The 113325-nt window shown below is 61.0% G+C and carries 106 protein-coding genes, 2 tRNA genes and 1 pseudogene; 47 read left to right on the forward strand and 62 right to left on the reverse strand.

The window, feature by feature from the left end; genetic code table 11:
• The first annotated feature begins 540 nt into the window (after nucleotides 1-540).
• Nucleotides 541-2478, forward strand: a complete 1938-nt coding sequence (locus tag AC2GXZ_RS23420) for a M23 family metallopeptidase (protein WP_483761633.1) — start codon at nucleotides 541-543, stop codon at nucleotides 2476-2478.
• Nucleotides 2479-2554: 76 nt separating this feature from the next.
• On the opposite strand, the gene clpB is transcribed toward AC2GXZ_RS23420, so the two are convergent.
• Nucleotides 2555-5155 (reverse strand): ATP-dependent chaperone ClpB, encoded by a 2601-nt coding sequence (gene clpB, locus AC2GXZ_RS23425; RefSeq protein ID WP_483761634.1) that lies wholly within the window; start codon nucleotides 5153-5155, stop codon nucleotides 2555-2557.
• Between the two features lie 317 nt (nucleotides 5156-5472).
• On the opposite strand from clpB, the gene AC2GXZ_RS23430 reads away from it, so the two are divergent.
• Entirely contained in the window at nucleotides 5473-5652 is a 180-nt protein-coding gene (locus AC2GXZ_RS23430) for a hypothetical protein (protein ID WP_483761635.1), read from the forward strand.
• Nucleotides 5653-5742: 90 nt separating this feature from the next.
• Here the strand turns inward: AC2GXZ_RS23430 and AC2GXZ_RS23435 are convergent, their stop codons facing one another.
• The 7 genes from AC2GXZ_RS23435 to AC2GXZ_RS23465 all read right to left on the reverse strand — a co-directional run bounded on the left by AC2GXZ_RS23435 (nucleotide 5743) and on the right by AC2GXZ_RS23465 (nucleotide 14990).
• Complete coding sequence (locus tag AC2GXZ_RS23435; RefSeq protein WP_483761636.1) at nucleotides 5743-6702, reverse strand: class 1 fructose-bisphosphatase; 960 nt, start codon at nucleotides 6700-6702, stop codon at nucleotides 5743-5745.
• Nucleotides 6703-6990: 288 nt separating this feature from the next.
• Nucleotides 6991-7785 (reverse strand): DUF4167 domain-containing protein, encoded by a 795-nt coding sequence (locus tag AC2GXZ_RS23440; protein ID WP_483761637.1) that lies wholly within the window; start codon nucleotides 7783-7785, stop codon nucleotides 6991-6993.
• A gap of 251 nt (nucleotides 7786-8036) precedes the next feature.
• Nucleotides 8037-8954: a peptide chain release factor N(5)-glutamine methyltransferase gene (gene prmC, locus AC2GXZ_RS23445; RefSeq protein WP_483761638.1), complete on the reverse strand. Its 918-nt coding sequence runs from the start codon at nucleotides 8952-8954 to the stop codon at nucleotides 8037-8039.
• Nucleotides 8951-10033: a peptide chain release factor 1 gene (gene prfA, locus AC2GXZ_RS23450; protein ID WP_483761639.1), complete on the reverse strand. Its 1083-nt coding sequence runs from the start codon at nucleotides 10031-10033 to the stop codon at nucleotides 8951-8953. The genes prmC and prfA overlap by 4 nt, the downstream gene beginning before the upstream one ends.
• Nucleotides 10034-10194: 161 nt before the next feature.
• Nucleotides 10195-12462 carry a phosphoenolpyruvate--protein phosphotransferase gene (gene ptsP, locus AC2GXZ_RS23455; protein ID WP_483761962.1) on the reverse strand — a complete coding sequence of 756 codons (2268 nt, stop codon included), beginning with the start codon at nucleotides 12460-12462 and terminating at the stop codon, nucleotides 10195-10197.
• Between the two features lie 84 nt (nucleotides 12463-12546).
• The gene (locus AC2GXZ_RS23460; protein ID WP_483761640.1) at nucleotides 12547-13821 is read right to left on the reverse strand and encodes an aspartate kinase; all 1275 of its coding nucleotides are present in this window, start codon (nucleotides 13819-13821) and stop codon (nucleotides 12547-12549) included.
• Between the two features lie 269 nt (nucleotides 13822-14090).
• A complete protein-coding gene (locus AC2GXZ_RS23465; protein WP_483761641.1) occupies nucleotides 14091-14990 on the reverse strand; it encodes an SH3 domain-containing protein in 900 nt (299 codons plus the stop codon).
• Between the two features lie 460 nt (nucleotides 14991-15450).
• Between AC2GXZ_RS23465 and ubiG the strand changes: the two genes are divergently transcribed.
• Nucleotides 15451-16194 carry a bifunctional 2-polyprenyl-6-hydroxyphenol methylase/3-demethylubiquinol 3-O-methyltransferase UbiG gene (ubiG, locus tag AC2GXZ_RS23470; RefSeq protein ID WP_483761642.1) on the forward strand — a complete coding sequence of 248 codons (744 nt, stop codon included), beginning with the start codon at nucleotides 15451-15453 and terminating at the stop codon, nucleotides 16192-16194.
• 57 nt (nucleotides 16195-16251) lie between these two features.
• Here ubiG and AC2GXZ_RS23475 read toward each other — a convergent pair whose 3' ends face one another.
• The 4 genes from AC2GXZ_RS23475 to AC2GXZ_RS23490 are packed head-to-tail and all read right to left on the reverse strand — an operon-like array spanning nucleotide 16252 to nucleotide 18555.
• The gene (locus AC2GXZ_RS23475) at nucleotides 16252-16680 is read right to left on the reverse strand and encodes a DUF1178 family protein (protein ID WP_483761643.1); all 429 of its coding nucleotides are present in this window, start codon (nucleotides 16678-16680) and stop codon (nucleotides 16252-16254) included.
• Complete coding sequence (locus AC2GXZ_RS23480; protein ID WP_483761644.1) at nucleotides 16677-17534, reverse strand: carbon-nitrogen hydrolase family protein; 858 nt, start codon at nucleotides 17532-17534, stop codon at nucleotides 16677-16679. Before AC2GXZ_RS23480 ends, AC2GXZ_RS23475 begins: the two co-directional genes overlap by 4 nt.
• Before the next feature lie 12 nt (nucleotides 17535-17546).
• Nucleotides 17547-17801, reverse strand: a complete 255-nt coding sequence (grxC, locus tag AC2GXZ_RS23485) for a glutaredoxin 3 (RefSeq protein ID WP_483761645.1) — start codon at nucleotides 17799-17801, stop codon at nucleotides 17547-17549.
• A gap of 46 nt (nucleotides 17802-17847) precedes the next feature.
• The gene (locus tag AC2GXZ_RS23490; protein WP_483761963.1) at nucleotides 17848-18555 is read right to left on the reverse strand and encodes a ComF family protein; all 708 of its coding nucleotides are present in this window, start codon (nucleotides 18553-18555) and stop codon (nucleotides 17848-17850) included.
• Between the two features lie 125 nt (nucleotides 18556-18680).
• Here AC2GXZ_RS23490 and AC2GXZ_RS23495 point away from each other — a divergent pair, with 125 nt between their 5' ends.
• Entirely contained in the window at nucleotides 18681-19553 is an 873-nt protein-coding gene (locus AC2GXZ_RS23495) for a methyltransferase domain-containing protein (protein ID WP_483761964.1), read from the forward strand.
• 22 nt (nucleotides 19554-19575) lie between these two features.
• On the opposite strand, the gene AC2GXZ_RS23500 is transcribed toward AC2GXZ_RS23495, so the two are convergent.
• The 6 genes from AC2GXZ_RS23500 to AC2GXZ_RS23525 form a co-directional block, all read right to left on the reverse strand.
• Nucleotides 19576-19749: a Flp family type IVb pilin gene (locus AC2GXZ_RS23500; RefSeq protein ID WP_483761646.1), complete on the reverse strand. Its 174-nt coding sequence runs from the start codon at nucleotides 19747-19749 to the stop codon at nucleotides 19576-19578.
• 66 nt (nucleotides 19750-19815) lie between these two features.
• Entirely contained in the window at nucleotides 19816-20136 is a 321-nt protein-coding gene (locus AC2GXZ_RS23505; RefSeq protein ID WP_483761647.1) for a hypothetical protein, read from the reverse strand.
• 133 nt (nucleotides 20137-20269) lie between these two features.
• The gene (gene mutT, locus AC2GXZ_RS23510; RefSeq protein WP_483761648.1) at nucleotides 20270-20680 is read right to left on the reverse strand and encodes an 8-oxo-dGTP diphosphatase MutT; all 411 of its coding nucleotides are present in this window, start codon (nucleotides 20678-20680) and stop codon (nucleotides 20270-20272) included.
• The gene (locus tag AC2GXZ_RS23515) at nucleotides 20677-21447 is read right to left on the reverse strand and encodes a GNAT family N-acetyltransferase (protein WP_483761649.1); all 771 of its coding nucleotides are present in this window, start codon (nucleotides 21445-21447) and stop codon (nucleotides 20677-20679) included. The genes mutT and AC2GXZ_RS23515 overlap by 4 nt, the downstream gene beginning before the upstream one ends.
• An 8-nt stretch (nucleotides 21448-21455) precedes the next feature.
• The gene (gene argJ, locus AC2GXZ_RS23520; RefSeq protein WP_483761650.1) at nucleotides 21456-22697 is read right to left on the reverse strand and encodes a bifunctional glutamate N-acetyltransferase/amino-acid acetyltransferase ArgJ; all 1242 of its coding nucleotides are present in this window, start codon (nucleotides 22695-22697) and stop codon (nucleotides 21456-21458) included.
• Between the two features lie 60 nt (nucleotides 22698-22757).
• Nucleotides 22758-23657 (reverse strand): peptidylprolyl isomerase, encoded by a 900-nt coding sequence (locus tag AC2GXZ_RS23525; RefSeq protein WP_483761651.1) that lies wholly within the window; start codon nucleotides 23655-23657, stop codon nucleotides 22758-22760.
• A gap of 242 nt (nucleotides 23658-23899) precedes the next feature.
• Here AC2GXZ_RS23525 and secA point away from each other — a divergent pair, with 242 nt between their 5' ends.
• From secA to AC2GXZ_RS23545, 4 genes are all read left to right on the forward strand, one after another.
• Nucleotides 23900-26611, forward strand: coding sequence for a preprotein translocase subunit SecA (secA, locus tag AC2GXZ_RS23530; RefSeq protein ID WP_483761652.1), 2712 nt, complete (start codon nucleotides 23900-23902; stop codon nucleotides 26609-26611).
• 165 nt (nucleotides 26612-26776) lie between these two features.
• A complete protein-coding gene (locus tag AC2GXZ_RS23535; RefSeq protein ID WP_483761965.1) occupies nucleotides 26777-28186 on the forward strand; it encodes a lipopolysaccharide biosynthesis protein in 1410 nt (469 codons plus the stop codon).
• 59 nt (nucleotides 28187-28245) lie between these two features.
• Nucleotides 28246-29472, forward strand: a complete 1227-nt coding sequence (locus AC2GXZ_RS23540) for a GNAT family N-acetyltransferase (protein WP_483761966.1) — start codon at nucleotides 28246-28248, stop codon at nucleotides 29470-29472.
• A gap of 160 nt (nucleotides 29473-29632) precedes the next feature.
• Nucleotides 29633-29717, forward strand: a tRNA-Leu gene (locus AC2GXZ_RS23545).
• 119 nt (nucleotides 29718-29836) lie between these two features.
• Here the strand turns inward: AC2GXZ_RS23545 and AC2GXZ_RS23550 are convergent.
• The 3 genes from AC2GXZ_RS23550 to AC2GXZ_RS23560 all read right to left on the reverse strand — a co-directional run bounded on the left by AC2GXZ_RS23550 (nucleotide 29837) and on the right by AC2GXZ_RS23560 (nucleotide 31024).
• A complete protein-coding gene (locus AC2GXZ_RS23550) occupies nucleotides 29837-30301 on the reverse strand; it encodes a hypothetical protein (protein WP_483761653.1) in 465 nt (154 codons plus the stop codon).
• A complete protein-coding gene (locus AC2GXZ_RS23555; RefSeq protein WP_483761654.1) occupies nucleotides 30289-30498 on the reverse strand; it encodes a hypothetical protein in 210 nt (69 codons plus the stop codon). The genes AC2GXZ_RS23550 and AC2GXZ_RS23555 overlap by 13 nt, the downstream gene beginning before the upstream one ends.
• Nucleotides 30499-30871: 373 nt before the next feature.
• A complete protein-coding gene (locus tag AC2GXZ_RS23560; protein WP_483761655.1) occupies nucleotides 30872-31024 on the reverse strand; it encodes a hypothetical protein in 153 nt (50 codons plus the stop codon).
• Between the two features lie 354 nt (nucleotides 31025-31378).
• On the opposite strand from AC2GXZ_RS23560, the gene AC2GXZ_RS23565 reads away from it, so the two are divergent.
• Complete coding sequence (locus AC2GXZ_RS23565; protein WP_483761656.1) at nucleotides 31379-31891, forward strand: disulfide bond formation protein B; 513 nt, start codon at nucleotides 31379-31381, stop codon at nucleotides 31889-31891.
• 141 nt (nucleotides 31892-32032) lie between these two features.
• Here the strand turns inward: AC2GXZ_RS23565 and AC2GXZ_RS23570 are convergent, their stop codons facing one another.
• Both AC2GXZ_RS23570 and AC2GXZ_RS23575 read right to left on the reverse strand, forming a co-directional pair.
• The gene (locus tag AC2GXZ_RS23570; protein ID WP_483761657.1) at nucleotides 32033-32590 is read right to left on the reverse strand and encodes an HNH endonuclease; all 558 of its coding nucleotides are present in this window, start codon (nucleotides 32588-32590) and stop codon (nucleotides 32033-32035) included.
• Between the two features lie 168 nt (nucleotides 32591-32758).
• The gene (locus AC2GXZ_RS23575) at nucleotides 32759-33400 is read right to left on the reverse strand and encodes a DNA-3-methyladenine glycosylase family protein (protein WP_483761658.1); all 642 of its coding nucleotides are present in this window, start codon (nucleotides 33398-33400) and stop codon (nucleotides 32759-32761) included.
• A gap of 35 nt (nucleotides 33401-33435) precedes the next feature.
• Between AC2GXZ_RS23575 and gluQRS the strand changes: the two genes are divergently transcribed.
• Complete coding sequence (gene gluQRS / locus AC2GXZ_RS23580; RefSeq protein ID WP_483761659.1) at nucleotides 33436-34344, forward strand: tRNA glutamyl-Q(34) synthetase GluQRS; 909 nt, start codon at nucleotides 33436-33438, stop codon at nucleotides 34342-34344.
• On the opposite strand, the gene AC2GXZ_RS23585 is transcribed toward gluQRS, so the two are convergent.
• Nucleotides 34261-35235 (reverse strand): YihY/virulence factor BrkB family protein, encoded by a 975-nt coding sequence (locus AC2GXZ_RS23585; protein WP_483761967.1) that lies wholly within the window; start codon nucleotides 35233-35235, stop codon nucleotides 34261-34263. The two genes, gluQRS and AC2GXZ_RS23585, sit on opposite strands and share 84 nt — an antisense overlap.
• A gap of 94 nt (nucleotides 35236-35329) precedes the next feature.
• On the opposite strand from AC2GXZ_RS23585, the gene AC2GXZ_RS23590 reads away from it, so the two are divergent.
• The 7 genes from AC2GXZ_RS23590 to AC2GXZ_RS23620 all read left to right on the forward strand — a co-directional run bounded on the left by AC2GXZ_RS23590 (nucleotide 35330) and on the right by AC2GXZ_RS23620 (nucleotide 40881).
• On the forward strand, nucleotides 35330-36163 hold the full coding sequence (locus tag AC2GXZ_RS23590) for an SDR family oxidoreductase (protein ID WP_483761660.1): 834 nt from the start codon (nucleotides 35330-35332) through the stop codon (nucleotides 36161-36163).
• Between the two features lie 20 nt (nucleotides 36164-36183).
• Nucleotides 36184-36387, forward strand: a complete 204-nt coding sequence (locus tag AC2GXZ_RS23595; RefSeq protein ID WP_483761661.1) for a twin transmembrane helix small protein — start codon at nucleotides 36184-36186, stop codon at nucleotides 36385-36387.
• A gap of 10 nt (nucleotides 36388-36397) precedes the next feature.
• Nucleotides 36398-36970, forward strand: coding sequence for a cob(I)yrinic acid a,c-diamide adenosyltransferase (locus AC2GXZ_RS23600; RefSeq protein WP_483761662.1), 573 nt, complete (start codon nucleotides 36398-36400; stop codon nucleotides 36968-36970).
• A 177-nt stretch (nucleotides 36971-37147) separates the two neighbouring features.
• Nucleotides 37148-37906 (forward strand): rhomboid family intramembrane serine protease, encoded by a 759-nt coding sequence (locus AC2GXZ_RS23605; protein ID WP_483761663.1) that lies wholly within the window; start codon nucleotides 37148-37150, stop codon nucleotides 37904-37906.
• A 139-nt stretch (nucleotides 37907-38045) separates the two neighbouring features.
• The gene (locus AC2GXZ_RS23610) at nucleotides 38046-38792 is read left to right on the forward strand and encodes an electron transfer flavoprotein subunit beta/FixA family protein (protein WP_483761664.1); all 747 of its coding nucleotides are present in this window, start codon (nucleotides 38046-38048) and stop codon (nucleotides 38790-38792) included.
• 26 nt (nucleotides 38793-38818) lie between these two features.
• A complete protein-coding gene (locus AC2GXZ_RS23615; RefSeq protein WP_483761665.1) occupies nucleotides 38819-39748 on the forward strand; it encodes an electron transfer flavoprotein subunit alpha/FixB family protein in 930 nt (309 codons plus the stop codon).
• 257 nt (nucleotides 39749-40005) lie between these two features.
• The gene (locus AC2GXZ_RS23620) at nucleotides 40006-40881 is read left to right on the forward strand and encodes a 3-hydroxybutyryl-CoA dehydrogenase (protein ID WP_483761666.1); all 876 of its coding nucleotides are present in this window, start codon (nucleotides 40006-40008) and stop codon (nucleotides 40879-40881) included.
• Between the two features lie 11 nt (nucleotides 40882-40892).
• On the opposite strand, the gene AC2GXZ_RS23625 is transcribed toward AC2GXZ_RS23620, so the two are convergent.
• The gene (locus AC2GXZ_RS23625; RefSeq protein WP_483761667.1) at nucleotides 40893-42719 is read right to left on the reverse strand and encodes a tetratricopeptide repeat protein; all 1827 of its coding nucleotides are present in this window, start codon (nucleotides 42717-42719) and stop codon (nucleotides 40893-40895) included.
• Between the two features lie 156 nt (nucleotides 42720-42875).
• The gene (gene tlpA / locus AC2GXZ_RS23630; protein WP_483761668.1) at nucleotides 42876-43556 is read right to left on the reverse strand and encodes a thiol:disulfide interchange protein TlpA; all 681 of its coding nucleotides are present in this window, start codon (nucleotides 43554-43556) and stop codon (nucleotides 42876-42878) included.
• Nucleotides 43557-43582: 26 nt separating this feature from the next.
• Between tlpA and argH the strand changes: the two genes are divergently transcribed.
• The 4 genes from argH (at nucleotide 43583) to AC2GXZ_RS23650 (ending at nucleotide 49512) form a co-directional block, all read left to right on the forward strand.
• Nucleotides 43583-44983 carry an argininosuccinate lyase gene (gene argH, locus AC2GXZ_RS23635; RefSeq protein WP_483761669.1) on the forward strand — a complete coding sequence of 467 codons (1401 nt, stop codon included), beginning with the start codon at nucleotides 43583-43585 and terminating at the stop codon, nucleotides 44981-44983.
• Nucleotides 44984-45097: 114 nt separating this feature from the next.
• Nucleotides 45098-45301, forward strand: a complete 204-nt coding sequence (lptM, locus tag AC2GXZ_RS23640; RefSeq protein ID WP_483761670.1) for an LPS translocon maturation chaperone LptM — start codon at nucleotides 45098-45100, stop codon at nucleotides 45299-45301.
• A gap of 15 nt (nucleotides 45302-45316) precedes the next feature.
• Nucleotides 45317-46585, forward strand: coding sequence for a diaminopimelate decarboxylase (lysA, locus tag AC2GXZ_RS23645; protein WP_483761671.1), 1269 nt, complete (start codon nucleotides 45317-45319; stop codon nucleotides 46583-46585).
• Nucleotides 46586-46731: 146 nt separating this feature from the next.
• Entirely contained in the window at nucleotides 46732-49512 is a 2781-nt protein-coding gene (locus AC2GXZ_RS23650) for a TIGR02302 family protein (protein ID WP_483761672.1), read from the forward strand.
• A gap of 247 nt (nucleotides 49513-49759) precedes the next feature.
• On the opposite strand, the gene AC2GXZ_RS23655 is transcribed toward AC2GXZ_RS23650, so the two are convergent.
• The 3 genes from AC2GXZ_RS23655 to AC2GXZ_RS23665 all read right to left on the reverse strand — a co-directional run bounded on the left by AC2GXZ_RS23655 (nucleotide 49760) and on the right by AC2GXZ_RS23665 (nucleotide 51558).
• Nucleotides 49760-50137 (reverse strand): response regulator, encoded by a 378-nt coding sequence (locus AC2GXZ_RS23655; protein WP_483761673.1) that lies wholly within the window; start codon nucleotides 50135-50137, stop codon nucleotides 49760-49762.
• 152 nt (nucleotides 50138-50289) lie between these two features.
• The gene (gene hpt / locus AC2GXZ_RS23660; RefSeq protein WP_483761674.1) at nucleotides 50290-50832 is read right to left on the reverse strand and encodes a hypoxanthine phosphoribosyltransferase; all 543 of its coding nucleotides are present in this window, start codon (nucleotides 50830-50832) and stop codon (nucleotides 50290-50292) included.
• A gap of 66 nt (nucleotides 50833-50898) precedes the next feature.
• Nucleotides 50899-51558: a hypothetical protein gene (locus tag AC2GXZ_RS23665; protein ID WP_483761675.1), complete on the reverse strand. Its 660-nt coding sequence runs from the start codon at nucleotides 51556-51558 to the stop codon at nucleotides 50899-50901.
• Nucleotides 51559-51776: 218 nt separating this feature from the next.
• Here AC2GXZ_RS23665 and ftsE point away from each other — a divergent pair, with 218 nt between their 5' ends.
• The 4 genes from ftsE (at nucleotide 51777) to AC2GXZ_RS23685 (ending at nucleotide 55151) form a co-directional block, all read left to right on the forward strand.
• Nucleotides 51777-52436, forward strand: coding sequence for a cell division ATP-binding protein FtsE (gene ftsE / locus AC2GXZ_RS23670; RefSeq protein ID WP_483761676.1), 660 nt, complete (start codon nucleotides 51777-51779; stop codon nucleotides 52434-52436).
• A gap of 85 nt (nucleotides 52437-52521) precedes the next feature.
• Nucleotides 52522-53472: a cell division protein FtsX gene (locus tag AC2GXZ_RS23675; RefSeq protein WP_483761968.1), complete on the forward strand. Its 951-nt coding sequence runs from the start codon at nucleotides 52522-52524 to the stop codon at nucleotides 53470-53472.
• 68 nt (nucleotides 53473-53540) lie between these two features.
• Nucleotides 53541-54275 (forward strand): YdcF family protein, encoded by a 735-nt coding sequence (locus tag AC2GXZ_RS23680; RefSeq protein WP_483761677.1) that lies wholly within the window; start codon nucleotides 53541-53543, stop codon nucleotides 54273-54275.
• Between the two features lie 84 nt (nucleotides 54276-54359).
• Nucleotides 54360-55151 carry a lysophospholipid acyltransferase family protein gene (locus tag AC2GXZ_RS23685; RefSeq protein WP_483761678.1) on the forward strand — a complete coding sequence of 264 codons (792 nt, stop codon included), beginning with the start codon at nucleotides 54360-54362 and terminating at the stop codon, nucleotides 55149-55151.
• On the opposite strand, the gene AC2GXZ_RS23690 is transcribed toward AC2GXZ_RS23685, so the two are convergent.
• Nucleotides 55136-55678 (reverse strand): gamma-glutamylcyclotransferase, encoded by a 543-nt coding sequence (locus tag AC2GXZ_RS23690; RefSeq protein WP_483761679.1) that lies wholly within the window; start codon nucleotides 55676-55678, stop codon nucleotides 55136-55138. The genes AC2GXZ_RS23685 and AC2GXZ_RS23690 overlap by 16 nt on opposite strands.
• 52 nt (nucleotides 55679-55730) lie before the next feature.
• On the opposite strand from AC2GXZ_RS23690, the gene AC2GXZ_RS23695 reads away from it, so the two are divergent.
• Entirely contained in the window at nucleotides 55731-56735 is a 1005-nt protein-coding gene (locus AC2GXZ_RS23695) for a DUF2125 domain-containing protein (protein ID WP_483761680.1), read from the forward strand.
• Nucleotides 56736-56793: 58 nt separating this feature from the next.
• Here AC2GXZ_RS23695 and AC2GXZ_RS23700 read toward each other — a convergent pair whose 3' ends face one another.
• The 3 genes from AC2GXZ_RS23700 to AC2GXZ_RS23710 all read right to left on the reverse strand — a co-directional run bounded on the left by AC2GXZ_RS23700 (nucleotide 56794) and on the right by AC2GXZ_RS23710 (nucleotide 59684).
• Complete coding sequence (locus AC2GXZ_RS23700) at nucleotides 56794-57723, reverse strand: prephenate/arogenate dehydrogenase family protein (protein ID WP_483761681.1); 930 nt, start codon at nucleotides 57721-57723, stop codon at nucleotides 56794-56796.
• Nucleotides 57720-58829 (reverse strand): histidinol-phosphate transaminase, encoded by a 1110-nt coding sequence (gene hisC / locus AC2GXZ_RS23705; protein ID WP_483761682.1) that lies wholly within the window; start codon nucleotides 58827-58829, stop codon nucleotides 57720-57722. Before hisC ends, AC2GXZ_RS23700 begins: the two co-directional genes overlap by 4 nt.
• 117 nt (nucleotides 58830-58946) lie before the next feature.
• Nucleotides 58947-59684 carry a class I SAM-dependent methyltransferase gene (locus AC2GXZ_RS23710; RefSeq protein WP_483761683.1) on the reverse strand — a complete coding sequence of 246 codons (738 nt, stop codon included), beginning with the start codon at nucleotides 59682-59684 and terminating at the stop codon, nucleotides 58947-58949.
• An 89-nt stretch (nucleotides 59685-59773) separates the two neighbouring features.
• Between AC2GXZ_RS23710 and gloB the strand changes: the two genes are divergently transcribed.
• Both gloB and AC2GXZ_RS23720 read left to right on the forward strand, forming a co-directional pair.
• Entirely contained in the window at nucleotides 59774-60544 is a 771-nt protein-coding gene (gloB, locus tag AC2GXZ_RS23715; RefSeq protein ID WP_483761684.1) for a hydroxyacylglutathione hydrolase, read from the forward strand.
• Nucleotides 60545-60573: 29 nt separating this feature from the next.
• On the forward strand, nucleotides 60574-60993 hold the full coding sequence (locus AC2GXZ_RS23720) for a cupin domain-containing protein (RefSeq protein ID WP_483761969.1): 420 nt from the start codon (nucleotides 60574-60576) through the stop codon (nucleotides 60991-60993).
• A gap of 84 nt (nucleotides 60994-61077) precedes the next feature.
• On the opposite strand, the gene AC2GXZ_RS23725 is transcribed toward AC2GXZ_RS23720, so the two are convergent.
• Nucleotides 61078-61851, reverse strand: coding sequence for a DUF3108 domain-containing protein (locus tag AC2GXZ_RS23725; RefSeq protein ID WP_483761685.1), 774 nt, complete (start codon nucleotides 61849-61851; stop codon nucleotides 61078-61080).
• A 241-nt stretch (nucleotides 61852-62092) separates the two neighbouring features.
• On the opposite strand from AC2GXZ_RS23725, the gene rpmB reads away from it, so the two are divergent.
• Nucleotides 62093-62389 carry a 50S ribosomal protein L28 gene (gene rpmB / locus AC2GXZ_RS23730; RefSeq protein WP_483761686.1) on the forward strand — a complete coding sequence of 99 codons (297 nt, stop codon included), beginning with the start codon at nucleotides 62093-62095 and terminating at the stop codon, nucleotides 62387-62389.
• Nucleotides 62390-62496: 107 nt separating this feature from the next.
• Complete coding sequence (locus tag AC2GXZ_RS23735) at nucleotides 62497-63141, forward strand: queuosine precursor transporter (protein ID WP_483761687.1); 645 nt, start codon at nucleotides 62497-62499, stop codon at nucleotides 63139-63141.
• 43 nt (nucleotides 63142-63184) lie between these two features.
• Here AC2GXZ_RS23735 and AC2GXZ_RS23740 read toward each other — a convergent pair whose 3' ends face one another.
• The 4 genes from AC2GXZ_RS23740 to AC2GXZ_RS23755 form a co-directional block, all read right to left on the reverse strand.
• Nucleotides 63185-64129, reverse strand: a complete 945-nt coding sequence (locus tag AC2GXZ_RS23740; RefSeq protein WP_483761970.1) for an esterase-like activity of phytase family protein — start codon at nucleotides 64127-64129, stop codon at nucleotides 63185-63187.
• Nucleotides 64130-64179: 50 nt separating this feature from the next.
• Entirely contained in the window at nucleotides 64180-66087 is a 1908-nt protein-coding gene (gene cobT, locus AC2GXZ_RS23745; RefSeq protein ID WP_483761688.1) for a cobaltochelatase subunit CobT, read from the reverse strand.
• Between the two features lie 47 nt (nucleotides 66088-66134).
• Entirely contained in the window at nucleotides 66135-67127 is a 993-nt protein-coding gene (cobS, locus tag AC2GXZ_RS23750; protein WP_148171228.1) for a cobaltochelatase subunit CobS, read from the reverse strand.
• A gap of 61 nt (nucleotides 67128-67188) precedes the next feature.
• Complete coding sequence (locus AC2GXZ_RS23755) at nucleotides 67189-67851, reverse strand: J domain-containing protein (RefSeq protein WP_483761689.1); 663 nt, start codon at nucleotides 67849-67851, stop codon at nucleotides 67189-67191.
• Nucleotides 67852-67968: 117 nt separating this feature from the next.
• Here AC2GXZ_RS23755 and AC2GXZ_RS23760 point away from each other — a divergent pair, with 117 nt between their 5' ends.
• Both AC2GXZ_RS23760 and AC2GXZ_RS23765 read left to right on the forward strand, forming a co-directional pair.
• Nucleotides 67969-68250: a BolA family protein gene (locus tag AC2GXZ_RS23760; RefSeq protein WP_483761690.1), complete on the forward strand. Its 282-nt coding sequence runs from the start codon at nucleotides 67969-67971 to the stop codon at nucleotides 68248-68250.
• 128 nt (nucleotides 68251-68378) lie between these two features.
• Complete coding sequence (locus tag AC2GXZ_RS23765; RefSeq protein WP_483761691.1) at nucleotides 68379-68849, forward strand: hypothetical protein; 471 nt, start codon at nucleotides 68379-68381, stop codon at nucleotides 68847-68849.
• Nucleotides 68850-68864: 15 nt separating this feature from the next.
• Here the strand turns inward: AC2GXZ_RS23765 and AC2GXZ_RS23770 are convergent.
• From AC2GXZ_RS23770 to AC2GXZ_RS23780, 3 genes and pseudogenes are all read right to left on the reverse strand, one after another.
• A pseudogene (locus AC2GXZ_RS23770) lies at nucleotides 68865-69629 on the reverse strand (CBS domain-containing protein); the annotation flags it as partial.
• A gap of 119 nt (nucleotides 69630-69748) precedes the next feature.
• Nucleotides 69749-70879, reverse strand: a complete 1131-nt coding sequence (gene aroB, locus AC2GXZ_RS23775) for a 3-dehydroquinate synthase (RefSeq protein WP_483761692.1) — start codon at nucleotides 70877-70879, stop codon at nucleotides 69749-69751.
• A complete protein-coding gene (locus AC2GXZ_RS23780) occupies nucleotides 70876-71466 on the reverse strand; it encodes a shikimate kinase (RefSeq protein WP_483761693.1) in 591 nt (196 codons plus the stop codon). The genes aroB and AC2GXZ_RS23780 overlap by 4 nt, the downstream gene beginning before the upstream one ends.
• 147 nt (nucleotides 71467-71613) lie before the next feature.
• Here AC2GXZ_RS23780 and AC2GXZ_RS23785 point away from each other — a divergent pair, with 147 nt between their 5' ends.
• The 5 genes from AC2GXZ_RS23785 to AC2GXZ_RS23805 all read left to right on the forward strand — a co-directional run bounded on the left by AC2GXZ_RS23785 (nucleotide 71614) and on the right by AC2GXZ_RS23805 (nucleotide 75516).
• Nucleotides 71614-71775 carry a hypothetical protein gene (locus AC2GXZ_RS23785; protein ID WP_483761694.1) on the forward strand — a complete coding sequence of 54 codons (162 nt, stop codon included), beginning with the start codon at nucleotides 71614-71616 and terminating at the stop codon, nucleotides 71773-71775.
• 15 nt (nucleotides 71776-71790) lie between these two features.
• Nucleotides 71791-72735 (forward strand): site-specific tyrosine recombinase XerD, encoded by a 945-nt coding sequence (gene xerD / locus AC2GXZ_RS23790; protein ID WP_483761695.1) that lies wholly within the window; start codon nucleotides 71791-71793, stop codon nucleotides 72733-72735.
• Between the two features lie 63 nt (nucleotides 72736-72798).
• Nucleotides 72799-73752, forward strand: a complete 954-nt coding sequence (locus AC2GXZ_RS23795) for an acetyl-CoA carboxylase carboxyltransferase subunit alpha (protein WP_483761696.1) — start codon at nucleotides 72799-72801, stop codon at nucleotides 73750-73752.
• Nucleotides 73753-73942: 190 nt separating this feature from the next.
• Nucleotides 73943-75271 carry a L,D-transpeptidase family protein gene (locus tag AC2GXZ_RS23800; protein ID WP_483761697.1) on the forward strand — a complete coding sequence of 443 codons (1329 nt, stop codon included), beginning with the start codon at nucleotides 73943-73945 and terminating at the stop codon, nucleotides 75269-75271.
• A 2-nt stretch (nucleotides 75272-75273) separates the two neighbouring features.
• Nucleotides 75274-75516 (forward strand): sulfurtransferase TusA family protein, encoded by a 243-nt coding sequence (locus tag AC2GXZ_RS23805; protein ID WP_483761698.1) that lies wholly within the window; start codon nucleotides 75274-75276, stop codon nucleotides 75514-75516.
• A 139-nt stretch (nucleotides 75517-75655) separates the two neighbouring features.
• Here the strand turns inward: AC2GXZ_RS23805 and AC2GXZ_RS23810 are convergent, their stop codons facing one another.
• Both AC2GXZ_RS23810 and AC2GXZ_RS23815 read right to left on the reverse strand, forming a co-directional pair.
• Nucleotides 75656-76858 (reverse strand): CobW family GTP-binding protein, encoded by a 1203-nt coding sequence (locus AC2GXZ_RS23810; RefSeq protein WP_483761699.1) that lies wholly within the window; start codon nucleotides 76856-76858, stop codon nucleotides 75656-75658.
• A 71-nt stretch (nucleotides 76859-76929) separates the two neighbouring features.
• A complete protein-coding gene (locus tag AC2GXZ_RS23815) occupies nucleotides 76930-78027 on the reverse strand; it encodes a D-alanyl-D-alanine carboxypeptidase family protein (protein WP_483761700.1) in 1098 nt (365 codons plus the stop codon).
• A 157-nt stretch (nucleotides 78028-78184) separates the two neighbouring features.
• Here AC2GXZ_RS23815 and AC2GXZ_RS23820 point away from each other — a divergent pair, with 157 nt between their 5' ends.
• A complete protein-coding gene (locus AC2GXZ_RS23820; protein WP_483761701.1) occupies nucleotides 78185-79360 on the forward strand; it encodes a M20 aminoacylase family protein in 1176 nt (391 codons plus the stop codon).
• Between the two features lie 158 nt (nucleotides 79361-79518).
• Nucleotides 79519-79595, forward strand: a tRNA-Arg gene (locus AC2GXZ_RS23825).
• Nucleotides 79596-79668: 73 nt separating this feature from the next.
• Here AC2GXZ_RS23825 and AC2GXZ_RS23830 read toward each other — a convergent pair.
• The 3 genes from AC2GXZ_RS23830 to AC2GXZ_RS23840 form a co-directional block, all read right to left on the reverse strand.
• A complete protein-coding gene (locus AC2GXZ_RS23830) occupies nucleotides 79669-79821 on the reverse strand; it encodes a hypothetical protein (protein WP_483761702.1) in 153 nt (50 codons plus the stop codon).
• 231 nt (nucleotides 79822-80052) lie between these two features.
• A complete protein-coding gene (locus AC2GXZ_RS23835) occupies nucleotides 80053-81975 on the reverse strand; it encodes a hybrid sensor histidine kinase/response regulator (RefSeq protein WP_483761703.1) in 1923 nt (640 codons plus the stop codon).
• A gap of 18 nt (nucleotides 81976-81993) precedes the next feature.
• Nucleotides 81994-82737, reverse strand: a complete 744-nt coding sequence (locus AC2GXZ_RS23840; RefSeq protein WP_483761704.1) for a helix-turn-helix domain-containing protein — start codon at nucleotides 82735-82737, stop codon at nucleotides 81994-81996.
• A gap of 224 nt (nucleotides 82738-82961) precedes the next feature.
• On the opposite strand from AC2GXZ_RS23840, the gene AC2GXZ_RS23845 reads away from it, so the two are divergent.
• A complete protein-coding gene (locus AC2GXZ_RS23845) occupies nucleotides 82962-83690 on the forward strand; it encodes a response regulator (RefSeq protein ID WP_483761705.1) in 729 nt (242 codons plus the stop codon).
• On the opposite strand, the gene AC2GXZ_RS23850 is transcribed toward AC2GXZ_RS23845, so the two are convergent.
• The 3 genes from AC2GXZ_RS23850 to AC2GXZ_RS23860 form a co-directional block, all read right to left on the reverse strand.
• A complete protein-coding gene (locus AC2GXZ_RS23850) occupies nucleotides 83663-84127 on the reverse strand; it encodes a hypothetical protein (RefSeq protein ID WP_483761706.1) in 465 nt (154 codons plus the stop codon). The genes AC2GXZ_RS23845 and AC2GXZ_RS23850 overlap by 28 nt on opposite strands.
• A 101-nt stretch (nucleotides 84128-84228) precedes the next feature.
• Nucleotides 84229-84795 (reverse strand): DUF2937 family protein, encoded by a 567-nt coding sequence (locus AC2GXZ_RS23855; RefSeq protein ID WP_483761707.1) that lies wholly within the window; start codon nucleotides 84793-84795, stop codon nucleotides 84229-84231.
• An 89-nt stretch (nucleotides 84796-84884) separates the two neighbouring features.
• Nucleotides 84885-86108: an FAD-dependent oxidoreductase gene (locus AC2GXZ_RS23860; protein ID WP_483761708.1), complete on the reverse strand. Its 1224-nt coding sequence runs from the start codon at nucleotides 86106-86108 to the stop codon at nucleotides 84885-84887.
• A gap of 129 nt (nucleotides 86109-86237) precedes the next feature.
• Here AC2GXZ_RS23860 and dxr point away from each other — a divergent pair, with 129 nt between their 5' ends.
• Nucleotides 86238-87425 carry a 1-deoxy-D-xylulose-5-phosphate reductoisomerase gene (dxr, locus tag AC2GXZ_RS23865; RefSeq protein WP_483761709.1) on the forward strand — a complete coding sequence of 396 codons (1188 nt, stop codon included), beginning with the start codon at nucleotides 86238-86240 and terminating at the stop codon, nucleotides 87423-87425.
• A gap of 217 nt (nucleotides 87426-87642) precedes the next feature.
• On the opposite strand, the gene hemA is transcribed toward dxr, so the two are convergent.
• On the reverse strand, nucleotides 87643-88857 hold the full coding sequence (gene hemA, locus AC2GXZ_RS23870) for a 5-aminolevulinate synthase (protein ID WP_483761710.1): 1215 nt from the start codon (nucleotides 88855-88857) through the stop codon (nucleotides 87643-87645).
• A gap of 420 nt (nucleotides 88858-89277) precedes the next feature.
• On the opposite strand from hemA, the gene AC2GXZ_RS23875 reads away from it, so the two are divergent.
• From AC2GXZ_RS23875 to AC2GXZ_RS23895, 5 genes are all read left to right on the forward strand, one after another.
• On the forward strand, nucleotides 89278-89541 hold the full coding sequence (locus tag AC2GXZ_RS23875) for a glycine zipper domain-containing protein (protein ID WP_483761711.1): 264 nt from the start codon (nucleotides 89278-89280) through the stop codon (nucleotides 89539-89541).
• A gap of 187 nt (nucleotides 89542-89728) precedes the next feature.
• Complete coding sequence (locus tag AC2GXZ_RS23880; protein WP_483761712.1) at nucleotides 89729-91657, forward strand: autotransporter assembly complex protein TamA; 1929 nt, start codon at nucleotides 89729-89731, stop codon at nucleotides 91655-91657.
• Between the two features lie 17 nt (nucleotides 91658-91674).
• The gene (locus AC2GXZ_RS23885; protein WP_483761713.1) at nucleotides 91675-96168 is read left to right on the forward strand and encodes a translocation/assembly module TamB domain-containing protein; all 4494 of its coding nucleotides are present in this window, start codon (nucleotides 91675-91677) and stop codon (nucleotides 96166-96168) included.
• A 205-nt stretch (nucleotides 96169-96373) separates the two neighbouring features.
• Nucleotides 96374-96853 (forward strand): chemotaxis protein CheW, encoded by a 480-nt coding sequence (locus AC2GXZ_RS23890; RefSeq protein ID WP_483761714.1) that lies wholly within the window; start codon nucleotides 96374-96376, stop codon nucleotides 96851-96853.
• A gap of 199 nt (nucleotides 96854-97052) precedes the next feature.
• The gene (locus AC2GXZ_RS23895) at nucleotides 97053-98819 is read left to right on the forward strand and encodes a methyl-accepting chemotaxis protein (RefSeq protein WP_483761715.1); all 1767 of its coding nucleotides are present in this window, start codon (nucleotides 97053-97055) and stop codon (nucleotides 98817-98819) included.
• A gap of 47 nt (nucleotides 98820-98866) precedes the next feature.
• Here the strand turns inward: AC2GXZ_RS23895 and AC2GXZ_RS23900 are convergent, their stop codons facing one another.
• The 7 genes from AC2GXZ_RS23900 to AC2GXZ_RS23930 all read right to left on the reverse strand — a co-directional run bounded on the left by AC2GXZ_RS23900 (nucleotide 98867) and on the right by AC2GXZ_RS23930 (nucleotide 107040).
• Nucleotides 98867-99916, reverse strand: a complete 1050-nt coding sequence (locus tag AC2GXZ_RS23900) for an aldo/keto reductase (protein ID WP_483761716.1) — start codon at nucleotides 99914-99916, stop codon at nucleotides 98867-98869.
• A 186-nt stretch (nucleotides 99917-100102) separates the two neighbouring features.
• Entirely contained in the window at nucleotides 100103-100930 is an 828-nt protein-coding gene (gene fdhD / locus AC2GXZ_RS23905; protein WP_483761717.1) for a formate dehydrogenase accessory sulfurtransferase FdhD, read from the reverse strand.
• A 66-nt stretch (nucleotides 100931-100996) separates the two neighbouring features.
• The gene (locus AC2GXZ_RS23910) at nucleotides 100997-101887 is read right to left on the reverse strand and encodes a LysR family transcriptional regulator (protein WP_483761718.1); all 891 of its coding nucleotides are present in this window, start codon (nucleotides 101885-101887) and stop codon (nucleotides 100997-100999) included.
• Nucleotides 101888-102099: 212 nt separating this feature from the next.
• Entirely contained in the window at nucleotides 102100-103032 is a 933-nt protein-coding gene (locus AC2GXZ_RS23915) for an L-lactate dehydrogenase (RefSeq protein ID WP_483761719.1), read from the reverse strand.
• Nucleotides 103033-103093: 61 nt separating this feature from the next.
• Nucleotides 103094-104218: a mandelate racemase/muconate lactonizing enzyme family protein gene (locus tag AC2GXZ_RS23920; protein WP_483761720.1), complete on the reverse strand. Its 1125-nt coding sequence runs from the start codon at nucleotides 104216-104218 to the stop codon at nucleotides 103094-103096.
• Between the two features lie 151 nt (nucleotides 104219-104369).
• Entirely contained in the window at nucleotides 104370-105869 is a 1500-nt protein-coding gene (locus AC2GXZ_RS23925; protein WP_483761721.1) for an aldehyde dehydrogenase, read from the reverse strand.
• Nucleotides 105870-105882: 13 nt separating this feature from the next.
• The gene (locus AC2GXZ_RS23930; RefSeq protein ID WP_483761722.1) at nucleotides 105883-107040 is read right to left on the reverse strand and encodes an iron-containing alcohol dehydrogenase; all 1158 of its coding nucleotides are present in this window, start codon (nucleotides 107038-107040) and stop codon (nucleotides 105883-105885) included.
• Nucleotides 107041-107150: 110 nt separating this feature from the next.
• Here AC2GXZ_RS23930 and AC2GXZ_RS23935 point away from each other — a divergent pair, with 110 nt between their 5' ends.
• Nucleotides 107151-108047 carry a LysR substrate-binding domain-containing protein gene (locus AC2GXZ_RS23935; protein ID WP_483761723.1) on the forward strand — a complete coding sequence of 299 codons (897 nt, stop codon included), beginning with the start codon at nucleotides 107151-107153 and terminating at the stop codon, nucleotides 108045-108047.
• 211 nt (nucleotides 108048-108258) lie between these two features.
• Here AC2GXZ_RS23935 and AC2GXZ_RS23940 read toward each other — a convergent pair whose 3' ends face one another.
• From AC2GXZ_RS23940 to AC2GXZ_RS23960, 5 genes are all read right to left on the reverse strand, one after another.
• The gene (locus AC2GXZ_RS23940; RefSeq protein ID WP_483761724.1) at nucleotides 108259-108666 is read right to left on the reverse strand and encodes a F0F1 ATP synthase subunit epsilon; all 408 of its coding nucleotides are present in this window, start codon (nucleotides 108664-108666) and stop codon (nucleotides 108259-108261) included.
• Nucleotides 108667-108794: 128 nt separating this feature from the next.
• Nucleotides 108795-110225 carry a F0F1 ATP synthase subunit beta gene (gene atpD, locus AC2GXZ_RS23945; RefSeq protein WP_483761725.1) on the reverse strand — a complete coding sequence of 477 codons (1431 nt, stop codon included), beginning with the start codon at nucleotides 110223-110225 and terminating at the stop codon, nucleotides 108795-108797.
• 23 nt (nucleotides 110226-110248) lie between these two features.
• Nucleotides 110249-111127, reverse strand: a complete 879-nt coding sequence (locus tag AC2GXZ_RS23950; protein ID WP_483761726.1) for a F0F1 ATP synthase subunit gamma — start codon at nucleotides 111125-111127, stop codon at nucleotides 110249-110251.
• A 31-nt stretch (nucleotides 111128-111158) separates the two neighbouring features.
• Entirely contained in the window at nucleotides 111159-112688 is a 1530-nt protein-coding gene (gene atpA / locus AC2GXZ_RS23955) for a F0F1 ATP synthase subunit alpha (protein WP_483761727.1), read from the reverse strand.
• Nucleotides 112688-113254 carry a F0F1 ATP synthase subunit delta gene (locus tag AC2GXZ_RS23960; protein ID WP_483761728.1) on the reverse strand — a complete coding sequence of 189 codons (567 nt, stop codon included), beginning with the start codon at nucleotides 113252-113254 and terminating at the stop codon, nucleotides 112688-112690. The genes atpA and AC2GXZ_RS23960 overlap by 1 nt, the downstream gene beginning before the upstream one ends.
• Nucleotides 113255-113325 lie beyond the last annotated feature (71 nt).

Genomic DNA, 113325 nt, shown 5'->3' on the forward strand with positions numbered 1-113325 from the left:
CGTGGTTTGCTACAGAACGAAAGAAACCGTCGCTAGCAGCGCCGCCGCCCTCGTTCAGTGAGCGGGTTATAGGCGGAACCCCTTTTCTAAGTCAACACCAACCGTCGCAGAAACTTCAAGAAAATCATAAGAGACTGATTTTAAATGGGAAATCATGCGACGGATAGATGACGGTCGAAATTCGGGCCAAACCGGCGGCAAATCCGGCGACGCCCCCCGTCGTTTCTCTCTATATGTGGGAAATCTCGCCAGATCCGGGTTTTGCCCCGACAAATTCACAATCGCATGGTTACGACACAGGTCGGGCATGTCATTGCATCGCACACGCATGCAGCGGCATGCCCCGGTCAATGCTCAGCCCCTATAAGAGAGAGGCTCTTCTTATAGGACGGGCCTTGATCTTATTAAGGGCAGGCCCTGGCGATTGGCCGGCTGTCGTCGCAGTTGTTTGACTCACGGCACCGAAAAGGGCACATCTCTTGGCCCAAGCTGCCGCCGGAAGAATGGCACCGGGAAAACGGGAAGTGGTACAGATTTGGCATGATGACGCCCCGCAACATGATCCGGTCGTTAGGCAACGAGGCCCCCATTCTGGCGGATGGCCGTCGTGCACCTGATCGTCGCGAGATTTCGCTGCGCTGGCTCTCCGGCACCTTCCTCACCGGCATTACCTCTTCGGTGCTGATGGGCGTCGCCCTGTTTGCCGCGCTCGATGGGCGCCAGCAGCTGGCAATTCCCGCCGAAGCCTCGGCCTCCGTACCGACGGACCACGACAATGAGAGCGTTCAGCGCGGCAAGCGGCTGCTGGGCGGCAAGATCGTCGCCATGCCGACCGACCGCAAGATCATGGAGGTCTCGACCGTCGTCCATGAAGGCAACCGGGAACTGGTCCGCCGGCGCCCCTTCGCGCATGTGAAGATGAACCTTGCCGCAGAGCATGTCGCACCGGAAACCTATCCCAAATTTGATCCGCTGGCGATCTTCGCCTCGAGCGAGGCACCGGCGCCGGCCGCCAATCGGACCGGCCTGATCTACGGCTCGAATGTCGAATCCGAAGTCAGCCTGCAGACCATGGCTTTCCCCACCAAGGGAACAAGCTTTTCTTATGCGACGCCGATGACATTGGAGGAGGTCGAGGAGAATGTCCGCTCGAACGGCTCCATCCTGACCTCCGGCGATGCGCAGCTTTCGGCGCTCTATTATGTCGACCCGCAGCGGTTTTCGACACCCGACGACGTCGACCTGACCTCCGGACTGGCGGCCCGCGTGGTCGAGGAGAACATGTCGGTCGCCTCTCCCGAACCATTCACCCCGCACACCCGCGAATATGCCGACGACATCATTCCCGTGCGCCGGCCGATGACCATTACCGAGGCGATGACCGAAGTCGGTTACCCGGAAGGCAAGGCGAAGGAGATGTCGGGTTATCTCCAGGCCAGACTTGGCAATGCCAATGTCGAGCCTGGCGACGTTCTTCGCATCGGCGTCATCCAGGAAGGCCAGATGATGCTGGTCGTCAGGGAAAGCGTCTACCGGCACGGCGAACATCTGACGACGGTGGCACTCGACGATCACAGCCGTTTCATCGACGGCCGCGAACCTCCGATGCTGCCCGCAGTGACCTCGGCATTCAGCGATCAGCCACCCCAGATCATCGCCGGCCGGGATCTGCCGAGCGTCTATGACGGGATTTACCGCACGGCCCTTTCCTACGGAATGAGCTCGGAAATGACGGCACTTCTGGTGAAGCTGCTCGCAAGCAATGTCGATCTGCAGGCGCAGTTGCGGCCGACCGACGCGATCGAGGCATTTTTCTCGGTAACCGACGACAAGGGCAAGGCCGCCAGGGATTCCGAACTGCTGTATGTCAACGCCCATTTCGGCGACAACAGCACCCGCTTTTACCGCTTCCAGAATGCCGACGATGATAATGCCGTCGACTATTTTGACCAGGACGGCCGCAGCATAAGGCAATTCCTGCTGCGCAGCCCCGTCCCCAACGCACGCATGACGTCGGGCTTCGGCATGCGCGGCCATCCGATCCTCGGTCGTGCGCTGATGCATACCGGCACCGACTGGGCAGCGCCCCGCGGTACGCCGATCATCGCCACCGGCAATGGCGTCGTCGAAAAGGCGGGCTGGGATAGTGGCGGTTACGGCAACCAGACGATCATCCGCCACGCCAATGGTTACGAATCCTCCTACAACCATCAGAGCGCGATCGCCAAGAGCGTCTATCCGGGCGCCAAGGTGACCCAGGGTCAGGTGATCGGTTATGTCGGCACGACCGGCCAGTCGACCGGCGCCCATCTCCACTACGAACTGATCGTCAACGGCACCAAGGTCGATTCTATGAAGGTCCGCCTGCCCGGCGGAAAGTCGCTGGAAGGCAAGGCCCTTGCGCGGTTCGAGGAAGAGCGCAAGCGCATCGACGCGCTGTTGAACACGCAAGCCTCCGACGAGGTCGCCAGCCGCTGATGCGGCGGATCCATGGCGCGGATATGAAAATGGCGGCCCGAAAGGCCGCCATTGTTGTTTGCGGATATAACCAGTTTTAGGCCGCTTCGCTCATGCTGCCCTTGATCCGGAACAGCAGCCGGTCCGAGCCGGAAGTCACCTTGACGGTCGAGCCATCCGGGATATGCCCGCCAAGGATCTGCTCGGCAAGCGGATCCTGCACGAACTTCTGGATCACCCGCTTCAAAGGCCGCGCGCCATAGACCGGATCATACCCCTTGTCGGCCAGCCATTCGCGGGCATCGCCGTCGAGTTCCAGTTCGATCTTACGATCGGCCAGAAGCTTCAGCAGCCGCTGCAGCTGGATGTCGACGATCGCGCCCATCTCGTTGCGCTTCAACCTGTGGAACAGGATGATCTCGTCGACGCGGTTCAGGAATTCCGGCCGGAACGATGCCTTGACGACGCTCATCACCTGCTCGCGAACACTTTCGGAATCCTCGTCTTCACGAAGCGCCGTCAGATATTCGGCCCCCAGATTGGAGGTCATGATGATCATCGTATTCTTGAAGTCGACCGTACGTCCCTGCCCGTCCGTCAGCCGCCCGTCGTCGAGCACCTGCAGGAGAACGTTGAACACATCCGGATGCGCCTTCTCGATCTCGTCGAACAGCACGATCTGGTAGGGCTTGCGCCGGACCGCTTCCGTCAGCGCACCACCTTCCTCGTAACCGACATAACCCGGAGGGGCACCGATCAGCCGTGAAACGGAGTGTTTCTCCATGTATTCCGACATGTCGAGGCGCACCATCGCAGTTTCGTCGTCGAACAGGAACCGCGCCAGAGACTTGGTCAGCTCCGTCTTGCCGACACCGGTCGGGCCGAGGAAGATGAACGAGCCGATCGGCCGGTTCGGATCCTGCAGCCCGGCACGCGAACGGCGCACCGCACGCGACACCGCCTGAACCGCATCACCCTGGCCGACAACGGACTTCGCCAGCTCGTCTTCCATCCGAAGCAGCTTGTCGCGTTCGCCTTCCAGCATCTTGTCGACCGGAATGCCGGTCCAGCGCGACACGACATGCGCGATCGCATCCGGATTGACGACTTCCTGCACCATGCTGTTGGCCGAAACATCCTGGGCTTCGGCAGTCGCCAGCTGCTTTTCGAGATCCGGAATGACGCCATAGGTCAATTCGCCGGCACGCTGGAACTCACCCTTGCGCTGGGCAGTGGCAAGTTCGTTGCGAGCTTCGTCGAGCTGCCGCTTCAGGTCGGCGGCAAGGCCGAGCTTCTGCTTTTCCGCCTGCCAGCGTGCGGTCAGCGCATCCGCCTGCTCTTCGAGCGACGTCACTTCGGTTTCCAGCCGCAGCAACCGGTCGGCCGAAGCCGTGTCGGTTTCCTTCTTCAAGGCCTCGCGCTCGATCTTCAGCTGCATGATGCGGCGGTCGAGTTCGTCCAGTTCTTCCGGCTTCGAATCCACCTGCATGCGAAGACGCGATGCGGCCTCGTCCATCAGGTCGATCGCCTTATCCGGCAGGAACCGATCGGTAATGTAGCGGTTCGACAAGGTTGCCGCGGCCACCAGAGCAGAATCCGAGATCCGCACCTTGTGATGCTGTTCGTATTTTTCCTTCAGCCCCCGCAGGATCGAGATCGTGTCCTCGACCGTCGGTTCGTCCACCATGACAGGCTGGAAACGACGGGCAAGCGCCGGGTCCTTTTCTACATGCTTGCGGTATTCGTCGAGCGTGGTCGCGCCGACGCAGTGAAGCTCGCCGCGGGCGAGCGCCGGCTTCAACAGGTTGGACGCATCCATGGCGCCGTCGGATTTGCCGGCACCGACCAGCGTGTGCATCTCGTCGATGAACAGGATGATATTGCCGTTTTCCGCCTGCACCTCGTTCAAGACGCTCTTCAGCCGCTCTTCGAATTCACCGCGATATTTCGCACCGGCAATCAGGGCACCCATGTCGAGCGCCATCAGCTTCTTGTCTTTGAGGCTTTCCGGCACGTCGCCATCGACGATACGGATCGCCAGGCCTTCGGCGATTGCCGTCTTGCCGACGCCCGGTTCACCGATCAGCACCGGATTGTTCTTGGTACGCCGAGACAAAACCTGGATCGTCCGACGGATTTCGTCGTCGCGGCCGATTACCGGATCGAGCTTGCCGTCGCGCGCATCGGCGGTCAGGTCGCGAGCATATTTCTTCAACGCGTCGAAACCCTGTTCCGCATTGGCGCTGTCGGCCGTGCGGCCCTTGCGCAGATCGTTGATCACCTGGTTGAGACCCTGTGCCGAAAGCCCCGCCTTTTTCAGGCTGGCCGAGGTCGATGCGGAACTTTCGATCAGCAGCGCCAGCAGAAGGCGCTCGACCGTGACAAAGCTGTCGCCAGCCTTCTTGGCGGCGTCCTCGGCGGTCGAGAACACTTTCGCAAGCGGCTGGGAAAGATAGATCTCACCATTGCCGCCGGAAACCTTCGGCAGTTTGGCAAGTGCTGCATCATTGGCAATACGGGCGTCCTTGGCATTGCCGCCCGCACGGTCGATCAATGCCGAAGCCATGCCCTGATCATCGTCGAGCAGCACTTTCAGCACATGTTCGGGCGCGAATTGCTGATGTCCGTCGGAAAGCGCCTGCGTCTGAGCCGACTGCAGAAAACCACGTACCCGCTCGGAATACTTTTCGATATTCATTCCATACCTCCTGAAATCGCCCTGCCCTTCGAAAGGCACAGGCCGATGATTGAGATCGAGCTCCCTCGCTGAGGCAAGCCCCGCCGGATGACCGGCTCCGGGGAAAATATGGGAGCATGTTCTCTGGTTTTAAAGAAGCATGTCCAAGGATTTGCAGCTTGTCGGAATGCGTGGTGCCGGTGATGCCCAATCAGCAGAATGTGATGAACTGATCAGAAACACGTGAGCGCCATTTTGTCGCAGGGAGCGTATACCTATCTCTGTAGCGAAGCCTGTTGGGGCCAGGCTTCGTATTAACAGCAACAAGGTAAAATCCCATGTCGGAAGACAAGACCACCCAGCTTATCGGAATATTCAAGACCCTGATCAGAGACCACGGCATACCGCAAGCCGTTGCGGATATTCGCGATCCCGATTTCCAGGCTCTCGCATCGGCGCATCTCGACGAATTCCATGAAGCGCGAGACGAATGCGAAAGCGACAGCACACTTTTCTGACGCTCTGCCTGCCAGTTATCGAGCTGGCAGGCCAACAATACGCCCGGGTTCTGGCGCTCTTACGCCAGATAGGCTGCCGATTTCCCGCAATCAGGCAGGCTCGCCGACCTTTTCGGCATTGTAGCCGGCACTGATTTTTGCAACCTCATTCTTCGAACCGAATATCACCGGCACCCGCTGATGCAGCGCGGTGGGGACGGTGTCGAGGATCGTCGCCTTTCCGAGGATTGCCGCACCGCCGGCAGCTTCCACCAACAGACCGATCGGATTGGCTTCGTAAAGCAGCCGCAGACGTCCGCCTGACGCCGGCTTGTTGCGGTCTGCCGGGTAAAGGAACACGCCGCCACGATTGAAGATCCGGTGCGTATCGGCCACCATCGAACCGACCCAGCGCATGTTATGGCCCGTGTCGATCGCGTTTTCGACATAGGCGGCAACGACATCGTCCCAGGACGAGCGCCGCGCGGCATTGATCGCAAACTCCTTGGCCTCGGGCACGATCTTCGCATCGGCATTGGTCAGCACATAGACGCCGTCGTCATTCAACGTGAAGATCTGCACACCCTTGCCGATGGTGATCACCAGGCTCGTCTGCGGGCCATAGGCGGCATAACCGGCCACCAGCTGTCCGCGCCCGCTTTTGAGAATATCGCCGGGTGTCTTTGCCGTGATTACCGAAAAGATCGTGCCGACAGTCACATTGACGTCGAGATTGGACGAACCGTCAAGCGGATCGAAGATTACCGCATATTTGCCATCGGCATGGATGGCGACTTCCGTATCAAGCTCTTCCGACACGGCAAACGAGACCGACGCGGACTTGCGACAGGCTTCAAGCATGATGTCGTTCGACAGGATGTCGAGCGGCTTCTGGGTCTCGCCCTGGATATTGGTAATCTCGGTTGCACCGGTCAGCCCGTCCAGCGACGAGGTTCTGAGCTTGTCCGAAATCTGCCGTGTGGCCTCTGCGACATGGCGCAGGACGACAACCAGATCGTCGTCGAGCACGGTGCCCGTGCGGCTTTCGAGAAAGGTTTCGAACGTCGTCATCACATCACTCCTGGCGGGATCATCGGAAAATGGCGGCAAGGCACCGCCCGATATCCTATGTAGAGCGGATTTTTGCGGAAGCGCAACGAAATTTCGCACTGCGGTAAATATCTAAAAATGTTCATAAAAATGGCATTTCAGCAGCCAGTGGCACGATCGCGCTCGTATCCTGGCAAAACACCGCTTTTAATCGTTTCGATGCCGCCTTGCGCTGAAGACCGTGGCCGAAAACAAAAAAGCTCCGGCCGATGGCCGGAGCTTTCCAATTTCGGTTTTCAACGCCGGGGCTTATTCGCCAGCGACATCGGCCAGTGCCGCGGGAGCGTCATCGCCTTCGGCGCCTTCCGCATCCGCACTCTTGCGAGGCTGGCGGCGCGGACGGGCGGCGGCGGCGCGGCGGCGGCGCGGGGCCTCCGTCTGCGCTGCTTCCTCGACGACAACCTCGGCCGGTGTGCCTTCGATCACCGGCTGCGGGCCGGAACCATCCTCGACAGGAGCCGAAATCTCTGCAGCGGTCTCGGTCACCTGAGCAGCGGCAGGAGCCTTCTGCTCAGCGGGACGTTCGTTGCGGTCCTGGCGATCCGGCCGACGCTCACGACGCTCATTGCGGTCGCGGCGGTTTTCGCGCGGCTGCTGGTCCTGAGCCTGGGGAGCCTGCTCCCGGCGCTGCTGCTGCTGTTCTTCGATAACCGGCTGCGGAGCGTAGCCGAGATCATCGCCTTCGTCACCGTCGATATCGTCCTGGTCGATCGAATTGCCGTCACGCTCCTGATGCTGGAAACGATCCTGCATCTGGGCCTGTGCTGCTGCGATGATCCGATTGTAGTGCTCTGCGTGCTGCAGATAGTTCTCGGCAATCACCCGGTCACCGGAGCTTTGCGCATCGCGGGCAAGGGTCGTATATTTTTCGGCTATATGCTGGGCAGTGCCGCGGATTTTTACATCCGGTCCGGAACTGTCGTAGCTGCGGCTGAGCGGATTGCCGCCCTTGCGCTGGAAATTGTTGTTACCACCACCGCCGCCACCGCCGTTATTATTGCTACCACGCCCGCGACCACGCTTATTCTGCTGTCCTGGCCTCATTTATCGTTCACCAACTCTCTATCTTCGCTGATAAGGGGCCACGCGGCTCACCGGTCAAAGCCGGTACGAGACTTCGCGTGTTACGCGCAGGTCGACCAAGGCGGCCTGCCGCTTTCAAAGTCAAATTACCTGATTCACGCACCGGGAGTGCTCAACCTTGTTGGCCATTCGAAAAAAGCACAATTAAGGATTGACCCGTAACCCGAACGAATCGCTGTTCATTCCCAGCTGCCCCGATGCGTAGCTGCAAGCTATCCCGCTTCTTTTGCGATTCCAAGCTTTTTCTTTTGCTCTGCAACATCAAACGCCAACCTGGTAAATATCAACGCACGATCGTTTCCGCCGTAATCGCGCTGTGCTTGCACCAGCTCAAATCCGGCAGCAACAAACAGTGCGGTTACTATTTCCTTCTGATCGAAACCGATCTCCATCCCGACATATCCGCCGGGCTTCAGGAAGTCGCAGGCCCGTCCGGCGATCTCGCGATAGGCAGACAAACCGTCCGCTCCGCCGTCCAATGCGGCAAGCGGATCGAATTCACGAACTTCAGGGTCCAATTCGGCAATGACATCACTGCGTATATAGGGAGGATTTGACACGATTATGTCGAACCCCCCCTCAATTCCGTCAAACCAGTGGCTGTTCACCGCCTTGAACCGCTCCAGAAGACCGAGCCGTCTGGCATTTTCCTGCGCCGTGTTCAAAGCGCCAGCGGAAATGTCGCTGCCGGTTCCGCGTGCGTCGGGCAGGGCATTCAGCAATGCCAGGATGATCGCGCCGGTTCCGGTGCCAAGGTCGAGGATGCAGATCTCTTTCCGCGTCAGCTTCTGCGCATACCCGATCAGGCTGTCGACCAGAACTTCCGTATCGGGCCTTGGTTCCAGTGTCTCCGCCGACATCAGCAGTTCCAGGCCATGGAACTCTCTTTTCCCCAATATGCGGTGCACCGGCTCGTGTTTCAACCGACGGGCCGCCGCGTGGTCGATCCTTTCGATTTCGGCCGCATCCAGCAGCCGATCTCCACCGACGAACACTTGCGTGGTCGAAAGCTGCAGCAGACCGCCGATCAAAAGCCGTGCCTCGATCGCCGCATCGGCAAACCCCGCCTCGGAAAGCCGTGCCCGGAGGTCGGCGACCGCCTCCCCCAAGGTCATCGAACCGGTCGTCATCCCTGTTGCTCGCCGAGCTGGGCAAGCTGCCCTGCCTGGTAGTCGGCGATCAGCGCATCGATCATCTCGTCGATCTCGCCCGTGATCATCCGGTCGAGCTTGTAGAGCGTCAGGTTGATGCGGTGATCGGTCACCCGGCCCTGCGGGAAGTTATAGGTGCGGATACGCTCCGACCGGTCTCCGGAACCGACCTGGCTTTTGCGGTCCGCCGACCGCTCGTTGTCGGCCTTCTGCCGTTCCATGTCGTAAAGCCGCGAGCGCAGCACCTGCATCGCCTTGGCGCGGTTCTGGTGCTGCGACTTTTCCGAACTGGTAACGATCAGCCCGGTCGGAAGATGGGTAATGCGCACCGCACTGTCGGTCGTGTTGACGTGCTGGCCGCCTGCACCAGAGGCGCGCATCGTGTCGATGCGGATGTCGTCGGGCTTGATCTCGATATCGATCTCTTCCGCTTCCGGCAGAACCGCGACGGTTGCAGCTGAGGTATGGATCCGTCCCTGCGTTTCGGTATCGGGCACGCGCTGCACCCGGTGCACGCCGCTCTCGAATTTCAGCTTGGAAAACACCCCGCGCCCGGAAACGGTGGCGATGATTTCACGATATCCGCCAGCCTCGCCCTCGCTTGCAGACAGCACCTCGACTTTCCAGCCATGCTCGCTGGCGTAACGTTCGTACATGCGAAACAGGTCACCGGCAAAAAGCGCAGCCTCGTTACCGCCCGTGCCGGCGCGGATTTCCAGGATGGCGCTCCTTTCGTCGGCCGCGTCCTTCGGCAGGAGCAGGATCTGCATGTCCTTTTCCAGCGCCTCGATCCGCTCTTCGGCGTCCGGCAGCTCCATTTCGGCAAGCTCCCGCATCTCGCGGTCGGTTCCCTTGTCGGCCAGCATCGCCCTCAGATCGGCCACTTCGGCGATCGTCTTTTCGTATTCGCGGGTCTTTGCCACGACCGGCTGCAGTTCGGAATATTCCGACGCAAGCTTGACATAGACGTCGGCAGCCGGACCTTCCGACATGCGCGCCTCGATCTCGCCGAAACGGCGTTCCAGCTCGCGCATCTTTTCGACAGGAAGCTTCGCCACCCTTGATTACTCCGTTTTCTTTGCTTGCTAGAGCATCGCCCCCCAAAGGGAAAGCGGGTTTTGCATCCCGGCATTTTCCATCACGGGCAATTTCCGAAACCAGGCTGCGCCGGGATTTCGAAATCGCCCGTGAGGGACAGGCCCGGAACGGCAACCCGCAGCTAAAGCGGAATGCCGTGGGTTTGCGCGAACCTGAGCAGCAATTCGCGGATCGGCTCTTGCGAGCGGGTATCGTCCAGCGCCGCATTGAGCTCGGCTGCGAGCAGCTCCGCATCAAGCCCGAGCAGCATCGCCTTCACCGGACCGATCGAGGTCGCCGCCATCGAGACCGAGCGGAACCCGACGCCGATCAGCGCCATCGCCGGCAGCGGCTTGCCCGCCATCTCGCCGCAAAGCGTCACCAGCGTGCGGTTGCGCTCGCCGGCCCGCGCGATATCGCGAAGGATACGCAGGAACGGCTTGCCCAGATTGTCGAACCGGTCGGAGACCCGCGCATTGCCGCGGTCGGACGCCATGGTGAACTGGAACAGATCGTTGGAGCCGACCGAGACGAAATCGACTTCCGCCATCAGCTCGTCGAGCTGCCACATTAAGGAAGGCACTTCCAGCATGGCGCCGAACTGCAGCTTGCGCGGCAGCGAATGGCCGAACTTGGAAAGATACTGCACTTCCTTCTGCAGCAGTTCGCGCACCGCCCGGATTTCGGAAACTTCCGTCACCATCGGCAGCATCATGCGAAGCTCGTTGCCGGCAGCCGCCTTCAGCAGCGCCCGCAGCTGGGTCCGCAGCAGCCCCGGCCGGTCCAGCGCCAGCCGGATCGCCCGCCATCCAAGCGCCGGGTTTTCCTCTTCCTGGGCACGGAAATAGGAGACCACCTTGTCGCCGCCGATATCGAGCGTGCGGAAGGTCACCGGCCGGCCGGCGGCCTGCTTGATGACGCTGCGGTAGAAGGCCTCCTGCTCCTCGAGCTTCGGCATGGTGGAGGCGATCATGAACTGCAACTCGGTGCGGAACAGGCCGATCCCTTGCGCGCCGGATTCGGCAAGCTGCGGCAGATCGACCAGCAGACCGGCATTCATGTTGAGGCTGATCGCCTTGCCGTCCTTGGTTACCGGCGCGACCTCGCGTAGCGCCCGGAACTGCTCCTGGCGCTTGGCGCGCAGCCGCACCTTTTCCTCATAGGCATTCTGCATATCCGGCATGGGCCGCACATGCACCTGCCCGTCATCGCCGTCGATGATGATCGGGTCGCCGTTTTCGGCAAGCGCCACAAGACCCGCTGCCTGTCCGACGACCGGAATGCCCATGGCACGCGCAACGATCACCACATGGCTGGTCACCGCGCCGTCTTCCAGCACTAGCCCGCGCAGGTTGGCGCGCGGATAGTCGAGCAGTTCGGCAGCCCCCATGGCGCGCGCCAGAATGATCGCGTCGGAGGGAAAATCATCGTCCGAGCCGCGACCGGAATACCCGGTCAGCTGCCGCAGCAGCCGGTTGGCGAGATCGTCGAAATCATGCATCCGCTCGCGTAGATAGGGATCGGTCAGGCGCATCATCCGCGCTTTGGTGTCGCTCTGCACCTTCTCGACGGCCGCTTCCGCGGTCAGGCCGTTATGGATCGCCTCTTCCATCCGGCGCACCCAGCCCTGGTCATGGGCAAACATCCGGTAGGTTTCGAGCACCTCGCGATGCTCGCCCTCCTGCGCCACGTCGCGACGCTGCAGCATGTCGTCGATCGAGATCCTGAGCGATCCGAGCGCCTCCGCCAGCCTGCCGATTTCCTTGTCGGCATCCTCGTTGAGCAGATTGGTGACGACGATACGCGGTTCGTGCAGCACGACATGGCCGAGCCCGATACCTTCGTTATAACCATTCGCCTCGATCGAGACGGCCCGCGTCAGGTCGAGTTCGAGCCCGGGTGCCGTGATCTTCTTGAGGTCGCCGGTGGCGATCATCTCGGCGATCACCATCGCGGTGGTCTCTAACGCCTCGACCTCGTCTTCGCGGTAATTGCGGCTCGCCTTGTTCTGCACGACGAGAACCCCGAGCGTGCGCCCGGCTCGCAGGATCGGTACACCGAGGAACGAGTGATAGATCTCTTCGCCGGTTTCCGGCAGGTAGCGGAAGGCCGGATGCGCCTGGGCATCCGAAAGATTGAGCGGCTGGGCGGATGCGGCGATTGTGCCGACAAGCCCCTGTCCCATCTTCAGCTGCGACGTGTGCACGGCCTCCTTGTTGAGACCCTCGGTCGCATAAAGTTCAAGCACGCCATCGGAACGCAGCACGTAGGCGGAGCAGACCTCCGCCACCATGTTGCTGGCGATCTGGCGCACGATCCGGTCCAGGCGCTCCTGCGGATCCAGCGGCTCGGCCATCAGTTCGCGCAGACGCTTCAAAAGAACGCGCGGACCTGCCGACAGCTCTCTCATCGGCATAATGCTCCCCTTACAGCCCCAAAATTGCCTGCCCGGCAAAGACGCGCCGGGCGGAGCATCATGCCGGAAAGTATTACATCAGCTTTTATCGAGACCGTAGGCGGAATGCAAAGTCCGAACTGCAAGTTCCGAATAAGCGCCGTCGATCAGGATCGAAATCTTGATTTCGGACGTGGTGATCGCCTTGATGTTGATCGATTTTTCGGCAAGTGCCTGGAAAGCGTGAGCGGCGACGCCGGCATGGCTGCGCATGCCGATACCGATCACCGACACCTTGGCGAGGCCTGATTCGTTCTGCGCCACGTCGAAACCGATCTTGTCCTTGTTGTCGTCGAGAACCTTCAGAGCCTTCTGCACGTCGCCCGACGGCACGGTGAAGGTCATGTCGGTCTTCGACCCGTCCTCGGAAATATTCTGGACGATCATGTCGACATTGATATGGGCCTCGGCGAGCGGGCCGAAGATCGCCGCGGAGACACCCGGCCGGTCGGCGAGCCGACGCAGCGAAATCTGTGCTTCATCCTTGGCGTAGGCGATGCCGGTAACGACTTCCTGTTCCACGATTTCTTCCTCGTCGCAAATCAAAGTACCGGGCGGGTTCAAGAAGTCTCCCATGCCCGGCGCATCGGGATCTTCAAAGCTGGAGCGCACGAAGGTGCGGACCTTGTGGACCATGGCCAGTTCGACGGAGCGCACCTGCAGCACCTTCGATCCGAGCGAGGCCATTTCGAGCATTTCCTCGAAAGACACCTTTTTCATCCGGCGTGCCTTCGGCACGATCCGCGGGTCGGTCGTGTAGACGCCATCGACATCCGTATAGATGTCACAGCGGTCAGCCTTGACGGCAGCGGCGATCGCAACCGCCGATGTGTCCGAACCACCGCGGCCAAGCGTGGCGATCCGGTTGTCCGGACCAATCCCCTGGAAACCGGCGACCACGGCAACCTGCCCCTCGCCCATCCGCTTGATGATGTCGGAACCGTCGATCTCGAGGATACGCGCGGCGCCATGGGCGCTGTCGGTGCGGATCGGGATCTGCCAGCCCTGCCAGGATCGGGCATTGATGCCCAGCGATTGAAGCGCGATTGCCAATATGCCGGATGTCACCTGCTCGCCGGATGCGACGACCGCATCATATTCGCGCGCATCGTAAAACGGCGAATTGGCGCCGGCGACCTTCGGCATGTCCTGCACCCAGCCCACCAGTTCGTTGGTCTTGCCGGACATCGCCGAGACGACGACAGCCACCTCGTGGCCGGCATCGACCTCACGTTTGACATGGCGGGCCACATTGTGAATGCGTTCGAGATTGGCGACGGACGTGCCGCCGAACTTCATGACGATGCGAGCCATTAGACGAAAACCACCAACTCGCCCTCGGCCCGGCCGGGGCGCCTATCAATTGTCGCAGAATATCGCGCCGCAAGGGCTGGATATCGAGTTGGCGTCTCTTAGCGAAAAGGGCTGCGCCACGCAATGGCCGGAACATGGCCAAACAGTACGCCTGTCACAAAAGTGCGATGCAGCCGCGAAGCCGGCGGGCGCTGGTCGGAAAAAACGAAGGGGGCCGCGTTTGCAGCCCCCTTTTGCGAAAGATCGGAATATGCTTTCAGCCGGAAGACTTAGTTGCCGCACTGACCTGGAAGGCAACGACGGGTCGTATCGTCCGGCGGACTGCCCAGTCCGTTATTCTCCATCCTGCGCCGCGGTTGTTCGTCCCGCTGCGGGCGCTCGGCACGTGGCGGACGCTGATCTTCACGCGGGCGCTCTGCCCGTGGCGGACGTTGTTCTTCACGGGAGGGACGCTCCACGCGCGGTGGGCGCTGATCGTCCCGCGACGGCCGTTCGGCACGCGGCGGGCGCTGGTCTTCACGCTGCTGCATACGCTCGCGATCCCTGTCGCGATCACGGTCACGATCTCTGTCTCTGTCGCGATCACGATCCCAGCCAGGAGGTGGCGGCGGACGACGACCGTCATCCCAGCGCGGGCGATCACGGTCACGGTTGTTGTCCCAGGTGTCGCGATCACGACCACGGTCCCAGCCGGGCGGCGGCGGTGGCGGGCGGCGACCGTCATCCCAGCGCGGCGGAGGCGGCAGCGGCCGCTCCGCACGCCAGTTATAGTCGCGCCAGCGGTTGCGATCGCCATAGAAATTCCTATCGCGATAATAGGTACCCCAGTAACGGTCGACATCGAATGTCACCAGCGGAATGCCGAGGCCGCCGTAATAGTCCGGCTGCACATAAACGCGGTTCGACTGGTAGGACGCCTGCACGTAGCTGCCCGACACCCAGCCGCGTCCGCCGGAAAACGCCACGTCGCACCAGTTCACCGAGCTCATGCAGCCGTAGATCGTCACCGACGATCCATAGGGGATCACCGTCACCGCCGGATAGCCGGTGCTGGGGCCGGAGCGCATGTTGACATTGGCGGTGGCAAAACCGCGGACCGCCGCATCAGCGATCGATGGTGCCAGCATCAGGCTGACGGCGCCTGCAACGCCTAAAAGAAATTTCTTCACGGGTGTTTCCTCCTGAAACAGTCGAGGTACAGGCTTGCTCCGCCAGCTGCTCGAATTCGCCGTTAAATGTTCAAGACGACCGATAGTTCCAGTTTGCCCCTGAACGGACCCTGAACGGAGTGTTTGGCCGTCGTTCAACAGAAAATGGTCTGCCTCTCCTTAAACAAGGGGACGTGCGTGTGTCGCACACATACCGGCCGCGCCTGCGCCACCTTTCCCCTATGCATGAAAAATGCCACGGCAGAACGTTACGCCGTGGTCCGCGGGGTCTCAGAACACCTGACCGAACTGCGCAGCATGAATTTCAAGGGCGACAGGCCGACGGATACTCTGAACCGCATCCGCCACCTCCTCCGCATCCACCATTGGCGCAAGCAACCCTCGCCCCGACTTCGCAATCACCCTTGACTTCGCCCCGCCAACGTCCGACTTCAGGCAGCAAAGACAAAGGATGAAGACGATGACGGAAGCAGCCAGAACAACGGTCGACAAGGATCAGGTCGAGATGTTTTCGAAAATGGCTGCCGAATGGTGGAGCCCGACCGGCAAGTTCAAGCCGCTCCACAAGTTCAATCCCGTCCGCATTTCCTATATCCGCGATCGCATCTGCCAGAATTTCGATCGCGACCCCAAGGCGCATCGGCCGCTCGAAGGGCTTCGCATTCTCGATATCGGCTGCGGCGGCGGGCTATTGTCCGAACCGGTCGCCCGCATGGGCGCCACCGTCATCGGCGCCGATCCGTCGGAAAAGAACATCGGTATCGCTTCGACCCATGCCAAGGAAACCGGCACGCAGATCGACTACCGCGCCGTCACCGCAGAAGACCTGGCCGCAGCCGGCGAGACGTTCGATGTCGTCCTTAACATGGAAGTCGTCGAACATGTCGCCGACGTCGATCTGTTCCTGACCACTTGTGCTGGCATGGTGCGCCCGGGCGGCCTGATGTTCATGGCGACCATCAACCGCACCCTGAAGGCACGCGCGCTCGCCATCTTCGCGGCGGAAAACGTCCTGCGCTGGCTGCCGCGCGGCACGCATCAATATGAAAAGCTGGTGCGCCCGGAAGAGATCGAGCGCCCGCTCCAGGCATCCGGCCTGCACATCGTCCACCGCACCGGCGTTTTCTTCAACCCGCTCTCCGACCGCTGGAACCTGTCGCCGGACATGGACGTCAACTACATGCTGCTCGCCAGGCGGGGCTAGTGATCGGCAGTCTTTTCAGCGCCGGGCAGCGTCGGCCGTGACCGGGACAAAGTCCGGTCAGTTCGTATCCTCGGGAATGACCGGCAGCGGCGCGATGTCTATCCCCTCTTCCAGGAGGTCATGAACCTCGCTGAGGCTTGCCTGCCCGATAATGCCGCGTTGATCCGCCTCGCCGTAATGGATCCTGCGGGCTTCCTCGGGAAACTTCTCGCCGACATCCTCCGAATTTGCCCGGATATTGGCAACCGCTTCCTTGATTTTGACCATCACCTCCTGGCGCGCCAGATCCATCGCCATCTGCTTCTTGGCTTCCTGCTTGCGGGCGGTGGAGACAGCCGGCGCCATCAGCGACTTGGAGATCAGCGGTGAATCACAGACGGGACAGGTGAGAAAACCGCTCTTCATCTGCCGGTCGAAATCGGCGCTTTCGGAAAACCAGCCTTCGAACGTATGCGCGTTGTCGCAGCACAGCGAATATTTGATCATGCAGCAACTCCTCCGGCATCTTTGCCGGACACATCTTCAAGCACGAAATCGCGTGCGTTCTTGAGATTGGGAACCTTATGGCGCGCCGACCTGACGGCCTCGATATCGATCTCCGCCATGATCACCTCTTCGCCGGCATCCGCCGCCCGTGCAAGGATCCGGCCCCAGGGGTCGATGATCAGCGAGTTGCCATAGGTCTCGCGACCGTCCTCATGCACACCGGCCTGCGCCGCGGCAATCAGGAAGGCGCCGTTTTCGATCGCCCTTGCACGCAGCAGGATTTCCCAATGCGCCTCGCCCGTCTGTTTCGTAAACGAGGCCGGCACCGTCAGCACATCGGCGCCCGCAAGTGCCTGGGCCTGGAAGAGCTGCGGAAATCTGAGGTCGTAGCAGATTGCCATGCCGAGCTTGCCGAATGGCAGCTCGACCACTTTCGATGCGCCGCCGGGCTCATAGGCCGAGCTTTCCCGCCAGCTTTCGCCATTGTCGAGATCGACATCGAACATGTGGATCTTGTCATAGCTGCAGATCTGTCGGCCGTCCGGCGCGAAGAGAAAACCGCGGTTTGCGATCTTGCCGTCGTCGCGAATGATCGCGGTCGAGCCGATATGCAGGAAAATCTGAAGCTCGGCCGCAAGCTGTCGTGCCGCGGCAACGATCAGGTCGTCCGCCTCGCCGCGCAACACTTCCCGCGCCGCCTTGCGGTCGCGCTGCAGCATTCCGGTCATTTCCGGCGTCTGGACATAGATCGCGCCCCGCCCGGCAGCATCCCGAACCAGTCGGGACATGTCTGCGGCATTTTTTTCGGGGCTGACCCCGGAGCGCATCTGAACTGCGGCGACTGTCATTGCCATCGGAAAATCCTACTATGCCAGCATTGCGTCCAGCTTGCCTTGACGGTCGAGCGCATGCAGATCGTCACAACCGCCCACATGTTCGCCGTTGATGAAGATCTGCGGGAAGGTCGAATGACCGTCCGCTTTGGCGATCATCTCCGCACGGAGTTCTTTCGAATAGGTCGCATCGTGTTCGACATACTTGACGCCCTTGGCCTCTAGCAGCGCTTTCGCACGAGCGCAGTAACCGCAATACTCGCGGGTATAGATCGTAACATCTGTCATGATGATCTCCGGGCGCCGAGGAACTCGCGCCGTCCTGTCATCATTTTCATATAGTTTCGGCAAGCGCCATTGCAAAGGTCAAAACGCTGACCTCGGCGGCACCGGCTTTCTTCAGCGCCCGTGTTGCGGCAGAAACGGTCGCGCCTGTCGTGTAGACGTCGTCGATCAGTACCAGGCGTTTGCCGAATACATCCGCCTCATGCCCTGCCGCAACGGCAAACGCCGCCCGGACATTGTCCTGCCTTGCCCGCGCGCTGAGCCCGACCTGGCGATCTGTCCTTTTGGTGCGGACAAGCGCGGACGGCAGATAGGGAATGCCCGTCCGGCGCGACAGATGACGGACAAGCTCTGCCGCCTGGTTGAATTTGCGCAGCATGAACCGCGTCCGGTGCAGCGGTACCGGCAGGATTGCATCGGCATCCGACAGACAGTCCCCGCCTGCCCGCTCCATCCAGCCGGCCATGATTGGCGCAAGGTCGCCCCTGTCTCTATATTTGAGACCGTGAACCATCGCCCTCGCCGCCCCGTCGAACGTCGTCGCAGCGCGCAGCCGCCGAAACACCGGCGGATCGGCGATCGCCTGGGCAGACAGCATGCCCGGCCCCGGATCATAAGAGAAAGGCAGGCCAAGCACCTCGCAATAGGGCCGCTCGATGAAGCGGATCTCGCGCCAGCAGCTGGCGCACACGGCGCCATGTCGCCCCGTCAGCGCAGCGCAGGCAAGGCAGACCGGCGGGTAGACCATGTCGACCATACGCCGCCCGCAGTCGCAGGCGGTTGCGATCAGCGTTCTTACTATACCGGCGGCGAGGCGATCGGGCATGGACTTGACAATAGGCGCAGGAACGCGCCTTAGCGAAGCACAATCGAGTGGTGATGATGCAGATTCTTTTCGACGAAAGCCTGATTGCCCGCAGGCGGGAACGCGCCTTTGCCAGCCGCAGCGGCGATGCCGATTTTCTGCTCGATCTTGCCGCCGGCGAGATGGCGGATCGGATCTCCGTCGTCGAACGGCAGTTCCCTCACGCCGTCGAGCTGCATGGCGCAACCGGTATTGCCGCGCACCGAGCGTTCGACACCGGCAAGATCGGCACCCTGGAGCGTTTCGAGACCGCCGGGATCTTTGCCGATCCGGGCGAGACGATCAGCATCGCCGCACTCGATGATGTGCCACTCGAGCCGTCCTCGGCCAATCTCATCCTGTCGCCCATGTCGCTGCATACGGTCAACGATCTGCCGGGCAAGCTGGTCCGCATCCGTCGTGCGCTAAAGCCCGACGGCCTGTTTCTCGCGGCCATCCCCGGAGCCGGCACGCTCAACGAACTTCGTGACGTTCTGCTTGCCACCGAGGCCGAGATGACCGGCGGCGCCAGCCCGCGGGTCATCCCGTTTGCCGATGTGCGCGATATCGGCGCCCTGCTGCAGCGGGCGGGCTTCACCCTGCCCGTGGTGGATTCGGAAACCTACACGGTGCGTTACGACAGCATCTTTCCGCTGATGCGCGACCTGCGTGCAATGGGCATGAGCAATCCGCTTCTTGGCCGCAGCCGCCAGCCGCTCGGACGGGGATTTTTCCTCAAGGCCGCGGAAATCTATGCGGAGCGCCATGCCGATCCCGACGGGCGGATCAGGGCAAGTTTCTCGATCATCTACGTCTCCGGCTGGGCGCATCACGACAGCCAGCGCCCGGCGCTGAAGCCCGGCTCGGCGAAAGTTCGCCTTGCTGACGCATTGAGACAAGTCGATGAATGAAACTGCGATCGCGTCAGGCCTGTTATTGGGCCGCGTTGCGATAGGTATTGGCAATCCCGGTGAACACGTTGTTCATCAGCTCGTAATAGTTGCCGAGGGCGATGGCGAGGGTGATGCCGATGATCGCTGCCAACAGCCCATATTCGACCGCCGTCGCACCTTTAACGTCTCCGATTAAGCTGCGTAACAGGCGCATGGGTGTCCCTCGAAATCGATCCAGAGCAGTTTCGCGTTTCGCAGAAAGGCGGAAATGCTCTCAGGCTCAGCAGCCGCCGTCCGTCCCGTATCCCTGAACGATGCAGACAGAGCCAGGCGTCTCCTGCAACACGCTCCTGCGGATCGTATAATGTTTCGTGCTGCCATCGGAAGGCTTGATCGACCCCGTCGTCAGCATGTCGAAATCTTCCTGCACATGCGCAAGACGCGTCTGGTCCGACCGTTCAGCCAGCATCGGCGTCAGGATCAGCGAGAGAGCAATCACAGCCGTACCGAAAAGCAGCGCCATGTTGAGCGCGCCCGTCTTGCCGGATCTGTAGGTCGCGCGCTGACGATTCCGCACAGTTTTCCAGAACTCGTCGTCCATTCCTCGAAAGCCTCGTCAAAACATTACGTGCTGCAAATGGACGATGCCAGAATCCGTTGAATGAAATGTTAATGCGAGATAAATCCGACGCCTCTAATTTTAGTCAAAGCCGACCTTGATAAGGTCTGTCGCTTCAGAGCAGGTCCTGAAGGATCGGAATGAGCGGCTCGTCTGCCGGCGGCATAGGATAATCGCGAAGCGCGCCGGGGCGCACCCACTTGATCTGCTGGCCTTCCCGGCCGGTCGGCACGCCTTCGAACCGTCGGCACACGTAAAGCGGCATCAGCAGGTGAAACGTCTCATAGGTGTGGCTGGCAAAGGTCAGCGGCGCCAGGCACGCTGTCCTGGTGACGATGCCGAGTTCTTCGTGAAGCTCGCGCACAAGCGTCTCTTCAGGCGTTTCGCCGGCCTCCATCTTGCCGCCCGGAAATTCCCACAGACCGGCAAGCGATTTCCCCTCCGGCCGCTGCGCAAGCAGGATCCGGCCATCGGTATCGATCAGGGCGCAGGCCGCAACGAGCAGCAGCTTTCTCTGGTCTGTCATGATTTGCGCCAGTAGCGATAGGAATAGGCTTTGGTGAAACCGAACCGCTCATAGAGCGCAAGTGCCGGCGTATTGGATGCGTCGACCTGCAGCCACGCGGTCCTTGTTCCGCTGATCCGTGCCCAACGCAGAGCCGAAGACAGCATCTCCGTACCGAGCCCGCCCCGGCGATGCGATTGCGAGACGGCCAGCGACAGGATGCCGGCCAGATCGTTGTCCTGCACGCAAAGCACCGTTGCCACGGCCCCATTGCCGGGATCCTGTTTCATGAAAAATCCCGACGGCGGCTTGATCGCACTGAGGATTTCGGCAAGCGCCGGCTTCAGCCCGGCATCCTCCTCTGCCACATGCAGGCAGGCATCGGCAAAACGGCCGATATCATGGCTCGGCAGGTAATCGAGCGTATCGGGAAGCTCCAGACGGGAGAGATCCACGGTCAGCACGTCATAGGTTTCGAACGCCTGCCAGCCACTCTGCTCCAGATGCTCGAGCATCGCCTTGGGAGCCAGCGGGGTTTCCCGCAGCACGAGCCGCCTGCCGTAATCCTCGAAGCGCCTTGTCGCTTTTCCCAGCCTGATATCGAGATCGCGGTGATCGGACGGATCGAGCGGCACGACGCAGTTCAGACGCTTGGACGGATGCCCGCCGGTCAGCCGCACCTGCCAGCTTCCGTCGTAAACGACAGACGCTGCCGGCCAGGCCCGGAAGCCGACGGCTTCGAGCCTGCGCACCAGCGGCAGATTGGTTTCGGCGGATGATGTGGCCATCGACGACATCAGCTCCTGTAGTCGCCATTGATGGCAACGTATTCCTTGGTCAGGTCGCAGGTCCACACGGTTGCCTTGCCCGAACCGAGGCCGATTTCGACCTTCACAGGAATGTCCTGTTTCTTCATCACCGCGGTGGCCGCATCTTCCGAATAGGACGGATCACGCTCGCCGTTGACGGCAACCCGGATATCGCCGAACCAGATCGCCAGCTTGTCGCGATCGGCAGCTTCGCCGGCCTTGCCGACGGCCATGACGATGCGGCCCCAATTGGCGTCTTCGCCGGCGGCCGCGGTCTTGACCAGCGGAGAATTGGCGATCGACAGCGCGATCGTCTTAGCGCTAGCATCGCTTTCCGCGCCGGTGACCGTGATTTCCAGCATCTTGGTGGCGCCTTCGCCATCGCGTGCAACCTGGATCGCCAGATCCTTCAAGAGCGCGTTCAGCGCTTCGCGGAAGGGGCCGAGTGCCGGGTCACTGGCATCGACGACCTGCTTCTGGCCATCCTGTGCCGCGGCACCGGTGGCAAACAGCATCAGCGTGTCGGAGGTCGAGGTGTCGCTGTCGACCGTCATCGAATTGAAGCTCGGCTCGACGCCGGCAGACAACATCGACTGCAGCGCCGCCGACGAGATATCGGCATCCGTCACCACGAAGGACAGCATCGTCGCCATGTCCGGCGCGATCATGCCGGCGCCCTTGGCGATGCCGTTGATCGTCACCGTGACGCCACCGATTTCGGCCGTGCGGGTGGCGACCTTCGGATAGGTGTCGGTGGTCATGATCGCCTTGGCGGCTTCCTGCCAGAAATCGCCGGTCGCGGTCCGGTTCATGTCGCCGAGTACGCCGGAAAACTTCGTCGCATCGAGTGGCTCGCCGATCACGCCGGTGGAGGCAAGATAAACCTGGCTCTGGTCGCAGCCGACGGCTTCGGAAGCCGACTGTGCCGTCAGTGCCGTGGCAGCCTTACCCTTGATGCCAGTGAAGGCATTGGCATTGCCCGAATTGACGACGACGGCACGGGCCGTGCCGTTTGGCAGATTGCTGCGGCAGAAATCGACCGGAGCCGAGGGGCATTTCGACTTGGTGAACACCCCGGCGACAGCCGCCGGCTTGTCGAACACCATCAAGAGCACATCGGTGCGGCCCTTGTATTTGATGCCGGCGGCGGCAGTCGCCATCCGCACGCCGCGAACGGCCGGCATTTCGGGATAGGTTTTGGGAGCGAGCGGCGAAACGGAAGCTGACATCTTCGATTAACCCGTAAACTGATATGAAAGGGCCCGGAAAAACCGGGCCCTGGCACGATATTACTGCTTGGGCGCTTCGGCCGGCGCTGCAGGCATGCCTGCATCTTCGCCGCCTGCCTGCATCTTGCCCACCTCTTCATAACCCTTCTTGAGGGCTTCGTCGGTGATGTCGATCTTCTCAGACGCCTTGGCCTTTTCCAGCAGCGCAACATACTTGTCGCGCATGACCAGCTGCTTGACCTGGTCCTTGACCTGATCGAATGCCGGCGGCGGAGCGTCGCGCTTGTCGTCTACCTTGATCACGTGAAAGCCGAACTGGGTCTTGACCGGGGTCTTGGTATACTGGCCCTTTTCGAGTGCAAATGCTGCCTGCTCGAATTCAGGCACCATGCGGCCCGGGCCGAACCAGCCGAGATCGCCGCCGTCATCCTTGTTGGAATCCTGGCTCTTTTCCTTGGCGATTGCGGCAAAATCCTTGCCGGCGTCGAGTTCGGCGATAACCGCCTTGGCCTCATCCTCGGTCTTGACCAGGATATGGCTTGCATGGATCTCCTGCTGCTTCGGCAGGCCGGCGATTTCCTTGTCGTAGCGCGCCTTGACCTCGTCATCGGTCGTTGCGTCGACGACATGCTTGCGGAAGTATGCGTTATGGAGCTCGCGATCGCCGATATAGGCCATGCGCTTCTTGAAATCCTCGGTCTTTTCGACACCTTCCGCCAGAGCGCCGGCGGCAAGCAGCTTGACATCGATCGCGCCCGAAAGAGCGGCAACCTGCTTCTGCTCGTCCGGCAGCTGTGCGAGCTGCGGATCGAGGTTCTGCACCGCCAGATCGAGTTCGGACTGGTGGATCTCCAGCTTGCCGACCTTGGCGACAACCTTGTCTTCCTGGGCGAATGCCGGAGCCTGGAACGAGATCGCAGCAGCGATCGCCGCCGTGACGAGAAGTTTGTGACGCAACATCAAGTTACCTTTCGCATGGGTGCCGATCTCGGGTTGGATCTGGCCTGGAACCTTCACAAACACCGGAATGTGGCCATTCTGTATCGGCCGCAGCCGTTGACATAATTCGGACCCCCTCTTATCTGTCACGCAACTTGGCGTCCAGAAGAGTTTCCGGGCGAAACGGGTCAAATTGCAGGCACCGGAGCCATATTCTTCCGGCCGGCAATCCCATGGTACTGAGATCAGAAAGGACCATTCGTATGGTCAGCTTCGGCGGCATCGCCCGCAAACTGTTCGGTTCGGCCAATGAGCGCCGCGTACGCGGCTATACGCCGGTGATCGACAAGATCAATGCCATCGAGGAAACCACCCGGGCGCTGACCGATGAGCAACTCGCCAACAAGACGGTCGAGTTTCGCCAGATGCTGGCCGAGGGCAAGAAACTCGACGACCTGCTGATTCCGGCCTTTGCCGTGGTCCGCGAGGCCTCGCGCCGCGTGCTCGGCATGCGCCCCTTCGATGTCCAGCTGACCGGCGGCATGATCCTCAATGACGGCGCCATCGCCGAAATGAAGACCGGCGAAGGCAAGACGCTGGTAGGCACCCTGCCCGTCTATCTCAACGCATTGTCCGGCAAGGGCGTGCACGTCGTCACCGTCAACGATTATCTTGCCCAGCGCGACGCCGGCACGATGAGCCGTCTTTATGGCTTCCTCGGCCTTTCGACCGGGGTGATCGTCCACGGCCTCGACGACGAGCAGCGCCGCTTGGCCTATGCCTGCGACATCACCTACGCCACCAACAACGAGCTCGGCTTCGATTATCTGCGCGATAACATGAAGTATGAGCGCAACCAGATGGTCCAGCGCGGCCACAATTTCGCGATCGTCGACGAAGTGGATTCGATCCTGGTCGACGAAGCACGCACGCCGCTGATCATCTCCGGTCCGCTCGACGACCGTTCCGACCTCTACACGACGATCGACACCTTCATCCCGCTTCTGTCGGAGGAAGATTACGAGATCGATGAAAAGCAGCGCTCCGCCAACTTTTCCGAAGTCGGCACCGAGAAGCTGGAAAACCTGCTGCGCCAGGCCGGCCTGTTGAAGGGCGAATCGCTTTACGACGTCGAGAATGTCGCCATCGTCCACCACATCAACAACGCGCTGAAGGCCCACAAGCTCTTCTCCCGCGACAAGGACTATATCGTCCGCAACGACGAGATCGTCATCATCGACGAATTCACCGGCCGCATGATGCCGGGCCGCCGTTATTCGGAAGGCCAGCACCAGGCGCTCGAAGCCAAGGAAAAGGTGCAGATCCAGCCGGAGAACCAGACGCTCTCCTCGATCACCTTCCAGAATTATTTCCGCATGTATTCCAAGCTTGCCGGCATGACCGGCACGGCACAGACGGAAGCGGAAGAATTCGGCAACATCTACAAGCTTGAAGTCATCGAAGTCCCGACCAACCTGCCGATCCAGCGTATCGACGAGGACGACGAGGTCTACCGCACGTTCGAAGAGAAGTTTCAGGCGATCATCGGCGAGATCAAGATTGCCCACGAGCGCAACCAGCCGGTTCTGGTCGGTACGACCTCGATCGAAAAGTCCGAAATTCTGGCCACCATGCTGCGTAAGTCGGGCTTTGAAAAATTCCAGGTGCTGAACGCGCGTTACCACGAACAGGAAGCCTATATCGTTTCCCAGGCCGGCGCACCCGGCGCGGTGACGATCGCCACCAACATGGCCGGCCGCGGCACCGACATCCAGCTCGGCGGCAATATCGACATGCGCCTTGAGCGCGAGCTTGAAGGCATCGAGGACGAGGCAGAGCGCCACGCCCGCGAAATCGCTGTCCGTGAGGAGGTGAAGGGCCTTAAGGTCAAGGCGCTGGAAGCCGGTGGCCTCTACGTCATCGCCACCGAGCGCCACGAAAGCCGCCGTATCGACAACCAGCTGCGCGGCCGCTCGGGCCGTCAGGGCGACCCCGGCCGTTCGAAATTCTATCTGTCGCTGCAGGACGACCTGATGCGCATATTCGGCTCCGACCGCATGGACGGCATGCTGCAGAAGCTCGGCCTGAAGGACGGCGAGGCAATCGTCCATCCGTGGATCAACAAGGCCGTCGAGCGCGCCCAGAAGAAGGTCGAGGCCCGCAACTTCGACATCCGCAAGAACCTTCTGAAGTATGACGACGTCACCAATGACCAGCGCAAGGTGATCTTCGATCAGCGTATCGAGGTGATGGATTCCGAGGACGTTTCGGAAACCATCGAAGACATGCGCCACGAAGTGATCGAGGTCATCGTCGCCAAGCATATTCCCGAGCGCGCCTATGCCGAGCAGTGGAATGCTCCCGGCCTGCACGAGGACGTCATCCGCCTGCTCAACCTCGATCTGCCGATCGAGGACTGGGTCAAGGAAGACGGCATCGGCGAAGACGATATCCGCGAACGCATCACCGAGGTTGCCAACGCTGCGGCAAACGACCGTCGCGAGCGTTTCGGTGTCGACGTGATGAACTACGTCGAGCGCTCCATCGTGCTGCAGACGCTCGACCACCTCTGGCGCGAGCATATCGTCAATCTCGACCACCTGCGCTCGGTCATCGGCTTCCGCGGTTACGCCCAGCGCGATCCGCTGCAGGAATACAAGGCAGAGGCTTTCGAGCTCTTCCAGGCCCTGCTCGCCAATCTGCGCGAGGCCGTTACCGCCCAGCTGATGCGGGTCGAACTGGTGCAGAACCCTGAAGCGCCTGAACCTCCGCCGGTCTACGCCGAAAGCCATATCGACCCGGTAACGGGACAGGACCAGGTAAGCGGCAACGACGGCGAGAATTTCATCGCGGCTCCGGAAGACCGTCGGCCGGAAGATCCCTCCACCTGGGGCAAGATCGGCCGTAACGAGGCCTGCCCCTGTGGCTCGGGCAAGAAATACAAACATTGCCACGGCGCCTTCGAACAGGTCTGAGACAAGACTTAAGCCATGATTAAAAACGCCGCCCGATGGGCGGCGTTTGTGTTTGGCGACCAGTATCGCCAACAAGCCTAAGCAAGGCACCAACCGTTTCTTAACCCTGACGTGTCAGGTTTGCCGCCATTGTGTGTGTGGCAAAACGAGTATCGCGTGCCCTTGATGGCGGTCATCGAAACAGCGGAAAAACTGCTTCCGCCGGGCCTGCGCGCCCGGCTCGCACCGCTGATCGCAAAGGCAGGCACGCTGCTGAGCGACCACGGCGAAGTGGCGCGGGCACAGCGCCAGGCGCTGATGGCCTTTGCCATCCGCATCGCCAGCGCGGCCATCGCCTTCCTCTCTCAGATCGTCCTTGCACGCATCATGGGAGAATTTGACTACGGCATCTATGCCTTCGTCTGGGTGATCGTCATCCTCACCGGCAATCTCTCCTGCCTCGGTTTCCACACCTCGATCATCCGTTTCTATCACCAGCATTTGGCCGCCGGCGATGCGCCGATGATGCGGGGGCTGAACGTCGCGTCCTGCCTCGTCGCGCTGGCAATGGCGACCCTGGTCGCAGCGCTCGGCTTGTCCTTCCTCGCCGCCTTTGGCGACAGTCTCGCGCCCTATTACATCGTCCCGGTCGGTATTGCCCTCTTCATCATTCCGATGATTGCGCTCGGCGATGTGCTCGACGGCATGGCACGCTCCCGCGACTGGCCGATATCCGCCCTTGCGCCGACATTTATAGCCAGGCCCATCCTCATCCTCGCCTTCATGACGGCGGCAGCCCTTGCCGGCGCCCCGCGTGACGCGACGACGGCCATGGCCGCGGCCCTTGCCGCAACTTATGTGACGACGCTTGTCCATCTCCTGCAGCTTGTGATCCGCCTGAGGCCGCTGTCCGACGCCGCGCCGCGCCGTTATCAGCTCGCCACATGGATGAAATATTCCCTGCCGCTGTTTCTGGTCGACGGCATCGGCTTCCTGTTGACCAATGCCGATGTCGTGGTGGTCGGCATCTACCTGCCGCCCGACCAGGTCGGCGTCTATTTCGCCGCCGCAAAAACGATCGTCCTGGTGCAGTTCGTCTATTTCTCGATCAAGGCGGCCTCCGCCCCGCGCTTTTCCGCTTTCATGGCGCAGAAGGACATGGCATCACTGGCAGCATTCGCCGGACAGGCGACTCGCTGGACCTTCTGGCCATCGCTGGCCGTCGGCCTGTCTACGCTTGCAGCCGGCGAACTGCTTCTCTCCCTGTTCGGCCCGGCCTTTACGGAAGGATACTGGTTGATGGCGATCCTGTTTGCCGGCATTCTGACGAAAGCATCGATCGGCCCGGCCGAGATATTGCTCAGCATGGCCGGCCACCAGAAACTCTGCGTCGGCATCTATGCCGCAACACTTGCCGCCGCCATCGCCTTTTACGCCGTGCTGATCCCGCTTTTCGGCCTGACTGGCGCAGCCTTCGCTGCCGCCGGCGCCGTCATCACCGAAACCCTGCTGCTCCACATTGCCGCCCGCCGCACGCTCGGCATCACGCTTTTCGTGTTTGCCCGCCCGCGGGCCACGCCATTGAGAGGGCACTGACGATGCAGATCCCTCCCTTCGGCGACAAGATCGGTGAGACGGACGCAGCGGAGTTCGCCATGGAAGCAGACGAACAGGATCGCCCGTCGCTGCCGCAAGCCGATCTTCGCCTTGCCATCGGCCGATCGGGACGCGAGCTGGCTTTATATCCGGCAACCCTTGGATATGACCTGCAGGAGGAGCTCGAATTCCTCTCCAACCGGGCGATGGAACCGAATATCTTCTTCTCCGCCCGCCTGCTTGCGCCCGCCATGCCGCGGGTCGAGGACAAGCAGGTGCGGTTCGCCCTTATTCGCGACGATAACGGGGTTCGCAGCCGCCTGCGCCTGCTGATGCCCTTTACCGTGGAGCGACCTGGTTTTTCGGTCGGCGCCTCGATCATCCGCACTTGGGCCAACCCCTTCGGCCCGCTCGGCACCCCGCTCCTTGATGCCGAGGATGCGGCGGAAACGATCGACAATCTGTTCGAGGTCCTCGCCTCGTCCGAAACCAAGTTGCCATCGGTGCTTGTCCTGCCGGATATTCGCGTCACCGGCCGCTTCGCCCAGTTGGCAAAGGCCGTCGCCATCGGCCGCGACCTGCCGGTCGCCACCACCGATACCTTCCGCCGCCCGATGCTGGAAAGCTTCCTCGACGGCGACAGCTACCTGAAGCAAGCGGTGTCATCGCATCACGTCCGCGAAATGCGCCGTCAATGGCGCAATCTCGGCAAGCTCGGCGAACTGACCTATGACGTCGCGCGCCAGCCGGAAGACGTCCGGCTGCGGATGGAGGAGTTCCTCGCGCTGGAAGCCAAGGGCTGGAAAGGCAAGAAGCGCTCGGCGCTGATCAACGACCGCTACCGTGCCGCCTTTGCCCGCGAGGCGATCACCAATCTTGCCGAAGTCGATGCGGTGCGCATCCACACCGTCAATCTCGACGGTCGCGCCATCGCCTCCATCATCGTTTTCCTGATGGCCGGCGAGGCCTATACCTGGAAGACCGCCTACGATGAAAGCTTCAGCCAGCATTCGCCGGGCAAGCTTCTGATCATGCACCTGACCAACTGGCATCTCGATGACGCCAATATCCTGCGCACCGACAGCTGCGCCGTGGCCGACCATCCGATCATGAGCAGGCTGTGGGAACAACGCGAGGAAATGGGCAGCCTCGTGATCGGCCTGAAGCGCAACAGCGACCGCGACGTCCGCCAGGTGGCCGCCCAGCTGCATCTCTATCGCAACACCCGCAACATCGCCCGCATCCTGCGCGAAAAGATCATGCATCTCGCCGGTCGCGACACCTGACCCAGCCGGCCGCCCTCTAAAAATGCCACCCTCTCCTGCAGTGTCCCCCTGACGATTCCGGAAGGCGATCACGACAAGCGACACGGTGCTGCTCATTTGCGGGAGTTGCACCTTGCATGACCTCGCCGGAGCATGTTAGAGCGCCTTCCATATCTACCGTGCCCCGTTGGCGGAATTGGTAGACGCGCCTGACTCAAAATCAGGTTCCGAGAGGAGTGCTGGTTCGATTCCGGCACGGGGCACCAGATATTTTCAGGAAAATCAAAGACCTGGCACGTTTCCGATCAGTTGATCTTCCGTCTGCTGCAGCAAGCCAGCACATTTGGCTTGCCGACATGCTGCAGAGCCTCATGTCGTCGCGAAATCAATGGCCGGCAAATCGCGTCAGCGTGACTTCGGCCGACCAGTCCAGCCGGCGTGCGTCATACTGGATGGTGCGATCGGCAAACGAGAGGTAGTTCAGCCCGTAACAGGCCGCGAACCTCTCGCCAGGCGCCATGGCCTTGGCGACGGTGTGGGTTGCCCGATAGATGACGGCACTTGCGCCCGGTTCCCGGGCAAGCAAGCCGAATGACACGCTTTCCAGCGACACGTCGGCAGTGTTGGTGAGGCTGACGGCGACCGGCCTGTCCGCTTCCGGGCACGATTGCGGATCGGAACTTGCGGTGACTGCAATCGACTTTGCCGTCGGCTGCTGCCTGATTTTCCGGTCCGTGACCAGCCAAAGGCCGATCCAGACTGCAGCGAGAAGGACAAGCACCGCAACCCCGGCCTTTCGCGAGAAAATGAACACTGCCGCGACGATGACACAGCTGATCAGCCAAGCCATGCAAGCCTCGAGACTGGAATATGTTTGATGATCTTCATTTCGAACAGGTGTGATTCCGGCGTACAGGTGGCAATACCGATGCGGCAACGCAGCCATTGAGACATGGCGACATCGATTTTTGGAGGATCAGCCGAGCCGGCCGGTTCTGGTCGCGGTTCTGAACCGTTCGCCCGCCCGATTGGCAGAACGACTGCCATCCAAAGCCTCCGAGTGCGGATTTGCGGTTGCCGCAAAATCCGCGACTTGCCGCCGGGTCCATTTCGTCGTCACGGGAAAATGAGCTTGAAGAGCCCAAAATATCAACCGGCCCCCGGCGAAAACAGGCATATCCCGGAACACAGCAGGCGGCTGGTGTGCTGTTGCGATCATTTTCCACCCCTCGATGGTAACGAGGAGAATACCTCGACTATCGCTTGTACCATGCACACCGATGACTGGCCATCGCTGACGGAGGATCAATCCCGCATGAGAGCTCACGACAGCCGCGCCGTGCTGCCCGCCATGAAATTTCGGATGGGGGAAATCCCCCAACCGGAAACATCATCCGGCAACGCCGGATATCGTTGATTTTTATGCGGCAAGCCGCCTTGCCGCCTTGTGGATCGCCTTTGTGTCGTCGCCGTGCTGCGCGATGATCGCCTTCGCATCCTCGACGCTGATACGGTATTTCTTGGCGACGACAACGGGATTTAGTGGCGCGGTTGCGCCTGTATGGTCGGTCATATTGTCTCTCCGGGAGTTGCGCCGTATTTACGGCCGGCGGGCAAACTTCGCCCATAGCGCGTATATGGGATGTCATGGCGCAAATTGCGAGGCCGGAACTGCCCATGACACGATGACGCGGCGCGATGCGAAGGGTTTTTATCCGGCCGGCATCGGACTAACACTGTGTCGATGAAGGCTGGCCGGATGTCGGACGGCCGACTGTCGATCACGACAATGTGCCGGGCAAAGCAGGCTCCGTGCGGGGCCGGGCCCGTTTACAGCAAGGCCAATTCTGCTACAGCTTCGGCAAAATTCTGCCCCTTCGGCGGGATATGAACAACCCGACCGACGGCGAAATTCAAGGAGAGGCGCATGGCGCTGGCAGCTACCACCCCCCAGACCCGCAAGGGGCTCGGTTATGCGATTTTCCTCACGCTTGCGATGGCAGCAACCGTCGGCAGCGCCCTCGGCTTCGAGCATATCGGCGGCTACATTCCCTGTGCGCTGTGCCTGCTCGAACGCGATCCGTATTATTACGGCGTGCCGATCGGCATCCTCGCCGTCGGTGCGGCAACCATGAGCCTGCCGACCTGGGTCATCCGCCTGTTGCTGATCATCATCGGCATCATGATGCTGATCGGTGCCGGCATGGGCATCTATCATTCCGGCGTCGAATGGGGTTTCTGGCCCGGCCCGACGGCCTGCGGCGGCAGCTCCGCCATCACCAGCAATGCCGGCAATCTGCTGGGCGATCTCAACACCGTCCACGGCCCGTCCTGCGCAGACGCATCGCTGCGGGTCCTCGGCCTCTCCTTTGCCGGGTGGAATGTGGTTGCCAGCGTGTTTCTGGCGGCGATCGCCTTTATCGGCGCGAAAAAGGCCTGAAAAACTCGCTTGATTATCCTCGGCCTTGTGCCGAGGATCTGTGCACGTCAAATAAAACCGGCAGTTTGCACATGCTCGGGACAAGCCCGAGTATGACGGCGGAAAGACTTTGCCGCCGTTATTGACGGCCTCAAGGCCTGATCACGGCTGCAATTCGGTATCCCAGTAGAGATAGTCCATCCAGCTTTCGTGCAGATAGTTCGGCGGAAACGACCTGCCATTGTTGTGCAGGTCCTGAACGCTCGGCGCATAGGGTTTCTGGTGCGGGAACATCTGGGCCTGCTTGGGAAGCTTGCTGCCCTTCCTCAGATTGCAGGGCGAACACGCGGCCACGACATTTTCCCAGGTCGTCTCGCCGCCATGCGCCCGCGGGATGACGTGATCGAAGGTCAATTCGTCATCGGCACCGCAATACTGGCACTCGAACTTGTCGCGCAGGAACACGTTGAAGCGGGTAAAGGCGGGATTTCGCGTCGGCTGGACATAGGTCTTGAGGCTGACCACGCTCGGCAGCTTCATCGAAAAGCTGGGCGAGCAGACCGAATGATCGTATTCGGCGATGATGTTCACACGGTCAAGAAAGACCGCCTTGATCGCGTCCTGCCAGGACCACAACGACAAGGGATAGTAACTCAACGGCCGGTAGTCAGCGTTCAACACGAGCGCCGGCAAGGCCTGCGGGGAGACTGCAATCGTCAAGTGACGCTCCAACCCGATTCGGCATCTATCTCTTCTATATTAGGTCCGTTGTTACAGGATTGTGAAGCCCAATAAATGCAGCGGGATGCTTCACCCCGCAACACCCGTCGCGAAGCCCGGTGGCACAGGGGAATCACCGCCTTCAAAGCTGCGTGAAAATCGCCGGGCCTAAACGATCGCGATGGTTTCGCGGCGCATGGTCGCGGCATAATGCGCCCAGAAAAGCCGGGCGGCGACCGACCGGAACGGCGCCCATTGTTCGGCGATCCCGGCAACCTCCCGTACGCTCGGACGCGCATCCAGAAGAAACGCCGTTGCAATCGCAGCCCTCAGCGCCACGTCGCCGGCCGGAAAGATATCCGGATGGCCGCCGCAGAACATCAGATAGACCTCCGCCGTCCACGGGCCGATCCCCGGCAGTGCCACCAGCCGGCCCATCGCCTCGCCGGCATCGAGTAAGCACACGTCTTCCAGATCGATCTCGCCGCGCGTCACCGTCTGCGCCAGCCCCATGAGCGTTACCGCCTTGGCCCGCGACAGGCCGAACGTGGCGATTACGTGCGGATCGAGCGCCGCATAATGCTCCGCCGTCACCGGTCCGACCGCTTCGATGCGGCGCCAGATCGCCTCGGCGCTGGCGCGCGACACCACCTGGGAGACGATGATCGAGGCCAGACCTGCAAAGCCCGGCATGGCGAGCCTGAGCGGCAGCGGACCGGCAATTTTGGCGATAGCCACCAGGCGCGGGTCGAGACGCAGCAGGTGCTGCAGGCCCTCGGCAACGTCCGCATCGCTCTTTATGATCGTCAAGATGTCACTCCCCCATTGGCGGCCCGCCCGAAAGCATGGCAGAAGACCCTATGCCCGCGCCTCACCCTGATAAGCCGATATTCCGCTTCGCGCCAAGCCCGAATGGCCTTCTCCATCTCGGCCACGCGCTCTCGGCGTTTCTCAACCGGGATATGGCTGATGAGACGGGCGGCCGCCTGCTGCTGCGCATCGAAGACATAGACCTTGCCCGCTGCACGGCTGAATTCGAGGCGGCGATCCATCGCGATCTCGCCTGGCTCGGCCTCACCTTTGAACAACCGGTCCGCCGCCAGTCGGAGCATTTCGATCTCTACCGGCAGGCGCTGCGAAAATTGCAGGACATCGGTGTCGTCTACCCGGCCTTTCTCACCCGCGGCGAGGTGAAGACCCGCGTCGCCAGTGAAGAGGCGGCAGGCGGGAACTGGCCGCGCGATCCTGACGGCTCGCCGCTTTATCCGGCCGACGACCGGGAACGCAGCGAGAGCGAGCGGCAGCGGCTGATCGCTCAAGGACTGAAACATGCCTGGCGGCTGGATGTCGAAAAGGCTGCTTCGTTGATCGGGCCGCCGCTTTTCTGGCAGGAGACCGGTGACGGGTCACCACGGGCCGTCGCAGCCGATCCGGCCGTCTGGGGCGATGTCGTTCTGTCGCGCTCCGATGCCCCATCCAGCTACCATCTGTCGGTTACGGTCGACGATGCGCTTCAGGGTGTGACGCATGTGATGCGCGGCAGCGATCTTTATGCCGGCACTGCCATCCACCGGCTGCTGCAGGTTCTGCTCGACCTGCCCGAGCCGGTCTATCACCACCACCGTCTGATCCTCGGCACCGATGGACGCAAGCTGTCGAAGAGCGAAGGCTCAACCGGAATTGCCGCCCTGCGTGACGAGGGACTTCTCGTCTCTGATATTCGCGGCCTCATTGGCCTGCAGCTCGGCCTCTGAGCGCTCGCGCCGCTGCTTGCGCCGCTGTTTCTGCACCTGATTGACCACCGAATAGACCCGGTATTTCAGGATCGCCGCGTTGAACTCCGCGCCGAGCATGAAGATCACGCCGACCATATAGAGAAACACCAGCACGATCATGATCGACGCCAGCCCCGCATAGGTGGCCGCGTAATTGGCAAATGTCGACAGATAGGCGGCAAAGCCGAAACCGAACAGGGTCCAGATGACGATGGTCAGCACCACGCCGGGCAACACGTCGATGATCCGCCGCCGGCCGGCCGGCAGCCATTTGTGGGAAAACAGAAGCCCGATCAGAAGCAGCAGGCCGGTACCAACCAGACCCCAGTTCGCTGCCGCATTGAGATCGCTCATCAGCCAGGGGAATTTGGTTTCCGCATAGCGCTGCGCCACCGGCACGGCCAGAAGCACGATGCTGATCACGGCAAAGATGATCACCGCGACGATCACGTACCCAAGGCTGGCAAGCCGCGTCTTGTACCAGGCGCGCGTTTCCGTCACCCGATAGGCACGATTGAGCGAGATGCGCAGCGCCTCGACCCCGTTGGAGGCGAAATAGGCGGCGGCCAGAACCGAGACGGTCAGAAGTCCACCGCGCGGCATCTCGATCACCCGCTGAATTTCCGAGGCGATCGGGCTGGCGATATCGGCCGGCCATGCGTCGAACATCAGATGGATGGCGGTTTCGGAAAACCCGCCTGCGCCAAGAAAACCGGCAAGTGCGGTCCCGAAGATCAGGAAGGGAAACAGGGCAAGCAGCCCCGACAACGCCACATGGCTCGCCATCGCCCAGCCGTCATCCTCGGTAAAATGCCAATAGGCATCCCAGAGCACCTTGAAAGCCAGCCTGTGCCACCGCGGCTTGCGCATCTCCTCCGTCAATGGACACTCCGTTGTGACTTCAGGCGAAATATGGGAGGAACACTGCCAATTGTACAGACGCGCACCCTGGAAGTTGCCCTCAATGACTGCAGCAAGAACGATCATCGTCACCGGCTGTTCCTCCGGCATCGGCGCTTATTGCGCAAGAGCGTTAAGGAGGGATGGCTGGCGGGTTTTCGCAACGGTTCGCAAGGCAGACGATCTCGCAGCGCTGGAAGCCGACGGCATTGAGGCGCTGCTGATGGATTATACCCGGCGCGACACGATCGACGCACTTGTCGCAACCGTGGCCGCGCGCACCGGCGGACAGATCGATGCTCTCTTCAACAACGGCGCCTACGGCCAGCCGGGTGCGGTCGAGGATCTTGCGACCGATGTGCTGCGCGAGCAGTTCGAGACCAACCTGTTCGGCTGGCATGAACTCACCCGCCAGATCATCCCGATGATGCGCGCCAAAGGCCGGGGCCGCATTGTCAACTGCTCCTCCATCCTCGGCCTGATGCCCTATCGCTATCGTGGCGCCTATACGGCCTCCAAATACGCGCTCGAAGGCCTGACCTTGACGATGAGGATGGAGCTTGCCGGCAGCGGCATCGACGTGAGCCTGATCGAACCCGGCCCGATCGACAGCCGCTTCACTGCCAATGCGCTTTCAAAGATCAACGAACATGTCGACCTCAAAAATTCCCCGCATGCGGCCGAATACGAGCGCCAGCTGAAGCGCCTCGACGGGCGCGGACCGGTGAGCCACCACAAGCTTGGCCCCGATGCCGTCTATCATGTTCTCGATCATGCCCTGAACGCGCCTCGTCCCAAGCCGCATTATCTGGTAACCAGACCGGCCAAGCAGGGTGCGCTGTTGAAGCGGCTGCTTCCGGCGCAGCTCTTCTATACGCTGATGCGCCGTATCGACTGACAACTGACGGGAGGCAGGACATGTCGAGTTTTTTCACCATTCTCACGCTGATCGTGATGGGTCTTGTCGTGCTCGTCCTGATTCGCGGCCTTTTCAACATGCTGAAGGGCACCAATGCCAACCGGTCCAACAAGCTGATGCAGTTGCGTGTGATGCTCCAGGCAATCGCCATCGTGCTCATCATGCTGACGCTCTGGATCACCGGCGGCGGTCGCCCGACCTGAGGAGACAGATTTGGTCAAGCTCAACAAGATCTACACCCGCACCGGCGATAACGGCACGACCGGGCTCGTCTCCGGCCCGCGCCGGGAAAAATTCGACTTGCGTGTTGAGGCCTATGGCACGGTTGACGAGACCAATTCTGCTGTCGGCATGGCAAGGCTTCATACGGCAGGCGTGGACGAGCTGGATGTCATGCTGGTGCGTATCCAGAACGATCTCTTCGATCTCGGCTCGGACCTCGCCACGCCGGATACCGGCGAGGAGCTGAGTTACGAACCGCTGCGCATCATCGAGGCGCAGGCCGACCGGCTGGAGCGCGAGATCGACACATTGAACGCGGAACTCGACCCGCTGAAATCCTTCGTCCTGCCCGGCGGCACAGCCGCGGCGGCGCATCTGCATATGGCAAGAACCATTGCCAGACGTGCCGAACGGCTGATGGTCGAACTGTCACGCAATGAGGCCGTCGGCGCTGCGGCACTCAAATACATCAACCGCCTCTCCGATTTCCTCTTCGTCGCCGCCCGTTTTGCCAATGACCGGGGGCAGGCGGATATCTTGTGGGTGCCGGGAAAGCACCGTTGAAAACACCCCCTCTGGCCTGCCGGCCATCTCCCCCACAAAGGGTAGAAGACTTGCGGCAACTTCTTGCCTCGATTGAGCGTAAGCGGCGAGGCTAGGTTAAGCCCTCCCCTTGTGGGGAGGGTTGGGAGGGGTCTTCTTCGGATGTAAGGTGAAGGAAGTAACCGTAAGGATAGAGCCGTGTTCGTCCCACTGCATGACACGAACGAGCTGAAATATATCCGCGTGCAATATGTCACGATCGGCCTGATCGTTCTCAACGTGGCTATGTGGCTGTTCACCACATTGGCGCCGGCCGACGATGCGGAACGGGCGTCGCTGGCGCTCGGCTTCATTCCGGCGCTGATCTTCGACCATGCCGTACTTGATCCATCGCTTATCCTCGTGCCGGAAGACCTGACCTTCCTCACCTACGCTTTCCTGCATATCGATTTCTGGCATCTCGCCCCCAACATGCTGTTCCTTTGGGTGTTCGGCGACAATGTCGAGGATGCACTAGGCCATGTGCGGTTCCTGATCTTCTACCTCCTCTGCGCTGCAGCCGGTGCCGCACTCCACGGCCTTGTCGCCCAATCGTCGGAGGGGCCGCTGATCGGCGCCTCCGGTGCGATCTCCGGCGTTGTAGCGGCCTATCTGCTGCTGCATCCGCGCGTGCGGGTCTGGGTGCTCGTCCTGTTTCGTATCCCGCTGCCGCTTCCCGCCTTCATTCCGCTCGTCCTTTGGATCGGCCAGCAGTTCCTCATGCTGGCGATGAACCTCGACGACATGGTGTCCTGGGGTGCCCATGTCGGCGGCATCATCGCCGGCGCATTGCTCGTGCTGGTGATGCGGCGTCCGGGCGTTCCGCTGTTCGACAGGCATATCGTCACCCCGCGGGCAGTGCATCACAGGGCAGGCATCCCGCAAGTGCCGCCGCCGGCGCCCCCGCAGGCCGAATAGCGATATGACAAATGCGCAATCCCCCGCATCAAATCCGCGTTGTAATCGGGTGAAAAATGCGTATCCATGTCGCCCACTGACACATGAGGAGATGGCAAATGTCGCAATTTGCCGTCGGAAATAGTCAAGGAAGGACCCCATGAAGATCCTGGTGCCTGTTAAGCGCGTCGTCGATTACAACGTTAAGATCCGGGTCAAGCCGGATGGTACGGGTGTCGAGCTTGCCAACGTCAAGATGTCGATGAACCCGTTCGATGAAATCTCCGTCGAAGAGGCGCTTCGCCTGAAGGAAGCCGGCAAGGCGGAAGAAGTGGTGGTCGTGTCGATCGGACCGGCCAAGGCGGAAGAAACGCTGCGCACGGCACTCGCCATGGGCGCCGACCGCGCCATCCTCGTCGAGACCGACGATCTGGTCGAGCCGCTCGCCGTCGCCAAGATTTTGAAGGGCGTCGTTGACGCCGAACAGCCCGGCCTGATCATCGTCGGCAAGCAGGCGATCGATGACGATTCGAACCAGACCGGCCAGATGCTGGCAGCGCTTCTCGGCTCTGCCCAGGCGACTTTCGCATCGAAGATCGAGATCGCCGGCGACAAGGCGACCGTGACCCGCGAAGTCGACGGCGGCTCGCAGACGATCGAGGTCAAGCTTCCGGCCGTCGTCACTACCGACCTGCGCCTCAACGAGCCGCGTTATGCCTCGCTGCCGAACATCATGAAGGCGAAGAAGAAGCCGCTCGACAAGAAGTCGCCTGTCGATTTCGGCGTCGACACGGCACCGCGCCTGAAAGTGCTGAAGACGGAAGAGCCCGGCGGCCGCAAGGCTGGCGTCAAGGTGGCAAGCGTCGAGGAGCTGGTAGGCGCCTTGAAGACCGCTGGCATCATCTGAAACCGGAAGATTAGGAGACCAAACCCATGACCATTCTTCTTCTGGCAGAAAACGACGCTTCCGGCCTCTCCGACCAGACCGCCAAGGCACTGACCGCAGCCTCCCAGATCGGCGGCGACGTGCATGTGCTGGTCGCGGGCGCCGGCGCCAAGGCCTCAGCGGAAGCCGCTGCAAAGCTTTCGGGCGTCGCCAAGGTTCTCGTCGCCGACGATGCGAGCCTTGCCAACAACCTTGCCGAGCCGCTCGCCGCCCTGATCGTCTCGCTCAGCGCGTCCTATGATGTCATCATCGCGCCGGCCACCACCTCGGCCAAGAATGTCCTGCCACGCGTTGCCGCTTTGCTCGACGTTGCCCAGGTGTCGGAAATCATCGAAGTCGTCTCGGCCGACACGTTCAAGCGTCCGATCTATGCCGGCAATGCCATCCAGACCGTTCAGTCGAGTGACGCTAAGAAGGTCATCACCGTGCGTACGGCATCGTTTGCGGCAACCGCCGAAGGTGGCTCAGCCGCCGTCGAGCCGGTCTCGGCTGCGGGCAATCCCGGCGTTTCGAGCTTCGTCTCGGATGCGCTCGCATCGTCGGAACGTCCGGAACTGACGTCCGCCAAGATCATCATCTCGGGTGGTCGTGCACTCGGCTCTTCGGAGAAATTCCAGGAAGTCATCCTGCCGGTCGCCGACAAGCTGGGTGCCGCCGTCGGTGCATCCCGCGCCGCCGTCGATGCCGGTTACGCCCCGAATGACTGGCAGGTAGGCCAGACCGGCAAGGTCGTCGCCCCGCAGCTCTATATCGCGGTCGGCATTTCCGGTGCCATCCAGCACCTTGCCGGCATGAAGGATTCCAAGGTCATCGTCGCCATCAACAAGGATGAGGAAGCACCGATCTTCCAGGTTGCCGACTATGGTCTCGTCGGCGATCTGTTCGACATCCTGCCGAAGCTCGAAAAGGCGCTCTGAGAGCGCCCTTCGTCTCGCAGCTGCGAAAAAAGCTGGCAAAATCATGGCCAGGCGAATAGAAAAATGCCGGACCGCCATACGCGGCCCGGCATTTTTTCAAATAACGAGCGCGCGCAAGCAAAGCGCGGGCCTGCTGCAGCACCGCGCATGATAAATGGCGCAGATAGAACACTGCAGAATTTTTAAGTCTGCGCATCGGGAATTCCGGAAATCGCTTCCGGTTTCAGGTCGATACGCCAGGGAGCGGGGTAAATATTATGGCCTTGAAGAATATCGGCATCGTCGGCGCGGGCCAGATGGGCTGCGGCATTGCGCATGTATCCTCTCTCGCGGGCTACAAGGTGCAGATCTACGATCTTGCCCCCGACCGGGTTCAGGCGGCGCTTGCAACGATCAACGGCACCCTTTCCCGGCTGGTCTCGGGCGGCAAGCTCTCCGATGAGGAGCGCAACGAGGCCCTGTCGAAAATCTCCGGCTCTGCCGACGTCAACGATCTGGCGGCGATGGACATCGTCATCGAGGCCGCTACCGAAGACGAAAGCGTCAAGCGCAAGATCTATGCCCATGTCTGTCCGGTCCTGAAGCCCGAAGCCCTGCTCGCCACCAACACCTCGTCGCTCTCCATCACCAGGCTCGCCTCGGCCACCGACCGCCCGGAGCGCTTCATGGGCATCCACTTCATGAATCCGGTTCCGGTGATGAAGCTGGTCGAACTGGTGCGCGGGATTGCCACCGATGAGCCCACATTCAGGGCCGCCAAGGACTATGTCGCCTCGCTCGACAAGACGGTCACCGTGTCGGAGGATTTTCCGGCCTTTATCGTCAACCGTATTCTTTTGCCGATGATCAACGAGGCGATCTACACGCTTTACGAAGGTGTCGGTTCCGTGGATGCGATCGACACGGCGATGAGGCTCGGCGCCAACCATCCGATGGGCCCGCTGCAGCTTGCCGATTTCATCGGGCTGGATACCTGCCTGTCGATCATGCAGGTTCTCTACGATGGCCTGGCCGACAGCAAATACCGCCCCTGCCCGCTTCTGGTCAAATATGTCGAGGCCGGATGGCTCGGCCGCAAATCCGGCCGCGGCTTCTACGATTATCGCGGCGAGGTTCCGGTTCCGACGCGCTGATCAGAAAGTGCTCAGGACGCCGCCCGGCTCTGATCCACCCGCGCCTGAAGCATCGCCTCGAAGGCCCGCTTGATCACATGAACATGTGGGTCCTTGTATTCGAAGCCGTCGTTATGAAGGTGGATCAGCATCGTTGCGTTGACTTCGAAAATCACCACATTGCCGTCGCGATCGAGCCCGCAATCGATGCCGAAATAGTCGAGACCGACGCGCCGGCGGATTTCCTCCAGCACCGCCATCTGCCGGTCGCCGAAAAAGCGCTCCGGGTGATCGAGGAAGTCTTCCTCCTCCCGCCGCATCCATTCGAATTCGCTCATCCGGGTCGACGCGTGATGCACCTTCCACACATCCCCGATCGCCAGGTGATAGGGCAGGATCTCGTCACCGACGAAGATGAAGCGGTATTTGCGGAAATGTCCGTCCTCTGAGCTGTAGTCGACATAATGGGTCAGGTAGAGCGCACCCTCACCGGCCTCTTCGGCAAAGCCGACAAGAGCCTGCGTATCCGACACGAGTTCCATCATCTCGCCGCCATGAAAACCGCTCTGCCTGACGATGATCGGCAGGCCCGGTATCTGGCCGCCACGCACCGCAGAGATGAGATCTGCCGGCACCACAAGCTTCGTCACCGGCATCACCGCGTCCGGCAAATCGGCCAGCAACAGCGCGATTGCCTCCCGGTTGGTTCCGCCGATCAGCGCCGGATGATTGATCACCGGCAGCGACAACCGGTCGGCGAGCACGCGGGAAGCCTCGATCGTATCGAGCCCCCGGTCGGGCTCAGCGACGAGATTGACGACGATATCCGCTTGTTTTTCAACCTGCGCAGCATCATGGCTGTAACCGGGGATGATGACGAAGAGGTCGGCATCGAAGCCGCTGTCCTTGATCAGATCCTCATAGGGCGTATTGCCGCCGACCGGCGAAAACAGCATCACCGCGCGGAATTTCGCCGGTTGTGCGATGGCAGGATAATGCCGTACGGCGCCCATCGCCGCCACCTGGCGGAAACAGGCCTTGGCCGCATCGATATTGCCGATCATCTGCTCCAGGCTGCCGCAGAGAAGCAGAGCTTCCTGATCGCCGCCATTCGTCATCAGGGCCTTCTGCGCGAAATAGAGTGCGTCGCCCGGCCTCTCGAGCGCCCGCAACGCCAGAGCCTTGTTGTAGAGCCCGTGGAAATCTTTCGGCGCGATCGCCAGACCGCGATCATAGGCAATGATCGCCTGGCCGTTCTGGTTTCCCTGCTGCAACAGGGTTCCAAGCCGGATCCAGCCCGCAGCATCGCCCGGCCTGGCCTCGCAGCTGCCATGCGCCGCAAGGATCGCGCCCTGCAGATCGCCGCGCCCCTGCAGGATCTCGCTACGTTTGGCATGAGCAAGAGCGTGCGCAGGATCGAGCGCGATCACCGTGTCGATGATCTCCAGCGCGACATCAGGCTTCCGCATGTCGATGAAAAGCAGGGCCCGCTTGTAGCGGATATCGACCTCGTCTGCCTGTCCCGAGGCAAGCAGCATATCGTAGCAGGAAAGCGCCCGGGAAAACTCGCCATTGGCATGACAGGCCTGGCCCAGCCCCTTGATCACCTGCGGATCGCCCGGATTGCTCGACAATGACACCTCGAACCACTTCACCGCATCTTTTGGCCGGTCGTTGCGCAGCATCAGGAATGCAAGCGTGTTGCAGGCGGCCGGATGACGCCGCACCTGATCGGGCACTGTCAGCAGAAGATCGATCGCTTCCCGATAACGGCCGGCCCCCATCAGGGTGCTGGTCTGGGCAATGGCAGATAGGAATGCCGCCTGGTCGTCAGGCTGCAAAGGGAGCGGTTGGTTCATAAATCGGCTTCTGGCGGGAGTAATTTCGGCTCGAAAAAACCCACCAGGGCTTGCGCCAGGCTGACCAAAACCCTGCGTGGCAGCCCCATTCCGCCAATACGGCGCAGGCTCAACCGCCGCGCGCAGTTTGGCGCCTCAAATGGCCGGATGACCGGTTCAGGACCCGATTGCCGCCTTGATCAGCGCCTTTGCGTCGGAACTGTCCCAGGCGGCCGGGCCATTCATCGAGGAGATCAGGCACCCTTGCCTGTCGAGGATCAGCGTTGCCGGCAGACCGAAGGCGAGCCCTTGCTTCTTCACCGCATTGAAGACCCCCATCGAACTGTCGCGATAAAAGCCGAGTTTGTCGAGCTTGTAATCCTCAAAGAAGTTTTTCGGCTTCTCGTCGCTGCCGGTATCGATGTTGACCGCAACCACTTCGAAGTCTTTGCCGCCCATCGTTGCCTGCAAGGCGTTGAGTGCCGGCATCTCTTCGCGACAGGGTACACACCAGGTGGCCCACAGGTTGAGAAGCACGGTCTTGCCGGCAAGATCGGCGGTCGTCATGTCCCGGCCGTCCGGTCCCTTGAAGGTCAGATCGATCGGCCTTGGAGGTTGCCCTTCGACCATGGCAGCCACCTCGCCTCTGGAAAACCCGGCAACCGACTTTGCCAGTTCCACAGCGCCGTCGCATTGCCCGGACGAGGATGTCAGAAGGCTGCCCGAGCCCTCACCCAAACCATTGCCAGACCCCATGCTCGTCACGTATACCGCCACGGCGCCGGCAAGGATGCCTGCAACGGCGGCAATCATGATCAATCGGGCGGACGGAAGGCCAAGCGGTCTTTTGGGCGTCATCACTTACTCCAGGACTTAGCTAGCTCATGGCCGATACGAAGGACGCGACATCTTCCAACCAGATGTGGGGCGGACGTTTCGCTTCCGGGCCGGATGCGATCATGGAGGAGATAAATGCCTCGATCGGTTTCGACAAGAAGCTCTTCGCCCAGGACATTCGCGGTTCGATCGCCCATGCAACCATGCTGGCGGAAAAAGCCATCATTTCGCGGGAAGATAAAGACAAGATCGTCGAAGGTCTGAACACGATCCTGTCAGAGATCGAAAGCGGTGAGTTCCAGTTCTCCCGCAAGCTCGAAGACATTCACATGAATATCGAGGCACGGCTGGCGACCCTGATCGGTCCTGCCGCCGGACGCCTGCACACCGCCCGCTCGCGCAACGACCAGGTGGCGCTCGATTTCCGCCTGTGGGTCAAGGAAGAGCTCATCAAGACGGAAGCCATGCTGACCGGCCTGATCGCAGCCTTCCTCGACCGCGCCGAGGAACATGCAGAAACGGTCATGCCCGGTTTCACCCATCTCCAGACCGCCCAGCCGGTCACCTTCGGCCATCATTGCATGGCCTATGTCGAAATGTTCGGCCGTGACCGCGCCCGCGTGCGCCACGCGATCGACCATCTCGACGAAAGCCCCATCGGTGCTGCAGCCCTTGCCGGCACCGGTTTCCCGATCGACCGCCACATGACGGCCAAGGCCCTCGGTTTCCGCGAACCGACCCGCAACTCGATCGATACCGTCTCCGATCGCGATTTCGCGCTGGAATTCCTCTCGGTCGCGGCGATCTGCGCCATGCACCTGTCGCGCCTTGCCGAAGAAATCGTGCTGTGGTCAACACCGCAATTCGGTTTCGTTCGCCTGTCGGACGCCTTTTCGACCGGCTCCTCGATCATGCCGCAGAAGAAGAACCCGGATGCCGCCGAATTGGTGCGCGCCAAGACCGGCCGCATCAACGGCTCGCTGGTGGCGCTGCTCACCATCATGAAGGGCCTGCCGCTCGCCTATTCCAAGGACATGCAGGAAGACAAGGAACAGGTCTTCGACTGCGCCGAGAACCTCGAATTGGCAATTGCCGCCATGACCGGCATGATGCGTGACATGACCATCCGCGCAGACCGCATGCGCGCCGCCGCCGGTTCCGGTTATTCGACGGCGACCGACCTGGCCGACTGGCTGGTGCGGGAAGCCGGCCTGCCCTTCCGCGACGCCCATCACGCCACCGGCCATGCCGTGGCACTGGCCGAGAAGAAGGGCTGCGACCTTTCCGAACTGTCGCTGGAAGAACTGCAGGCAATCAACCCGGCGATCACGCAAAATGTCTTCGACGTTCTGACCGTCGACGCCTCCGTCGCCAGCCGCCAGAGTTTTGGCGGAACCGCACCGTCCGAGGTCAGGAAGCAGATCGCCTACTGGCGCAATAGGAACTGAGCCACCACATCTGGCTACGCGACCAGATGCAGCAATAATCACTGCACAAGCGCGCGGAACTTCGCTATGAAAGTTCCGCCGCCTTTAAGCATCCGTGCCGGAGAAGAGAGAATAATGTCGAAGTCGCTGGTCAAATTTGCCCGCATCACCCTTGCGCTGAGCCTTGCCGGCGTTGTTGTCGTCGGTTGCGGCCGCAAGGGCGACCTCGACCGCCCGAGCACGCCGGTCGAGCAGCAGAACATGCGCAAGAGCGCCAAGGACGAAGGCAAAAAGGACGCCGTTGCGGATCGTCCTTTCATCCTCGACAAGCTCCTGTAATTTCCGAGACCTGACGTGAACCATTTCCAGTATATAGACGGCGTGCTGCACGCCGAAAACGTCGCCATTCCGGACATCGCCAAGGCGGTCGGCACCCCCTTCTACGTCTATTCGACGGCGACGCTGGAGCGCCATTACAAGGTGTTTGCCGCGGCGTTTTCCGATGTCGACGCGATGGTCTGTTACGCGATGAAGGCCAATTCCAACCAGGCCGTGCTGAAGACGCTCGGTCGGCTTGGCGCCGGCGTCGATGTCGTGTCTGGCGGCGAACTGCGCCGCGCGATTGCCGCCGGCATTCCGGCAAGCCGCATCATGTTCTCCGGCGTCGGCAAGACGGTTACCGAAATGGATCTGGCGCTTTCCGCCGGCATCTATTGCTTCAACGTCGAATCCGAGCCGGAACTGGAAGTCCTGAACCTGCGTGCCGTCAAGGCCGGCAAGAAGGCACACGTCTCCTTCCGCATCAACCCGGATGTCGATGCCGGCACCCATGCCAAGATCTCGACCGGCAAGAAGGAAAACAAGTTCGGCATCGCCTATGAGCGCGCCCGCGATGTCTACGCCCATGCGGCCACCATGCCCGGCATCGACGTCACCGGCATCGACATGCATATCGGCAGCCAGATCACCGAACTGGAACCGTTCGAACACGCTTTCCGCCTGCTGCGCGAACTGGTCGACACGCTGCGCGGTGACGGTCACCGCATCGACCATGTCGATATCGGCGGCGGCCTCGGCATCCCTTACAAGGACGACAACACCCCGCCGCCGCTGCCCGACGCATATGCCGAGACGGTCAAGCGCCAGCTGCGGTCGCTCAATTGCAAGATCGTCACCGAGCCGGGCCGCCTCATCGTCGGCAATGCCGGCATTCTGGTGACCGAAGTCATCTACGTGAAGGATGCCGGCGAAAAGACCTTCGTCATCGTCGACGGCGCGATGAACGACCTGATCCGCCCGACGCTTTATGAAGCCTATCACGCAATCCGCCCGGTCATCGCGCCCGCCGCCGATGCACCACGCATCAAGGGCGACGTCGTCGGCCCGGTCTGCGAGACCGGCGACTATCTGGCGCTCGACCGCGAGATGGCGGCACCGAAGCCCGGTGACCTGATCGCGGTTGCATCGGCCGGCGCCTATGGTGCGGTTCAGGCAGGAACCTATAATTCCCGCCTTCTGGTCCCGGAGGTTCTGGTCAAGGGATCGGAATTCCACGTCATCCGCCCGCGCGGCAGCTATGACGAGCTTATCGGGCTGGATTCCGTGCCGGCCTGGCTGGGTTAACCCTGCGTTTCCCGCATAGAGCGACCTTCACTTTTGCGGGAATATGCCTAAAAATTGGGGGCGGGCAGCCGCCTGCCCTCGTCTTCGCCACAAACATCGCTATTCTATGAGCTTGATTTGCGCCGCCACAAGTGGAGACGGACCGCATGAGCTTAACCCGCAAAGGTGCTTTCGAAACGCATCCGGCGCTTGCCCGCCGTGTGGCCCTGAAGCGTTCCTTCGCGCGGACCGTCCTGTTCTTCGAACGTCTTCTGCCGATCGCACTTGCGCCTGTCGGCATCATTGCCCTGTTCTTCGCCGCCTCCTGGTTCGGCATTTTCCGCCTTTCGCCGGATTGGCTGCGCTGGATCCTGCTTGCGGCTTTCGCCCTTGGCCTCGTTTTCACCCTTTATCCGCTCGCCCGCCTGCGCTGGCCGAGCGCCGGTGAAGGCGACCGGCTGCTCGAAGATCGCAACAATCTTCCGCACCAGCCGGTCGGCGTGCAGGAAGACGAACCGGCCTTCGAGACCCCGTTCTCGCGCGCGCTGTGGAAGGAACACCAGATCCGCATGGCCGAGCGGATCGCCGCCCTCGACACCGGCCTGCCGCAGCCCGATATCGCCCGTCATGACCGTTATGCGCTGCGCGCGATCCCGGCGCTGCTGTTCACCGTGGCGCTCGCCTATTCCTTCTCCAATGGCGGCGGCACGCTTGGTGATGCCTTTGAACCGGCAAGACCAGCAGCCAGCATCAATCCCGATCTCAGGATCGACGCCTGGCTGACACCGCCCTCCTATACCGGCCGGGCTCCGGTCTTCCTGACCGGCCAGCAGGCGCAGGCCAGTACCGGCCCCGTCTCGATCCCGCAGAATTCGGCGCTGACCGTGCGCGTCACCGGCGGTGAGGGCGAAGAAGCCGTCGTTTATACGACCGCAGCCGCCGGCAAGGCGGCAAGGCTCGAGACCGAAGAGGCCAAGGCGGCGGCGAAAAAGGCGACCGAAGCCGCATCCCAATCTGTGTCAGGTCAGGCTCCTGCCGGCCAGCCTTCTGCGTCCCAGCCTCCGGCAAGCCCGCCCGTCATCCAGACGGCACAGGGTGGCGGCCAGTCAGTACCGCCGCGCACCTATGCGATGGCGATCGGCGAGAGCGGCGCACTCTCCGTCAACGGCCAGAGCTGGACCTTCAACGTCATTCCCGACCGCGCCCCCGAGATTGCCTTCGAGGGCCAGCCGAAGCGCTCAGTCAACGGCGCGCTGGAAATTGGCTTCAAGGCCAAGGACGATTACGGCATCCGCGAAGCCCATGCCCTGATCGAGCCTGCCGGCCCACAGGATCCCGCAGCGACACCACTTTATCCGCTGCCGGAATACCGGCTGGATCTTCCGCGCCAGAACAGAGGCCAGGAGGTCAAGGGCCTGACCAGCCGCAGCCTGATCGAACATCCGCTGGCCGGCAAGCGTGTCCGCATCACGCTTGTGGCAACCGACGGCGCCGGCCAGACCGGCCGCAGCCCAGCCCACGAGATGATCCTGCCCGGACGCGGATTCTCAGAACCGCTGGCAGCAGCCGTTGCCGAACAACGCCAGATTTTTGCGCTCGACACCCGCCAGATGCCCAAGGCCATTGCGTTCAACGAGGCGCTGGCCATCCGCGCCGACGAGACCATTCCGAACCTCAGCCACTTCCTGCTGATCCGCTCGGCGCTGGAGCGGATGAAACTCGCCAAAGGCGACGAACAGCTGAAGCAGACTGCCGATTATCTCTGGGAAATCGCCCTTGGCATCGAGGATGGCGATCTGTCGCTGGCCGAACGCCGCCTGCGCGATGCCCAGCGCAACCTCTCGGAAGCGCTGCAGAACGGCGCGAATGACCAGGAAGTTGCGCGCCTGATGCAGGAAATGCGCGATGCGATGCAGGAATACATGAAAGAACTGGCCCAGCGCATGCAGAACGCACCGCGCGGCCAGCAGAACATGCAGGCGCAGAATGTCATCCGCCAGCGCGACCTGCAGAACATGATGGACCAGATCGAAAACCTGGCCCGTTCCGGCAATCGCGATGCCGCACAGCAGATGCTGAACGAATTGCAGCGGATGATGAACAACCTGCAGGCCGGCCGGCCACAGCGCGGCCAGCAGGGCCAACAGCAGCAGCAGAACAGCCAGATGCGCCAGCAGATCGACAAGCTCGGCGAGATCATGCAGGAGCAGCAGCGGCTGATGGACCAGACCTTCAAGCTGGACCAGGCTTTGCGCGACCGCATGCAGCGTGGCGATCCCGACGATCAGGGCCAGGGTGACCAGCAGCAGTCGCAGCAAGGCCAGCAGGGCCAACAAGGGCAAAAGCCCGGCGAGCAGCAAGGGCAACAGGGTCAGCAGGGCCAGGGCGGACGGCAGCAGAACACCGATCAGATGACCGCCGAACAGCTGCGCGAGGCGCTGAAAAACCTTCGTGCCCAGCAGGAAGGTCTCGGCAAGAAGCTCGGCGAACTGCAGAAAGGCCTCAAGGATCTCGGCATGCAGCCCGGCGAAGGTTTCGGTCAGGCCCAGCGCGAGATGGGTGGCGCCGGCCAGGCGCTGGGCGAAGGCCAGGGCGAACAGGCTGTGCAGGGCCAGGGCAACGCGCTCAATGCATTGCGGCAGGGTGCCCAGAACATGATGCAGCAGATGATGCAGGCCATGCAGGGGCAACAGGGTCAGGGCCAGCAGGGTCAGCAGAATGGCGAGGGCGAAGGCATGGCCAATCAGGGCGGCCAGAACGGACGCGATCCGCTCGGACGGCCGCGCTCCACCTCAGGCCCGGATTTCGGCGATCAGGTGAAAGTGCCGGACGAGATTGACGTCCAGCGTGCCAGAGAAATCCTCGACGCCATCCGCAATAAACTCGGCGGCGCGCTGTCGGGTGATGCCGAGCGGCAGTATCTGGAGCGGTTGCTGGAAATCAGGTGATTGGTGGGGGCGGTTGATCCCCTCACTTGCGTTTTCTAACACTTAGCCTTTGGCTAAAATGTTCAAATCGCTTTCTCTCCCACAAGGGGAGAGATGCCGGGGACGCAAGTTCGGCGTTCCGCCTCTCCCTTTGTGGAAGAGGTTACAAAATCAGCGTCTTAACCGAAGGCTAAGTGCCACATTTTGTTGGTGGGGGGTCAGCGACCTCGCTGACAACGGCAATCAACCACCCCACCGACAACAACCCTCAAGCAGCCCGGCTGGCGACACCCGCAAGCGCCATGGCAACCGCCTTGCGGATATCCGGAAGCGCGAACGGCTTCGGCACGACATCGACGATCTTGGAGGCCAGATCGTCGGCGCGTTCGCGCTGTTCGGCATAACCGGTCATCAGCAGGATCTTCATCTGAGGAAAACGGGCGGATGCCTGGTGGGCGAGTTCTATCCCGTCCATGACCGGCATGCGGATATCGGAGAGAAGCAGGTCGTACGATCCTTCGTCGAGCCTTTCCAGCCCTTCGGCACCGTCACCGGCTTCAAAGGTCTCGTGGCCGTCGAGGCGCAGTGCCCGTGCAACGAAGCGGCGAAGAGATTCCTCGTCTTCGGTAATCAGGATTCTGGCCATAGCGATCATCGCTCCCTGTGTTTCATTTCGGGAGCAAATGACCAGACTTTCCTTTTCGAGGAGTAAACGCCGCCCCCCTCGCGGTCTCGGATGGTTAACGCCCTGCGACCATCACGATGCGATTTCCTGCTTCACCTCGCAGAACCGACCCGTCATGCGTCGCCCTTGACGACGCCGACGAACGGCAGCTCGCGAAAGGCGTAGGCGGCGTCCATGCCGTATCCGACGACGAAATAATCGGGGCATTCGAAACCGACATAATCGGCCTCCAGCTCTTCCTTGCGCTTGACGCTTTTGTCGAGCAGCACGGCGATCGTAACATTGCGGGCGCCACGTTCGTAGAGCAGTTCCTTGGCGAATTTCAGCGTCCGGCCGGATTCGAGGATATCGTCGATCAAGAGTACGTCGCGGCCATGCACGTCGCTGTCGATGTCCTTGACGATGCGCACACCCTGCGACACCGTGCCGGTGCCGTAGCTCGACAAGGTGATGAACTCGACTTCCGGAGCAAGGCCCGTGTCATGCAGCGCCCGCAGCAGATCGGCCGCAAAGATGAAGGAGCCCTTCAGGATCGCGATCACCAGCAGGTCCTTCACCGGGCCGGTCGCGATTTCGGCTGCGATGGTTCGGTTGCGTTCGGCGATCTGTTCGGCAGTGAATAACGGGTCGATCTGTTTGCCGCGCACGACGGGCATGAGGCTCTCCTGCGTGTCTGTCAAAGAAGAGGGCGATAGCACACCAGGCGTTATGTACGAAAGCAGCTAGACGCCGCGCTGGACCAATGACAGGCGCAAATCCGGCAGTTTTCCACCGGGATGGGGTACGCGGGCCGAAAATCCGTAGCTTTCCCCGCCGCCGATCTGCGAGGCGGAGGTCGAAATCAGCGTGCTTGCGACCACCGTATCGCCGGACATGAACTCGGCGCGGATCGCCGGCATGGACAGCCGATTTCCGGTGCGGTTCTCGACGATGCCGTTGATCAGCAGCACGCGCATGCCATTGGCATCCTGCGGCGTCATCGTCACATGGGTGATGTCGATCGGCGCGGCGGGCACGGCCGGTTTGCCGCGCGGGATCAGCGAAAATCCGCCGAAGATCATGAACACCGCAACGACGGCAACGGCGACCGTCGCCATGAAGGCTTCGTGCGGCAACCGCAAGAGCCTTGTCTCGGCTCTCTCGGTGATTACGCCGAAGAGCGTCTTGCGAACGGCCGGCACGGCGGCAGCGACGGGCCGGCCCTGGCGGAAGGCGTGGACCGTCGATCGTTCAGTCGAGCGATCTCGCACGGGGACGAAATGTGCATCGACGACCTCGGTCGGACGCCTGAAATGGATGACTTTTCCCTTGACCTCTTCCGGCGGGAGAATGTCGACAGCGGCATTGGCGCGAGCTTGCCGGCGGTCGTGGAAGGTGCTCATGGGTGGCCCTCTCCGCCTGCACCCTCAAGATCGCCTTGATCCGCATCGAGAGGTCGGGCATTGAAACAAATTCCGCCAAGTCGTAAACTGATATGGTTAACGCTTTGCAAATCCGACCTGAAAATCGCGCTTTTGACTGCTTGATTTACCCTTCGTTTACTCGCGACGTTAAGAGATAGCCGTTCGGTAGATAACAAGAAGCCAGGATAAGATCTCCGGTGATCCATTTCGAAAATGTCGGTCTGCGTTATGGCATGGGTCCGGAAATCCTCCGGGACATGACGTTCGATATTCCGAAACGTTCCTTCCAGTTCCTCACCGGGCCATCCGGCGCCGGCAAGACGACCTTGCTGCGCCTGCTGTTCATGTCGCTCAATCCGACCCGCGGCATCATCCGCATGTTCGAACGCGATCTGTCGCAGATCCCGCGCGGCGAATTTCCCATGCTGCGCCGGCGCGTTGGCATCGTCTTCCAGGATTTTCGCCTGCTCGACCATCTGACCACCTACGAGAATGTCGCACTGCCGCTGCGGGTCCGGGGCAAGGACGAGGCCTCCTATCGCAATGATGTGATCGACCTGTTGAAATGGGTCGGCCTTGGAGAGCGCATCAACGTGCTGCCGGCGGTGCTGTCCGGCGGCGAGAAGCAGCGCGCCGCGATCGCCCGCGCCCTGATGGACCGGCCCGAAATCCTGCTGGCCGACGAACCGACCGGCAATGTCGACCCGCCGATGGCGCGCCGGCTGTTGAGCCTGTTCCTCGAACTCAATCGCCTCGGCACGGCCGTCGTCATCGCCACCCACGATCTGGCGCTGATGGATCAGGTCGATGCACGGCGGATGATCCTTACCGAAGGGCGGCTCGACATCTATGAATGAACAGGGCCGCGCGACGAAGCCAGCGCTTCCAGGTGAAGAGACGGAAAAGGCAGGCCGCCGCGATGCAGCGCAGCGTCGCGCGCCGATGCGCGTTCGCCCGACAGGCGCGATCCTGCCGCCCTCGAACATCCAGGGCAATGCGCTGATGGTGGTCATCGCCATCATGGCTTTCCTTGCCTGCCTGACGCTTGGCGCCGTCAGCATGGTGCGTGCCACCGCCGCCGGCTGGCAAAGCCAGATATCCCGCGAGATCACCATCCAGATCAAGCCATCCGACGGGCTGGACATGAATGCCGCGCTGGCAAAGGCGCGCGACCTGGCCTTGACATTCGTCGGCACCAAGACCGGCACGATCATGGATGACGATGCAACCGCAAGACTGCTCGAACCCTGGCTCGGCTCGGACCTGAAGCTCGACGATCTGCCCGTACCCCGCCTCGTCATCGTCACGATCGACGAGAGCAATCCGCCTGATTTTGCCGGCATGCGCGACCTGTTGAAGACCGAAGTGCCGCAGGCCTTTCTGGACGACCACCGCACCTGGGTCGACCGTCTGGTGTCGATGGCACGGACCACCGTATGGATCGGCACCGGGGTTCTGATCCTGGTCTTCACCGCCATGGTCCTGACCGTCATCTTCGCCACCCGCGGCGCCCTGTCGGGCAATCGTCACATCGTCGAGGTCCTGCATTTCGTCGGCGCCGAGCGAACTTTCGTCGCCAAGGAATTCCAGAAACATTTCCTGAAGATCAGTCTCAAGGGATCGGCCATCGGCGGCGCCTTGGCGGCCCTCCTCTTTGCCACCGCCAATGTCTGGCAGTCGAGTTCGCGGGCAACCCCGGAAAGCGAACAGGCCATGGCTCTGTTCGGCTCGTTCACGATCGACTGGAGCGGCTATCTTGGCATTCTCGCGACCATGCTGGTCATCGCTCTTCTGACCACCATGACGGCCCGTTTCACGGTCATGCGCACGATCGACGAGATCGACCTGGTGCGCTCCGATCCATCCCGCTCCGACGGCCTGCCACCACCATGACAACCAGTCATATTCCCGATATGTGTACGGGACTATGCATTGCCTCAATCTGCGACTAATGACGGACCATGAGATTCGGCAAGAGCAATCGCTGGACGCCCGAAGACCGCCCCGAGGGTCGGCAGGGCATTGGGCTACTATCGCGCCATAGCGTCCTGCGGCGATTCGCGAGGCGCCTTATTCTGCTGCTCTTTGTCGGCATCGCCATTCTTGGCGGCGGTTTCCTCTGGTTTGCCGATTCGGTTTCGTCGCTGCGCGCCCCAGATGGCGTCAAGGCGGATGCGATCGTGGTTTTGACCGGCGGTTATCTGAGGATCGAGCAGGCGCTCGGGCTTTTGCATGACGGAGCCGGCAAGCGTCTGTTGATTTCCGGCGCGCATCCCTCGACCACGCCGACCCAGATCCGCAAGGCGACCCAGGCGTCTGTCGACCTGTTCAAATGTTGCGTCGATATCGGCTACGATGCCATCGACACGATCGGCAATGCCAACGAGATCACCCGCTGGATCCACGACCACGATTATAAGTCGGTCCTCGTCGTCACCAACAACTACCATATGCTGCGCAGCCTGCATGAACTGCGCCGGGCCGATCCGGTAACCGAATTCATTCCTTATCCGGTGATCACCGCCGATCTGACCCGCCGCGCCTGGTTTACCGAACCCGATACCCTGCGCACCATGCTCGCCGAATATGTGAAGGTGGTGTTGTCCTCCTTCCGCGACTGGATCGGCATTGCGCGCTGGAGCGGGTTGCGCACCGAGGAAGACGATCGGAAGGCTCAGCCGGAGCCGGCCTCCTGAGCCGCCCGTTCAGCCCGTCTGCCTGGGCTCTTTTTTCCGACCGCGATCTCGTGTAGGCAACGCCTGTTCAAGAGGACGCCCATTATGCTTCTGCTGCGCTCGGTGCTGTTCAACACCGCTTTCTACACCAACACCATCCTCCGCATGATCGTGTTCTCGCCGTTCTACTTTCTGGCGCCACGCAAGATTGCCTATGCGATCCCGAAAGCCTGGGCGGCATCCGGCAGCTGGCTGATGGCGAGGATCGTCGGCGCGACCTTCGAGATCGAGGGCCTTGAAAACGTTCCCGAAGGCGGCTGCATCTTCGCCCCCAAGCATCAGTCGGCCTGGGATACGTTTGCGCTGCTGCCCTACCAGCGCGATCCGGTCTATATCCTCAAGCGCGAGCTGATGTGGATCCCGCTATTCGGCTGGTATGCCGCCAAGCAGAAAATGATCCCCGTCAATCGCGGCGCCCGCGGCAAGGTCATGGTCGAGGTGATGAAACGCACCCGCGAGGAGATGGCGAATGGCCGCCAGCTGATCATCTACCCGGAGGGCACCCGCCGTGCGCCGGGGGCAGATCCCGAATATCGCTACGGCATCGCCCGCATCTACCGCGACGCGAAAGTTCCCGTCGTGCCGGTCGTCGCCCATTGGGGTCTTTTCTGGGGCCGCCGCAAGCTCGTCAAATATCCCGGCCATTTCAAGGTCCGCATCCTGCCGGCAATCCAGCCGGGCATGGCGCCCGATGCCTTCTACGCCCATCTGATCGAGACACTCGAAAATGCCAGCGACCAGCTGCTGATCGAGACAGTGGAAGCCAATCCGCACCTGCCCCTCCCGCCGACTGCGGTGAAGCGCCTGGCCGAACTGCGCGCTCAGCCTGTCGCCTGACGGCCCTCGGCGGCGCTGACGGCCGCTCCGACGGCCTCGAGCCACAGATCGCGGATGCCCATCCTGCCGAGCTGGGCGACGGTATTGAGGACATAGGCGTCGTTCGGTCCCGACTGGCCGTGCGAACGCAGCACGATCGTGGCAGCCTCGCCGACCTGCAGGCTGCCGGCATATTGGGCATGATGGCGATCGACGATATAGGTTATCGCCTGCGCCCGCCGGCCTGCCGGCAATCCGATCGGCAGCACCCGCTCCTGATAGACGCTGGTGATCAACTCTCTCTTGCGCAGGTAATCAAGCGCGTCGTCGCGGTCCTGATCGGCCACCCTGAAGGCCATGCCGCGGCATGATCCGCCGCGATCAAGTCCCATCACCAGACCGGGTTCAGCCTCGGTGCCGCGATGTGCGGTGGACCAGACGCACAGAGAACGGCGGAAACCATGGATACGGGCCGGCTGCCGCTCCACATAGGGGAAACCCGGGTTCCACATCAGTGATCCGTAGCCAAAGACCCAAAATTCGTCCATATCGCACGCCATGTAGTCGCCTTGTCTCGAACGGCACCAATGGGAGAACATGATGGCAGCGTCAAGCCGAACCGGCACAGCCAGGACATTATGGTGGCTTGCGAGCACCCTCGTGGTCATCGTCGGGCTTTATACGGCGGGCTGGTTTTATGCCGCCTCGCTGTTGCGGGAAAAGACGCTGCTTCTCCTCGGCAGCCAGTCGGATGCGGGCATCTCGGCCTCCTGCGACAACGCGGAATATCGCGGCTATCCCCTCCGTATCGGGCTGTTCTGCTCCGAGGTCGACGTCGATGACAACGTCAACGGCATTTCCGCAAGCTTCGGCGCCCTGCGCTCGGCATCGCGGATCTACAATCCGAAACACATTCTCTGGGAGCTGGATTCTCCGTCAGAGGTTCGTACCAGCCACGGCCTGACGGTCGCCACAAGCTGGCTCTACCTGAAATCCAACCTGATCACCAAGCTCAAGGGCGTCGAGCGCGCCTCGATGGTTCTGGAACAGCCGAAAACCACCATCATCTCTTCGGCGACCGGCCAGACCTTCGATATCGCCGCGGACAAGGCCGAGATCCGGCTGCGGCAGGACGGCGACGATCTCAATGCATCGATCGCGCTGCAGAACACCACGACAACCGCCAAGGGCCTGCCGCAGCTTCTTCCGGCAACGACCGCCAGCATCAATGTGACGTTTGAAAACCGCGCCGGCGTGCTGGATGGCAGTGATCGCAACGGCCTTGCCTTGCAAGGCTCCGAAGGCAGGCTCCGCGAGTTCAAGGCCGACCTTGGCCAGGGACAGGTCCTGACGCTGTCGGGTCCCTTCTCCTTCGACGACCAGGGCCGCATGTCGGGCAAGCTGAAGCTCAGGATCGAGGACATCGACGCCTGGAAGAAAAGCCTGAGCAGCGCCTTCCCGGGCCTCCAATCCAGCATCGGCACGGCGGCCAACATGCTTCAGGCGCTCGGCGGTGGATCTAAGGCCTCGATCGATATCGCCATTCGCCGCGGCAAGGTGTTTGCCGGCGGCCTGATCCCGATCGGCGAGATCCCGCCGATCTAAGCGGTCGCAACGACGGCCTCGGGTCCCCAATTGCGCAAGAAAGAGCCTTGGTCAGAACTTATTTCTTGGTATCCAGCGAGTGGCGACCGAAATCCGGCGCGTCCACGTCCTGGCCTGCCTGAACGATCGAGCGGCGGATCGCCCTTGTGCGGGTGAACAGTTCGAACAGCTTGTCGCCCTCGCCCCAGCGGATCGCACGCTGCAGATAGGCAAGATCCTCGGAGAAGCGCGACAGCATTTCGAGGATCGCATCCTTGTTATGCAGGCAGATATCGCGCCACATGGTCGGATCGGAAGCGGCAAGGCGGGTGAAGTCACGGAAGCCGGAGGCCGAATATTTGATGACTTCCGATTCCGTCACCGTGCTCAGATCGTCCGCCGTGCCGACAATATTATAGGCGATGATATGCGGCAGATGGGAAACGATCGCCAGCACCTTGTCATGATGCTGCGGATCCATGTCGTCGACACGGGAACCGAGCGCCGTCCAGAACGCTTTCAGCTTGTCCAGCGCCACAGGATCGGTATCCGGTAACGGCGTGAAGATGCACCAGCGGTCGCGAAACAGCCCGGCGAAACCGGCATCCGGTCCGGATTTTTCCGTACCTGCCAACGGATGGCCCGGAATGAAGTGAACATTGTCCGGCATATGCGGCGCCATCTGGGCGATCACCGATGCCTTGGTCGAGCCGACATCGGTAACGATCGCGCCCGGCTTCAGGCTGCCGGCGATCTGCTCGGCAACGGCTTCGGACGCGCCGACCGGAACGGAAACGATGACGAGATCGGCATCCTTCACCGCATCGGTCGCCGAAACGGTGTATTCGCTGCCAAGTTCGAGCTCTTCGGCACGCTTGAGCGTTTCGGCGCTGCGCGTCGAGACCACCACATGTTTTGCAAGCCCGAGCAGCTTGACGTCGCGGGCAATCGACGAGCCGATCAGGCCGATGCCGATCAGCGCGATCCGCTCGAAATGTCCGTCTGTCATCCCTTGCGTCCCATAAATTCGCCGAGAGCTTCGATAACGCCTCGGTTGGCTTCTTCCGAGCCGACCGTCATGCGCAACGCATTCGGCAGGCCGTAACCCTTCACCATGCGCAGGATGTAACCGCGGCTGGTGAGGAATTCGTCGGCGTCCGGCGCGCGCTTGCCGTCGACATCCGGGAAGTGGATCAGCACGAAATTGGTGACCGACGGCGTGACCTTGAGCCCGATTGTCTCGAATGCATGGGTGAGCTTGTCGAGCCAGAGCATGTTATGCTCGATCGCGTCGCCGACGAATGCCTGGTCGCGGATGGCAGCGGCACCGGCCGCAATCGCCGGCGCATTCATGTTAAACGGGCCACGCACGCGGTTCAGCGCGTCAAGAATGCCGGCCGGGCCGTACATCCAGCCGATGCGCAGCGCAGCCAGGCCATAGACCTTCGAAAACGTACGGCACATCACGACATTCTTGTTCGACGAGACGAGTTCGACGCCGGCCTCGTAATCGTTCTTGCGGACATATTCCGCATAGGCTGCATCGAGAACGAGGATGACGTTTTTCGGCAGGCCCGAATGCAGGCGGCGGATATCGGCGACCGGAACATAGGTGCCGGTCGGATTGCCCGGATTGGCGATGAACACCATTCTGGTCTTGTCCGTCACCGCAGCAAGGATTGCGTCGACATCGACGGTATAGTCCTTCTCCGGCACTTCGATCGCCGCAGCACCCGCACCCATGATCTGGATCTTGTAGACGAGGAACCCGTGCTGGGTGATGATCGCTTCGTCACCGGCGCCAAGATAGACGTGGCAGAGAAGACCAAGCAACTCGTCGGAACCATTGCCGCACATGATATTGGCGACGTTCAGCCCGTGCACCGAGGCGATCGCCTCGCGCAGCGCCATGGCCTGGCCGTCCGGATAGAGTTCGAGATGGCCGGCCGACTGGCGGAACGCCTCGATGGCCTTGGGGCTGGCCCCGAGCGGGGTCTCGTTGGAGGAAAGCTTGAACACCCGAGCAACGCCGGGAGCATGTTCCTTGCCGGGCACATAGGCGGCGATATCCAGAATGCCTGGACGCGGAACGGGCTCACTCACAACGATGCTCATCGGATCAACCTTCTTGGAAATGCCTGCTCTCGCAGGAGATGTGAGAGGGATTAAAGCCGAACGGGGATTTTGTCGAGTACCGAGAACCGGCTGCATCCCTATCTCACACCGGGACGATCACGTCCTTGTCGTCCTCACGCCCTGGGGAGCAAGCACCGGCACGAAGACGCGTCTGGAAGCGCGGGCAGCAACCGGCAGGCCCTGATAGAGGCGCTTCTGCGCCTCGATGACCAGAACACCCGAAAACACCGGCCAGAAACGACGCCCCATGCGCTCGAAGACATGCCTCAGCCTCAGCACAGCCCTGACCTTCGATGGTGGAAAGAACAAGGCTTCGGCCGCAGCACCGGGGGTAAAATTCGCCTCGCGCAGCAGCGTTGTCAGCTGGCTGCGTGAATATGGCCGGCCGGAGCCGAAGGGCGTATGTTCCATTCGCGCCCACACGCCACGCCGGTTCGGCACGACGATGACTAGGCGCCCGCCCGGTGCCAGCACCCGCCACATTTCCTTCAGGCTTTCGCGCGGGTTCTCGGCAAATTCCAGCGAGTGCACCATCAGCACGCGATCGATCGAGGAATCCGGCAGCGGCAGTTCTTCGTCGAACACCAGAGCGGTGGAGGACAGTTCGCCCACCGGCCAATTCACCGCCCCCTGCCCTGCCGGCATGAAAGCGAAGGTACGCTCCGTATCGGCGCGAAAACGGTCGAGATAGGGAACCGCATAACCAAGCCCGACCAGGCGTTCTTCCGGCAATCGCGACCAGAGCGAGGAAAGCGCCATGGCGATCGACTGCTCGGCCAGCCGGCCGAGCGAGGAATGGTAGAACTCACGGAGATCAACAATATCGACAGACAAAACGCAAATGCTCGTGTTCGATGGTTGGACTTGGGAATGCCTCTCTCTACATTGTTCCGCAATAGGCATTGAGCAATAGGTGTATTCTGATGAAGTCTCTGGAAATCGAAGTTTTTTCCTGCCGGAGCGACAATTATGGTGTCCTGGTGCACGATCCGGAAAGCGGCCTGACCGTATCGATCGATGCGCCCGAGGAAAAGCCGATCGTCGAGGCCGCGACACGCCGGGGCTGGACGATCAGCCACATATTCACCACCCACCACCATACCGACCATGTGGATGCCAATCTTGCGCTGAAGCAACGCTTCGGCCTGGAAATCATCGGGCCGATCAACGAGGCTGTTGCAATTCCCGGTCTCGACCGGAGCGTTGCCGACGGCGACGAATTCCGCTTCGGCGACCATGTCGTCCGTGTGATCGAAACCCCGGGCCACACCGCGGGGCATGTCTGTTACCATTTTCCCGACGCCAAGATCCTGTTTTCGGCCGACACGCTTTTTGCGCTCGGCTGCGGGCGCCTGTTCGAGCGCACGGCGGCGGACATGTGGCATTCGCTGCAGAAACTCGCCGTCCTGCCGGACGAGACCGCCATCTATTTCGGCCACGAATACACGCTTTCCAACGCGAGGTTTGCACTGACGATCGACCCGGACAATCAGCGGCTTCAGGCACGCGCAGCGCAGGTCGAGGAGATGCGCGCCGAAGGCAGGTTCACTATCCCGACCATGATGGGACTGGAAAAGGAGACCAATCCCTTCCTGCGACCCGGTGATCCCGCCATTCGCCGCAACCTTCTGATGGAGGGCAGCACCAATGAGGAGGTGTTTGCCGAGATCCGCAAGCGCAAGGACGCGTTCTAAAGGCCATGGCATCAGCAGCATCCACAACGATGACCGCCGACCAGATCATCGCCACGCTCGACATGCAGCGCCATCCGGAAGGCGGCTGGTTTGCCGAGACGTTCAGAGATGGCGACGGTCAAAACCGCGGCGCCTCGACCGCGATCTACTATCTTCTTCAGGCCGGCGAGCGCTCGCACTGGCACAGGGTTCGCGATGCCGCCGAGGTCTGGCATCATTATGCCGGCGATCCGCTTCTCCTGAGGATTTCCGATGGAGTGCGGATAGAGGAAATCCGCCTCGGAACCGACCTTGCCGCCGGCGAACGGCCACAGGCTGTGGTGCCGCCAGATGCCTGGCAGGCCGCCGAGCCGCTGGGCGCCTTTACACTGGTCGGCTGCACCGTCGCACCGGCTTTCGAATTTTCAAGCTTTCAAATGGCAGAGCCCGGCTGGGAGCCGGGACGGTAAGCAGCCCACCGGCTCCTGCCTTTTCCGCGCTGACGCCATCATCTCTCGACAGCAAGCATCACCCGGCCGGCAATGGCACGCCGGTCAGCCGCCGTAGCGCACGGCGGTTATATACAGCGGCCCCATCCTTGTCGGGATGCGGGCATAGATCGGGGCATAAACATCGCTGCCATCGGCCTTCGCAAACCACACTTCCATCGGTGTCTGCTTGAGATATTCGATATCGCTGCGGCCTTTGCGAAACCCGGATTTCGGTTCGTAGCGAACGCTACAGACGATCACGTCGCCCTTGAAACCCTTGGTCTCATAGGGCTTGGTTCCCTCCTGCTTCAACAGCAGGTCCATCCGCGACTCGCCGTCATAGACGGGAACCCGCCCTGAGCATATTTTCGCGCTGGCGGGGAAAATCAGGCCACTCAACGGATCGAGCACCGACTTCAGATCTTTCGGTGTCACCGGCACCCAGTTTTCCTGGTTGCGGCGCGGCGCCGGCGTGATCGTCGTGTCGGTCACATTGCCGTTCTGGTAGACGACATCATAGATCCGCGTCCGCTTGCCGAGCTTGTAGACGAGATTGTAACGGTCGGCCTGAAGCCGGTCGCCCTCGATCCGCCCGGCAACATTCGTTTCCGCCGAAACCCGCTTGATGACGTTGACGATACCGCCCGACTGAAAGATCCCGCTGATTTTGTAGCCGTCTCCGTCGAACTGGCTCGAAAAGCTTGCGGTGCCGATCGGCAAGATGCCGAGGGTAATGTCGTAGTCGGTGACATGCTTGGCTTCGCCGGCCAGAACCGGTGCCGCACTGACGGCATAAAGCAGAAAAATTCCCGCAAGCGGGCGGATGATGTGAAACATGGGCTGCCTGCACGTTTTGGAACATCGATGATTACGATATAAGACGCGCATCATGGCAACAAAATAGCAAAGCCCGCGACTGGCTTCGGTGCATAGCTGGGCAATCGCCGAGGTTTTGGCTTGACGGGCGCCGTCTCACTGACTATAGAACCGCAACTTTCCAATCAGGACCAGTTGGATCGGCGCGCCGGACATTGTCCGGATGACCATCCGATTGCAGAAGAAAACAAAGGTGAATGCCATGTCTCGTGTGTGCGAACTGACCGGCAAGGGCGTAATGACCGGCAACAACGTCAGCCATGCCAACAACCGGACCCGTCGTCGGTTCCTGCCGAACCTGTGCCAGGTTACTCTGATTTCCGACTCGCTCGGCCAGCGTTTCCGTCTGCGCGTTTCCGCGCATGCCCTGCGTTCCGTAGAACATCGTGGCGGCCTCGACGCTTTCCTGTTGAAGGCTGACGAGAACGAACTGTCGATGCGCGCCCGTCTGCTGCGTCGCCAGATCGCCAAGAAGACTGCAGAAGTCGCTGCTGCTTAATCAGCGACTTTTACATTCACCGGCTTCGAAGAGGGCTTGACGGGCAACCGTACAGGCCCTTTCTCATGGCTATATCCGCAACTGGTGGCATACCCCAGGATAAAAAAATGCACGCGAAACGTCATACCTTTATTTATGCTCTGGCGATGGCAGCCGTCGTCGTGGCCTCGAACTTCCTGGTGCAGTTCCCGGTCAATGGGACCCTGTTCGGCATCGCGCTTGGCGATCTGCTCACCTGGGGCGCCTTCACCTATCCCTTCGCTTTCCTCGTCACCGACCTGACCAATCGCCAGTTCGGACCGTCGGTTGCTCGCCGCGTCGTTTTCGTCGGCTTTTTCCTCGGCGTTGCCTTGTCGCTGTGGGCCTCTGCCCCGCGGATCGCCATCGCGTCCGGCACCGCCTACCTGGTCGGCCAGCTTCTCGACATCTCGGTATTCAACCGCCTGCGCCGTCAGACCTGGTGGCAGGCACCGCTGGCAGGCTCGCTGATCGGCTCGGCGCTGGATACGCTGCTGTTCTTCTCGCTGGCCTTTGCACCCGTCTTTGCCTTCCTCGGCACCAATGAAGACTTTGCCATCGGCTGGTCTCCGATCCTCGGCGTGATGTCCACGGAAGCCCCGCGCTGGATCTCCTGGGCACTCGGCGACCTCGTCGTGAAGATACTTGTCGGTATCGTCCTGCTTTTGCCCTACGGGGCGCTGATGAGCGTGCTGCGGCCGATGCCGCAGGCGACAGCCACGAAGACCGCCTGAATGTGAAAGGGAGCCTCCGGCTCCCTTTTTTATTCGCTTGGTTTTATTCGCTCAGCGCAAATTCAAGCATCACGCTACGCTGGAAAAAATTGCCGTTGTCATCCGAGACAATGATGACATGCGGGCGCCCATCCGGGCCTTTGATCACGTCTATGCCTTCCATATTGTCGATTGCATAGCTCATGTCGGCCTCGACCAGCACCGCACCATCGACGATCGCGCCGGGGCGAATGTCTGCGCCCTTGATGCGCCGGATCCGCATCCCCATGCCGCCGAGCAGGCTGAAGCGGCGCTCCAGTAGCAGAAGATCGCCATTCGGCAGGAAGGCGCCGTCCGTCGCGTCATAGGGATCGTGGCGAACGACGGAAAACGCGCCTTTCAACGGCCCGTCGATAATCGCCGCCAGAAAATTACCCGTCTCGTCCAGGCTGCGCTCCGCAACGACGATCAGATTGCCCTTCAGCGGCCCGTCGGCCGGTGACGCAACCAGCGTCTCCATCCCGGCATTACGCCGAAGCTCCCGACGCGGAAGGAGGAAATCGACGCTCCGCGAAGGTTTCGACATTTCGAAGCCGGGATCGGGATAGGCATCCACCCGGTGGTGCTGCTCGAAACTGACCAATGCCTCGCTGCCACGAAGGGCAAGTCCTTCGGCATCCGATGCGGACTTGGACCCCGGCCGCCCGCTGCGCAGCAGCATCGGGCTGACGGCCACATCGGAAAGCCCCGAGATTTTGCCGAACGCATCCCGCTCGATCTGACCGGTCAACCATTCACCCGTGTCGAGCACGGAAACGAAACGCGCGCCATCCGGCCGGAACCGGATGCTGGAAAGCGACTGGACGCGGCTATCGCTGGAGGTGAATTCGATGCCGCCGAGAAATTCCAGCGGCCCGAAATCCCGGTCGTCGGACCCGAGCTTGAACTGCGTGATCGGCTTTGCGGCGATCGTCGCCGCATCCTGGGCAAAAACAGCGGCCGGCATCATCGCAAGGACGACACCGGCCAGAAGAACGGAGGACAGCTTTGACAAACGCGTCAGCCGGCCCTGCGCATGCGGCCGCCGCGCGTGGCGCCGCCGGCTGCCTTATCGGCAAAAAGCTCGGCGAGCTGCTCGGTCATCGCCCCGGCAAGCTCGTCGGCATCGACTATCGTCACCGCGTTGCGATAATAACGCGTCACGTCATGGCCGATGCCGATCGCCAGCAGCTCCACCGGCGACTTGGTCTCGACCTGTTCGATGACAGCCCGCAAATGCCGCTCCAGATAATTGCCCGGATTGACCGAAAGTGTCGAATCGTCGACCGGCGCACCGTCAGAAATCATCATCAGGATCTTGCGCTGTTCCGGCCGGTTGATCAGCCGGTTATGCGCCCACATCAGCGCTTCGCCGTCGATGTTTTCCTTCAGCAGGCCTTCACGCATCATCAGGCCGAGATTGCGGCGCGAACGACGCCATGGCGCATCGGCCGATTTGTAGATGATATGACGAAGATCGTTGAGGCGGCCGGGCGAGGCAGGCTTGCCGCTCGCCAGCCAGTTCTCGCGGCTCTGGCCGCCCTTCCACGCTTTTGTAGTGAAACCGAGGATCTCGACCTTCACCCCGCAACGCTCCAGCGTGCGCGCCAGAATGTCGGCGCAGGAGGCGGCAACTGTGATTGGCCTGCCGCGCATCGAGCCGGAATTGTCGATGACCAGCGTCACGACCGTGTCGCGGAACTGCGTATCGCGCTCCTTCTTGAAGGACAAAGGCTGCATCGGGTCGATGATCAGCCGCACCAGACGCGCCGGATCGAGATAACCCTCTTCCAGGTCGAAATCCCAGGAGCGGTTCTGCTGCGCCATCAGGCGGCGCTGCAGCCGGTTGGCAAGCCGACCGACGGCACCTTGAAGATGGGCAAGCTGCTTGTCGAGGAACGCCCGCAAACGGTCGAGCTCGGCCTCGTCGCACAGTTCTTCGGCGGTAATCTCCTCATCGAACTCCTCAGTGAAGATGTGATAGTCGACCTTCTCGTTGAAGTCGTCGAACGGGCTGTTCGGGCGGCGGGTCTCACCGGGCGTTTCGGAATGGTCGTCGGCCTCGTCGGACATTTCGTCGTCCGACATTTCGGCGCCGTCCATCTCGCCTTCGTCCATCTCCTCGTCGGCCGCTTCGCTCTGCTCTGCGGGCGCGGCGTCGGATCCGGCCTCTTCCTCGACCTCTTCGTTTTCAGTCTCACCGCTGCTCGGCTGTTCTTCCTCGCTCTGGTTTTCGATTTCTTCCTGTTCGTTGTCGTCGCTGGCCAGATCCTCGGCCATCTGCATCGATGACAGCATGTGGCGCACCAGCTTGGCAAAGGCCTGCTGGTCCTCGATCACGTTTTTCAGGTTGTCGAGATCGGTTGTCGCCTTGTCCTCGATGAACGGACGCCAGAGATCGAGCACCTTGCCGGCGCTTTCCGGCGGCTTTTGACCGGTCAGCTTCTCACGCACCAGCATGGCGATCGCCTCGCCGATCGGCGCATCCTCCTGCCGCTCGATCCCGGAGAAATTCGCCTTGGCATACTTCTCTTCCTGCATCGAACTCAGATTGGCGGCGACACCGGCCATCCTCAGCGCACCGATCGATTCGACACGCGCCTGCTCGACGGCATCGAACACGCTGCGGGCATCCGAACCCTGCGGCGAAAGCGTCGCATGCACATTGGTATCGTGGCAGGCAATTCTGAGCGCCATGGAATCGCCGAGACCACGGGTCACAGCGAGTTCATGTGCGGTTGGCCGCTTGGAGATTTCCGGCAGCCGAACACGCTCGCCGGCGAGACCCGGACGCTCGTTGGCGAAGGAAACCTCCACCTCCTGACTGCCCGCGATCGACCGCACGCAGCCGGTGATCGCCCGCCGCATCGGTTCGGTATCGACCGGACCGGCGGGCTTGCTCTTGGAATTGTCTCCGCGACCTGCCATCGGCTTCGCTTCCTGTCAGTTATGCCCCGATGAGCTGAAATGTCAGCTCAGGCACCCAGAACGATATTGGCGGCGCTTTCCTTCAGCTCGACGCCGAAGGCACGCTGATACTGTTCGGCCACAAGGGTCCGTTCCAGCTCGTCGCACTTGTTAAGGAAGGTGATGCGGAAGGCGAAGGCGACGTCACCGAAGATCTCGGCATTTTCCGCCCAGGTGATGACGGTACGCGGGCTCATCACGGTCGACAGATCGCCGTTGATGAAGGCCGAACGGGTAAGATCGGCAACCCGCACCATCTTGGAAACCGTCTCGCGGCCTTCCTTGGTGGCGCCGAACGACTTCACCTTGGCGGCAACGATATCGACTTCCTTTTCATGCGGCAGGTAGTTCAGCGTCGTGACGATCGACCAGCGGTCCATCTGCGCCTGGTTGATCTGCTGCGTGCCATGGTAAAGGCCGGTCGTATCGCCGAGGCCGACGGTGTTGGCCGTCGCGAAGATGCGGAAAGCCGGGTGAGGACGGATGACGCGGCTCTGGTCGAGCAGCGTCAGGCGGCCGGAGCTTTCCAAGACGCGCTGGATGACGAACATCACGTCCGGGCGACCGGCATCATATTCGTCGAACACCAGCGCGACATTGTGCTGGTAGGCCCAGGGCAGGATGCCGTCCTTGAATTCGGTGATCTGCTTGCCGTCTTTGAGGACGATCGCGTCCTTGCCGACGAGATCGATACGGCTGACATGGCTGTCGAGGTTGATACGTACGCAGGGCCAGTTGAGGCGGGCGGCGACCTGTTCGATATGGGTCGACTTGCCGGTTCCGTGGAAGCCGGAAACCATCACGCGTCGGTTATGGGCAAAACCTGCAAGGATGGCGAGCGTCGTGTCGCGATCGAAGAGATAGTCAGGATCCAGATCCGGGACGTATGGGTCGCCATTGCTGTAGGCCGGAACCCTCAGATCGGTATCGATGCCGAAGACTTCCCGAACGGAAACGGTGGTGTCGGGGAGGTTTGTAATATCCAAGTCAATCTTGCTCATCATAACTCCAGGGCGCGGGCAACCGCCCGGCCGTCATCCTCGCTGCCTTGATTTTTGAGGCTTAGCAGAAACCCGCCTGCTTCAACAACTGATATGCTTGCACCACGGCACGAAAACGTTCCTCCGATCCGCGGTCGCCGCCATTGGCGTCCGGATGGTGCTTTTTCACCAACTCCTTGTAGCGGCTCTTGATCTCGGTCGATGAGGCATTGGCGCCAAGTTCCATCGTGTCGAAGGCTTTCGCCTCCAGCGTCTTCAACTTGCGGCCCTGCGTCTGGTACCGCCCGCCACCGGCGCGCGCCTGCGAAACGAAACCGAACGGATCCTTGTAGCGCTGCTGCGCATAGGCAGCACTCGCGGCGCCCGCGGATCCGGCCGCGGTTGCACCGCCGGACCGTGCCGTCGAATGCAAGGGCGCGTCCTTGGCGCTCTTGTTGACGCCGACCGTCCAGGTCGGGCGATGCCCGGTAATCGCTTCTTTCTGGTAGCGCGCGATCTCGCCGTCCGACAGGCCGGAGAAATAATTATAGCCCTTGTTATATTCCTTCACATGCTCGAAGCAGAATATGAAGAACTGGCCTTCCGCATTGCGACCGACAGGCGCCCGGTGAATGCCCGGCTTGTCGCAGCCGTCCCACTGGCAGGTCGGAGCCTGCGGCGGGGCATCTTGCTGCCTATTCCGGCGCGTCCGGATACGGTCAAAATATTTGGAATCGAGCTTCATGAGACACACATTATGGGCTCCACGATGGAGCCGAACAAGAATTGACAAACCGGTTTGTTCTTGGTTTCTGAGTTCCCCTTTTTATCTCCGCGCATCCACATTCAAGGTCATCCGATAATGTCCGTCAGAACCCGTATCGAAGCCACGCTTCGCGAAAACCTTTCCCCCGAACGGCTCGACGTGATCGACGAAAGCCATCACCACGCCGGCCATCAACCGAACGTGACCGGCGACGGCGAAAGCCACATGCGGGTCCGCATCGTATCGGCAGCCTTTGCAGGAATGAGCCGGATCGACCGGCACCGGACGGTGAATGCGCTCCTGAAACCGGAACTCGACGCCGGCCTCCACGCGCTCGCGGTCGAAGCCGCAGCACCGGGAGAACCGACACGCTGGTGATGACGATTAGATAGGGATTGGGTGGGCGAAGGCCAAGGCCTCTTCGACTATGGCAATGCTGCTGTCACACGATGCTGCTCCAATCCATCGTAACTGGCGGAATTCGCCGATATCGGGGAGTAACGGCAATGAGCGCGACATTTGCGGAACTAAGCGAGCGTATCGGCAGGGCTGGAGACCTATATGCGCAAACGCACAATATCGAACGCAATGCGGACTGGTATCTGCTGAAGTTGACAGAGGAACTCGGCGAACTCACAGCAGAACATCTTCTCCTGAACGGCCGGGCCAAGCCCAACGCCGATGGATCGGGCGGAACCCGCGAAGCCCTCGAAAACGAAGCCGCCGACCTGTTCGGCCAGTTCGTCCTTTATCTGCGCGCCAACAATATCGACATTGAAGCCGCGATCGAAAGAAAATGGCTGCGACACATCGGCCATTATGAGGAGTTAGCGAAAGCGACAGGGGAGTCCGAACCAGTGGTTCTTTCACCCGCGGAGCACGCAATTATCGCCGCATCAAAGTCCGCGGCATCAAAAGGTGAATTCGCAACGGATAAGGAAATAAAGGCCGTCTGGAACATTACAGAAACGCCTTAATATTATCTCCCAACCTCACTCCGCCGCCGGCACCGCATCTTCCGCCGGCCTGATCCTCAGCCTTGTGATCCGGTTTTTCTCCCGCTTCATCACGATGAAACGTTTGCCGTAGAAGGTAAACGCCTGCCGCTCTTCCGGGATGAGCTTCGATTCGGCAATCACCAGGCCTGCGATCGTCGTTGCCTCGCTGTCTGGCAGGTCCCAGCCGAGCGCGCGGTTGAGGTCGCGGATCGCCACCGACCCGTCGACCACGATCGACCCGTTCGCCTCCCTGCGCACGCCCTGGATCTCGACATCGTGTTCGTCGGCAATATCGCCGACGATCTCCTCCATGATGTCTTCCAGCGTGACGATGCCCTGCACCTCGCCATATTCGTCGACGACAACGGCGAAATGCACCTTGCGCTTCAAAAAGGCCGCAAGCTGATCCTTGAGGCTGGTGCTGTCGGGCACGAACCAGGGCTTTTGCATGATCTTCAATATATCGACATCGGCCGGCGTCGTATCCGGCTCCAGCGTCGCCCGCAGCAGATCCTTGGCATGCACGACACCGATGATGTTTTCGGTCGAATTGCGCCAGACCGGCATGCGGGTATAGGGGCTTTCCAGCACCGTGCGCACGATCACCTCGGCCGGATCGTCGGCATTGACGGCAACCATCGCCATCCGGTGCCGCATCACGTCGGAGACTTCCAGCTCCGTCAGGTCGAACAGCTCGCTCAGCCGGTCGCGATCCTGTGCATTGAAACTGCCCTCGCGATGAAGGGCGTCCAGCGCCTGATGCAGGGCATCGTGCCCGCAGGATGTCAGCGTCGCCTCATTGAGCGACGTCCCCGTCGCGCGCATCAGCCCGCGGATCACCGCGTTGATGCTGCGCGAAAGGAGGCCGCCGGTCTTTGTCATCGCGAGAGCTTTTCCGTGAGGAAGCTCAGCACCTCCGACGACGGCGCGTCGTCGGCGACGAAGGACTGGCCGATCCCATGGGTGAGGATGAAGGTCAGCTTGCCGCCCTTCACCTTCTTGTCCTGCATGATCGCATCGAGAAGCACCTCGGCTCCGGGCAATTCACCGGGAATATCGCCCATCGTCGTCGGCAGGCCGACCGTCTTCAGATGGCTTTCGACGCGTTTGGCATCGTCCGGGCTCGCCAGATTGAGACGCGAGGAAAATTCATGCGCCAGCACCATGCCGATCGCCACACCCTCACCATGCACAAGGCGGCGGCTGTCATATTGCGTCGCCGCTTCCAGTGCGTGACCGAACGTATGACCGAGATTGAGCAGCGCCCGGCGCCCGGTCTCGCGTTCGTCCTCGACCACCACATCGGATTTCGACTGGCAGCTGACGGCAATCGCCTCGATCCGCTCCGGACCGCCGGCAAATACCTGTTTCCAGTTTTTCTCCAGCCATTCGAAAAAGACGGGATTGTCGATCAGCCCGTATTTCGCCACTTCCGCATAACCGGCCCGGAACTCGCGCTCCGACAGCGTGTCGAGCACCGATGTGTCGGCGAGCACCAGATCGGGCTGGTGGAAAACGCCGAGCAGGTTCTTGCCGTGGCGCGAATTCACACCCGTCTTGCCGCCGACCGAACTGTCGACCTGCGACAGAAGCGAGGTCGGGATCTGCACGAAGCGCACGCCACGCCGCACGATGCCGGCCGCAAAGCCGGCGAGATCGCCGATCACCCCGCCGCCGAGCGCGATCACCGCATCGCTGCGCTCGATCCGTGCCGCAAGCACCATGTCGCAGACGGTCGCCAGATGATCGAAGCTTTTGGTCTTTTCGCCGGCCGGAAGCGTCAGAGACACGGCCTCGATACCATCAGTCTGCAGCGCATCCATCAGGGCTTCGAGATAAAGCGGCGCGACATGCTCGTCGGTGACGATTGCAGCCTTGCGGCCCTTCAGCCGCGATGTGATTTCTCCCCCGGCACGGGCGAGCAGGCCCGGCCCGATCAGGATGTCATAAGCCCGATCTCCGAGCGGCACATGAACCAGGCGTTCGGAGGTACGGGACTGCACGGTCATTCTACTTCACCTTGTTGGGCAAGCCCGGCAAGGGCCTGCAGCACTTCATGGACCATATCGTCCTTGCGGACATTGCCCGAAATCACGGTCAAAGCCGCCTGTTCGTAGATCGGGTAACGCTGCACCATCAGGTTTTCCAGCGTCTGTTTCGGATTTTCGGTCTTGAGCAGCGGACGGTGATCGCGGCGGTTGACCCGGTCCCACAACACGTCGAGATCGGCCTTCAGCCAGATCGAGATGCCGTCCTGCTGGATCTGGGCGCGGGTCGCCTCGTTGATGAAGGCGCCACCACCGGTGGAGACCACCCGCGGCCCCTGCTTGAGCAGACGCTCGACAACGCGCGTTTCCAGCGCCCGGAACTCGGTCTCGCCATAGTGTGAAAACAGTTCCGCGATTGTCATCCGCGATACAGATTCAATTTCCGCATCGGTATCGACGAAGGGGATACCGAGCGTCTGGGCGACCAGCCGGCCGATGACAGACTTGCCCGCCCCCATCAACCCGACAAAAATCAGGTTGCGGTTGCCGAGCGCCGCGCGGGCTTCGTCCCGTAATATGTGTCGCTCAACTGTAATGTCTTCACTCATGATGCCGTCCATTCCCGAAAAACGGTATCACCAAATGTTCATCCAGCGTCAAGCCACGCACATGACACGATCACCCTGAACGTGTGGTTCTTGTCGATCTGTAAACCATTAGGGCTATAGTGCGCCGGAACGATACGGAGCCGCCCGATGCCGACACTTTTCCGCTTCCTGTTCATCCTGGCGCTGATCGCCGGCGTGATCTATGGCGGCATGGTCGCGCTCGTTGTTCTCGTCGAACCCCGCGACCGGGATATCACGGTCAGAATACCGTCCGAACGGCTGAACCCGCCATCACCCGCGCAGCAATAGATTGGGAAAGGATCGATGAGAGATCTGTCGGCAGCCCATATCGAAGCCTTTCTCGAAATGCTCAGCGCCGAGCGGGGCGCGGCCGAAAACACGCTTTTATCCTATCGGCGTGATCTGGATGACCTCTACGAGTTCCTGATCTCGCAAAAGAGCTCGCCGCTCGGCGCCGAAAGCCGGCACCTTTCCGCCTATCTGGCCAATCTCGCAAAACGGGCATTTGCTGCATCCTCGCAGGCGCGGCGACTTTCGGCCATGCGCCAGTTCTACAAGTTTCTCTATGCCGAAGGATTGCGGACCGACGATCCGACAGCGGTGCTCGATGCGCCGAAAAAAGAACGGTCATTGCCGAAAAATCTGAGCGAAAGCGATGTCACCCGCCTTCTCGATCGCGCAGCTGTCGAGGCGTCTGCGCCGGGGGAAGGCCACCTGTCGCGCCTGCGCATGCTTGCCCTCCTCGAACTTCTCTATGCAACGGGCATGCGTGTCAGCGAGCTTGTCGCGCTTCCGGTGAAAGTCCTGGAACAGGACGGCCGTTTCCTGATGATCCGCGGCAAGGGTAACAAGGAGCGGCTCGTCCCGCTGTCGCGATCGGCAATTGCCGCCATGCAGTCCTATGGCGAGGCAAAACGGGCCGCAGAGACCGACACGGAGGAAAGCCCCTGGCTGTTTCCTTCCTATGGCAGCGCCGGCTATCTGCCCCGTCAGGTCTTTGCCCGCGACCTCAAAGGGCTTGCCGCCCGCGCCGGCCTTAAAGCCTCGTCGATCTCGCCGCATGTCATGCGGCATGCTTTCGCAAGCCATCTTTTGGCACACGGCGCAGACCTGCGCGTGGTACAGGAACTGCTTGGACATTCAGACATTTCGACCACGCAGATATACACGCATGTGCTGGAAGAACGGCTTCGTCAACTGGTGGAAACACATCACCCTCTTGCAAAAGAGGCTAAAAACCGGGAATAGAAGCCCCAATCGAAAATGGGGACCTTGCGTTCCCCTGGCAAAAACAACGGGAAACCGGATCTGATGCAGACTTATCTCGATTTCGAAAAGCCAATCTCGGACCTCGAGGGAAAAATCCACGAGCTGAAGAAGCTCGCGGCCGAAGACGAAAGCATCGACACATCCGACGAAATCGGCCGGCTGGAAATCCGTGTCAAGGAAGCGACGCGCGATATCTATTCAAAGCTCGGCGCCTGGGAAAAGACACAGGTCGCTCGCCATCCGCAGCGGCCGCATTTCGTTGATTACTCCGCCCATCTGTTCACCGAATTCACCCCGCTGGCCGGCGACCGCAATTTCGGCGAGGATGCCGCGATCCAGGCCGGCCTTGCCCGTTTCAACGGCATGCCGGTGGCCCTGATCGGCCAGGAAAAGGGCAGCGACACCAAAACCCGCCTGAAGCACAATTTCGGCAGCCCGCGTCCGGAAGGTTACCGCAAGGCCATCCGCGTCATGGAAATGGCCGACCGCTTCGGCCTGCCGATCATCAGCCTGATCGATACGGCTGGCGCCTATCCGGGCGTCGGCGCCGAAGAGCGCGGCCAGGCGGAAGCCATCGCCCGGTCGACGGAAATGTGCCTTGGCGTCAAGGTTCCGATGATCTCGATGGTCATCGGCGAAGGCGGCTCGGGCGGCGCCATGGCGATCGCAGCCGGCAACCGCGTCTACATGCTGGAACATGCGATCTATTCGGTTATCTCGCCGGAAGGTGCAGCCTCCATCCTGTGGCGCGATTCGACCCGCGCGCGCGAAGCGGCAACCAACATGAAGATCACCGCCGAAGACTTGAAGGGCCTCGGCATTATCGACGAGATCATCGCGGAACCGATCGGCGGCGCCCATCGCGATCCGGTGACGGTCATGGATACGGCCGGCAAGGTCATTGCCGCGGCGCTGAAGGACCTGTCGAAGCTCTCCGGCGATGAAGTTCGCAACGCCCGTCGCAAGAAATTCCTCGATATCGGCAGAAATCTCTAAGGCCACCTCCGACCGGGACATAGTTCCCGGAAAGGTTGCCTATTTTGGCCATATTGATCATAACAGTGGGGGTACGGAGGTTTTGCTGGACAAGCGATTTTGAGCGGTTAAGAAAATGTAAAGCTTACCGTATTATTATTGCACGCCTCTGCCCCGGTTTGAAGCCGAACTAGACATGTGGTCCGTTCCGATGCGTTTGAAGCACATCGCCCTCGCTCTCCTGGTCGCAACAGCCCTCACCGGCTGCAACGATACGCTTGATTCATCGAGTATTGACCTCTCCACGGTCAAGAACAAGGTGGAGCAGCCGTTGCCTGCGAAGGTCATCGCCGACATGCAGGCGAAGAACATGCCGCGCACGTCGCCGATCATGATCCGCATCCTCAAGGAAGAGGGCAAGCTGGAGATCTGGAAGGCGAAGGCCGACAACCGTTTCGATATCATCAAGAGCTACGATATCTGCGCCTGGTCCGGAAAGCTCGGACCGAAGGTGAAGGAAGGTGACCGCCAGGCACCGGAAGGTTTCTACAGCCTGACGCCGGCGCACCTGAACCCGAATTCCAAATATTACCTGGCGATCAATACCGGTTTTCCCAACCGCTACGATGCCGCCAATGGCCGCAACGGCACCAACCTGATGATCCACGGCGCCTGTTCGTCGTCGGGTTGTTATTCGATGACCGATGAGCAGATCCTCGAGATCTATGCCTTCGCACGCGACGCCTTCAAGGGCGGCCAGACCTCGGTTCAGCTTCAGGCGCTGCCTTTCCGCATGACGGCCGACAACATGGCCCGTCATCGCGACAGTGAGAATTACAGCTTCTGGAAGATGATCAAGGTCGGTTACGACAATTTCGAAGTCAGCAAGCGTCCGCCGGATGTTGCGGTCTGCGACAAGAAATACGTCTTCAACCAGGAAGCCAAGGGCCCGCTCAACGCTGCCGGCGCCTGCCCTTCGATGTCGACGCCGCCAGCCATGGCTTCGGCTCTGTCAACCTACGACAAGACTTACGACCTCGCCTATGAGAAGGCCGTCGACAAGCTGGACGGCAAGGTCTGGTACGAGCCGAGCGAGGCCGAACGCAAAGCTGTCGTGTCTGAAAAGCGCAAGGGCCGCGAACTCGCCTACGCGCCGACAGGCACCTCGCTCGAGGCCGGCAAGCTGATGAGCCAGTCGGAATTCCAGGACATGATGCAGAAACGGATGGCCGCCGGCCAGCCGAAGCCCGCAACGACCCAGCTTGCATCGCTGTCCGCAGCCCCGCAGCCGGCAACCGTCGCCGAACGGATGAAGCAGGGGCGCCTGCCCGCATCGACGGGCTCGATCGCGCCTGCATCGACGGCTCTGGCATCAACGACCACCAACACCGCGGTGCCGACGATCCAGACTGCCGAAGGCAAGATTGCAGCCGTACCGGTTCCCGAACAGAACCCGCTGAACCCACTCGCCTATTCGGCGCCGGAGACGCCGGTCAGCGACGCCAGGAAGCCTTTCTGGAAATTCTGGGGCAAGGAGTGACCTTGCAGGATGCAGGCCTCTACGATCTGAGAGGCCTGAAATGTCCCCTGCCGGTCCTCAAGACCCGCCGTCGGTTGAAAACCCTGTCGATCGGTGATTGCCTGATCATCGAAACCAGCGATCCCTTGGCCGGCATCGATATTCCGCATTTCTGCAATCAGGAAGGCCATCAGGTGGTCAGCGCGGAAAAGACCACCACAGGCCACCGCTTCGTCATCCGCAAGGGCGTGTCAGTCGACGCTTGAAGCCGCAAGCCGCGATCGCGATCAGTTCCGGCAAAATTGCGCAGCAGTCTTGCGGCCGGAACTACGTCAAATCAGGAAAGTCGAGCACTGCCGCCTTTCGACGAAAAGCGGAACTGCTCTGGAAAGCCGGCACAAAAAATCAGCGTCGGAACCCCGGTACTGCCAGCGGATTGTCTTCCAGCGCCGCCCGGTCCGGCCGATCGAGCCGTGGCTCGCCGGTAAATGCGGCAAACAGATCGGCGACGAATTCTTCCGACAGCCCCTTGGTGATCAGCACCATCCTGGTCTTCTGATCGGACCCTTGCGGCCAATGCGGCAGGCGCTGCGGCGGATGGAAGATCGTCTGAACCCCATGCAGGACCAGCGGACGCTCCGGATTGTCGGATAACTTCACCACGGCCTTCATCCTGAGCAGCTTCTCGCCATGCGCCGAGCGCAAAAGGTCGATGAACATGTCGATAGCCATCGGATCGATCGGCCTGTCGTGGATGATCGAAAATGAGCGGATGTCGTCGCCGTGACGGTTCACGTCATGATGATGATGTCCATGTGCATGGCCGTGCTGATGGTGGCCATGATGGTCGTCATGAGCGTGGTGATGGTGATGACCATGGTCGTGATGGTGGCCGTGGCCTTCATGGTCATGCTCGTGGTGATGATCGGCGGCGATCTCGTCGCGCAGCCAGCGATCCACATCGGCGATCTTCGTCGCCGGATCATAAAGCCCGTTGGCGAGGATCCCCAGGCTGCCGACCGCAGCGTCATCGCCATCGATCACCGGAGCTCGCGGATTGAGCGCTACAAGCCTTGCCCTTAATCGGGAAAGTCCATCCGCCTCGGCAAGCGTCTGCTTCGACAGCACAAGCCGGTCGGCGACGGCAACCTGTTTCACCGCCTCCGGATGCGCGTCGAGCGTTGCAAGCCCGTTGACCGCATCGACGACGGTCACCACGCCTTCGAGCTCGAAATTCTGTGCAATGACCGGATTGCCCATGACCGACTGCATCACCGGCGCCGGATCGGCAAGTCCCGTCGTCTCGATTACGACCCGCGTCACCCGCTTGGCGCGCCCCGTCTGGATCGCGTCCATCATCGAGGCCAGCGTATCGACCAGTTCGCCGCGCACGGTGCAGCACAGGCAGCCGTTCGACAACTCGATCATCGAATCGCCCGAGGCTTCGACAAGCAGGTTGTCGATGCCGACCTCACCGAATTCGTTGATGATCACCGCGATGTCACGCGCCGCCGGATCTTGCAGCATGCGGTTGAGCAGCGTCGATTTTCCGGCACCGAGAAAACCGGTGATGATGGAGACCGGAATCCGGTCCTGACCATAGGCCATGTTTCAATCCAATCAGAATATGGCCAATCAGAACGCGGCCACTCAGAAATTGGCGATCAGAATGTCGCCGATCAGAACGTGGGGCGCGGCACCGGGATCGGGATATTCGCGTAGCTCTTTTCGCCGATCTTGGTATCGACCGGTTCGCTGCCGGGGATCAGGCCGGCCAGCACATATTGCGGCGGATGATCCATTTCGTGGATATAGGGCGAATGCATGATCGTGCGGCCGGAATCGTCGCGCGTCTCGCTGCGCACCTGGGCGGCCTTCGGATTGCAGATATCGGCGCTCAGATCATTGACCGCGGCTGTGTCGCCATAAGCCGCCAGCGAACCGAGCGGCACACCCTGGCTGCCCGAAGCCGTCAGGCCTTGCTGCAGCAGATTGGCCGAATCGTCTGCCCGGCCGGCAAGACTGTCTGCACCGAGAACGACCGAGATGATCGTCCGCCCGTTTCGTGTCGCCGAGGCGATCTGGTTGAAACCGGACGCGCAGATGAACCCGGTCTTCATGCCGTCGGCGCCATCGAAACGGCCGATCAGCGTGTTGAAATTCGGATACTGCTTTTTGCCGGTATCGATGCCTTCGATGTTGAAGTAACCGGCATATTGCGGGAATTCCCGCTTGATCTGCAGCGTCAGGATGGCAAGGTCGCGGGCCGTCGTATACTGGCCTTTGCCCGGCAGCCCGTTCGGATTGATGAAATGCGTCGATGACATGCCGAGGCGCTGCGCCTCGCCGTTCATCATCGCCACGAACTGGTCCGAGGAACCCCCGACATTCTCCGCCACGGCCCAGGCCATGTCATTGGCGGATTTCACCAGCATGATCTTCAAGGCATCGTCGAGCGTCAGCTTTGAGCCCGGCTTGAAATACATCTTGCTGGCCGGCTGGTCCGTCGCCTTCTTGCTCATCGTCACCGTGCTGGTGAGCGACATGCGCCCGCTTTTCAGCGCCCGAAAAGTCACGTAGGCGGTCATCAGCTTGGTCAGCGAAGCCGGATACCACTTCCTGAACGCGTCCTGATGGGCGATCACCCGCCCCGTATTGGCATCGATGATCATCCGCGGATTGGCCAAAGCGGCATTGGCGGACGCAAGAAGCCCGAGCGCACTGACGAGGCAGGTTAGCCGTCTGGCGGCGCGGTGGCGGAAAGTCGGGTGCGGCAAGATAGTCCTCGTCCATATGTTAACGAGTGGGGCCATTAGTTGGCCTATGTGACCAAGCAATGGCAAAGAAGATTGATTACGTCAATCACCGGAGGCACTATCCCTGGCGGAGGGGATATGTAAGCACGTGAAGTTGACGTTTAGGAAAGAGACACGAATGCCCATATTGAACCGCGCAGCCGAGCTTCAGGGCGAAGTGACCGGCTGGCGACGATTTATCCACCAGCATCCCGAAATTCTTTATGAGGTTCATGACACAGCGGCCTTCGTTGCGGAAAAGCTGCGTGAATTCGGCGTCGACGAAGTCGTGACCGGTATCGGCCGCACCGGCGTGGTCGGCATCATTCGCGGCAAAGGAGCCGATGCGGGATCGAATACCCGCACGATCGGCATGCGCGCCGACATGGATGCGCTGCCGCTGACCGAAGTCACCGGGAAGGATTATGCCTCCAAGACAACCGGCGCCATGCATGCCTGCGGCCACGATGGCCACACGTCGATGCTGCTGGGGGCCGCCAAATATCTCTCTGAGACCCGCAACTTCAACGGCGCCGTGGCAGTCATCTTCCAGCCCGCGGAAGAAGGCGGCGCCGGTGCGCTTGCCATGGTCGAGGACGGCATGATGGAGCGGTTTGGCATCGACGAGGTCTACGGCATGCACAACATGCCGGGCATCCCGCTTGGCCAGTTCGCCATCCGCAAGGGCGGCATCATGGCAGCCCCCGACCGTTTCACCATCACCATCAAGGGTCGCGGCGGTCATGCCGCCCAGCCGCACAAGACGATTGATCCGATCTTCATCGGCTCGCAGCTGGTCGGCAGCCTGCAGGCGATCGCCGCGCGCAATGCCGACCCGATCCAGTCGGTGGTAATTTCCGTGACCCGCTTCGACGCCGGCACGACGCATAACATCATTCCCGATCAGGCGCGTCTGATGGGGACGGTCAGAACCCTGAGCGAGGATACCCGCGATCTGGCCGAAACCCGTATTCGCCAGATCGTCGACGGTATTGTCGGCGCCCATGGCGCCGAGGCCAGGATCGACTACGAGCGCAACTGCCCGGTTGTCACCAATCACGACGAAGAAACCGACCATGCGATCGGCGTCGCCCGGGAGATCGTCGGTCACGCCAATGTCGATGCGAATGTCGACCCGAGCATGGCCGGCGAGGACTTTTCCTACATGCTGAAGAAACGCCCCGGAGCCTTCATTTTCATCGGCAACGGAGACACGGCACCACTCCACAATCCGCATTACGACTTCGACGACGAAGCGATCGCCTACGGCATCTCCTACTGGGTGAAGCTCGCAGAAAAACGACTGTCGGAGTAACAAGCCCCAGGGCGTGGCGCGATCCTTCGGATTTATGCGCCGCGCCCCGGCTCCATGTTATCCGCATGTCCGGCGAAACCGGTGGCCATTTTCGCAGCACATGCTCCAGAAAAACGCTTGGCTAATCCAGGCGGCTTTTGTATGGATTGGCGACAAGTGGTCCCATAGCTCAGCAGGATAGAGCGCAGGATTCCTAATCCTGAGGCCGATGGTTCGAATCCATCTGGGATCACCACTCTTCGCAGGCGCTTCGAGCAACCCGCGTTCCCAACCCATCGCTATTTAAACGATCAGCCACCCGCAAGGCCTCACGGCAACACGGGCGGTTGCGATGGATGTTTGATCGAGCTCGTGAAGGTCGGATCGACCGATTGCAGACGATCCCAGGATACCGATACGCCGAAAAGCAGTATCGCGATAATCGGAATAACAAGAAGCACGACGCCGCCGCTGATGCGCATGACCAACTCCAAACTACATAGTCATGGGCACGACCTTGTGCGCGGCAGCTTAACGGTTGGTTAATTTGTCCCAGTTTTGCACAACCGAAGCAGGTATCCACAGCACTGTTCCGGGTGATCGCGGTTTCGCCGACAAGCGTCGGAAAATCGCCTCAATCCTTCGCCGCGGCCGCAGCCACGATGAAAAACCGGCTACGATCGACCCGGTCGTGGACGCATACGCAAAGATGGTCAGTCCAGAAGCTCGCGCACCCGCAGCGCAAGTTCACGGGCGGTATAGGGCTTTTTGAGCCAGCTGCCGGAAAGCGCCAGCTCGCGTCCGGCAATCGCCGGCTCGGCATAACCGGAGGTGAACAGGACCGGGATATGCGGCCGTTCGGAACGCACCCGGTTCGCCAGCTCGTCGCCGGTCAGGCCTCCCGGCATGACGACATCGGTAAACAGCAGTGCAATGTCATTGTGGCGGTCAAGCTGGGACAGCGCTTCGCTGCCGTTCTCCGCTTCGATGACCTCGTAGCCGAAGCTTGTCAGACGCGACACGGTCACCCGGCGAACGCGCGGATCATCCTCGACAACCAGGATTTTCTCATGCCCGCCCGGCAGCGGGCTCTGCGCCTGACCATCAACGCTGCCGGCATTGGTGCGGTCGATCTTTCGTTTGGCGGCAGGCAGGAACATCCTGACGGACGTCCCCTGCCCCGGCTCGCTGTAAAGCTGGATATTGCCGCCGGACTGCTTGACGAAACCATAGACCATGCTCAGTCCCAGACCGGTTCCGGAACTGACGCCCTTGGTCGTGAAGAACGGCTCGAACGCCTTTTCCTTCACCTCCGGCGTCATGCCGCTGCCCGTATCGGTAACCGCGACAAGAATGAATTCGCCGGTCCGCATGTTGGAATACATCTGCGCATAATCGACATCGAGCTTTATGCGCGAGATCTCAAGCGTCAGCTTGCCGCCGCGCGGCATCGCATCCCGCGCATTGATGACAAGATTGAGGACGGCGTTCTGCAGCTGCGAGGCATCGACCAGGGCTTCGTTCGGCGCCCCCGCGATGACGGTCCTGAATTCGATCGCCTCACCGAGCGTGCGCCGCATCAGGTCGGAGAAACTCGACACCAGTTGCCCGACATCGACGAGCTTGTTGTTCAGCGGTTGCCGCCGTCCAAAGGCCAGAAGCTGGCCCGTCAGCTTGGCACCGTCATCGGCCGCCGCCTGCGCTTCCTGCAAAAGCACCCGCAGATTGGGGTCGTCGAGCTTGTATTCCATCATCTCCAGATTGCCGCTGATCACGGTCAGGAGATTGTTGAAGTCATGCGCCAGCCCGCCGGTCAGCTGACCGATCGCCTCCATCTTCTGCGATTGGCGAAGCTCCTCCTCGATCTTGTGGCGGCTCGTCAGGTCGCGGATGAAACCAGTGAAGATGCGTTTTCCGCCGGTGCGCGCCTCTCCGACGGCCAGTTCCATCGGAAAACTCGTGCCATCCTTGCGAAGCCCGGTCACGACGCGGCCATACCCGATGATCCGCCGCTCTCCGGTTTCCATATAGTTGGAAAGATACCCGTCATGGGCATCGCGGTCGGGATTGGGCATCAGCATCCTGACATTGTTGCCACAGACCTCGGCCGCAGTGTAGCCGAACAGACGCTCGGCAGCCGCACTGAAGGAGATGATGAAACCGCGATCATCGATGACGATGGTCGACTCGGGCACGGTATCGAGGATCGAGCGCAAATGCGCCTCCCGTTCCGCCAGATCGTTCTGTACCCGTTTCATCTCGGTCACATCATTGTTGGTCTGGATGATGATGGACTGCTGATCGACCGACATGGCGACGGCCACCCAACGTGCCGCGACGAAAACCTGCTGGCCCTCGCGCGTGCGATGTTCGACTTCTCCCTGCCAGGAATTGCGCTGCGCCATCTGCCGCCGGATATCATCCAGCGGAATGGGAAAACGCGTCTGCAACAGCTGGTGCACCTTCTGGCCGACCGCCTCCTCGCGCGACCAGCCATAAAGCGCCTCGCAACCTGCACTCCATTGGAGGATGATACCATCACCGCCGTGGACGATGACATTGGCATCGTCCAGCAGATGAAGAACCACATCCAGTTCAGCCTGGGTCGCGAGCGTATTTCGTAATCTATCCGGCATCAAACTTCCTGGCAGCGGTTAATGGTGGCGCCGATCGTCGGCCAGCCCCATCTGGTCCCCCCAGCCATATTCATCGTCGTCTCCGGCCAATTGTGCAAGCAGCATCGGCTTGATAATCTTGACCGAATGGCGGCCGACGCAACCGAGCACGCCCTTGGTGGTCAGCTTGGTGATGGTGCGCGACACCGTCTCAATGGTGAGCCCCAGATAGTCGGCCATGTCCTGACGGGTCATCGGCAGCTGCACCATAGACTGCACGCCGCTCTTGGCTGCTGCCCGACGCAGGTGCTTGAGAAGGAATGTGCAGAGCCGTTCCTCCGCGCTCTTGCACGACAGCAGCACCATCTGGTCCTGGGCAGCGGCCATCTCGTCGCAGACGCGCTCGAAAAGCTGCGGACGCAGTTCCTCGCTTTCCTGCACGGCAGCCTCGAAATTGCGCCTGGTCAGGCGTCGGATCTTTGTTCCGACGATCGCCTCGGCGCTGTAGAGGTAGTTGCCCTTCAGCGAGACACCGAGAAGATCACCTTCGAATACGAAGCCGGTGATGACCCGGCGGCCGTCCGAAATGATCCGGAAAATTCTAAGTGCACCCTCGGCCACTTCAAAGACATGTTTTGCTTCGTCGCCTTCGAAGAACAGCGACTGGCCCGGCTGCAGAAACTCGACGGGCTGGCGCGAGAACAGGCCGCTCAGCGTTTCAGGTTCGGCTTGCTGGAGAAGATTTGCAGTGCTGCGTTCGCGATTATAGCTGGTGAGAAACATGTTCAGACCCCCGTCGTTTGATGGGGGTAGTTGACGTGATTGCAGTAACACGCGAATGCTACCGACGTAAAAGACGGTTCGATTTGGTAACAGTTTGTAACAGCCCGGCTCGTTTGCGGCTGACAATTCATGTTTGCGGCGGAATGGGCGAGGTAATCCGGATGGGATACGAGGCGAAACACGCAGCCGCCATTTCAACACGGAAGATATGAGTTTCCAGCCAGATGTCCATTGATCCCGCCCATGCGACACATATCCTTGTCGTCGATGACGATCCTCGTATCCGCCAGATGCTCGCCCGTTATTTCGAGGGCGAAGGATATCGCGTGACCACGGTCGCCGATGGCGTCGAGATGAACGTTGCCATGCGGCTGAACAGCGTCGATGCGATCCTTCTCGACCTCTCGCTGCCCGGCGGCCGCGACGGTCTCGACCTCGCCCGTGATATCCGCGCGACATCGGACGTTCCGATCATGATGCTGACCGGACGCGACGACGTCGTCGACCGTATCGTCGGCATCGAGATCGGCGCCGACGATTATATCGCCAAGCCCTTCCACCTGCGGGAAGTCCACGCCCGGCTGAAATCCATCCTCAGGCGCCGCCAGCCGGTTACGGCAAAACCCGTGCAGGAAGCCGACCAGATCATCCGCTTCGAAGGCTGGTCGCTGAACCTGTCGCGGCGCCAGCTGATCGATCCGGAAGGCGCCGAAGTGGAGCTGACGACCGGCGAATTCGATATGCTCGCCGCCTTCCTTCACCATGCCGGCAGAGTCCTCACCCGCGATTTCCTGATGGACCTGACACGTGGCCGCCATCTGGAAGCCTTCGACCGGACGATCGACGCCCAGATCGTGAGGCTGCGACGCAAGATCGAGGCCGACGCCAAACATCCTCAATTCATCAAGGCTATCCGTGGCGTAGGTTACATCTTTACCGGCAGGATCGACTGATCGAACGGCACGGCGCTGTCGGCAGCAAAAACGAGGCCATGGTCCCGTGGGCCATGCTCGACATAATCCAGCAGCACCGGCCAGCTCGGCGGCATGGCGGTCCAGATATGGATTGTCTGGCACCCTTCCTTCATCGCGAACCGTCTGACCGCCGAGAAAAGCAATCCTCGCACCTCCTCGTCGTCCCTGATGCTGACGCAGGCCATCAGCGGCACTTCGACCTGACGCCGAAAGTCACCCTCGCCCCGAACGGCGACATGGCATATACCGCGAATATACCCCTCGCCATCCTTGACGACGAACCACTGACGGCAGGCAGACTCGGTCTGCGTCAAGGCTGTCCAATGCTCGAGATCAAGCCCCGGCATGACACGCTCGATCAGCGCATAGGCCCGCAATACGTCCCGCGCCTGCAAGGTGCCGATCCTGTAGGCCATTCCTCCTCCGCCCCACGCGTTTCATGCAGGTTCACTTGCATGGTGAGTGTGCGCCACCCTGGGGCTTCCGCCTTGACGTCGATCAACAGTTGATTTCCCGCTCAGGAAAAGCGTTGCGTCGATGCCCGGGCCAACCTGTCGGATGAAGGCCGCCGGCTTGAGCGCCGATGGAACACCGCAGCCGCCCGCAGCAATCCATTCACCAGGATGGCGGTCATCGCACCCACGATCACGCCGATCATCGCCCATATCATCCCGGCGACACTCACCGGCACGGCGGGCACAAAATCCCGTGAGGCATTGGAGAAGGTCCCCTGATCGACATGCTGGAGCACCACCAGCGGCCGCAGGACGGCCGGGGCAGCGGCAAGGTCCATACGCTGATCGGAAAGTGCCTCATACCGCTTGAACGCCTTGAGCATCGCTTTGCCTTGCGACCGAAGGAAGCGTTCGGACGAGACGGCATAGATGTTCAACGCGGCCTGGCGATCAAGGCCCGCATGGTTTGCCTGCTCGTCGAATGTCTGGATGATCGTCGTCAACTCGTCGATCGCGCCACCGAGACGCTGCCGGTATTGCTGCGCAAATTCCGGCGCCTGCGAAAACAGCACGCCGCCGGAAGCGACAATCAGAAGAACGATTACGCGGCGAACAAACAGCAAGATCAACCCTCGGCTCCATCCTTCCCGATAAACGGGAAAACACCGCAAAGGTTGCAGTGCAGGCGCCACCGATAACGCCTGCACGGATATCGCGATCACGGGCTTGGCGTTCGCAACCGTTCCATCCGGAAACCGAGGCCGATCAGCCGCCCGGACAGATGCGCAAGCACCGGCCAACGGGCAATGCCGCGAATGAAGGCCGGAGGTCCCTTGCGCCTGGCCTCCTTGGACTGGTCCTTTTTGCGGCTACTGCGCATCATCAATTGCAGTTTCTGCGTGGCGCGGGTCGGAAAACCGCGCCGCTTTTCGACGGCCGAAAGATCCGCATCCGAAAGTGCGCCTTTGCGAAGCGGCAACGACAGGATATTCGCCGCCGCCACCGCATCCTGAATGGCAAGGTTTACCCCGACACCGCCGATCGGCGACATCGCATGCGCCGCATCGCCGATGCAGATCAGCCCCGGCCTCCACCATTGCCGCAGCCGGTCGATCCTGACAGTCAGCAGGCTGGTGTCATCGAAGGAGCGTATTTCGTCCATCCGTTGCCGCGGCAACGGCGAGACATCCGCCACCATCGTCCGAAACGCCTCGATCCCTTTTTCTTTGATCTCCGCAAAAGTCGTCCGGCGGATCACATAACCGCATTGCCAGTAATCGCCCCGGTCGATCAGCACGAGGCCCTGTCGCGGTCCGGCATGGCCCATCACCTCGTTCGGATCGCCCGGCTGTTTCGACAGCTTCATCCAGACGACCTCACTCGGCTGACCAAAGCTCTCGACCGAAAGGCCGGCCCTGTCGCGAATGATGGAATTGCGTCCATCGGCGCCAACGACGAGATCGGCCTTGATGGCGATATCGCCATCCGGCGTGCGCGCAGTCAGCCCGGTAATCCGGCCGCCATCCTCCAGAAGACTGACGACCTCCGCCCGCATGACCAGCCTGAAATTCGCGAAAGCCCGTGCGCGGTCCGCGAGGAAATTCAAAAAATCCCATTGCGGCATGAAGGCGATGAAACGGTTTTTCACCGGAAGCCGCGAGAAGTCGGCGATAGTCACCGTCCGCCCGCCCATTTCGGCCGACAGTTTTTCCGCCCGCGTATGCGGCAGTGCCAGAAAAGCATCGATCAGCCCGAGTTGGTCGATCACTTCGAGCGTCGACGGATGGATCGTGTCGCCGCGAAAATCCCGCAGGAAATCGCCGTGTTTTTCGACCACGGTGACGTCGACGCCTGCCCGCGCCAGCAGAAAACCGAGCATCAGTCCAGCCGGACCGGCACCGGCAATGACGCAGGTCGTCTCAATAGTTTTGATCTCGTTCATCACTTCATTTCGCTCCGATCGGCGAACGGATCAAGCTGCCTTTGATCACATCTGCCGTGTTTGCTCCCGCTCTTGTGGCCCGGCGCGTTCGCGGGTAGACCAGCGGCAATTGCAGAAGTGGAATACGGCATGGCAGACATGGAAAGACGCCGCATCAGCATTCTTGGCTCGACCGGTTCGATCGGTGTCAACACGCTCGACGTGGTCGCCCAGCTCGGCGGACACGAAGCCTTCGATGTGGTGGCGATCACCGGCAACAGCAATATCGACCTTTTGGCCGAACAGGCGAAGACCTTTGGCGCGCGGCTGGCCGTCACCGCCGACGACAAGCAATATGCGGAATTGAAGAACGCGCTTTCCGGCACCGGCATCGAAGTCGCCGCCGGTCGTGCAGCCCTTGTCGAGGCAGGAGAGCGCCCGTCGGATCTGGTCATGGCCGCCATCGTCGGCACGGCGGGCCTTGCCCCGACGCTTGCCGCTGCGGCACGCGGCGCCGATATCGCGCTTGCCAACAAGGAATGTCTGGTTTCTGCCGGCGACCTCTTCGTCAAGGCGGTCGCCGATGGCGGTGGAAGGCTGATCCCCGTCGACAGTGAGCACAGCGCCATCTTCCAGTCGCTCGAAGACGATCAGCGGCATGCGGTGGAACGTATCATCCTCACGGCATCGGGCGGGCCGTTCCGCACCTGGAGCCGCGAACAGATGGCCGGTGTCACGGCCGATATCGCCCGCGCCCATCCAAACTGGTCGATGGGCCTGAAGATCTCCGTCGGCAGCGCCTCGATGTTCAACAAGGCGCTGGAAATGATCGAGGCGAAACATCTCTTCGGTGTCACGCCGGAGCAGATCGAGGTGATCGTCCACCCGCAATCGGTCATTCATTCGATGGTCGGTTACCGCGACGGCTCGGTTCTGGCGCAGCTCGGCTGCCCGGATATGCGCACCGCGATCGGTTATGCTCTCACCTATCCCGACCGGCCAAAGCTTGATGTCGAACGCCTGGACTTCGCCAAGCTCGCACGGCTCGATTTCGAAGCACCAGACGAGACCCGTTTCCCGGCGCTCAGGCTTGCCCGCACAGCAATGGCGCGCGGCGGCGTGCAGGGGGCCGTGATGAATGCAGCCGAGGAAATCGCCTTCCACGCCTTTTGCGACGGTCGCATCGGTTTCCTGAACATGGCCGACATTGCCGAACAGGTAATGGAGGACATGACCGGCTACGGCGCAGCGATCAGCATGGACGACGTGTTTGCTGCCGACGCGGAGGCTCGGCGCCGCGCCCGGGATGCGATCGTGAAGATGGAAATGGCGGCTTAGGGGCAAGCCGGCAAGGCAAAATCCCCTCACTTGCGATTTCTAACACTTAGCTGAAGCTAAGATGTTGAAATCGCTTTCTCTCCCACAAGGGGGAGAGATGCCGGGGAGGCAAGCTCGGCGCCCTGCCTCTCCCCTTGTGGGAGAGGTTACAAAATCAGGATCTTAGCCAAAGGCTAAGTCCTAGATTTTGTTGGTGAGGGGGTAGGCTCCTGGCAGATCAAGCCACATTCCGCGCCAATGCGCAGCGCGACCACATCTGGTGCAGCGAATCGACCAGGTGCTCGATATCGGCGTCGCTATGCAGCGGCGTCGGCGTGATGCGCAGGCGCTCCGTCTTGCGCGGCACCGTCGGATAGTTGATCGGCTGCACATAGACATTGCAGGTATCGAGCAGGATATCCGAGATCCACTTGCACTTGGAGGCATCGCCGACCATGACCGGCACGATATGGCTCGGGTTCGGCATATGCGGAATGCCATGTCTGTCGAGCATGCCGCGCAGCTTGCGGACGCGCTCCTGATGACGGGCGCGCTCGAACTGGCTGACCTTCAGATGCTGGATCGAGGCAATCGCACCGGCGGCAAGCGTCGGCGGAATGGCGGTGGTGAAGATGAAGCCGGAGGCAAACGAGCGGATGAAATCGCAAATCGCCGTCGAGCCGGCAATGTAGCCGCCCATCACGCCGAATGCCTTGCCGAGCGTGCCTTCAATGATCGTCAGCCGGTCCATCAGGCCTTCGCGCTCGGCAATGCCGCCGCCGCGCGGGCCGTACATGCCGACCGCATGGACTTCATCGAGATAGGTCATCGCACCGTATTTGTCGGCAAGATCGCAGATCTCCTTGATCGGCGCGATATCGCCATCCATCGAATAGACCGATTCAAACGCGATCATCTTCGGTGCGTTCGGATCGGCGGCCTTCAGCTTGGCTTCCAGATCTTCGAGATCATTGTGCTTCCAGATCACCCGGTCGCATTTGCCGTAACGGATGCCCTCGATCATCGAGGCGTGGTTCAACGCGTCGGAGAAGATGATCAGGCCGGGGATCTTCTGCCCGAGCGTGCCTAGCGTCGCCCAGTTGGAAATATAGCCGGAGGTGAAAACGAGCGCGGATTGCTTGCCGTGAAGGTCTGCAAGCTCGCGCTCCAGCAGAACGTGGTAATGGGTGGTTCCAGAAATATTCCGGGTGCCTCCCGCACCCGCGCCACAGTGGTCGATGGCTTCATGCATCGCCGCCAGAACGGCCGGGTGCTGGCCCATGCCCAGATAGTCGTTGGAACACCAGACCGTGACGTCCTTGGGACCGTCAGGCGTGTGATGTGTCGCCCGCGGAAAACCGCCACGGTGCCTTTCGAGATCGGCGAATACACGGTAGCGGCCCTCCTGATGAAGTCCGTCCAGCTCGCTTTTGAAAAATGCCTCGAAATCCATGCTAAACTCCAAAACCCGGTAAGGGGCCTTCTTGATTTTTGCCAGCTTCTTCGTCTGCCTGGGGCGACGTGTCGTCAACCCTGAAGAGGCGGCTTCACCTTGCCTGCGGCAATAGGCCCATCTTTTGAATTATTCCAATCTAAATCTTAGCGATAGCCAAAATGTGAAGATTGACCCATGTCAACCGGATGGGAAAAACGACACGAAGGCATCATTCGATATCCGCTGCGCAGTTTCAGGACAAACATTGTCCTTTGCTGTCCTTACTCCCGTTCAGCCCCAGACCAAATTCCGGAACGCTGAAATAAAACATGGTCCCGATATGGACTCCTGATCGCTGCGACCTATTCTTGGCCGCGGAAATCCGGCAATGGCGGACAACGGTCCGCCGCCGGCAGACACAATGAACCGGAGAGAGCCATGAAGAAGGCTGTAATTTTGGTGCTGCTCGGTGCAGCGCTGGCAGGCTGTACCGCAACGGAACAGGGCGCCGGCATCGGCGCAGCCTCGGGTGCGATCATCGGCGGAGCGGTGACCGGCAATGTCCGCGGCGCAGCTGTCGGTGCGGCCATCGGCGGCGTATCCGGCGCGGTGATCGGCAACGTTTCCGAACAGCCCGGCCAATGCTATTACCGCGACCGCTATGGCCGACGTTACATCGACGATTGCCCCCGGCGTTATTAACCCGTTATTGCTGACAGAAAGTCAGCTATTTCAGGCATGTGGCCCCGAAGCCCGCTTCGGGGCCTTTTATTTCATCAAATCATCATGCGATGGCGATCAAGGGTACCCTCATGAGCATTTTGCGGGTACAGAGGTTTCAAGCGACCATGAGGGTCTTGATCGACGGCTCCGATAACTAAGTCTGCGTATGAAAAAGAGAAAAGCGGGGAGGATGAGCGACTGGAGCAGCCGGCGATATAGCTTGGCCTGCCTGCTGGCGGCCACCCTGACGCTCTCTCCGGCCCTGGCCACCAACGCTTATGCCTTCAAGATTTTCGGCATCACGCTGTTCGGCGGAGACGAGGAAACCGTCGAGGTGATCGATCCGGTCCGCTACGAGGCAACGCTCGAAAGCGGCGGCTCCGACAGCAAGCTCGCCGACCGGCTTGAGACGGCTTCATCTCTGATCAGCGACGAAAAGCAGCCCGTTTCCGGTGATCTCGGCATCGTCGTCAAGGCACGCGAAGACAGAGACCGGCTCGTCGCCGTGCTTTACGAAGAAGCCCGTTATGGCGGCGTGGTGACGATTTCGATCGCCGGCACGGATATCGACCAGCTGGCGCCGAATCCCATATTCGATCACTCCAGGCCCGTACCGGTCACCGTCAGTGTCAAGCCGGGTCCGGTGTTTAAGCTTGGCTCCATACGCTTCGAAGGTGATGCCGCCGGCAAGAACCCGGCGGATTACGACCTGAAGCCGGGCGGAGAAGCCGGTTCGCTGGTGATCCTCAAGGCCGGCGAAAAAGTCGTGCTCGACCTCAAGGAAGAAGGCCGCCCGCTCGCCCATCCGCTGCAGCGCCAGGTGACTGCCGATCATGCGACCAATACCGTCAACGTCGTGCTTGGCGCCTATGGCGGACCGGTTGCTCCGTTCGGCACGGTGACGGTCAAAGGCGCCCGTGCCGTCGATGCGGATTTCATCAAGCGCTACTCGCGCCTCGACAGGAACGAGCGTTACTCCCCCGAACAACTGAAAAAGGCATCGGAGCGGCTCCGCCAGCTCGGCACGTTTTCAAGCATCACCATCCACGAGGCCGATACGCTGGCCCCGGATGGCTCTCTTCCGCTCGCTATCGAAGTGTCGGAAGGCAAGTTCCGCTATTTCGGCTTCGGCCTCGAATATGCCTCCACCGACGGAGCCGGCGTTTCGGGTTATTGGGGGCACCGCAACCTGTTCGGCGAGGCTGAATCGCTACGCTTTGAGGGTTCGGTCTCCGGCATCGGTGCAACGACCGACGTCACCACCTTCGATTATTCCGCCGGCATCACCTTCACCAAGCCGGGTGCCTTCGTGCCCGAAGCGACCTTCGTCTCCAAGCTGGAGGCCAAGAGCGAGAACCCCGACGACATCTATGAAGCCCAGTCGATCACCTATTCCGCCGGCCTGAGCTACGAACTCAACGCAACGGATAAGGTCACCGGTGGCGGCGAGATCGCCTATATCCTTGCCGACGATGTCTTCGGCCACAACGACTATCTCACCTTCAGCCTGCCCGTCTCGTTCGAGCGGGATACCCGCGACAACAAGCTCGATCCGACCGAAGGTTTTTACGGCACGGTCTCGGCCAAGCCGAGCTACGAGGCTCTGAGAGGTAATGTCTTTTCGTCCTTCGAGGGCTCGGTCGCCGGTTATTATGGAATAGGCGCGGAAGACAGGGTTGTTTTTGCCGCCCGCCTCGGCGCCGGAACCATCTTGGGCACTGGCGATTTACAGGACATTCCCGTCACGCGACGGTTCTATCAGGGCGGTGGTGGCTCGGTTCGCGGTTACAGCTACCGGGAGATCTCGCCCTATAATGACGACGATGATGCGCTTGGCGGAAAATCCTACGTTTTGGCGTCTTTCGAAACCCGCGTAAAAGTGACAGAGAAGATCGGAATCGTACCATTCGTGGACGTCGGAACGGTTGCAACCGAAATCGTGCCCGATTTTTCTGATATTCGTGCGGGAGCAGGTGTGGGATTGCGCTACGCGACGCCATTCGGGCCGATCCGGCTGGATTTCGCGGTGCCGCTCAGGCGTTATGATGGTGGTAATTCGTTCGGTATCTATGCTGGCATAGGCCAGGCTTTCTGAAAGGCGACTATATAATTATGACATTCATCGTCCGCCTCCTGAAATGGACATTGAGAGCCGCAATCGCGGCAATCGGCGTTCTTTTCGTCATGGCGCTCGGCGTTGTTCTGTTCGTCGCCTTCACGCCGATGGGTGGCGATATTGCTGCCAGCCGGATCTCCTCGCTGGTCTCGACGCCCGACCGCACAATCTCGTTCACGCGACCCAAGGGATTGCTGACCGGTGACCTGCGTGTTGGTGACCTTACCCTGTCCGATAGCAAGGGCCCTTACGCGCAGATCAGTGGCATCGAGATCGACTGGTCGCCGATGGCACTCATCACCGGCGAGTTCAGGGCCGACCGCATTTCCGCCAGCGCCGTCGATTTCCTACGTCCGCCGGAGCCGACCACGGCGACCCAGACGACGAGCACGTCGAGCTCGGGCGTCTCTCTACCACTCGGAATTCGCGTTGCGGAACTCGACCTTCCCGATATCAACCTCGCTCAGGCGCTGTCCGGACGCGATTTCGCGCTCTCCCTCAAGGGATCGGTGGACGCGACCGGACCGAACATCGCCTTGAACCTGCAGGCGACGCGCAAGGACGAGCCAGACGCGAAGGCGCTGGCAGACATTGTCTATGCACCGTCGGAAAACCGCCTGACGCTGAAGGCATCCGTGTCCGAGCCGGACGGCGGCCTGCTTGCGCGACTGCTGAGACTTCCCGGCGCACCGGCAGTACAGCTGGCGCTTGATGGCGAAGGTCCGCTATCGAACTGGGCCGGCAAGCTCAGCGGCCAAGTGGCCGACCAGCCGGTCATTTCGGTCGACGGACGCCATCTGCTCGTCGACAATGGCGGACACCGGGTCGAGATCAAGGGTGGCGGACAGCTTGCCACGCTGATGCCGCCCGCGTTGCGCGACCTGTTCGACGGCACGACCGACATCGATATCGCCGCGACCTATTCGAAGTCGGGACGCGTGGATTTCCAGCGCGGCCAGCTGACCTCGGGCGCCGTCCGCCTTTCGGCCAAGGGCGCCTGGGACCCGAAGGGCGACAACAGCCTGACGGCGAGCCTCGCCGGCACCAAGGGACCGGTTGACATTGCCTGGCCGATCAATGGCCAGCCGAGCCGTTTCTCGGTCGACAGCCTGAATTTCACCCTGACGGGTGCGGCCACCTCGGCAAGGTTCAACGCCACTGCCGCCTTGCCTCTTGCCGAACTGCCCCAGGGTCGTTTCCGCCAGATCAGACTACAGGCCGAAAGCGAGGATCTCGATCTCGTCGACCGCGCCGGCAGCATTCGCAGCAGATTGACCATTGGCGACCTGAACTTCACCAATGCCGATATCGGCAGGATGGTTCGCGGACCGGTCACGCTCGACGCACCCTTGCGCCTTGCTCCACCGGCGATCGGCCTCGACGCCGCCACTTTCGAAAGTGCCGGTTTCAACGGAACGATCAGCGGCGCCTTCGACACGACGAAACAGGCCGTCACCGGCAATTTCCGTATGTCGGCCAATCCGAGCATTCTCCCGCCGTCGATTGCCGGCAAGTTCGATGGCGCCATCGCCGCGGAAGGTTATGTCGACGTCGTCCAGGGCGGACGCATGAGCCTTGAAAACCTCGTGGTCAAATCGAATGCCATCGAGGCTCACGGCAGCGTCCTGATGGAAAATGGCAATGTCGCCGGCCGGCTTGCCGGCCGCCTGCCTGACATCAAGCGCTGGCTCGGTGATGCCGAAGGTGCCGCCGGCTTCGATGTTTCCGCCAAGGGGCCGCTCAATGCAGTCGCCGTCAAGGCCATTGTCAATTCAGCCGAAGCGCGTCTTGTCGGCCGCAAGCTGGAGGATCTGAGCCTCGTCATCGACGGCACGGCCAACCCCGATGCGCCGCAAGGCCATCTCGCGGTCAAGGGCGCGATCGACGGCAAGCCGATCCACATCAATGCCGACGTTGCATCGGCAAACGGCGAAACCCGCGCCCCGGCCATCAATGCGGAGATCGGTCCGAACAAGCTCACCGGAGCCTTGGTCTTCTCGTCCGATTTCACTCCGTCCGGTCGCCTCGATTTTGATTTCCCGGACGTCTCGCTTCTGGCGGCCCTCGCCGCACAGCAGGCGCAGGGCGACCTGAAGGGATCGGTTGTCTTCAATCGGCAGGATACCGCCACCAGTGCCATCATCAATGCCAGCGGCGCAGCACTGCGTCGCGGCAATGCCGGCTTGGTGCAACCGGTCATCGACCTGACAATCCCCGATATCAAGACCATCGCCGCCCAGGGCTCGATCCGCGCCGCCCGCCTCGGCACGGATGCGATTTTCCTCGAAGGCCTGAACGTCGCGCTTCAGCACGGCGGAACGACCACGTCGATCGATCTTTCTGCCAATTATGATGGCGCACCGCTGACTACCAAGGCTACGATCGAGACGGCCGGCGGCCTTGCCATCGGCCTTCAAAGCTTTGAGGCGACGCCGCGCAAAATTCCGGTGAGGCTTGCGAACCCCAGCAGGATCGTCATCGAAAACGGTGGTGCCCGTCTTTCGGATCTTACGCTTGCAACCGGATCGGGAAGCGTCGCGGTCAACGGCACGGCCGGCTCCAGCCTCGATATTGCAGCGAAGATCAACGCTTTGCCGGCAAGCCTGCTCAACACCTTCCTGCCCACCATCCATGCGGCGGGCAACATTTCGGGCACGATCAATGCAACGGGCACCAGTTCGGCTCCCGCGATAAAATATGATTTGGAATGGAGTGATGCCCAGCTTCGCCAATTGGGCGATGCTGGCATCAGTCCATTTCGCATCTCTGCCGCAGGTACCTTTGCAGACGGCACAGTCGCACTAGAAAACACCCGCATAGCCGGCGGCAACGGCATGGAAATCACCGCCGACGGGCGCGTTGTCCTGAATGACGCCGGCGGACCGGCGCTCAACATCAATGCCCGCGCCAAGGCCGTACCGGCAGGCATCGCCAATGCTTTCGTTCCAGGTCTTGGGGCGCAGGGCACCATTTCGGGCACCGTAAAAGCAACCGGGACAGCCCAGGCACCGGCCGTTCGTTATGATCTGAAATGGGATGGCGCATCTGTCAGCCAGATGTCGGGTGCCGGCGTCGCAGCGGTCGATATCACCGCAGGCGGCACATTCGAGGATGGCCGTGTCACGCTCGATACCCGGCTTTCCGGCGGCGGCGGTATTGCACTGTCCGGCGGCGGTTCGGTGGTGGTTACCGGCGATCGCCCTCTCGACCTGAAATTCGCCGGCAATTTCCCGTTCTCGATCCTCGCCGGACAGCTCGCAGCCCAGGGCTTCGTTCTCGAAGGAACCGGCAAGGTCGACGTCGCGGTGCGCGGGTCGGCGGCAGCTCCGGCGATCACCGGCACGCTCACCACGTCCGGCTCCCGCCTGGTCGATGTCCGCAGAAATCTGGCGATCACGGCACTCACCGCAAATGTGGCTCTGGACGGCAAGACGGCACGCCTTTCGGGCATCTCGGGCAAACTTTCCGGCGGCGGCACCGTCTCGGTCGACGGCACGATCGGTATAGAACCCGCGTCCGGTTTCCCGGCCGATCTGACCATCAAGCTGGCACAGGCGAGTTATGCCGACGGCACGCTGTTTGCAGTCACCGCCGATGGCACCCTGACATTCAAGGGGCCTGTCATGTCAGGTCCGGCGCTGGGCGGCGAGATCACCCTCACCAAGGCGTCGATCACCGTACCCGCCAAGCTTCCGACCTCGCTGTCCGCCATCGACATCCGCCATCGCAATGCGCCGGCCGATGTCCTGCGCCAGATGGAGGAAATTCGTCCGAAACAGGCATCCGGCAGCTCGAACCCGATCAGGCTTGACCTGCGTGTGCGCGCTCCGAACGGTATCTTCGTTCGCGGCCGCGGCATCGACGCCGAGCTTGGCGGCGAGCTCGCCGTTTCCGGCACAGCGATCGACCCACAGGTCTCGGGCGGTTTCGAAATGCGGCGCGGCCGCATCATCATCCTGACCAAGCGGCTCGACTTCACCAATGGCGACATCAAATTCGGCGGTGGCCTGATCCCGGTCCTCGACATGTCGGCCGACACCACGTCGGGCCAGACCACCATCACGGTGGGTGTCACCGGAATGGCGAACGACCCGACGATCGCCTTTTCCTCCTCCCCCGCTTTGCCTCAGGACGAGGTTATGGCCCAGTTGATCTTCGGCCAGTCCATGTCGCGTCTGTCGCCGCTGCAGATCGCCCAGCTGGCCGATGCAGTCAGCCAGCTCGCCGGTGGCGGATCGACATCGCTGCTGCAGACACTGCGCAGCAATCTCGGCGTCGACGATCTCGACGTCAACACGGACTCAACCGGCCAGACGACGGTCTCGGCCGGTCGCTACATCAACAACCGCACCTACCTCCAGGTCGAACAGGGAGGCGAAGGCGGCGCCGAGGCGACGATCAATCTCGATGTCGGCCGCGGGGTGAAGCTGAAGGCCGGTGCCGGCACTGAAGGTGGCAAGGCCGGCATTTTTTATGAAAAGGAATATTGAGGCTCCCCGCCGGGTCTTTCTGGATATCCTTAACCGGAAACTGCCTGCGGTTTAGGTTTGAGCAATAATCCCCGTCTATACTGTGCTTCGCGGGTTCTGAGTTTGGCGTAAGGCTGCAACGGACCGCGACATGACGAAGACCTAAGCGCCATTACCCGGCGCGGCCGTCCGTCGTGCAGGCAACGGAAAGCTGGGGCAAATTTTGATGGCAACCACGATCAACTCGACAATGTATAACGGCGAAATGCTGGAGATTATCGCTTTCCGCCTCCACGATCAGGAATTCTGCGTCAAGACGACGACAATCCGCGAAATCCGCGGCTGGGCTCCGTCTACGCCTCTTCCGCATGCACCGAAGGACGTTATCGGCGTCATGAACCTGCGCGGCTCGGTTATCCCGATCATCGATCTCGCCTACAAGCTCGGCATGAAGAGCACGGTTGCCAATGAGCGCAGCGCCATCGTTGTGGCAGAAGTCCACAACATGGTCATCGGCATGCTGGTCGACCGCGTGTCCGACATCCTCACCATTCCTTCCAGCCAGGTCCAGCCCGTGCCGGAAGTATCCGCCTCTTTCGACAAGTCCTTTTCGGAAGGCATCATCGCCAATGAAAACGGCATGATCTGCTTCCTGAACCTCTCCAAGATGTTCAAGGGCACCGAGATGGAAGACATCGCCGCCTGAGGCGCTCCATTTTTCGATGACGTTTTGAAGGGTCGCAGAGATGCGGCCCTTATTATTTTGGGCGACTATTTATATTTTTAATAAAGACGGCATTAATCTTTCGATGTCCTAATATACATGGAAGGTCAGCGCTTTGATGCGCTGCACGACCATGTGACAATTGGCAGTAACCGCCTAGGTTACGTCTGAGGGACACTCCATGCTGGGACTGGGCAAGGCGGCAGGTGCATTGGACACACTGGCCGCGATATCGCGATCACAGGCAGTCATCGAATTCGACCTTGGCGGCAACATCCTGACCGCCAATCAAAATTTCTGCGATGCCGTCGGTTATTCGCTGCAGGAGATCAAGGGCAAACACCATCGCATGTTCTGCGAGGCGGATTATGTTGCCTCCGCCGACTACAAGGCGTTCTGGGCCAATCTCGCGGCCGGAAACTTCGATGCCCGCGAATACAAGCGGATCACCAAAACCGGCCAGGAAATCTGGATCCAGGCCTCCTACAATCCGGTTTCGCGCGGCGGAAAACCCTACAAGGTCATCAAGATCGCGACCGACATTACGGCAGCCAAGATCAAGGCTGCAGAAGACGCCAGCAAGCTTGACGCCATCAGCCGGTCGCAGGCCGTCATCGAATTCCTGCCCGACGGCACGATCCTGGAGGCCAACGAAAATTTTTGCGCCGGGCTCGGTTACGACATTTCAGAGATCAAGGGCAGACATCACCGCATGTTCTGCGAACCCGGTTATGCCGCCTCGAGCGAATATGCCGAATTCTGGCCACGACTGGCGCGCGGCGAATTCATCTCCGACGAGTTCGTCCGTTACGGCAAGGGCGGCAAGGAAATCTGGATCCAGGCAGCCTATAACCCGATCGTCGATCTCAAGGGCAAGGTCAGCAAGGTGGTGAAATTTGCCACCGACGTGACGCCGCGCATGAGCGCCATCGGACTGCTTGGAACCGGCCTTCGCGACCTTGCGGAAGGCAAGCTGGATCAGTCGATCGACACGCAGTTCGTGCCGAGCATGGAAAGCACAAGGCGCGACTTCAACGCGGTCGCATCGAAACTGCGGGACGCGATGACGGTCGTGGCGCAGAACGCATCGGCAATCGCCGCCGCATCCAGCGAAATCCGCGACGCATCCCAGGAACTGGCGAAACGAACCGAGCAGCAGGCCGCGTCGCTGGAAGAGGCAGCGGCGGCATTGGAACAGATCACCCGCACCGTCAGCGATTCGAGCAATCGCGCCGATGAGGCAGGCCGGCTTGTCACTAACACCCGCCAGAATGCAGAACAGTCGGGCCTGGTCGTCCAGGAGGCGATCGCCGCCATGGACGGGATCGCCAGATCCTCCAACGAGATCACCAACATTATCGGCGTGATCGACGACATCGCCTTCCAGACCAACCTGCTTGCCTTGAATGCGGGTGTCGAAGCGGCACGGGCGGGCGAAGCGGGCAAGGGGTTTGCCGTTGTGGCCCAGGAAGTCCGTGAACTGGCACAGCGTTCGGCCAAGGCGGCCAAGGAGATCAAGACGCTGATCAACACGTCCAGCCATCAGGTTTCCGGCGGGGTGGAACTGGTCGGCAAGACAGGCGCCTCGTTGCGCGACATCCTCACGCAGGTCGCCAGCATCCACGAGAACGTCTCGGCGATCGTCGAGGCCTCGCGCGAACAGGCTTCCAGCCTGCGCGAGGTCAGCCAGGCGGTCAATCACATGGACCAGGCCACCCAGCAGAACGCGGCAATGGTCGAGGAAACCACGGCGGCCAGCCATTCGCTTGCCAGCGAGGCGGAAAGCCTGCGAGGACTGTTGACACAGTTCGACATCGGCGGCTCCGGCCCGGCCCGTTATCCCGCACCCGCAAGATCTGCACCGGTCAACACCGCTCCGCTTCGAATGGCGCATGCCAATCTCAAGCACGCGGCCGGCGGCGGCGGAGCCGGCTGGGAAGACTTTTAACAAGAGGAGGACGGAGGGAGGCCGGCAGCGGCCTCCCTCCCGATTTTTTATTCTTTGCCTTCGAACGGCGCCGGACGACGGCCGGCCATCTGCCTCTCGATCATCCAGCCCGGATATTCCGGCGTCAGCGCACTGACTTCGTCGAGCCTTGCCATGTCTCCGGCATCAAGCCGAACCGACACCGCCTTGAGGTTTTCCTCCAGCTGTTCGATGCGCTTGGCACCGATGATGACGCTGGTAATGAAGGGCTTTGCAAGAATATAGGCGAGCGCCACGGCAGCCACACTTGCCTCATGTTTCTTGGCAATCTCCCGCATGGCGGCAACGCAGGCCCAGGCACGATAGGTATCGACCGGCGGGAAATCGAAATCCTGCCGCCGCCCCTCGCCATTGCCGGGCGCGCCGGGACCGTATTTGCCGGATAACAACCCACCGGCAAGCGGCGACCAGACCATCAGGCCGAGCTTTTCCTCCTGCATCAAGGGCACGATCTCGCGCTCGAGATCCCGCCCGGCGATCGAATAATAGGCCTGCACCGTTTCGAACCGGGCAAGACCCCGGCGGTCGGAAATGCCGAGCGCCTTCGCGACCCGCCATGCGGCCCAGTTCGACAGGCCGATATAACGCACAAGGCCACGCGACACGAGATCGTCGAGCGCTCTCAATGTCTCGTCGATCGGTGTTACCGGATCTGTGCCGTGGATCTGGTAGAGATCGATATGGTCGACCTGCAGGCGCTCCAGGCTTTTCTCGACCGAATCCATGATATGCCCGCGCGACGCGCCCCGGTCATTGGGCTTGTCGCCCATCTGGCCGAGAAACTTGGTGGCGATGACGATATCCTTGCGAGCAAGGCCGATATTGCGAATTGCATTGCCGAGAATTCGCTCCGAAGTGCCGAAAGAGTAGACATCCGCCGTGTCGACGAAATTGACGCCGGACTTGACCGACCGGTCGAGGATGCGGTCGGCGACATCCTGGTCGACGCCGGCAATCTTGCCCCATTGCGCCTGGCTGTCCGCCTCGCCGAAAGTCATCGTGCCGAGGCAGATTTCCGACACGAACAAGCCGGTATTGCCCAATTGATTATATCGCATGAACGGCTCCATTCTGGAGATATGTGATGTGGAATGAGATCGGATGATGGGAAGCCTCTGCCGCCGGAAAGCGTTCTCCCGGCGAAAGGCATAACCATTCATAGCGCATGTTTACGCACTTGGCAAGTAAACGGAGGCTCCTCCGATTGCTTGCCGAGAAATCACTCAATCATCATCGATGGCCGTTCAGGCGACGTCGGTCGCCGGCCCGATGGAAATACGCCCGGCACCCGTAAAGATCTCGAAATCCTCACCGCGTGTCAACGCCACCAACGTCATTCCCGCTTCTTCCGCCGTACGGATGGCCAGCGCCGTCGGTGCGGAAATTGCAACCAGGGTCGAACTGCCAAGAATGGCCGCCTTCTGGACCATTTCAACGGAGATGCGACTCGTGACCGCGACGATGCCTTCAGCTCCTGTGCGGCCTGCGCGGATCACCGCACCAGCAAGCTTGTCGAGCGCATTGTGGCGGCCGACATCTTCGCGCACCGCCACCAGCCCTTCGCCAGGCACGTAGAAACCGGCGCCGTGCACGGCACGTGTCTCCGCATGCAATGGCTGTGCTGCATTGAGTGCGGCAATCGCACCCGTTATGTCCAAGGGCGACAGGGCCATCCCCACGCCGGACACATCCGGCACCACCCGCATCGCCTGCTCGATCGATTCGATGCCGCAAAGTCCGCAACCGACAGGACCGGCCATGCTGCGCCGCCGCAGGCGAAGCGCATCCTCCTTGTCTTCGGCAAGCCGTATCTGCACGTCGAGACCCTGGTCCTCGTCCAGAACCGTGATCTCCTCGATCTCCGCCATCGAGGCGATAATGCCTTCCGCCAGGCTGAAACCGACGGCAAAATCGTCAAGATCCGCCGGCGTCCCCATCATCACCGCATGGGTCGAACCGCCATAGGAGAAAGCGATCGGCACCTCCTCCGGCACCACGCGTGTGCCGGCCCGGACAACGCCGTTGCGGCGAATGATTTCCTCTGCGACCGTGGTCGTCCTGAAGCCCGCCATCGGGTCTCCTTATCTTCTGCAGCTGAGGCGCCGTGTTCCCTATAATATAAGGACACCGAAGCAGTTTCAAACCGGTTTGCCGCCCAGGGCTCTGGCCTCGTGGAGCAGTGCCGAAACCAAGGGCGTGAACGGCTCCCGGTGAGGCGCCACCAGCCCGACGATATGCCTCACCTCCGGTTCGACGATCGGGATCATCCGGATACCGTCTTCGAAACCGAATGATTTCACCGCATTGCGCGGCATGATGCTGGCAAGCCTGCCTGCCGCCACATGCGACAGAAGCACCGCCATCGAATTGGATTCCAGCATCGGCTTCACCGAGATACCGGCTTCGCCCAGATGCTGGTTGATGATACGCCGGTTCTGCATGTCGGGCGTCAGCAGGCAGAGCTTGAGATCGGCCATCTCTGCCCATCGAACCGAGTTCCGGTTCGCATAAGGCGTCCCTTCCGCCGCAATCAGCGTATACTCCTCCGAATAGAGCGGAACGCTCGTCACCCGGCCGAGCGGTTCGTTGTCGAGATAGGTTATGCCCGCATCGATCTCGAAATTATCGAGCTGCGACAGCACCTGTAGCGAGGTGCGCGAGACGACCGAAAAGCTCACCTCGGGATGTTTTTCCTGAAAGGGTTCCGTCAATCCGGATACCATCGAAAGAGCGGTCGGGATGACGGCAAGCCGGATATGCCCTGTCAGCCCTTTGCGCGCCGCGCGCATTTCCTCGCGCATCGTCCTGGCGTCGCCGACGATACGCTTGGCCCATTCCAGAACCCGCTGGCCCTCCGGCGTCAGCCCGCGATAGCGCGAACCGCGCACCACCAGCTGCACGCCGAGCTGTTCCTCCAGCTGGCGGATCGCCGCCGACAGGGATGGCTGGGCCACGCCGCATTCTTCCGCAGCCCGGCCGAAATGCTCTTCCCGTGCCAGAACGATGAAAAATTCCAGCTTGTCGATCATCGGCAGACCTGTCCGGGCAGATGGCAGGAAGGCCGCCGCACGCCGGCATCGGTATCAGCGGGTTTCGCTCCATCCCGCATAGTCCGGTCATCGATCGACAAAAACGCCAGCATACTGCCCCCATCGTATTGCAGCATCTGTTCTATCCGCTTGGCAACGGAGCTGCCAACCGTCAAATCGAAGATCACACAGCTATGGCGTGTCCCTAAGGGTCAGATTTTGAGCGAACTGGAAAGATCCTTCAGGATCTGGGCGCTGCGTGTCAGCGCCTGCTGCTCGGATGGCGCGAGATCGGGCAGGAGGTCGGCGGTCACACCACGCGCCCCGACGACACGGGGCAGCGACAGCGTCACATCGTCGACGCCGGCGACATGATCCGTGTGGATCGAAACCGACAGAACCGAACCCTCGTCGCGCGTTATCGCTCTGACGATCCGCGCAATGCCTGCACCGATACCGTAATAGGTTGCCCCCTTGCCCTGGATGATCTTGTAGGCGGCATTGCGCACGTCATGATCGATCGCCTTGCGGACATCCTCGGTAATCGGCTTGCCCAATTGTGCGGCAAACGAGATCAGGTCCGCCGAGCCCGCGACGGCGCCCGACCATGCGAGAACTTCGCTGTCGCCATGTTCGCCAATCACGAAGGCCGGAATGGATTGCGGCGAGATCTCGATATGGCGTGCAAGCAGGCTGCGGAACCGTGCCGTATCGAGGATCGTCCCCGAACCGATCACCCGATGCCGCGGCAGGCCGGAAATCCGGGCAGCGATATGGGTGATGATATCGACCGGATTGGCTGCGACCAGCAGGATCGGATCAGGCACCACGGCGAGGATCTCGCTGACGATGCTGCGGATGACGACCGCATTGCGCTCGAGCAGTTCGAGCCTTCCCTCTCCGGGTTTCTGCCCGACGCCGGCGGATAGAACCACGATACCGGCACCGGCAAGATCGGCATAACCGCCAGCCCTCACCCGCGTCGCCGACATGAACGGAACCGCATGCGATATGTCTTCGGCCTGCGCGACCGCCAGCGCCTCGTTCTTGTCGACAAACACGATCTCGTTGGCATAACCGGCAATCGCCAGCGCAAAGCCTGCCGAACTGCCCACCATACCCGCACCGACAATACCAATCTTCATCGCAATCGCTCCATGAAATGGCCGGAGCATAACACTTCGGCCTCATGCCGCCATGGCGAAATCAGCCGATCCGTGTGGCCTTAAGACGCTCCTGGTCCAGCACCACGCCGAGGCCCGGCGCTTCGCCGAGTTCCAGCCAGCCGTCATGATGCTTCAGCGGCTCGACCATCGGATAATCGCGTCGCGCCTCGCTCCATTCGGGATTGTCGTAAGGGTATTCGAGGAACGGCGCGTCGCCGACACCTGCTGTCAGATGGGCATTGGCGAGAACGCCGATCCCGTTCGTCCAGCTATGCGGCGTGAAGGTGACACCCGCCTCGCGTGCCTGATAGACCAGCCGGCGGCAACCGGTAATGCCGCCCACCAGCGCCACATCCGGCTGGATGACATCAAGCGCACGCTCCTCGATGAGGTCGCGGAATTCATAAAGCTCGCGGGTCATCTCGCCGCCGGCGATCCTGACCGAGGTCGCCTCCTTCAGCGCCTTCATCCCCTTCCGGTCGGAACGGAACAGCGGCTCCTCCATCCAGTAGATGGAAAGCCGTTCAAGCTCTTTCGCCACCGAAAGCGCATCCTTGAATGTCCAAGGCAACGTCGTGTCCCAGGGCATGCGCCAGCCCTGGTTGCAGTCGACCATCAGCTCCATCCGCTCACCGACGCGGGCGCGGATCGCCTCCAGTGCCTTCACATCGTCGCGCCAGTTCGAGCGGCCACCCGCCGACGACGAAAACCGCACTTTCATCGCCGGAAAACCGTCTTCCATATAACGCTCCGCCTGATCGGCCATTGCCGACGGATCGCGCAGCACGCCGGACGACGCATAAAGCCTCACCTTGTCCGACCGGCCACCAAGCATCCGCCACACCGGCTCGCCGGTAATTTTGCCGGCAAGATCCCAGAGCGCCAGATCCATCGGCCAGCAGCGGCCATAATGGAAGTTGATATGCGACAGCACTTCGTAGTGACGCTCCAGATGCCGCGGATCCTGCCCGATGAACAGGTCCTCATGACCTTCGAACCCTTTCATCAGATCGCCCGAACCGATCCCCTCACGCCCCTCGTCGTCCCTTACCCGCACGATCGTCGCATCGAAATTGAGCCGCGGCCGCCCATCCCAGCTCGCCTTGAACGGCGGATCGAGGGGAAGGCGGTGATGGGTGATGTCGATGGATGTGATACGGCTCATGAATATCTCTTTCCTCGTTTTGCCCGAAGGCACGCCCTCATCCATCGATGAAAGACCCCTCCCTACCCTCCCCACAAGGGGGAGGGCTTAACCTGGCCCCACCGCCGGAACTCAGTCTGGGGCAGGCCAGAGAGGGCCTTTGTCCGAGATGTTACCCGAACTGCTGCCAGATCGTCTTGTAGTCGCAATATTTGTCGATCGCATGGATGGAGCGATCGCGGCCGAAACCGGACTGTTTGAAACCGCCGAACGGCGTGGCGAAATTCGACATGTCATAGGTATTGATCCACACCGTACCCGCATGGATCGCTTCCGAAAAGCGGTGCGCCCGGTCCATGTCCTTGGTGAACACGGCGCCCGCAAGGCCATAGATCGTATCATTGGCAAGCGTCAGCGCTTCCTCTTCGGTATCGAAGGCAATCGCGGCCAGAACCGGACCAAAAATTTCCTGCCGTGCCAAACTCATGTCGTTGCTCATGTCGACGAACACGCCGGGCGAGATGTAATAACCACCGGTCTCTGACAGCACCTGCTCGGCGCCGAAGGCGCGCCTGGCGCCCTCCTTTTCGCCGGCGGCGATCATGCCGAGCACTTTTTTCATATGCTGCTCTTCGATCAGCGCCCCAATCTGCGCCGATGGCTCGAATGGATGCGCCAGCGCGATATCACTCTTCGTCACCGCCTCGATCTTTTCGATCAGCCTGTCCTGCACCGATCGCTGCACCAGAAGTCGGGTCGATGCATGGCAGGTCTCGCCGGAATTGTAGAAACAGCCCCACGCCACGGCTGATGCAGCGGCATCCAGATCGGCATCCTCGAACACCACGAGCGGCGACTTGCCGCCGAGTTCCAGCGCCACCCGCTTGACGTTCGACTGCGCCGCATACCCCATGATCAGCTTGCCGACCTCGGTCGAACCGGTAAACGCGATCATGTCGATATCCATATGCAGCGCCAGCGGTTTACCTGCCTCCTCGCCATAACCGGTCACGACATTCAGCACGCCGGCCGGCAACCCCGCTTCCACCGCAAGCGACGCAAGACGAATGGCCGATAACGAAGACTGTTCGGCCGGTTTCAGCACCACCGAATTCCCCGCCGCAATCGCCGGCCCGAGCTTCCAGGCATCGATGATCATCGGGTAGTTCCACGGCGTGATCGCGCCGATCACGCCAAGAGGCACTTTTCGCACCAGGGCTCGCGCATTTGGCCCGGTCGGCGCGATCTCGTCATAAAGCTTGTCGATCATCTCGGCGTAGAACTGGATGCCATCGGCGCAGAGCCGGACATCGACATTGAGCGACGCCAGCACCGGCTTGCCGACATCGAGCGTTTCCAGCATGGCAAGCTCTTCGCCATGAGCGCGGATCAACTCCGCCCATTTCAGCATGATCTTTTTCTTTTCCAGCGGCTCCAGTTTCCGCCAGACGCCGCTTTCGAACGCCGCCCGGCCGGAAGCGACAGCGAGATCAATATCGGCCGCCCCGCCACGCGCCAGCTCTGCACCCGGCTTGCCGTCCATCGGACGGGTACGGGTAAAGGTCTCGCCCGATACGGCTGCCCGATAATCGCCATCGATAAAGTGGCGGCCTTCAGGCTTGAGGACGGAAAGCGCGCTTTCCCAGTAGTCTCGGCTATAGCTCTTGGTCATTGAAGCAATCCCCTCAAAGCGTTTTTGGCAGCGCCATGATCCTTGCCGCGAAGGCATCGATATCCGCGTCGGAAATCTCCCGGATCGTCGAACGCCGCATCGGCTGGTTTTCAGGCGCCCGCATTTCGCCGGCGAGATCATCTGCGGAAAAGGCCTCGAACGCCTTCGGCAGAGCGCGGACGATCTGGCAGCGATCCATCAGGTCGGAAACGAAGGCCGGCAGTTGCGCCGCATCGACAAGACCGATCGCCCGTGCCGCCTCGTTGAGGCCGGCCGTATCCGTGGCGACAAGCCAGGCAAGCGTCGCCTCGAAACCGAGCGCCGTCGCAAGCCCGTGATGGATGGGTGCAAGGCCGGCCAACGCATGGCTGATATTATGGGCAATGGCCGTGCCGCAATTGTCGATCGCGATGCCGGCATAACAGGAACCGAGCAGCACCTTGCCGCGCGCTTCTATATTCCCTGGCGCTTTGACGGCGGCTTCCAGCGAGCCTGCGACCAGCCGCAGCGCTTCGTGGGCGTGGAGTTTTGCTCCGGCACCTGCCCCGAGCGGCGCATTGCGGTTGGTCGCGGCCTCGAAGGCATGAATGAAGGCATCCAGGCCACACCAGGCGGTGAGGTTTGCCGGCAACGAGATCGTCAACTCGGGATCGAGCAGAACCAGATCTGCCTTGGTTTCCTGCCCCCATATCCAGAGCTTCTTGCCTTCCGGCCCGGCGAATATGTTCGTCGCGGATGTCTCCGAACCGGTGCCGGCGGTAGTCGGCACCATGATCTTCCGCAACGGATTTTTCGGCAGCGGATTGGCAGCCAGCGCATAATACATCGGGTCTTGGCCGGATGCGGCGCAACAGGCCGCCACCTTGGCGATATCCAGCGCCGATCCGCCGCCGATGCCGACGATCACGTCAGCACCCGCGGCAAGCGCGCTTGCCGCCTGCAGATGCTTCAGCTTCGGCTCACCAGAAAAATCCGAATAAAGCCGTGGCTCGATGCCTGCCTCGGCCAATTGGCCGGCAAGCGCCTTCGCAAGTCCTGCGGCCGCCAGAAATCCGTCCATCACGATGAGCACGCATCTGGCCCCTTCAAATCCTTTGATCGCAGCCGGAAGATCACCGAGAAGGCCTGTGCCGAACCGGATATCAGGGATGAAAGACGTCGAGAACCGCATTTGTGCAAACCATCGAGTTGAATGACGGCTGCACTGTGCATCACAATTTCAACTCTTCAAATCCATCGAAATATCGGGTTATTTGATAAGCTGAGATCATGGAGAAGCCAGTGCTCGACCGCATCCCTCTCGAAGCCTTCCGCGTCTATGACGCCGCCTGCCGCTTCATGAATTTTTCCCGTGCCGGCCGCGAGCTTCATATCACCCAGGCAGCCGTCAGCCGCCGCATCCAGAACCTCGAGGAACATCTCGGCGCCAAACTGTTTACCCGCCGCGGCCGCAATCTGGCACTGACGCCGGAAGGCGAACGACTGGCCCAGCGTGTGCGCGCCACGCTCGAATATCTCGAAGAAAGCCTCGAACCCTTTCACGGCGGTGGCCGCGAGACGATCTCGATTGCTGCAAGCAGCTCCGTCTCGCATCTTTTCCTCGCCAAGCGGCTGAAGGATTTCGACAATGAAAGCCCGTCGGTCTCGGTCAGGCTGCTGACTACGGATGCCCCGGCCGAACTCGCCTCCGAGGCGAACGATCTCGTCATCCTTTATTCCACCGGCGAACATCCCCGCTGGAACCTCACTCTGTTGATGAAGGAGGCACTTGTTCCAGTTGCCTCGCCGGATTTCATCAACAGGCGCGGGCTGGCGGCGACCGAGCTGACCTCCGATGAGATCGCCCGCCTCGATCTTATCGACTACGAGCGGTTCAACGCACACTGGATCTCTTTCCGCCAATGGTTTGCCCGCCTGCCCTCGCCGCCCAAGACGCGGATTACCCCCCGCCTGTCTTTTTCCACCTATTCGCTCGCTGTTGACGCCGCCTTGAGAGGGGAAGGCGTAACCCTTGGCAGCCGCGGCCTGATCGCCGAGCAACTGGCCGTCGGCACGCTGGTGGAACTCGGATCGGCATCACTCGAAACCGGCTACGGTTATTATCTCGGCATGCCGCGATATCGCTCCCTTTCGCCCGGCGCCGCACGCCTGCACCAGCACCTGCTGGCTGGGCTCTAGGGAGATTGAAAAGAGAGGTAGGCTGCGATCTCTCGTCATCCTCGGGCTTGCCCCGAGGATCCAATCACGTTGCACCAGGTCGAAGCGGAGCAGATTCCTGGGACAAGCCCAAGGATGGCGGTAAGGCTCGAGGATACGGCGAGGGCAGATGCGTAAACGTAAAAAGGCGGCCCGATGGACCGCCTTTCGAAATCATGCACCCGAGAAAAAATCAGGCGGCAACGACGATGCCGTTGAGCTCCGTCAGATCCGAGAGGAACTGTTCGAGGCGGGTCTTGCCTTCGTCGTTATTGACCTTGCCGAGATCGGCCTGCGCCGTATCGATGCGCTTCTGCAGCGTGTCGGCCGTCAGTTCGCCGGCAGGCACTGCAGCATCAGCAAGCAGTGTGCAGCTTTCCGGCAGGATATCGGCAAAGCCGCCGAAAACGACGTATTTGTTGACCTGTCCGGAAGCCAGCTTCACCGAAACCACGCCCGGCTTGATCGTCGTCATGGTCGGCGCGTGCTGGGCGAGCACCGTCATTTCGCCGAGCGCAGCCGGGAGCACCACTTCGGAAACATTTTCCGAAACGAGCAGGCGCTCGGGCGAAACCAGTTCAAATTTGAAAGCGTCGGCCATGAAGGTCCACTTCCCCTTAATTCGCAGATGATCTGCATGTCTTACGCAAGATCGCGTGTCTTATGCAGGCGTGTCTTATGCAGGAATGACGCGCCAGTCAGATCCGGCGCGTCGTCTAAAAGCTTCGATTAAGCGGCTTCAGCCAGCTTCTTGGCCTTTTCCATCGCTTCTTCGATCGAACCGACCATGTAGAAGGCTGCTTCCGGCAGGTGGTCGTAGTCGCCGTTGACCAGGCCCTTGAAGCCCTTGATCGTGTCTTCGAGCGCAACCAGCTTGCCCGGAGAACCGGTGAACACTTCAGCGACGAAGAACGGCTGCGACAGGAAGCGCTCGATCTTGCGGGCGCGGGCAACGGTCATCTTGTCCTCTTCGGACAGTTCGTCCATGCCGAGGATGGCGATGATGTCCTGCAGCGACTTGTAACGCTGCAGCGTCGTCTGCACCTTACGGGCAATTTCGTAATGCTCTTCGCCGACAACCAGCGGGTCGAGCATGCGCGAGGTCGAGTCCAGCGGGTCAACGGCCGGGTAGATGCCCTTTTCAGCGATCGAACGCGACAGAACCGTCGTTGCGTCCAGATGGGCGAACGAGGTTGCCGGAGCCGGGTCGGTCAAGTCGTCGGCGGGAACGTAGATGGCCTGAACCGATGTGATCGATCCGGTCGTCGTTGTCGTGATGCGTTCCTGCATCTGACCCATGTCGGTCGCAAGCGTCGGCTGGTAGCCAACGGCCGAAGGAATACGGCCGAGCAGAGCCGAAACTTCCGAACCTGCCTGGGTAAAGCGGAAGATGTTGTCGACGAAGAACAGAACGTCCTGGCCCTTGTCGCGGAAGTCTTCAGCAATCGTCAGACCCGTCAGAGCGACGCGAGCGCGCGCACCCGGAGGCTCGTTCATCTGGCCGTAAACCAGCGCAGCCTTGGAGCCTTCGCCGCCGCCATGCTTGTTGACGTTCGATTCGATCATTTCGTGGTAAAGGTCGTTGCCTTCGCGGGTACGTTCACCCACGCCGGCGAAGACCGAGTAACCACCGTGTGCCTTGGCGACGTTGTTGATCAGTTCCATGATCAGAACCGTCTTGCCGACGCCGGCGCCGCCGAACAGGCCGATCTTGCCGCCCTTGGCGTAAGGTGCGAGCAGGTCGACGACCTTGATGCCGGTGACCAGGATCTGGCCTTCGGTGGACTGCTCCACGTAGGACGGAGCATCCTGGTGGATCGAGCGAAGGTTGGTGCGGTCCAGCGGACCGGCTTCGTCAACTGGCTCGCCGATGACGTTCATGATGCGGCCGAGCGTCTGCTCGCCGACCGGAACCGAGATCGGAGCGCCCGTATCGGTGACCTTCTGGCCGCGAACGAGACCTTCGGTCGAATCCATCGCGATCGTGCGGACCTGGTTTTCACCCAGATGCTGCGCGACTTCGAGAACCAGACGGTTGCCGTTGTTTTCTGTCTCAAGCGCGTTGAGGATCGCCGGAAGTTCGCCGTCGAAGGCGACGTCAACGACAGCGCCGATGATCTGAGTCACTTTGCCGAGGGACTTGCCCGTTGCGGTAGCCATGATTCTTACCCTCTTCTTGTCCGTCAGAGCGCTTCCGCGCCCGAAATGATTTCAATGAGTTCCTTGGTGATCTGCGCCTGGCGCTGACGATTGTACGACAAGGTCAGCTTGTTGATCATGTCACCAGCGTTGCGCGTCGCGTTGTCCATTGCGGACATCTGCGCACCATAGAAGGAAGCGTTGTTTTCCAGCAAAGCCCGGAAGATCTGCACCGCGATGTTCTTCGGCAGCAGTTCCTCGAGGATTTCCTCTTCGCTCGGCTCGTATTCGTAGAGAACCGAAGACGCCTCGGAAGACGCCGCAGCTTCGAACTTGGCCGGGATGATCTGCTCGGCAGTCGCGATCTGAGAAATCACCGACTGGAAACGTGCAAAGAACAGCGTCGCAACGTCGAACTCTCCGGCGTTGAACATTTCCAGCACCTTGCCCGCGACTTCGTCAGCATGGACGTAACCAAGCTGCTTGACTTCGCGGAAGGTGATGTAATGGACGATATTGTCCTTGAACGAGCGGCGCAGGACATCGTTGCCTTTGCGGCCGACCGTCAGGATCTTCACCGTCTTGCCCTGCGAAATCAGCTTCAAGGCGTGATCGCGCGCAAGACGGATGATCGAGGAGTTGAAGCCGCCGGCCAGGCCACGTTCGCCGGTGGCAACGATCAGGAGATGAACCTGATCCTTGCCCGTACCGGACAACAGAAGCGGCGCACCCGCATTGCCGGCATTGGCGGCCGAAAGGCCGGCCAATACCTTGTCCATCCGCTCTGCGTAAGGACGGGCAGCTTCGGCCGCCTCCTGCGCACGACGCAGCTTCGCCGCGGCGACCATTTTCATCGCCTTGGTGATTTTCTGCGTCGCCTTGACGGAGGCAATCCGGTTTTTCAGATCCTTAAGTGAAGGCATCCGTTATCGGTCCTTAAGCTTGATCCGTACTTTAGGCGAAAGACTTGGTGTAGGCGTCGAGCGCCGACTTGAGCTTCGCCTTCGTGTCGTCGGAGATCTGCTTTTCGGTGCGGATCGTCTCAAGAACGGCCGCGCCTTCCGAACGAAGGTAGGAAAGCAGACCCTGCTCGAACTTGCCGACGTCGGAAACAGCGATCTTGTCGAGGTAGCCGTTGACGCCTGCGAAGATCACCGAGACCTGCTCTTCCGTCTTCAGCGGCGAGAACTGCGGCTGCTTCAGGAGTTCGGTCAGGCGGGCACCGCGGTTGAGCAGGCGCTGCGTCGAGGCATCGAGGTCGGAGCCGAACTGCGCGAACGCAGCCATTTCACGATACTGGGCAAGTTCGCCCTTGATCGAACCGGCAACCTGCTTCATCGCCTTGACCTGCGCGGCCGAGCCGACGCGGGAAACCGACAGACCGACGTTAACGGCCGGACGGATGCCCTGATAGAACAGGTCGGTTTCGAGGAAGATCTGGCCGTCGGTGATCGAGATCACGTTGGTCGGGATGAACGCCGAAACGTCGTTACCCTGGGTTTCGATGACCGGCAGAGCCGTCAGCGAACCGGCGCCGCGCTCGTCGGAGAGCTTTGCAGCGCGCTCGAGGAGACGCGAGTGGAGATAGAAAACGTCGCCCGGATAAGCTTCGCGGCCCGGCGGGCGGCGCAGCAGAAGCGACATCTGGCGATAGGCGACGGCCTGCTTGGAAAGGTCGTCATAAGCGATCAGGGCGTGCTGGCCGTTGTCGCGGAAATATTCGCCCATGGCGCAGCCGGCGAACGGTGCCAGATACTGCATCGGAGCAGCGTCGGAAGCCGTGGCGGCAACGATGATCGAATACTGCAGCGCGCCGCGCTCTTCGAGCACCTTGACGAACTGGGCAACCGTCGAACGCTTCTGGCCGATAGCGACGTAGACGCAGAACAGCTTGTCGCCGTCCGGGCCGTTGTCGTGGATCGACTTCTGATTCAGGAACGCATCGAGAATGATGGCGGTCTTGCCGGTCTGGCGGTCGCCGATGACGAGCTCGCGCTGGCCGCGGCCGACCGGGATCAGGGCATCGATGGCCTTGAGGCCGGTCGACATCGGTTCATGAACCGACTTGCGCGGAATGATGCCGGGCGCCTTGACGTCGACGCGCGAGCGGCGGGTCGCATTGATCGGGCCCTTGCCGTCGATCGGGTTGCCGAGCGCATCAACGACGCGGCCGAGCAGTTCCGGACCGACCGGAACGTCGACGATGGCGCCGGTCCGCTTGACGGTGTCGCCTTCCTTGATGCCACGGTCGGAACCGAAGATGACCACGCCGACATTGTCGGATTCGAGGTTCAGAGCCATGCCCCGGATACCACCCGGAAACTCGACCATTTCACCAGCCTGCACGTTGTCGAGACCGTAGACGCGGGCAATGCCGTCACCAACGGACAGGACCTGGCCGACTTCCGAAACTTCGGCATCCTGGCCGAAATTCTTGATCTGGTCCTTGAGAATTGCGGAAATTTCCGCTGCACGGATATCCATCAGCCGACCTCTTTCAATGCAAGCTTAAGGGTGGAAAGTTTGGTGCGAAGGGACGTATCGATCTGGCGCGAACCAACCTTGACGATCAGGCCACCGAGGATCGACGGATCGATCGTAACGGCAATGGTCACATCCTTGCCGGTTACGCCCTTCAGCGCCGACTTGAGTTCTTTTTCCTGCGTTGCAGTCAACGCATGAGCCGAAGTGACTTCGGCGGTAATTTCACCGCGATGGTCGGCGGCGATCTGGCGATAGGAACGGATCATACCCGGCAGCGCGAACAGGCGGCGATTACCGGCGACAACCTTGAAGAAATTCAGGACCGTCGCGGAAAGACCCGCCTTTTCGGCAACGGCGGCAACCGCCTGCTGCTGCTCGGAAGCAGAGAAAACCGGGCTCGCGACAAGGCGTCGCAGATCTTCGCTCTCGTCCAGCATCGCCTGGAACCGATCGAGATCGGCACCGACGGCATCGATGGAGCCGGTTTCCGACGCAAGCTCGAACAGCGACAGAGCATAACGCTCCGCGACACCGGAAATAAGCGGGGACGTCTCAGCCACTGGCACAGTTTCCCTGAATTGCACTCCAAGCATCGAGCCCGAATAAAGTGATCGAGCAAGACCTTGAAATTTATTGA

This window comes from Aliirhizobium sp. YIM B11859, assembly GCF_057163345.1.

Coding starts and splice junctions, on each gene's coding strand:
- AC2GXZ_RS23420 (WP_483761633.1), top strand. CDS start 541: ATGATGACGCCCCGCAACATGATCCGGTCGTTAGGCAACGAGGCCCCC.
- AC2GXZ_RS23475 (WP_483761643.1), bottom strand. CDS start 16,680: ATGATCAAATATTCGCTGTGCTGCGACAACGCGCATACGTTCGAAGGC.
- AC2GXZ_RS23925 (WP_483761721.1), bottom strand. CDS start 105,869: ATGACCAAGAGCTATAGCCGAGACTACTGGGAAAGCGCGCTTTCCGTC.
- AC2GXZ_RS23940 (WP_483761724.1), bottom strand. CDS start 108,666: ATGGCCGACGCTTTCAAATTTGAACTGGTTTCGCCCGAGCGCCTGCTC.
- AC2GXZ_RS23540 (WP_483761966.1), top strand. CDS start 28,246: ATGGAAGCAGACGAACAGGATCGCCCGTCGCTGCCGCAAGCCGATCTT.
- prmC (WP_483761638.1), bottom strand. CDS start 8,954: ATGACGACCGGTTCGATGACCTTGGGGGAGGCGGTCGCCGACCTCCGG.
- AC2GXZ_RS23930 (WP_483761722.1), bottom strand. CDS start 107,040: ATGCGGTTCTCGACGTCTTTCATCCCTGATATCCGGTTCGGCACAGGC.
- AC2GXZ_RS23900 (WP_483761716.1), bottom strand. CDS start 99,916: ATGCGATATAATCAATTGGGCAATACCGGCTTGTTCGTGTCGGAAATC.
- AC2GXZ_RS23695 (WP_483761680.1), top strand. CDS start 55,731: ATGGCAGCGTCAAGCCGAACCGGCACAGCCAGGACATTATGGTGGCTT.
- AC2GXZ_RS23610 (WP_483761664.1), top strand. CDS start 38,046: ATGAAGATCCTGGTGCCTGTTAAGCGCGTCGTCGATTACAACGTTAAG.
- AC2GXZ_RS23845 (WP_483761705.1), top strand. CDS start 82,962: ATGTCCATTGATCCCGCCCATGCGACACATATCCTTGTCGTCGATGAC.
- cobT (WP_483761688.1), bottom strand. CDS start 66,087: ATGGCAGGTCGCGGAGACAATTCCAAGAGCAAGCCCGCCGGTCCGGTC.
- rpmB (WP_483761686.1), top strand. CDS start 62,093: ATGTCTCGTGTGTGCGAACTGACCGGCAAGGGCGTAATGACCGGCAAC.
- AC2GXZ_RS23655 (WP_483761673.1), bottom strand. CDS start 50,137: ATGGCCAGAATCCTGATTACCGAAGACGAGGAATCTCTTCGCCGCTTC.
- AC2GXZ_RS23440 (WP_483761637.1), bottom strand. CDS start 7,785: ATGAGGCCAGGACAGCAGAATAAGCGTGGTCGCGGGCGTGGTAGCAAT.
- AC2GXZ_RS23820 (WP_483761701.1), top strand. CDS start 78,185: ATGCCCATATTGAACCGCGCAGCCGAGCTTCAGGGCGAAGTGACCGGC.
- AC2GXZ_RS23920 (WP_483761720.1), bottom strand. CDS start 104,218: ATGAGCCGTATCACATCCATCGACATCACCCATCACCGCCTTCCCCTC.
- argJ (WP_483761650.1), bottom strand. CDS start 22,697: ATGTCAGCTTCCGTTTCGCCGCTCGCTCCCAAAACCTATCCCGAAATG.
- tlpA (WP_483761668.1), bottom strand. CDS start 43,556: ATGACGCCCAAAAGACCGCTTGGCCTTCCGTCCGCCCGATTGATCATG.
- AC2GXZ_RS23680 (WP_483761677.1), top strand. CDS start 53,541: ATGAGATTCGGCAAGAGCAATCGCTGGACGCCCGAAGACCGCCCCGAG.
- AC2GXZ_RS23665 (WP_483761675.1), bottom strand. CDS start 51,558: ATGAGCACCTTCCACGACCGCCGGCAAGCTCGCGCCAATGCCGCTGTC.
- AC2GXZ_RS23615 (WP_483761665.1), top strand. CDS start 38,819: ATGACCATTCTTCTTCTGGCAGAAAACGACGCTTCCGGCCTCTCCGAC.
- AC2GXZ_RS23525 (WP_483761651.1), bottom strand. CDS start 23,657: ATGTTGCGTCACAAACTTCTCGTCACGGCGGCGATCGCTGCTGCGATC.
- AC2GXZ_RS23735 (WP_483761687.1), top strand. CDS start 62,497: ATGCACGCGAAACGTCATACCTTTATTTATGCTCTGGCGATGGCAGCC.
- AC2GXZ_RS23690 (WP_483761679.1), bottom strand. CDS start 55,678: ATGGACGAATTTTGGGTCTTTGGCTACGGATCACTGATGTGGAACCCG.
- ptsP (WP_483761962.1), bottom strand. CDS start 12,462: ATGAGAGAGCTGTCGGCAGGTCCGCGCGTTCTTTTGAAGCGTCTGCGC.
- clpB (WP_483761634.1), bottom strand. CDS start 5,155: ATGAATATCGAAAAGTATTCCGAGCGGGTACGTGGTTTTCTGCAGTCG.
- AC2GXZ_RS23460 (WP_483761640.1), bottom strand. CDS start 13,821: ATGGCTCGCATCGTCATGAAGTTCGGCGGCACGTCCGTCGCCAATCTC.
- secA (WP_483761652.1), top strand. CDS start 23,900: ATGGTCAGCTTCGGCGGCATCGCCCGCAAACTGTTCGGTTCGGCCAAT.
- AC2GXZ_RS23740 (WP_483761970.1), bottom strand. CDS start 64,129: ATGATGCCGGCCGCTGTTTTTGCCCAGGATGCGGCGACGATCGCCGCA.
- AC2GXZ_RS23860 (WP_483761708.1), bottom strand. CDS start 86,108: ATGAACGAGATCAAAACTATTGAGACGACCTGCGTCATTGCCGGTGCC.
- AC2GXZ_RS23560 (WP_483761655.1), bottom strand. CDS start 31,024: ATGACCGACCATACAGGCGCAACCGCGCCACTAAATCCCGTTGTCGTC.
- hpt (WP_483761674.1), bottom strand. CDS start 50,832: ATGCCCGTCGTGCGCGGCAAACAGATCGACCCGTTATTCACTGCCGAA.
- AC2GXZ_RS23800 (WP_483761697.1), top strand. CDS start 73,943: ATGCGTTTGAAGCACATCGCCCTCGCTCTCCTGGTCGCAACAGCCCTC.
- AC2GXZ_RS23810 (WP_483761699.1), bottom strand. CDS start 76,858: ATGGCCTATGGTCAGGACCGGATTCCGGTCTCCATCATCACCGGTTTT.
- AC2GXZ_RS23835 (WP_483761703.1), bottom strand. CDS start 81,975: ATGCCGGATAGATTACGAAATACGCTCGCGACCCAGGCTGAACTGGAT.
- AC2GXZ_RS23480 (WP_483761644.1), bottom strand. CDS start 17,534: ATGGCAATGACAGTCGCCGCAGTTCAGATGCGCTCCGGGGTCAGCCCC.
- argH (WP_483761669.1), top strand. CDS start 43,583: ATGGCCGATACGAAGGACGCGACATCTTCCAACCAGATGTGGGGCGGA.
- AC2GXZ_RS23780 (WP_483761693.1), bottom strand. CDS start 71,466: ATGAGTGAAGACATTACAGTTGAGCGACACATATTACGGGACGAAGCC.
- gloB (WP_483761684.1), top strand. CDS start 59,774: ATGAAGTCTCTGGAAATCGAAGTTTTTTCCTGCCGGAGCGACAATTAT.
- AC2GXZ_RS23880 (WP_483761712.1), top strand. CDS start 89,729: ATGAAAAAGAGAAAAGCGGGGAGGATGAGCGACTGGAGCAGCCGGCGA.
- AC2GXZ_RS23890 (WP_483761714.1), top strand. CDS start 96,374: ATGGCAACCACGATCAACTCGACAATGTATAACGGCGAAATGCTGGAG.
- AC2GXZ_RS23585 (WP_483761967.1), bottom strand. CDS start 35,235: ATGCGCAAGCCGCGGTGGCACAGGCTGGCTTTCAAGGTGCTCTGGGAT.
- AC2GXZ_RS23505 (WP_483761647.1), bottom strand. CDS start 20,136: ATGGACGACGAGTTCTGGAAAACTGTGCGGAATCGTCAGCGCGCGACC.
- hemA (WP_483761710.1), bottom strand. CDS start 88,857: ATGGATTTCGAGGCATTTTTCAAAAGCGAGCTGGACGGACTTCATCAG.
- AC2GXZ_RS23895 (WP_483761715.1), top strand. CDS start 97,053: ATGCTGGGACTGGGCAAGGCGGCAGGTGCATTGGACACACTGGCCGCG.
- AC2GXZ_RS23875 (WP_483761711.1), top strand. CDS start 89,278: ATGAAGAAGGCTGTAATTTTGGTGCTGCTCGGTGCAGCGCTGGCAGGC.
- AC2GXZ_RS23685 (WP_483761678.1), top strand. CDS start 54,360: ATGCTTCTGCTGCGCTCGGTGCTGTTCAACACCGCTTTCTACACCAAC.
- AC2GXZ_RS23700 (WP_483761681.1), bottom strand. CDS start 57,723: ATGACAGACGGACATTTCGAGCGGATCGCGCTGATCGGCATCGGCCTG.
- AC2GXZ_RS23675 (WP_483761968.1), top strand. CDS start 52,522: ATGCGCGTTCGCCCGACAGGCGCGATCCTGCCGCCCTCGAACATCCAG.
- atpD (WP_483761725.1), bottom strand. CDS start 110,225: ATGGCTACCGCAACGGGCAAGTCCCTCGGCAAAGTGACTCAGATCATC.
- AC2GXZ_RS23950 (WP_483761726.1), bottom strand. CDS start 111,127: ATGCCTTCACTTAAGGATCTGAAAAACCGGATTGCCTCCGTCAAGGCG.
- AC2GXZ_RS23650 (WP_483761672.1), top strand. CDS start 46,732: ATGAGCTTAACCCGCAAAGGTGCTTTCGAAACGCATCCGGCGCTTGCC.
- AC2GXZ_RS23535 (WP_483761965.1), top strand. CDS start 26,777: ATGGCGGTCATCGAAACAGCGGAAAAACTGCTTCCGCCGGGCCTGCGC.
- AC2GXZ_RS23495 (WP_483761964.1), top strand. CDS start 18,681: ATGCAGATTCTTTTCGACGAAAGCCTGATTGCCCGCAGGCGGGAACGC.
- AC2GXZ_RS23725 (WP_483761685.1), bottom strand. CDS start 61,851: ATGTTTCACATCATCCGCCCGCTTGCGGGAATTTTTCTGCTTTATGCC.
- gluQRS (WP_483761659.1), top strand. CDS start 33,436: ATGGCAGAAGACCCTATGCCCGCGCCTCACCCTGATAAGCCGATATTC.
- AC2GXZ_RS23550 (WP_483761653.1), bottom strand. CDS start 30,301: ATGGCTTGGCTGATCAGCTGTGTCATCGTCGCGGCAGTGTTCATTTTC.
- mutT (WP_483761648.1), bottom strand. CDS start 20,680: ATGACAGACCAGAGAAAGCTGCTGCTCGTTGCGGCCTGCGCCCTGATC.
- AC2GXZ_RS23490 (WP_483761963.1), bottom strand. CDS start 18,555: ATGGTCGACATGGTCTACCCGCCGGTCTGCCTTGCCTGCGCTGCGCTG.
- lptM (WP_483761670.1), top strand. CDS start 45,098: ATGTCGAAGTCGCTGGTCAAATTTGCCCGCATCACCCTTGCGCTGAGC.
- AC2GXZ_RS23850 (WP_483761706.1), bottom strand. CDS start 84,127: ATGGCCTACAGGATCGGCACCTTGCAGGCGCGGGACGTATTGCGGGCC.
- AC2GXZ_RS23885 (WP_483761713.1), top strand. CDS start 91,675: ATGACATTCATCGTCCGCCTCCTGAAATGGACATTGAGAGCCGCAATC.
- AC2GXZ_RS23720 (WP_483761969.1), top strand. CDS start 60,574: ATGACCGCCGACCAGATCATCGCCACGCTCGACATGCAGCGCCATCCG.
- AC2GXZ_RS23620 (WP_483761666.1), top strand. CDS start 40,006: ATGGCCTTGAAGAATATCGGCATCGTCGGCGCGGGCCAGATGGGCTGC.
- AC2GXZ_RS23555 (WP_483761654.1), bottom strand. CDS start 30,498: ATGGCAGTCGTTCTGCCAATCGGGCGGGCGAACGGTTCAGAACCGCGA.
- hisC (WP_483761682.1), bottom strand. CDS start 58,829: ATGAGCATCGTTGTGAGTGAGCCCGTTCCGCGTCCAGGCATTCTGGAT.
- atpA (WP_483761727.1), bottom strand. CDS start 112,688: ATGGATATCCGTGCAGCGGAAATTTCCGCAATTCTCAAGGACCAGATC.
- AC2GXZ_RS23595 (WP_483761661.1), top strand. CDS start 36,184: ATGTCGAGTTTTTTCACCATTCTCACGCTGATCGTGATGGGTCTTGTC.
- AC2GXZ_RS23590 (WP_483761660.1), top strand. CDS start 35,330: ATGACTGCAGCAAGAACGATCATCGTCACCGGCTGTTCCTCCGGCATC.
- AC2GXZ_RS23500 (WP_483761646.1), bottom strand. CDS start 19,749: ATGCGCCTGTTACGCAGCTTAATCGGAGACGTTAAAGGTGCGACGGCG.
- AC2GXZ_RS23795 (WP_483761696.1), top strand. CDS start 72,799: ATGCAGACTTATCTCGATTTCGAAAAGCCAATCTCGGACCTCGAGGGA.
- xerD (WP_483761695.1), top strand. CDS start 71,791: ATGAGAGATCTGTCGGCAGCCCATATCGAAGCCTTTCTCGAAATGCTC.
- AC2GXZ_RS23915 (WP_483761719.1), bottom strand. CDS start 103,032: ATGAAGATTGGTATTGTCGGTGCGGGTATGGTGGGCAGTTCGGCAGGC.
- cobS (WP_148171228.1), bottom strand. CDS start 67,127: ATGAGCAAGATTGACTTGGATATTACAAACCTCCCCGACACCACCGTT.
- aroB (WP_483761692.1), bottom strand. CDS start 70,879: ATGACCGTGCAGTCCCGTACCTCCGAACGCCTGGTTCATGTGCCGCTC.
- AC2GXZ_RS23760 (WP_483761690.1), top strand. CDS start 67,969: ATGTCCGTCAGAACCCGTATCGAAGCCACGCTTCGCGAAAACCTTTCC.
- fdhD (WP_483761717.1), bottom strand. CDS start 100,930: ATGGCGGGCTTCAGGACGACCACGGTCGCAGAGGAAATCATTCGCCGC.
- AC2GXZ_RS23435 (WP_483761636.1), bottom strand. CDS start 6,702: ATGACGACGTTCGAAACCTTTCTCGAAAGCCGCACGGGCACCGTGCTC.
- AC2GXZ_RS23565 (WP_483761656.1), top strand. CDS start 31,379: ATGGCGCTGGCAGCTACCACCCCCCAGACCCGCAAGGGGCTCGGTTAT.
- AC2GXZ_RS23765 (WP_483761691.1), top strand. CDS start 68,379: ATGAGCGCGACATTTGCGGAACTAAGCGAGCGTATCGGCAGGGCTGGA.
- AC2GXZ_RS23785 (WP_483761694.1), top strand. CDS start 71,614: ATGCCGACACTTTTCCGCTTCCTGTTCATCCTGGCGCTGATCGCCGGC.
- ubiG (WP_483761642.1), top strand. CDS start 15,451: ATGACGGAAGCAGCCAGAACAACGGTCGACAAGGATCAGGTCGAGATG.
- AC2GXZ_RS23430 (WP_483761635.1), top strand. CDS start 5,473: ATGTCGGAAGACAAGACCACCCAGCTTATCGGAATATTCAAGACCCTG.
- AC2GXZ_RS23515 (WP_483761649.1), bottom strand. CDS start 21,447: ATGGCCACATCATCCGCCGAAACCAATCTGCCGCTGGTGCGCAGGCTC.
- dxr (WP_483761709.1), top strand. CDS start 86,238: ATGGCAGACATGGAAAGACGCCGCATCAGCATTCTTGGCTCGACCGGT.
- AC2GXZ_RS23840 (WP_483761704.1), bottom strand. CDS start 82,737: ATGTTTCTCACCAGCTATAATCGCGAACGCAGCACTGCAAATCTTCTC.
- grxC (WP_483761645.1), bottom strand. CDS start 17,801: ATGACAGATGTTACGATCTATACCCGCGAGTATTGCGGTTACTGCGCT.
- AC2GXZ_RS23625 (WP_483761667.1), bottom strand. CDS start 42,719: ATGAACCAACCGCTCCCTTTGCAGCCTGACGACCAGGCGGCATTCCTA.
- AC2GXZ_RS23755 (WP_483761689.1), bottom strand. CDS start 67,851: ATGAAGCTCGATTCCAAATATTTTGACCGTATCCGGACGCGCCGGAAT.
- AC2GXZ_RS23910 (WP_483761718.1), bottom strand. CDS start 101,887: ATGATCGACAAGCTGGAATTTTTCATCGTTCTGGCACGGGAAGAGCAT.
- AC2GXZ_RS23830 (WP_483761702.1), bottom strand. CDS start 79,821: ATGCGCATCAGCGGCGGCGTCGTGCTTCTTGTTATTCCGATTATCGCG.